109 protein-coding genes, 1 tRNA gene, 1 other RNA gene and 2 pseudogenes (2 of these 113 running past the window's edge) are annotated in these 114,750 nt (G+C 65.8%); 62 read left to right on the top strand and 51 right to left on the bottom strand.

Translation table 11 applies throughout. The annotated features are described in order from the left end of the window. The 5 genes in view from sucB to ACX12F_RS09460 are tightly spaced (at most 25 nt apart) and all read left to right on the top strand, a layout consistent with a single transcriptional unit that may run on beyond the window. Positions 1-1,724, top strand: the 3' portion of a protein-coding gene (sucB, locus tag ACX12F_RS09480) for a 2-oxoglutarate dehydrogenase, E2 component, dihydrolipoamide succinyltransferase (protein WP_459369328.1). 58 nt of this gene lie to the left of the window's left edge; 1,724 of the gene's 1,782 nt are visible here — the last part of the coding sequence; the start codon falls outside the window, past its left edge; the stop codon is at positions 1,722-1,724. A gap of 15 nt (positions 1,725-1,739) precedes the next feature. Then, positions 1,740-2,648 (top strand): TIGR01777 family oxidoreductase, encoded by a 909-nt coding sequence (locus tag ACX12F_RS09475; protein ID WP_459369327.1) that lies wholly within the window; start codon positions 1,740-1,742, stop codon positions 2,646-2,648. A gap of 25 nt (positions 2,649-2,673) precedes the next feature. Further along, positions 2,674-3,360, top strand: a complete 687-nt coding sequence (gene lipB, locus ACX12F_RS09470; RefSeq protein WP_459369326.1) for a lipoyl(octanoyl) transferase LipB — start codon at positions 2,674-2,676, stop codon at positions 3,358-3,360. Continuing rightward, positions 3,357-4,289 carry a lipoyl synthase gene (lipA, locus tag ACX12F_RS09465; RefSeq protein WP_459369325.1) on the top strand — a complete coding sequence of 311 codons (933 nt, stop codon included), beginning with the start codon at positions 3,357-3,359 and terminating at the stop codon, positions 4,287-4,289. Before lipB ends, lipA begins: the two co-directional genes overlap by 4 nt. Before the next feature lie 15 nt (positions 4,290-4,304). Continuing rightward, entirely contained in the window at positions 4,305-5,060 is a 756-nt protein-coding gene (locus ACX12F_RS09460) for a DUF4191 domain-containing protein (protein ID WP_459369324.1), read from the top strand. Between the two features lie 57 nt (positions 5,061-5,117). On the opposite strand, the gene ACX12F_RS09455 is transcribed toward ACX12F_RS09460, so the two are convergent. After that, positions 5,118-5,609: an RDD family protein gene (locus ACX12F_RS09455; RefSeq protein WP_459369323.1), complete on the bottom strand. Its 492-nt coding sequence runs from the start codon at positions 5,607-5,609 to the stop codon at positions 5,118-5,120. 168 nt (positions 5,610-5,777) lie between these two features. Here ACX12F_RS09455 and glnA (ACX12F_RS09450) point away from each other — a divergent pair, with 168 nt between their 5' ends. From glnA (ACX12F_RS09450) to ACX12F_RS09440, 3 genes and pseudogenes are all read left to right on the top strand, one after another. Next, positions 5,778-7,214, top strand: coding sequence for a type I glutamate--ammonia ligase (gene glnA / locus ACX12F_RS09450; protein ID WP_064859254.1), 1,437 nt, complete (start codon positions 5,778-5,780; stop codon positions 7,212-7,214). A gap of 214 nt (positions 7,215-7,428) precedes the next feature. Then, positions 7,429-7,859: pseudogene (locus ACX12F_RS09445) on the top strand (DoxX family protein). Between the two features lie 42 nt (positions 7,860-7,901). Beyond that, positions 7,902-8,318 carry a DoxX family protein gene (locus ACX12F_RS09440; protein WP_459369322.1) on the top strand — a complete coding sequence of 139 codons (417 nt, stop codon included), beginning with the start codon at positions 7,902-7,904 and terminating at the stop codon, positions 8,316-8,318. On the opposite strand, the gene ACX12F_RS09435 is transcribed toward ACX12F_RS09440, so the two are convergent. From ACX12F_RS09435 to glnA (ACX12F_RS09420), 4 genes are read right to left on the bottom strand one after another with little or no spacing between them, the layout of a single operon-like run. Then, positions 8,315-9,175 (bottom strand): TIGR03619 family F420-dependent LLM class oxidoreductase, encoded by an 861-nt coding sequence (locus ACX12F_RS09435; RefSeq protein ID WP_459369321.1) that lies wholly within the window; start codon positions 9,173-9,175, stop codon positions 8,315-8,317. The two genes, ACX12F_RS09440 and ACX12F_RS09435, sit on opposite strands and share 4 nt — an antisense overlap. Further along, positions 9,172-9,816: a PaaI family thioesterase gene (locus ACX12F_RS09430; RefSeq protein WP_459369320.1), complete on the bottom strand. Its 645-nt coding sequence runs from the start codon at positions 9,814-9,816 to the stop codon at positions 9,172-9,174. Before ACX12F_RS09430 ends, ACX12F_RS09435 begins: the two co-directional genes overlap by 4 nt. A 5-nt stretch (positions 9,817-9,821) precedes the next feature. Beyond that, positions 9,822-12,779 carry a bifunctional [glutamine synthetase] adenylyltransferase/[glutamine synthetase]-adenylyl-L-tyrosine phosphorylase gene (locus ACX12F_RS09425; RefSeq protein ID WP_459369319.1) on the bottom strand — a complete coding sequence of 986 codons (2,958 nt, stop codon included), beginning with the start codon at positions 12,777-12,779 and terminating at the stop codon, positions 9,822-9,824. Positions 12,780-12,807: 28 nt separating this feature from the next. Beyond that, on the bottom strand, positions 12,808-14,151 hold the full coding sequence (gene glnA, locus ACX12F_RS09420) for a type I glutamate--ammonia ligase (RefSeq protein ID WP_459369318.1): 1,344 nt from the start codon (positions 14,149-14,151) through the stop codon (positions 12,808-12,810). Between the two features lie 213 nt (positions 14,152-14,364). On the opposite strand from glnA (ACX12F_RS09420), the gene ACX12F_RS09415 reads away from it, so the two are divergent. After that, positions 14,365-15,660, top strand: coding sequence for an APC family permease (locus ACX12F_RS09415; RefSeq protein ID WP_459369317.1), 1,296 nt, complete (start codon positions 14,365-14,367; stop codon positions 15,658-15,660). Between the two features lie 16 nt (positions 15,661-15,676). Here ACX12F_RS09415 and ACX12F_RS09410 read toward each other — a convergent pair whose 3' ends face one another. Beyond that, positions 15,677-15,973, bottom strand: coding sequence for an FAD-dependent monooxygenase family protein (locus ACX12F_RS09410; RefSeq protein ID WP_459369316.1), 297 nt, complete (start codon positions 15,971-15,973; stop codon positions 15,677-15,679). A gap of 17 nt (positions 15,974-15,990) precedes the next feature. Between ACX12F_RS09410 and ACX12F_RS09405 the strand changes: the two are divergent. The 8 genes and pseudogenes from ACX12F_RS09405 to ACX12F_RS09370 all read left to right on the top strand — a co-directional run. Further along, a pseudogene (locus tag ACX12F_RS09405) lies at positions 15,991-16,071 on the top strand (hypothetical protein); the annotation flags it as partial. Then, a complete protein-coding gene (locus ACX12F_RS09400) occupies positions 16,072-16,563 on the top strand; it encodes a TetR/AcrR family transcriptional regulator (protein ID WP_459370584.1) in 492 nt (163 codons plus the stop codon). Between the two features lie 81 nt (positions 16,564-16,644). Continuing rightward, positions 16,645-17,037, top strand: coding sequence for a hypothetical protein (locus tag ACX12F_RS09395; protein WP_459369315.1), 393 nt, complete (start codon positions 16,645-16,647; stop codon positions 17,035-17,037). Between the two features lie 276 nt (positions 17,038-17,313). Next, entirely contained in the window at positions 17,314-19,029 is a 1,716-nt protein-coding gene (locus ACX12F_RS09390) for a SulP family inorganic anion transporter (RefSeq protein WP_459369314.1), read from the top strand. After that, positions 19,026-19,211, top strand: a complete 186-nt coding sequence (locus ACX12F_RS09385; RefSeq protein ID WP_459369313.1) for a hypothetical protein — start codon at positions 19,026-19,028, stop codon at positions 19,209-19,211. Before ACX12F_RS09390 ends, ACX12F_RS09385 begins: the two co-directional genes overlap by 4 nt. Next, a complete protein-coding gene (locus ACX12F_RS09380; RefSeq protein WP_459369312.1) occupies positions 19,186-19,764 on the top strand; it encodes a SpoIIAA family protein in 579 nt (192 codons plus the stop codon). The genes ACX12F_RS09385 and ACX12F_RS09380 overlap by 26 nt, the downstream gene beginning before the upstream one ends. Positions 19,765-20,085: 321 nt before the next feature. Beyond that, the gene (locus tag ACX12F_RS09375) at positions 20,086-22,512 is read left to right on the top strand and encodes a plasma-membrane proton-efflux P-type ATPase (RefSeq protein WP_459369311.1); all 2,427 of its coding nucleotides are present in this window, start codon (positions 20,086-20,088) and stop codon (positions 22,510-22,512) included. After that, the gene (locus tag ACX12F_RS09370) at positions 22,442-23,011 is read left to right on the top strand and encodes a SpoIIAA family protein (RefSeq protein WP_459369310.1); all 570 of its coding nucleotides are present in this window, start codon (positions 22,442-22,444) and stop codon (positions 23,009-23,011) included. The genes ACX12F_RS09375 and ACX12F_RS09370 overlap by 71 nt, the downstream gene beginning before the upstream one ends. Before the next feature lie 18 nt (positions 23,012-23,029). Here the strand turns inward: ACX12F_RS09370 and ACX12F_RS09365 are convergent, their stop codons facing one another. Next, positions 23,030-23,224 carry a hypothetical protein gene (locus tag ACX12F_RS09365; RefSeq protein WP_459369309.1) on the bottom strand — a complete coding sequence of 65 codons (195 nt, stop codon included), beginning with the start codon at positions 23,222-23,224 and terminating at the stop codon, positions 23,030-23,032. A 576-nt stretch (positions 23,225-23,800) separates the two neighbouring features. Here ACX12F_RS09365 and ACX12F_RS09360 point away from each other — a divergent pair. Both ACX12F_RS09360 and ACX12F_RS09355 read left to right on the top strand, forming a co-directional pair. Next, positions 23,801-24,298, top strand: coding sequence for a nitroreductase family deazaflavin-dependent oxidoreductase (locus ACX12F_RS09360; RefSeq protein ID WP_459369308.1), 498 nt, complete (start codon positions 23,801-23,803; stop codon positions 24,296-24,298). A 373-nt stretch (positions 24,299-24,671) separates the two neighbouring features. Further along, positions 24,672-26,051: an APC family permease gene (locus ACX12F_RS09355; RefSeq protein ID WP_459369307.1), complete on the top strand. Its 1,380-nt coding sequence runs from the start codon at positions 24,672-24,674 to the stop codon at positions 26,049-26,051. Positions 26,052-26,314: 263 nt separating this feature from the next. Here the strand turns inward: ACX12F_RS09355 and ACX12F_RS09350 are convergent, their stop codons facing one another. From ACX12F_RS09350 to ACX12F_RS09340, 3 genes are all read right to left on the bottom strand, one after another. Then, complete coding sequence (locus ACX12F_RS09350) at positions 26,315-26,509, bottom strand: hypothetical protein (RefSeq protein ID WP_459370583.1); 195 nt, start codon at positions 26,507-26,509, stop codon at positions 26,315-26,317. A 582-nt stretch (positions 26,510-27,091) separates the two neighbouring features. Then, positions 27,092-28,573: an MFS transporter gene (locus ACX12F_RS09345; protein ID WP_459369306.1), complete on the bottom strand. Its 1,482-nt coding sequence runs from the start codon at positions 28,571-28,573 to the stop codon at positions 27,092-27,094. A 498-nt stretch (positions 28,574-29,071) separates the two neighbouring features. Then, positions 29,072-29,377, bottom strand: coding sequence for a DUF3040 domain-containing protein (locus ACX12F_RS09340; RefSeq protein WP_459369305.1), 306 nt, complete (start codon positions 29,375-29,377; stop codon positions 29,072-29,074). A 241-nt stretch (positions 29,378-29,618) separates the two neighbouring features. On the opposite strand from ACX12F_RS09340, the gene ACX12F_RS09335 reads away from it, so the two are divergent. Then, positions 29,619-30,377: an alpha/beta fold hydrolase gene (locus tag ACX12F_RS09335; RefSeq protein ID WP_459369304.1), complete on the top strand. Its 759-nt coding sequence runs from the start codon at positions 29,619-29,621 to the stop codon at positions 30,375-30,377. Positions 30,378-30,533: 156 nt separating this feature from the next. Here the strand turns inward: ACX12F_RS09335 and ACX12F_RS09330 are convergent, their stop codons facing one another. After that, on the bottom strand, positions 30,534-31,727 hold the full coding sequence (locus ACX12F_RS09330; protein WP_459369303.1) for an FAD-binding domain: 1,194 nt from the start codon (positions 31,725-31,727) through the stop codon (positions 30,534-30,536). Between the two features lie 332 nt (positions 31,728-32,059). Between ACX12F_RS09330 and ACX12F_RS09325 the strand changes: the two genes are divergently transcribed. Together ACX12F_RS09325 and ACX12F_RS09320 are read left to right on the top strand one after the other, a co-directional pair. Next, entirely contained in the window at positions 32,060-32,956 is an 897-nt protein-coding gene (locus ACX12F_RS09325; RefSeq protein ID WP_459369302.1) for a hypothetical protein, read from the top strand. Between the two features lie 320 nt (positions 32,957-33,276). Continuing rightward, positions 33,277-33,894, top strand: coding sequence for a maleylpyruvate isomerase family mycothiol-dependent enzyme (locus ACX12F_RS09320; RefSeq protein ID WP_459369301.1), 618 nt, complete (start codon positions 33,277-33,279; stop codon positions 33,892-33,894). A gap of 379 nt (positions 33,895-34,273) precedes the next feature. Here ACX12F_RS09320 and ACX12F_RS09315 read toward each other — a convergent pair whose 3' ends face one another. Beyond that, positions 34,274-34,750, bottom strand: a complete 477-nt coding sequence (locus ACX12F_RS09315; protein ID WP_459369300.1) for a MarR family winged helix-turn-helix transcriptional regulator — start codon at positions 34,748-34,750, stop codon at positions 34,274-34,276. Between the two features lie 323 nt (positions 34,751-35,073). On the opposite strand from ACX12F_RS09315, the gene ACX12F_RS09310 reads away from it, so the two are divergent. Beyond that, the gene (locus ACX12F_RS09310) at positions 35,074-36,543 is read left to right on the top strand and encodes a chloride channel protein (protein ID WP_459369299.1); all 1,470 of its coding nucleotides are present in this window, start codon (positions 35,074-35,076) and stop codon (positions 36,541-36,543) included. Between the two features lie 462 nt (positions 36,544-37,005). Here the strand turns inward: ACX12F_RS09310 and ACX12F_RS09305 are convergent, their stop codons facing one another. Further along, positions 37,006-37,491: a GbsR/MarR family transcriptional regulator gene (locus tag ACX12F_RS09305; protein WP_459370290.1), complete on the bottom strand. Its 486-nt coding sequence runs from the start codon at positions 37,489-37,491 to the stop codon at positions 37,006-37,008. A 185-nt stretch (positions 37,492-37,676) separates the two neighbouring features. On the opposite strand from ACX12F_RS09305, the gene ACX12F_RS09300 reads away from it, so the two are divergent. From ACX12F_RS09300 to ACX12F_RS09290, 3 genes are read left to right on the top strand one after another with little or no spacing between them, the layout of a single operon-like run. Next, positions 37,677-38,582 (top strand): ABC transporter ATP-binding protein, encoded by a 906-nt coding sequence (locus ACX12F_RS09300; RefSeq protein ID WP_459369298.1) that lies wholly within the window; start codon positions 37,677-37,679, stop codon positions 38,580-38,582. After that, positions 38,579-39,289: a fluoroquinolone export ABC transporter permease subunit gene (locus tag ACX12F_RS09295; RefSeq protein WP_459369297.1), complete on the top strand. Its 711-nt coding sequence runs from the start codon at positions 38,579-38,581 to the stop codon at positions 39,287-39,289. Before ACX12F_RS09300 ends, ACX12F_RS09295 begins: the two co-directional genes overlap by 4 nt. Beyond that, positions 39,289-40,038 carry an Rv2686c family ABC transporter permease subunit gene (locus ACX12F_RS09290; protein WP_459369296.1) on the top strand — a complete coding sequence of 250 codons (750 nt, stop codon included), beginning with the start codon at positions 39,289-39,291 and terminating at the stop codon, positions 40,036-40,038. The genes ACX12F_RS09295 and ACX12F_RS09290 overlap by 1 nt, the downstream gene beginning before the upstream one ends. Before the next feature lie 131 nt (positions 40,039-40,169). Here the strand turns inward: ACX12F_RS09290 and ACX12F_RS09285 are convergent, their stop codons facing one another. Continuing rightward, entirely contained in the window at positions 40,170-41,438 is a 1,269-nt protein-coding gene (locus tag ACX12F_RS09285; RefSeq protein ID WP_459370289.1) for a cytochrome P450, read from the bottom strand. 196 nt (positions 41,439-41,634) lie between these two features. Here ACX12F_RS09285 and ACX12F_RS09280 point away from each other — a divergent pair, with 196 nt between their 5' ends. Continuing rightward, a complete protein-coding gene (locus ACX12F_RS09280; RefSeq protein WP_459369295.1) occupies positions 41,635-42,828 on the top strand; it encodes a 3-ketosteroid-9-alpha-monooxygenase, oxygenase component in 1,194 nt (397 codons plus the stop codon). A 44-nt stretch (positions 42,829-42,872) separates the two neighbouring features. Further along, the gene (hsaA, locus tag ACX12F_RS09275; RefSeq protein WP_459370288.1) at positions 42,873-44,021 is read left to right on the top strand and encodes a 3-hydroxy-9,10-secoandrosta-1,3,5(10)-triene-9,17-dione monooxygenase oxygenase subunit; all 1,149 of its coding nucleotides are present in this window, start codon (positions 42,873-42,875) and stop codon (positions 44,019-44,021) included. 19 nt (positions 44,022-44,040) lie between these two features. On the opposite strand, the gene ACX12F_RS09270 is transcribed toward hsaA, so the two are convergent. From ACX12F_RS09270 to ACX12F_RS09260, 3 genes are all read right to left on the bottom strand, one after another. Next, complete coding sequence (locus ACX12F_RS09270) at positions 44,041-45,582, bottom strand: alpha/beta hydrolase (protein ID WP_459369294.1); 1,542 nt, start codon at positions 45,580-45,582, stop codon at positions 44,041-44,043. Positions 45,583-45,705: 123 nt separating this feature from the next. Next, positions 45,706-47,232, bottom strand: a complete 1,527-nt coding sequence (locus ACX12F_RS09265) for an alpha/beta hydrolase (protein WP_459369293.1) — start codon at positions 47,230-47,232, stop codon at positions 45,706-45,708. Positions 47,233-47,290: 58 nt separating this feature from the next. Further along, a complete protein-coding gene (locus ACX12F_RS09260) occupies positions 47,291-48,694 on the bottom strand; it encodes a WS/DGAT/MGAT family O-acyltransferase (protein ID WP_459369292.1) in 1,404 nt (467 codons plus the stop codon). Between the two features lie 161 nt (positions 48,695-48,855). On the opposite strand from ACX12F_RS09260, the gene panB reads away from it, so the two are divergent. After that, positions 48,856-49,701, top strand: coding sequence for a 3-methyl-2-oxobutanoate hydroxymethyltransferase (gene panB, locus ACX12F_RS09255; RefSeq protein ID WP_459369291.1), 846 nt, complete (start codon positions 48,856-48,858; stop codon positions 49,699-49,701). 90 nt (positions 49,702-49,791) lie between these two features. On the opposite strand, the gene ACX12F_RS09250 is transcribed toward panB, so the two are convergent. Further along, the gene (locus tag ACX12F_RS09250; protein ID WP_459369290.1) at positions 49,792-50,571 is read right to left on the bottom strand and encodes an enoyl-CoA hydratase/isomerase family protein; all 780 of its coding nucleotides are present in this window, start codon (positions 50,569-50,571) and stop codon (positions 49,792-49,794) included. 97 nt (positions 50,572-50,668) lie between these two features. On the opposite strand from ACX12F_RS09250, the gene ACX12F_RS09245 reads away from it, so the two are divergent. Next, a complete protein-coding gene (locus ACX12F_RS09245; RefSeq protein WP_459369289.1) occupies positions 50,669-52,162 on the top strand; it encodes a CYTH and CHAD domain-containing protein in 1,494 nt (497 codons plus the stop codon). A gap of 5 nt (positions 52,163-52,167) precedes the next feature. On the opposite strand, the gene rnpB is transcribed toward ACX12F_RS09245, so the two are convergent. The 4 genes from rnpB to ACX12F_RS09225 form a co-directional block, all read right to left on the bottom strand. After that, an RNA gene (gene rnpB / locus ACX12F_RS09240) (RNase P RNA component class A) lies at positions 52,168-52,583 on the bottom strand. A gap of 26 nt (positions 52,584-52,609) precedes the next feature. Continuing rightward, positions 52,610-52,960: a hypothetical protein gene (locus ACX12F_RS09235; protein WP_459369288.1), complete on the bottom strand. Its 351-nt coding sequence runs from the start codon at positions 52,958-52,960 to the stop codon at positions 52,610-52,612. A gap of 14 nt (positions 52,961-52,974) precedes the next feature. Next, positions 52,975-53,604 carry a class I SAM-dependent methyltransferase gene (locus tag ACX12F_RS09230; protein WP_459369287.1) on the bottom strand — a complete coding sequence of 210 codons (630 nt, stop codon included), beginning with the start codon at positions 53,602-53,604 and terminating at the stop codon, positions 52,975-52,977. Between the two features lies 1 nt (position 53,605). Beyond that, entirely contained in the window at positions 53,606-54,571 is a 966-nt protein-coding gene (locus ACX12F_RS09225) for an NAD(P)/FAD-dependent oxidoreductase (RefSeq protein ID WP_459369286.1), read from the bottom strand. Between the two features lie 47 nt (positions 54,572-54,618). Here ACX12F_RS09225 and ACX12F_RS09220 point away from each other — a divergent pair, with 47 nt between their 5' ends. After that, on the top strand, positions 54,619-55,197 hold the full coding sequence (locus ACX12F_RS09220) for a helix-turn-helix domain-containing protein (RefSeq protein WP_459369285.1): 579 nt from the start codon (positions 54,619-54,621) through the stop codon (positions 55,195-55,197). 143 nt (positions 55,198-55,340) lie between these two features. Here ACX12F_RS09220 and ACX12F_RS09215 read toward each other — a convergent pair whose 3' ends face one another. Further along, a complete protein-coding gene (locus tag ACX12F_RS09215; RefSeq protein WP_459369284.1) occupies positions 55,341-56,579 on the bottom strand; it encodes an HNH endonuclease in 1,239 nt (412 codons plus the stop codon). A 465-nt stretch (positions 56,580-57,044) separates the two neighbouring features. On the opposite strand from ACX12F_RS09215, the gene ACX12F_RS09210 reads away from it, so the two are divergent. From ACX12F_RS09210 to ACX12F_RS09200, 3 genes are read left to right on the top strand one after another with little or no spacing between them, the layout of a single operon-like run. Then, positions 57,045-58,283, top strand: coding sequence for an extracellular solute-binding protein (locus ACX12F_RS09210; protein ID WP_459369283.1), 1,239 nt, complete (start codon positions 57,045-57,047; stop codon positions 58,281-58,283). Continuing rightward, positions 58,284-59,168 carry a carbohydrate ABC transporter permease gene (locus ACX12F_RS09205; RefSeq protein WP_459369282.1) on the top strand — a complete coding sequence of 295 codons (885 nt, stop codon included), beginning with the start codon at positions 58,284-58,286 and terminating at the stop codon, positions 59,166-59,168. Next, positions 59,165-59,980 carry a carbohydrate ABC transporter permease gene (locus ACX12F_RS09200; RefSeq protein WP_459369281.1) on the top strand — a complete coding sequence of 272 codons (816 nt, stop codon included), beginning with the start codon at positions 59,165-59,167 and terminating at the stop codon, positions 59,978-59,980. The genes ACX12F_RS09205 and ACX12F_RS09200 overlap by 4 nt, the downstream gene beginning before the upstream one ends. A gap of 6 nt (positions 59,981-59,986) precedes the next feature. Here ACX12F_RS09200 and ACX12F_RS09195 read toward each other — a convergent pair whose 3' ends face one another. From ACX12F_RS09195 to cobC, 18 genes are all read right to left on the bottom strand, one after another. Further along, positions 59,987-60,649, bottom strand: coding sequence for a CAP domain-containing protein (locus tag ACX12F_RS09195; protein WP_459369280.1), 663 nt, complete (start codon positions 60,647-60,649; stop codon positions 59,987-59,989). A 16-nt stretch (positions 60,650-60,665) separates the two neighbouring features. After that, positions 60,666-61,028, bottom strand: a complete 363-nt coding sequence (locus ACX12F_RS09190) for a DUF732 domain-containing protein (RefSeq protein ID WP_459369279.1) — start codon at positions 61,026-61,028, stop codon at positions 60,666-60,668. An 8-nt stretch (positions 61,029-61,036) separates the two neighbouring features. Next, positions 61,037-61,621: a hypothetical protein gene (locus ACX12F_RS09185; RefSeq protein ID WP_459369278.1), complete on the bottom strand. Its 585-nt coding sequence runs from the start codon at positions 61,619-61,621 to the stop codon at positions 61,037-61,039. Between the two features lie 41 nt (positions 61,622-61,662). Then, on the bottom strand, positions 61,663-62,307 hold the full coding sequence (locus ACX12F_RS09180) for an Rv1363c family protein (RefSeq protein ID WP_459369277.1): 645 nt from the start codon (positions 62,305-62,307) through the stop codon (positions 61,663-61,665). After that, a complete protein-coding gene (locus ACX12F_RS09175) occupies positions 62,271-63,722 on the bottom strand; it encodes an MCE family protein (protein ID WP_459369276.1) in 1,452 nt (483 codons plus the stop codon). The genes ACX12F_RS09180 and ACX12F_RS09175 overlap by 37 nt, the downstream gene beginning before the upstream one ends. Beyond that, positions 63,723-64,880 carry an MCE family protein gene (locus ACX12F_RS09170; protein WP_459369275.1) on the bottom strand — a complete coding sequence of 386 codons (1,158 nt, stop codon included), beginning with the start codon at positions 64,878-64,880 and terminating at the stop codon, positions 63,723-63,725. After that, a complete protein-coding gene (locus ACX12F_RS09165) occupies positions 64,877-66,193 on the bottom strand; it encodes an MCE family protein (RefSeq protein WP_459369274.1) in 1,317 nt (438 codons plus the stop codon). Before ACX12F_RS09165 ends, ACX12F_RS09170 begins: the two co-directional genes overlap by 4 nt. Next, positions 66,190-67,542 (bottom strand): MCE family protein, encoded by a 1,353-nt coding sequence (locus ACX12F_RS09160; protein ID WP_459369273.1) that lies wholly within the window; start codon positions 67,540-67,542, stop codon positions 66,190-66,192. Before ACX12F_RS09160 ends, ACX12F_RS09165 begins: the two co-directional genes overlap by 4 nt. Beyond that, entirely contained in the window at positions 67,539-68,564 is a 1,026-nt protein-coding gene (locus ACX12F_RS09155) for an MCE family protein (RefSeq protein ID WP_459369272.1), read from the bottom strand. Before ACX12F_RS09155 ends, ACX12F_RS09160 begins: the two co-directional genes overlap by 4 nt. Positions 68,565-68,604: 40 nt before the next feature. Continuing rightward, the gene (locus ACX12F_RS09150; protein WP_459369271.1) at positions 68,605-70,017 is read right to left on the bottom strand and encodes an MCE family protein; all 1,413 of its coding nucleotides are present in this window, start codon (positions 70,015-70,017) and stop codon (positions 68,605-68,607) included. A gap of 2 nt (positions 70,018-70,019) precedes the next feature. Further along, a complete protein-coding gene (locus ACX12F_RS09145) occupies positions 70,020-70,874 on the bottom strand; it encodes an ABC transporter permease (RefSeq protein ID WP_459369270.1) in 855 nt (284 codons plus the stop codon). Between the two features lie 7 nt (positions 70,875-70,881). After that, entirely contained in the window at positions 70,882-71,595 is a 714-nt protein-coding gene (locus ACX12F_RS09140) for an MlaE family ABC transporter permease (protein WP_459369269.1), read from the bottom strand. 406 nt (positions 71,596-72,001) lie between these two features. Continuing rightward, entirely contained in the window at positions 72,002-73,069 is a 1,068-nt protein-coding gene (locus tag ACX12F_RS09135) for a response regulator transcription factor (RefSeq protein WP_459369268.1), read from the bottom strand. After that, positions 73,066-74,037 carry a LuxR C-terminal-related transcriptional regulator gene (locus ACX12F_RS09130; RefSeq protein ID WP_459370287.1) on the bottom strand — a complete coding sequence of 324 codons (972 nt, stop codon included), beginning with the start codon at positions 74,035-74,037 and terminating at the stop codon, positions 73,066-73,068. The genes ACX12F_RS09135 and ACX12F_RS09130 overlap by 4 nt, the downstream gene beginning before the upstream one ends. Before the next feature lie 358 nt (positions 74,038-74,395). Beyond that, on the bottom strand, positions 74,396-75,499 hold the full coding sequence (locus tag ACX12F_RS09125) for a bifunctional RNase H/acid phosphatase (protein WP_459369267.1): 1,104 nt from the start codon (positions 75,497-75,499) through the stop codon (positions 74,396-74,398). Between the two features lie 11 nt (positions 75,500-75,510). Then, positions 75,511-76,263 carry a zinc ribbon domain-containing protein gene (locus tag ACX12F_RS09120; RefSeq protein ID WP_459369266.1) on the bottom strand — a complete coding sequence of 251 codons (753 nt, stop codon included), beginning with the start codon at positions 76,261-76,263 and terminating at the stop codon, positions 75,511-75,513. 11 nt (positions 76,264-76,274) lie between these two features. Next, a complete protein-coding gene (locus tag ACX12F_RS09115; protein ID WP_459369265.1) occupies positions 76,275-77,399 on the bottom strand; it encodes a Nif3-like dinuclear metal center hexameric protein in 1,125 nt (374 codons plus the stop codon). Further along, positions 77,396-78,361, bottom strand: coding sequence for an Rv2231c family histidinol phosphate aminotransferase CobC (gene cobC / locus ACX12F_RS09110; protein ID WP_459370286.1), 966 nt, complete (start codon positions 78,359-78,361; stop codon positions 77,396-77,398). Before cobC ends, ACX12F_RS09115 begins: the two co-directional genes overlap by 4 nt. Positions 78,362-78,464: 103 nt before the next feature. Here cobC and ACX12F_RS09105 point away from each other — a divergent pair, with 103 nt between their 5' ends. From ACX12F_RS09105 to ACX12F_RS09090, 4 genes are all read left to right on the top strand, one after another. After that, positions 78,465-79,115: an HAD-IA family hydrolase gene (locus ACX12F_RS09105; RefSeq protein WP_459369264.1), complete on the top strand. Its 651-nt coding sequence runs from the start codon at positions 78,465-78,467 to the stop codon at positions 79,113-79,115. Next, positions 79,108-79,596: a low molecular weight protein-tyrosine-phosphatase gene (locus ACX12F_RS09100; RefSeq protein WP_459369263.1), complete on the top strand. Its 489-nt coding sequence runs from the start codon at positions 79,108-79,110 to the stop codon at positions 79,594-79,596. Before ACX12F_RS09105 ends, ACX12F_RS09100 begins: the two co-directional genes overlap by 8 nt. Then, positions 79,596-80,441 (top strand): SURF1 family cytochrome oxidase biogenesis protein, encoded by an 846-nt coding sequence (locus tag ACX12F_RS09095; RefSeq protein ID WP_459369262.1) that lies wholly within the window; start codon positions 79,596-79,598, stop codon positions 80,439-80,441. The genes ACX12F_RS09100 and ACX12F_RS09095 overlap by 1 nt, the downstream gene beginning before the upstream one ends. Positions 80,442-80,736: 295 nt before the next feature. Further along, on the top strand, positions 80,737-81,774 hold the full coding sequence (locus ACX12F_RS09090; RefSeq protein WP_459369261.1) for an ABC transporter ATP-binding protein: 1,038 nt from the start codon (positions 80,737-80,739) through the stop codon (positions 81,772-81,774). On the opposite strand, the gene ACX12F_RS09085 is transcribed toward ACX12F_RS09090, so the two are convergent. Further along, on the bottom strand, positions 81,775-82,719 hold the full coding sequence (locus ACX12F_RS09085) for a cobalamin biosynthesis protein (RefSeq protein WP_459369260.1): 945 nt from the start codon (positions 82,717-82,719) through the stop codon (positions 81,775-81,777). Between the two features lie 37 nt (positions 82,720-82,756). Here ACX12F_RS09085 and ACX12F_RS09080 point away from each other — a divergent pair, with 37 nt between their 5' ends. Next, positions 82,757-83,584, top strand: a complete 828-nt coding sequence (locus ACX12F_RS09080) for an oxygenase MpaB family protein (protein ID WP_459369259.1) — start codon at positions 82,757-82,759, stop codon at positions 83,582-83,584. A gap of 28 nt (positions 83,585-83,612) precedes the next feature. Next, the gene (locus ACX12F_RS09075) at positions 83,613-84,008 is read left to right on the top strand and encodes a VOC family protein (RefSeq protein ID WP_459369258.1); all 396 of its coding nucleotides are present in this window, start codon (positions 83,613-83,615) and stop codon (positions 84,006-84,008) included. A 1-nt stretch (position 84,009) separates the two neighbouring features. Here the strand turns inward: ACX12F_RS09075 and ACX12F_RS09070 are convergent, their stop codons facing one another. Further along, positions 84,010-84,729, bottom strand: a complete 720-nt coding sequence (locus tag ACX12F_RS09070) for a DUF5666 domain-containing protein (RefSeq protein ID WP_459369257.1) — start codon at positions 84,727-84,729, stop codon at positions 84,010-84,012. A gap of 233 nt (positions 84,730-84,962) precedes the next feature. Here ACX12F_RS09070 and ACX12F_RS09065 point away from each other — a divergent pair, with 233 nt between their 5' ends. The 3 genes from ACX12F_RS09065 to ACX12F_RS09055 are packed head-to-tail and all read left to right on the top strand — an operon-like array spanning position 84,963 to position 86,887. Then, positions 84,963-85,802 (top strand): SH3-like domain-containing protein, encoded by an 840-nt coding sequence (locus ACX12F_RS09065; RefSeq protein ID WP_459369256.1) that lies wholly within the window; start codon positions 84,963-84,965, stop codon positions 85,800-85,802. A gap of 30 nt (positions 85,803-85,832) precedes the next feature. After that, on the top strand, positions 85,833-86,552 hold the full coding sequence (scnC, locus tag ACX12F_RS09060; protein WP_459369255.1) for a thiocyanate hydrolase subunit gamma: 720 nt from the start codon (positions 85,833-85,835) through the stop codon (positions 86,550-86,552). Then, positions 86,549-86,887, top strand: a complete 339-nt coding sequence (locus tag ACX12F_RS09055; RefSeq protein ID WP_459369254.1) for a thiocyanate hydrolase — start codon at positions 86,549-86,551, stop codon at positions 86,885-86,887. The genes scnC and ACX12F_RS09055 overlap by 4 nt, the downstream gene beginning before the upstream one ends. An 8-nt stretch (positions 86,888-86,895) precedes the next feature. Here ACX12F_RS09055 and ACX12F_RS09050 read toward each other — a convergent pair whose 3' ends face one another. From ACX12F_RS09050 to ACX12F_RS09040, 3 genes are all read right to left on the bottom strand, one after another. After that, the gene (locus tag ACX12F_RS09050) at positions 86,896-88,335 is read right to left on the bottom strand and encodes an aldehyde dehydrogenase family protein (protein WP_459369253.1); all 1,440 of its coding nucleotides are present in this window, start codon (positions 88,333-88,335) and stop codon (positions 86,896-86,898) included. Positions 88,336-88,382: 47 nt separating this feature from the next. Then, entirely contained in the window at positions 88,383-89,222 is an 840-nt protein-coding gene (locus ACX12F_RS09045) for a mycofactocin-coupled SDR family oxidoreductase (RefSeq protein ID WP_459369252.1), read from the bottom strand. Between the two features lie 183 nt (positions 89,223-89,405). Then, positions 89,406-90,005 carry a TetR/AcrR family transcriptional regulator gene (locus ACX12F_RS09040; RefSeq protein WP_459369251.1) on the bottom strand — a complete coding sequence of 200 codons (600 nt, stop codon included), beginning with the start codon at positions 90,003-90,005 and terminating at the stop codon, positions 89,406-89,408. 113 nt (positions 90,006-90,118) lie between these two features. On the opposite strand from ACX12F_RS09040, the gene ACX12F_RS09035 reads away from it, so the two are divergent. The 13 genes from ACX12F_RS09035 to istB (ACX12F_RS08975) all read left to right on the top strand — a co-directional run bounded on the left by ACX12F_RS09035 (position 90,119) and on the right by istB (ACX12F_RS08975) (position 104,904). Beyond that, positions 90,119-91,402, top strand: coding sequence for a cytochrome P450 (locus tag ACX12F_RS09035; RefSeq protein WP_459370285.1), 1,284 nt, complete (start codon positions 90,119-90,121; stop codon positions 91,400-91,402). Then, a complete protein-coding gene (locus ACX12F_RS09030) occupies positions 91,399-92,856 on the top strand; it encodes an aldehyde dehydrogenase family protein (protein ID WP_459369250.1) in 1,458 nt (485 codons plus the stop codon). Before ACX12F_RS09035 ends, ACX12F_RS09030 begins: the two co-directional genes overlap by 4 nt. 20 nt (positions 92,857-92,876) lie before the next feature. After that, positions 92,877-93,707 (top strand): mycofactocin-coupled SDR family oxidoreductase, encoded by an 831-nt coding sequence (locus tag ACX12F_RS09025; RefSeq protein ID WP_459369249.1) that lies wholly within the window; start codon positions 92,877-92,879, stop codon positions 93,705-93,707. Further along, the gene (locus ACX12F_RS09020) at positions 93,704-94,516 is read left to right on the top strand and encodes a mycofactocin-coupled SDR family oxidoreductase (protein ID WP_459369248.1); all 813 of its coding nucleotides are present in this window, start codon (positions 93,704-93,706) and stop codon (positions 94,514-94,516) included. The genes ACX12F_RS09025 and ACX12F_RS09020 overlap by 4 nt, the downstream gene beginning before the upstream one ends. 16 nt (positions 94,517-94,532) lie before the next feature. After that, the gene (locus ACX12F_RS09015; RefSeq protein WP_459369247.1) at positions 94,533-95,357 is read left to right on the top strand and encodes a carboxymuconolactone decarboxylase family protein; all 825 of its coding nucleotides are present in this window, start codon (positions 94,533-94,535) and stop codon (positions 95,355-95,357) included. 94 nt (positions 95,358-95,451) lie between these two features. Then, positions 95,452-96,510, top strand: coding sequence for a hypothetical protein (locus ACX12F_RS09010; protein ID WP_459369246.1), 1,059 nt, complete (start codon positions 95,452-95,454; stop codon positions 96,508-96,510). 840 nt (positions 96,511-97,350) lie between these two features. Beyond that, entirely contained in the window at positions 97,351-98,568 is a 1,218-nt protein-coding gene (istA, locus tag ACX12F_RS09005) for an IS21 family transposase (protein ID WP_459370284.1), read from the top strand. Beyond that, the gene (gene istB / locus ACX12F_RS09000) at positions 98,568-99,380 is read left to right on the top strand and encodes an IS21-like element ISMyma9 family helper ATPase IstB (RefSeq protein WP_459366461.1); all 813 of its coding nucleotides are present in this window, start codon (positions 98,568-98,570) and stop codon (positions 99,378-99,380) included. Before istA (ACX12F_RS09005) ends, istB (ACX12F_RS09000) begins: the two co-directional genes overlap by 1 nt. A 226-nt stretch (positions 99,381-99,606) precedes the next feature. Then, complete coding sequence (locus ACX12F_RS08995) at positions 99,607-100,041, top strand: hypothetical protein (RefSeq protein WP_459369245.1); 435 nt, start codon at positions 99,607-99,609, stop codon at positions 100,039-100,041. Between the two features lie 35 nt (positions 100,042-100,076). Beyond that, positions 100,077-101,347 (top strand): IS3 family transposase gene (locus ACX12F_RS08990; RefSeq protein ID WP_459367093.1). Its coding sequence is split into 2 segments (ribosomal slippage): positions 100,077-100,350 and positions 100,350-101,347, totalling 1,272 coding nucleotides; the frame shifts between segments, so codons are not numbered across the junction. Positions 101,348-101,683: 336 nt separating this feature from the next. Beyond that, a complete protein-coding gene (locus tag ACX12F_RS08985; RefSeq protein WP_459369244.1) occupies positions 101,684-102,808 on the top strand; it encodes an IS110 family RNA-guided transposase in 1,125 nt (374 codons plus the stop codon). Between the two features lie 51 nt (positions 102,809-102,859). Next, the gene (istA, locus tag ACX12F_RS08980) at positions 102,860-104,101 is read left to right on the top strand and encodes an IS21 family transposase (protein ID WP_459366742.1); all 1,242 of its coding nucleotides are present in this window, start codon (positions 102,860-102,862) and stop codon (positions 104,099-104,101) included. Further along, positions 104,101-104,904 carry an IS21-like element helper ATPase IstB gene (gene istB, locus ACX12F_RS08975; protein ID WP_459366741.1) on the top strand — a complete coding sequence of 268 codons (804 nt, stop codon included), beginning with the start codon at positions 104,101-104,103 and terminating at the stop codon, positions 104,902-104,904. The genes istA (ACX12F_RS08980) and istB (ACX12F_RS08975) overlap by 1 nt, the downstream gene beginning before the upstream one ends. Positions 104,905-105,022: 118 nt before the next feature. Here istB (ACX12F_RS08975) and ACX12F_RS08970 read toward each other — a convergent pair whose 3' ends face one another. From ACX12F_RS08970 to ACX12F_RS08950, 5 genes are all read right to left on the bottom strand, one after another. Continuing rightward, complete coding sequence (locus tag ACX12F_RS08970; RefSeq protein WP_459370283.1) at positions 105,023-105,391, bottom strand: DUF6932 family protein; 369 nt, start codon at positions 105,389-105,391, stop codon at positions 105,023-105,025. A 247-nt stretch (positions 105,392-105,638) separates the two neighbouring features. Continuing rightward, a tRNA-Val gene (locus tag ACX12F_RS08965) sits at positions 105,639-105,713 on the bottom strand. 41 nt (positions 105,714-105,754) lie between these two features. Beyond that, on the bottom strand, positions 105,755-106,210 hold the full coding sequence (locus ACX12F_RS08960) for a peroxiredoxin (RefSeq protein ID WP_459369243.1): 456 nt from the start codon (positions 106,208-106,210) through the stop codon (positions 105,755-105,757). 157 nt (positions 106,211-106,367) lie between these two features. Next, complete coding sequence (locus ACX12F_RS08955; protein WP_459370282.1) at positions 106,368-106,754, bottom strand: DUF3052 domain-containing protein; 387 nt, start codon at positions 106,752-106,754, stop codon at positions 106,368-106,370. A 154-nt stretch (positions 106,755-106,908) separates the two neighbouring features. Continuing rightward, positions 106,909-107,490: an Rv2240c family protein gene (locus ACX12F_RS08950; protein ID WP_459369242.1), complete on the bottom strand. Its 582-nt coding sequence runs from the start codon at positions 107,488-107,490 to the stop codon at positions 106,909-106,911. Between the two features lie 110 nt (positions 107,491-107,600). Between ACX12F_RS08950 and aceE the strand changes: the two genes are divergently transcribed. The 6 genes from aceE to kasB all read left to right on the top strand — a co-directional run. Beyond that, entirely contained in the window at positions 107,601-110,396 is a 2,796-nt protein-coding gene (gene aceE / locus ACX12F_RS08945) for a pyruvate dehydrogenase (acetyl-transferring), homodimeric type (protein ID WP_459369241.1), read from the top strand. A gap of 117 nt (positions 110,397-110,513) precedes the next feature. After that, positions 110,514-111,755: a PucR family transcriptional regulator gene (locus ACX12F_RS08940; protein ID WP_459369240.1), complete on the top strand. Its 1,242-nt coding sequence runs from the start codon at positions 110,514-110,516 to the stop codon at positions 111,753-111,755. A gap of 198 nt (positions 111,756-111,953) precedes the next feature. Next, positions 111,954-112,886: an ACP S-malonyltransferase gene (locus ACX12F_RS08935; RefSeq protein ID WP_459370281.1), complete on the top strand. Its 933-nt coding sequence runs from the start codon at positions 111,954-111,956 to the stop codon at positions 112,884-112,886. 75 nt (positions 112,887-112,961) lie between these two features. Beyond that, on the top strand, positions 112,962-113,255 hold the full coding sequence (acpM, locus tag ACX12F_RS08930; RefSeq protein WP_459369239.1) for a meromycolate extension acyl carrier protein AcpM: 294 nt from the start codon (positions 112,962-112,964) through the stop codon (positions 113,253-113,255). Then, positions 113,252-114,502: a 3-oxoacyl-ACP synthase KasA gene (gene kasA / locus ACX12F_RS08925; RefSeq protein ID WP_459369238.1), complete on the top strand. Its 1,251-nt coding sequence runs from the start codon at positions 113,252-113,254 to the stop codon at positions 114,500-114,502. The genes acpM and kasA overlap by 4 nt, the downstream gene beginning before the upstream one ends. 23 nt (positions 114,503-114,525) lie before the next feature. After that, positions 114,526-114,750 carry the 5' portion of a 3-oxoacyl-ACP synthase KasB gene (gene kasB, locus ACX12F_RS08920; protein ID WP_459369237.1) on the top strand. Its footprint extends 1,044 nt past the window's final position, so only the first 225 of its 1,269 coding nucleotides appear in the window; it begins with the start codon at positions 114,526-114,528; the stop codon falls past the right edge of the window.

Genomic DNA, 114,750 nt, shown 5'->3' with positions numbered 1-114,750 from the left:
CTCGATGGCTCAAGCAGGAGGGCGACACCGTCGCGGTCGACGAACCCCTGCTCGAGGTGTCCACCGACAAGGTCGACACCGAAATCCCATCGCCGGCAGCGGGTGTCCTGACGAAGATCGTCGCGCGCGAAGACGACGTCGTCGAGATCGGCGGCGAGCTCGCCGTCATCGGTGACGCCGGCTCGGAGCCGGCCACAGCCCCCGCTTCAACCCCCGCGCCCGCGGCGGCACCGGAAGCCCCTGCGGCCCCGGCGCCCGAGCCCGCCGCCGCTGCCCCGGCCCCGGCCCCCGAGGCGCCCGCACCGGCGCCTGCTTCGGCCCCCGCCCCGGCGTCCTCCGATGCGGCCGATGCCACTTCGATCGTGATGCCGACCCTCGGCGAGTCGGTCACCGAAGGCACTGTCACCCGCTGGCTCAAGAAGGTCGGCGACTCCGTCGCGGTCGACGAACCCCTGGTCGAGGTGTCCACCGACAAGGTCGACACCGAAATCCCGTCGCCGGTCGCCGGTGTGCTGCTGTCCATCACCGCCGACGAGGACGACGTGGTGTCCATCGGCGGCGAGCTCGCCAAGATCGGTGCCGCCGGTGCCGCGCCGGCCGCCGCCCCGGCTCCGGCCCCCGCAGCTCCCGCGCCCGCTCCGGCCCCCGCGCCCGTTGCCGCACCGACGCCTCCCCCGGCTCCGGCCGCGCCCACCCCGCCGCCGGCCCCCGCGCCCACTCCGGCTCCCGCTGCCCCGGCACCCGTCGCGGCGGCGTCCGCGGCGTCCGACGACGCGAGCCCCTACGTCACCCCGCTGGTGCGAAAGTTGGCCGCCGAAAACAATGTTGACCTCGCCTCGGTGCAGGGCACCGGTGTCGGCGGTCGCATTCGCAAGCAGGACGTGCTCGCTGCCGCAGAAGCCGCCAAGGCCGCATCCGCCCCCGCCGCACCAGCTGCCAAGGCCCCCGCTGCTCCGGCTGCCAAGGCCCCGGCCGCGGCGCCTGCCCCAGCGCTGGCTCACCTGCGTGGCACCACGCAGAAAGCCACCCGGATCCGCCAGATCACCGCCAAGAAGACGCGCGAGTCACTGCAGACCACGGCGCAGCTGACCCAGACCCACGAGGTCGACATGACCCGCATCGTCTCGCTGCGGGCCCGCGCCAAGAACTCGTTCGCCGAGCGCGAAGGCGTCAACCTGACCTACCTGCCGTTCATCGCCCGCGCGGTGATCGACGCGTTGAAGATCCATCCGAACGTCAACGCCAGCTACAACGAGGACACCAAGGAGATCACCTACTACGACGCCGAGCACCTCGGCTTCGCGGTGGACACCGAGCAGGGCCTGCTGTCGCCCGTCGTGCACAACGCCGGCGACCTGTCCCTCGGTGGTCTGGCACGCGCCATCGTCGACATCGCCGACCGCGCCCGCTCGGGCAACCTGCGGCCCGACGAGCTGGCCGGCGGCACCTTCACCATCACCAACATCGGCAGCCAGGGCGCCCTGTTCGACACCCCGATCCTGGTTCCGCCGCAGGCTGCCATGCTCGGCACCGGTGCCATCGTCAAGCGGCCGCGGGTCGTCGTGGACGAGGGCGGCAACGAGTCCATCGGCGTCCGGTCGGTCTGCTACCTGCCGCTGACCTACGACCACCGCCTGATCGACGGCGCCGACGCCGGACGGTTCGTGACCACCATCAAACGTCGTCTCGAAGAGGGTGCGTTCGAGGCCGACCTCGGTCTCTAGGCGGTCTGTAATCCCATGGCGCACGCGGTCATAGCCATCGCGGGCTCGTCGGGGCTGATCGGTTCCGCGCTGGTGTCGGCGCTCCGTGCCACCGACCATCGCGTGGTGCGCATCGTGCGCCGTCAACCGGCCAACGCCGACGAGGTCTACTGGAACCCCGACACCGGCGACTTCGACTGGCGCGCACTGCTCGACGTCGATGCCGTGGTCAACCTGTGCGGGGTGAGCGTCGGAGCCCGCCGCTGGTCGGGGGCGTTCAAACAGAGCCTGCGGGACAGCCGTATCGGCCCGACCGAGGTGCTGACCGATGCGGTCGTCGACGCCGGCGTCCCCGTGCTCATCAACGCCAGCGCCGTCGGCTTCTACGGCGATACCCGCGACCGGATCGCCGACGAGCAGACCCCTGCGGGCACCGGCTTCCTCGCCCGGCTCTGCGTGGACTGGGAAGCCGCCACCCGGCCCGCCGCCGACGCCGGTGTCCGTGTCGTGCTCGCGCGCACCGGCCTGGTGCTGGCCCCGGCGGGCGGCATGCTGGCCCGGCTCCGGCCGGTCTTCGGGCTCGGCCTCGGTGCCCGGCTGGGCAGCGGCCGGCAGTACATGCCGTGGATCACGCTGGAGGACGAGGTGCGGGCCCTGCTGTTCGCGCTGAACCACGACAACCTGTCCGGGCCCCTGAACCTGACCGGTCCGGCGCCCGTCACCAATGGTGAGTTCACCGAAGCCCTGGGACGGGCACTACACCGTCCCACGCCGCTGCTGATGCCGGGCTTCGCACTGAAGGCGGCACTCGGCGAGTTCGCCGAGGAGGGGCTGCTGGGCGGCCAGCGCGCGATCCCCGCCGCGCTGGAGGACGCCGGCTTCGAGTTCCACCAGCGGACCATCGGCGAGGCTCTGTCCTACGTCACCGCCCCCAACGCGGCCTGAGCTCGGCAGGGGTAGCGTCAGTTCGGTGACCATCCGATCTGCCGGCGGCCCGATCGAGGTACGACGCCTGGGCATCGTCGAATACAACGATGCCTGGCAGCTCCAGCGTGATCTCGCCACCGCCCGCGCCGACGAGCGCGGCAACGACACCCTGCTGCTGCTCGAGCACCTGCCCGTCTACACCGCCGGCCGCCGCACCGAACCGCACGAGCGCCCGACCGACGGCACCCCCGTCATCGACACCGACCGCGGCGGCAAGATCACCTGGCACGGCCCGGGGCAGCTGGTCGGCTACCCGATCATCGGCCTGGCGCAGCCGCTCGACGTGGTGAAATTCGTTCGGCTGCTTGAGGATGCGCTGATGTCGGTGTGCTCCGAACTCGGCCTGGAGACCATCCGCGTGGATGGCCGCTCCGGCGTGTGGCTGGCCGCCGACGGCCTGCGGCCCGAGCGCAAGATCGCCGCCATCGGCATCCGCGTCGCGCGCGGCACGACGCTGCACGGCTTCTCCCTGAACTGCAACTGCGACCTGGGCGCGTTCGGCGGCATCGTCCCGTGCGGCATCGCCGACGCGGGTGTGACGTCGCTGACGAAGGAACTGGGCCGCGAGATCACGCCCGAGGACGTCATCGACCGGGTGGCCGCGGCGGTGTGCTCGGCACTCGGGGCGGCCGTCGGCGCGCCCTCCACGGCACTAACATCGACACCATGAGTGTCGATCCCGGTAACCGCAAGCTGCTCCGCCTGGAGGTCCGTAACGCGGAGACACCGATCGAGCGCAAGCCACCGTGGATCAAGACCAAGCTCAAGATGGGCCCCGAGTACAAGGACCTCAAGAGCCTGGTCAAGCGCGAGGGCCTGCACACCGTCTGTGAAGAGGCCGGCTGCCCCAACATCTACGAATGCTGGGAGGACCGCGAGGCCACCTTCCTGATCGGTGGCGAGCAGTGCACCCGCCGCTGCGACTTCTGCCAGATCGACACCGGTAAGCCCGCAGACCTGGACCGTGACGAACCCCGCCGGGTCGCCGAGAGCGTGCAGACCATGGGGCTGCGGTACTCCACGATCACCGGGGTGGCCCGCGACGACCTGCCCGACGGCGGCGCCTGGCTCTACGCCGAGACCGTCCGCCAGATCCACGCGCTCAACCCGAACACCGGCGTCGAGCTACTGGCCCCCGACTTCAACGGCGTGCCCGCACTGCTCGAAGAGGTCTTCGACTCGCGTCCAGAAGTGTTCGCGCACAACGTCGAAACCGTGCCGCGCATCTTCAAGCGGATCCGCCCGGCGTTCCGCTATGAGCGCAGCCTCAGCGTCATCACCGCCGCCCGCGACTACGGCCTGGTCACCAAGAGCAACCTGATCCTCGGCATGGGCGAGACGCCCGAGGAAATCCGCATTGCCCTGCAGGACCTGTACGACGCCGGCTGCGACATCGTCACCATCACCCAGTACCTGCGCCCGTCGCCGCGGCACCACCCGGTGGAGCGCTGGGTGCGGCCCGAGGAATTCGTCGAGCATCAGCAGTTCGCAGAGGGCCTCGGCTTCGCCGGTGTGCTGGCCGGACCGCTGGTCCGCTCGTCCTACCGGGCCGGAAAGCTGTACGCCCAAGCTGCCCGGTTACGGCCACCGGTTTCCTGAATCTATCCTGGTGGCATGGCGAAGACCACCAATCCTGCCGCTCTGAAGGCTGCGAAGGCCGAGGCGAAGGCTGCCCGCAAGGCTGCCTCGAAGCAGCGCCGCGCCCAGCTCTGGCAGGCGTTCCAGATTCAGCGCAAAGAGGACAAGCGGCTGCTGCCGTACATGATCGGCGCATTCGTGCTGATTCTGGCGCTGGCCGTCGGCATGGCGGTGTACTCGGACAGCATCTTCACGTGGGTGACGCTGCCCATCCTGGGTGTCGTGCTCGGTGCACTGGTCGCCTTCATCATCTTCGGCCGGCGGGCGCAGAAGTCGGTCTACAGCAAGGCTGACGGCCAGACCGGCGCCGCGGCCTGGGCGCTGGACAACATGCGCGGCCAGTGGCGCGTCACGCAGGGCGTCGCCGCCACCGGCAGCTTCGATGCCGTGCACCGCGTGATCGGCCGGCCGGGTGTGATCTTCGTCGGCGAGGGTTCGCCGCAGCGCCTGAAACCGCTTCTGGCGCAGGAGAAGAAGCGCACCGCGCGACTGGTCGGTGAAGTGCCGATCTACACCATCGTGGTCGGCAACGAAGAAGACCAGGTGCCGCTGGCCAAGCTGGAGCGCCACCTGGCCAAGCTGCCCGCCAACATCACCGCCAAGCAGATGGACGCGCTGGAGTCCCGCCTCGCGGCGCTCGGATCCAAGCTGGGACCGGGCGGCCTACCCAAGGGCCCGTTGCCTGCCGGCGCCAAGATGAAGGGCATGCAGCGCACCGCTCGCCGCAAGTAGTGATTCGTGCGCGAAAAGGTTCGGCCAGCGCACCTTTTCGCGCACAAATCGCTCAGATCAGCGGCGCAGGACGGCGGTGTTGGTCAGCCGGTCCTGCAGGCCGCGGCCGTCGGCGTCGGTCAGGAGCGCGGGTACTGCCAGCAGCACCAGCAGCATGCGAACGAAGGCGCGCCCGAGTCCGACGTATGGGCTCCGCCCCACCGATACGACGCGCAGCCCAAGGGCGTACTGGCCGGGCGTAAAGCCGAAGAGCCGCACCGACACCGTGCCGACGACGACCCAGGCGATCACCGCGGGCGTGCCGTGCCAGACGTATTGATACTCGTATTCGCTGACCCCGCCGAACACCACACTCAGGGTGCCGAGGCCGTAGCAGATCAGCCAATCCACCAACAGCGCGGCGAACCGGCGGCCGAATCGCGCGAGCGAACCCGGCCCTGTTTCCGGCAGGCCCAGGGCCTTACCGGGGTATGTGGAGTCATCAACGGGGCGCTCGGATCCGGGCCCGGAAAGCCACGAACCGAGCCGAAATCCATCGGCGCCGGACATAGTGTCAGGATAGGCGTGCGCGCTCGTGCAACCGAACGGCGCGGTGGGTGGGTCTGCGGTTCACAAACCGCCGATCGCGTAACGTCCGCGAAACATACGGTTGATTGGCGTGCAACATCGTGTCCCTAGGTTCGACCGCGGGTAACACCAGTAAAGGAGATCACTTACGTGGCAGAAAAGACGTCTGACGACATCTTCAAGCTGATCAAGGACGAGAACGTCGAGTATGTCGACATTCGTTTCTGCGATCTGCCTGGTGTTGTCCAGCACTTCTCGATCCCGGCTTCGGCTTTCGACGAGAGCGTTTTCGAAGACGGCCTGGCGTTCGACGGTTCGTCGGTGCGCGGCTTCCAGTCGATTCACGAGTCCGACATGATGCTGCTGCCGGATGCCAACACCGCGCGCATCGACCCGTTCCGCGCCGCCAAGACGCTGAACATGAACTTCTTCGTGCACGACCCGTTCACGCGTGAGGCCTACTCCCGCGACCCGCGTAACGTCGCACGCAAGGCCGAGAACTACCTGGCCAGCACCGGCATCGCCGACACCTGCTACTTCGGTGCCGAGGCCGAGTTCTACATCTTCGACTCGGTGGCGTTCGACTCCAAGATGAACGGCACCTTCTACGAGGTCGACTCCGAGTCGGGCTGGTGGAACAGCGGCGAGCCCTTCGAGGCCGACGGCTCCCCCAACCGCGGCTACAAGGTCCGCCCCAAGGGTGGCTACTTCCCCGTCGCGCCGTACGACCACTACGTCGACCTGCGCGACGAGATGTCGACCAACCTGATCAACTCCGGCTTCACGCTGGAGCGCGGCCACCACGAGGTCGGCACCGCCGGCCAGGCCGAGATCAACTACAAGTTCGACACGCTGCTGGCCGCGGCCGACGATGTGCTGCTGTTCAAGTACATCATCAAGAACACCGCGTGGGCGAACGGCAAGACCGTCACCTTCATGCCGAAGCCGCTGTTCGGCGACAACGGCTCGGGCATGCACGCCCACCAGTCGCTGTGGAAGGACGGCAAGCCGCTGTTCCACGACGAGTCCGGCTACGCGGGCCTGTCCGACATGGCGCGCCACTACATCGGCGGCATCCTGCACCACGCCCCGTCGCTGCTGGCCTTCACCAACCCGACGGTGAACTCCTACAAGCGTCTGGTGCCGGGCTACGAGGCCCCGATCAACCTGGTGTACAGCCAGCGCAACCGCTCGGCGTGTGTGCGTATCCCGATCACCGGCAACAACCCGAAGGCCAAGCGCCTCGAGTTCCGTTGCCCGGACAGCTCGGGTAACCCGTACCTGGCCTTCTCGGCGATGCTCATGGCCGGTATCGACGGCATCAAGAAGAAGATCGAGCCGCTGGCCCCGGTCGACAAGGACCTCTACGAGCTGCCGCCGGACGAGGCCGCCAACATCCCGCAGGCCCCGACCTCGCTGGCTGCCGTCATCGACCGTCTCGAGCAGGATCACGACTACCTCACCGAGGGCGGCGTGTTCACCGAGGACCTGATCGAGACCTGGATCTCGTACAAGCGGGAGAACGAGATCTTGCCGGTCCAGATCCGTCCTCACCCGTACGAGTTCTCGCTCTATTACGACTGCTGAGTCCTAGCACGAGCAGGTTCTAACGCGAGCCGACACGAGAACCCCCTAACCGTCACGGTTAGGGGGTTTTCGCGTGGGGGGGTGCCGCCCACTTGCGAGCCACTCCCGCATCGAGACGGCCCCCTGGATTCGCGCCAGCACCAACCTGATGTCGGTCCGATAACCGCGGCAACAACCGGCCGCCGCGGCCGCATGCCGGTCGTACCGTCAGCCCATGACGACTCAACTCGACGCTCGGCTCTCCGTCCAGTCCCCCACCGTCATCAGCTTGTACCGCGTCGTCATGGGTTCCTGCTGACGATCCACGGCGCTCAGAAACTGTTCGCCTGGCCCATCGGTATGCCGAACAAGGCCGGCGAGCTCGTCGGCGCCGCGGTCCCGGTGGGCACCGGGCCGTTCTGGTACGGCGGTCTCATCGAGTTCGTCTTCGGTCTGCTGATCCTCACCGGTCTGTTCACCCGGATCGCCGCGTTCATCGCCTCTGGCGAGATGGCGTTCGCGTATTTCACCCAGCACCAACCGAACAGCCTGCTGCCCATCGAGAACGGTGGTGAACTCACGGTGCTGTACTGCTTCGGCTTCTTCCTGCTGGTGTTCATCGGCGGAGGCGCGTACGCACTGGATTCGATGCGCCGAAACGCCTGACGCACATCGGTGCCATGGCTCGACGCCCCCTAGGATCGAGCCATGGCTCAGCTGGACATCGAATCCCGACTCGACACTGTCGCCCCCCTCGTCCTGTCCATTTTCCGGATAGTGCTCGGCTTCCTGTTCGCGCTGCATGGCGTCACCACGCTGTTCAAGTGGCCCGTCGACACCGCGCCCGGTATGGCGTCGCCGGCCTTCGGCAGTTTCCCGGGGTGGTACGCCGGTGCCATCGAACTGATCGTCGGCATCCTGATCTTCACCGGCCTGGCCACCCGCATCGCCGCCTTCATCGGTTCCGGCGAAATGGCATTCGCGTACTTCATGGAGCATCAGCCGCATGGCCTGTTGCCCATCGTCAACGGCGGCGAGCCCGCGGTCCTCTACTGCTTTGCGCTGTTCCTGCTGGTGTTCACCGGCGGTGGGGCGCTCTCGCTCGATGCGCTGCGAAAACGCTAGCGGTCGAGTCCCAGGTCCATGCGAAAGCGCTTGAGGCCGTTGATCTTCTCGGCCAGCGTGGCTTGCGGACCGCTGTAGAACAGCCACGGCATCGTGATGTTGCCGGTGATGCCGGCCTGTGCGGCGCGCTCGAAATGCGCCGGCAGATAGGCGTCCGCCAGCGGCGTCAGGATCTCGAAACCCTCCAGCGGTAAACCGTTTTCGACGCGCAGCTCGCGCACCCGCGTCGCGGCGGCGATGGCCTGGTCGGTGGTGATCAGGTCGCCGATCCAGCCGTCGTTGCGCGCGGCCCGGCGCAGGGCGACCTCGCTGAGACCGCCGACGTAGACGGGCACCGGTGGCGGCGTTGGCTCCATCTCGAGCCGCGGCACCTGGTAGAACTCACCGTCGAACGACGTCCACCCCGGCTGCCACAGCTGCCGGATCAACTCCAGCATCTCGTCGGTGCGCTTGCCGCGGCGCTCGAAAGCCTGCCCCATCAAAGCGAATTCGTCGGCGCACCACCCCACGCCGACGCCGAACTCCACCCGGCCACCGGACAGGCAGGCCGCCGTCCCGACCGATTTCGCCACCGAGAACGGGTCGCGCATGCCCGGGATGTACACCGTGGTCACGAATTTCACCCGGCTGGTCACCTGCGCCAGCGCGCCCACCAGCACCCACGGGTCGGGCCAATGGGTGAATGGCTGCCAGCGGCGCTGTCCGTCGGACGTGTAGGGGTACGGCGTGCTCAGCGTCTCCAGGTTCACCACGTGGTCCGGGATCGCGATGCCGTCGTAGCCGAGTTCGTCTGCGGCCCGCGCGATCTCGGTCAGCTCGCCGACCTCCAGAAAGGCCAGGCTGACGTAGAACTTCACTCGCGCGCCCAGGACGGCCGGATGAAGATGCCGTCGGCTTCGACGGTGACGCCCTCGGCATCGGAAAGCGTCCCGCGCGCAAAGGTCTTGACGCCGTCCGTCCGGTCCACCCAGGCCTCGGCCCGAACCCGCCCCAGCGGGGTGCCGCGCAGATAACGCACGGTGATGATGCCGGTGAAATGCGGCTTGGTCAGTCGGGCGCTCGCGATCTCGCCGAGCAGCTGGTCCAGTACCAGGGCACAGATTCCGCCGTGCACGAGGCCGGGCGGGCCTTCATAGGGCAGCCCCAGGTCGAACTCCGCCCAGCAGCGGCCGTCCGGGCCGTCGTGGTGGGTGACCCCCATAGGAGGGGCGATGGCGTTGCGCAGCCCCACAGTGGGATTCGCATACGACAGCGGACGACCGGTGTCGGCGAGCCGCACTATCGAGGGCACCTGCTTTTCCACCGCGAGAAGTTTGTCGGCGATCGCTTCGATCTCGGCCTGGGCATCGGCGAGGGCCGTCGCGTCGACGCCGGTCCGGATTCCGGCCTCGATCAGCCGGCGGACCGCATCGGTGAACGGTTCGTACATGGCGCACTGGCGCTGGTACTCCTCGTCGGTGATCATGTCGAAGGAGGAGTTACCAATTGCCTCTGTCATGTCGCCTACTCCCCAAACACCTTGCGCACCACGGTTTTGGCGCGACGGGTCACGCGCAGATAGTTGTCCAGGAAGGCGCCGCCGTCGCCGTCCGGCCAGCCCGCGGCCGAGGCCACGGCATTGAGCTGCCGGCCCGGCCCAGGCAGCTGATCGGTGGGTTTGCCGCGCACCAGCACCAGCGCGTTGCGCGCCCTCGTGGCCGTCAGCCAGGCCTGTCGCAGGATGTCCGCTTCGTCGCCCTCGATCAGCTGAGCCGCTTCGACGGCATCCAGTGCCTCCAGAGTCGAGGTGTTGTGCAGCGTGGGAACCTGGTGCGCATAACGCAATTGGAGCAGCTGCACGGTCCACTCGACATCGGCCAGGCCACCGCGGCCCAGCTTGGTGTGGGTGTTCGGGTCGGCGCCGCGGGGCAACCGTTCGGCATCGACACGGGCCTTGATCCGCCGGATTTCGCGCACCGTGTCCGCCGACACGCCATCGGCCGGGTACCGGGTGCGGTCGATCATCAACAGGAAACGCTCACCGAGTTCCAGATCCCCGGCCACGCGATGGGCTCTCAGCAGAGCCTGAATCTCCCACGGCTGCGCCCACTGGGCGTAGTACTGCTCGTACGACGCCAAAGTCCTTACCAGCGAGCCATTTCGGCCTTCGGGACGCAGCCCGGCGTCGACCTCGAGCGGTGGATCGCTACTGGGCTGGCCCAACAACGTCCGTACCTGCTCGGCCACCCCGATTGCCCAGCGCACGGCTGCCGACTCGTCCACTGCGGCGCCCTCGACGGGTTCGCATACGAACATCACGTCCGCGTCCGACCCGTAGCCCAGCTCCCCGCCGCCGAGCCGGCCCATCCCGATGACGGCGATGCGCGCCAACGGACCATTGGTCTGCGAGTTGGCCCGGATCACCACTTCCAGCGCGGCCTGCAGCACCGCAACCCACACCGAGGTCAGGGCCTTGCAGACGTCGACCACAGGCAGCAGGCCCAGCAGGTCGGCCGAGGCGACCCGCGCCAGTTCCCGCCGCCGCAGGGTCCGCGCCGCGGCGATGGCCCGGGCCGGGTCGGCTTGCCGGCCGGCCGAGGCGACCAGCGCGCGGAACACCGCATCCGGTTCCACCTCAAGCAGTTTCGGCCCTTGCGGACCATCGGCGTACTGCTGGATGACTTCCGGCGCGCGCATCAGCAGATCCGGCACGTAGGCCGAGGTCCCGAGCACCCGCATCAATCGCTTGGCGACGGCGCTCTCGTCCCGCAGTGTGGACAGGAACCAGCGCTGGTCGGTCAGTTCCTCACTGATCCGCCGGTATGCCAGCAGACCGGCATCCGGGTCGGGGGTGTCCGACAGCCAGTCCAGCAGCGTCGGCAACAGCACCTGCTGTACGGTGCCGCGGCGGCCGCTGGCACTGGTCAGGGCCGCCAGGTGGGTCAGCGCACTTTGCGGGCCTTCGTAACCCAATGCGGCCAACTGCCTTTCGGCCGCGGCGGCGGTCAGCCTCGGGCCGAAATGGGACCCCGCTTCCAGCAACGGCTGGTAGAAGAGCTTGGCGTGCAAACGAGACACCCGCATGTTCTGCCGTTTCAGGTCCTCGCGGAGTACCCCGAGCGCGTCATGCTGACCGTCTGGCCTGATATGCGCCGCGCGGGCGAGCCAGCGCCACGTTTCGTCGTCGCCGTCCTCGGGCAGCAAGTGCGTGCGTTTGAGCCGCTGCAGCTGCAGCCGGTGCTCCAGCAGCCGCAGAAACTCGTAGGACGCAGTGAGATTCGCCGCGTCGTCGCGGCCGATGTAGCCGTGGAATCCGAGTGCCGCCAACGCGTCGATCGTCGAGGCCACGTGCAGCGAGTCGTCGTTGCGGCCGTGGACCAGCTGCAGCAACTGCACGGCGAACTCGACGTCCCGCAGTCCGCCCTTGCCGAGCTTCAATTCCCGGGACTTCACCCCGGCAGGCACCAGCTCCTCCACGCGGCGCCGCATGGCCTGCACGTCGGGCACGAAATCCTCACGGTCACAAGCGGTCCAGACCATCGGCATCAGCGCGGCGATGTACTGCTCGCCCAGCCCGGGGTCGCCCACCGCGGCACGAGCCTTCAACAGTGCCTGGAACTCCCAGGTTTTGGCCCAGCGCTGGTAGTAGGCGACGTGCGACTCCAGGGTGCGGACCAGCTGACCGGCCTTGCCTTCGGGCCGCAGTGCCGCGTCCACCTCGAAGAACGTTTCGCCCGCGAACCGCATCATCTCGCCGGCGACCCGGGTAGAGCCGGAATCAGCCGCCTCGGCAACGAAGATGATGTCGACGTCACTGACGTAATTCAGTTCGCGCGCACCGCATTTACCCATCGCGATGACCGCGAGTCGCGGTCCGGGATCGTCGCCGCACACCGTCCGGGTCGCGACCACGAGCGCAGCTCCGAGTGCGGCGTCGGCCAGATCGGACAGGTGCTCCCCCACGGCGACGAACGGCAGCACCGGTTCGTTTTCGACCGTCGGCGCCACATCCAGTGCCGCCAGCACCAGGATTCGGTCGCGGTAGTAGGTCTGCAGCGCGTGCGAAGCCCCTGCGATGCCGGCCACTTCCGCCGCCAGCCGGTCGAAGTCGTCGAGCAGCTCGGCCCGCGACGGCAACGTGACGTCGCCCTTCAGCAGACGCCACGAGACCGGGTGTGCCACCAGGTGATCGCCCAGGGCCAGCGACGACCCCAGCACGGCGAAGAGCCGGCCACGCAACGAGGTATCGGTTACCAGCAGGTCACTGAGCTCCGCCCAGTCGCCTTCCAGGGCATCGGCGATCCGCACCATGGCGCGCAGCGCGCTGTCGGCGTCAGGAGCGCGCGACAACGACCACAGCAACGGGACGTGCGCGTCGGTGTTCCAGCCGAGCCGGTCCAGATCCGCCCGGGCCGTCGGGGCCACCAACCCGAGCCGGCCGACGCTGGGCTGCGTGGGGCGCTGCGTCGCGGGGTTGGGCATCACCCGACGTTAGCGCACCACCACACCGTTACAGCGAGAGGTATTCCTTGAGCTCGAACGGTGTCACGTGGCTGCGGTAGGTCTCCCACTCGGTGCGCTTGTTGCGCAGGAAGTAGTCGAACACGTGCTCTCCCAAGGCCTCGGCCACGAGTTCCGACTTCTCCATCTCTCCGAGCGCCACACCCAGGCTCGACGGCAGCTCCTTGTAGCCCATCGCGATGCGTTCCTCGGGCGTCAGGTTCCAGACGTTGTCCTCGGCCTGCGGCCCGAGTTCGTAGCCCTTCTCGATGCCGCGCAGGCCGGCGGCGAGCAGCACCGCGAAGGCCAGGTACGGATTGCACGCCGAGTCGGGGCTGCGGACCTCGATGCGGCGCGACGACGCCTTGCGCGGCGTGTACATCGGGACCCGGACCAGAGCGGAGCGGTTGGCCGCCCCCCACGAGGCGGCGGTCGGCGCCTCACCGCCGTGCACCAGCCGCTTGTAGGAGTTCACCCACTGGTTGGTGACGGCGCTGATCTCGCTGGCGTGCGTCAGGATGCCGGCGATGAACGACTTGGCGACGTCCGAGAGCTGCAGCGGGTCGTCGGCACTGTGGAAGGCGTTGGTGTCGCCTTCGAACAGGCTCATGTGGGTGTGCATTGCCGAGCCGGGGTACTGGCTGAACGGCTTGGGCATGAAGGTGGCCCGCACGCCTTCGTTGATCGCCACTTCCTTGACCAGGTAGCGGAAGGTCATGACGTTGTCGGCCATCGACAGGGCGTCGGCGTAGCGCAGGTCGATCTCTTGCTGGCCGGGTGCGCCCTCATGGTGGCTGAACTCCACCGAGATGCCCATCGACTCGAGCGCCTCGATGGCGTGCCGGCGGAAGTTCGGCGCCGAATCGTGCACAGCCTGGTCGAAGTAGCCGCTGTTGTCGGCCGGTACCGGCACCGAGCCGTCGTTCGGGCCGGGTTCGAGCAGGAAGAACTCGATCTCCGGGTGCACGTAGCAGGAGAAGCCCAGATCGCTGGCCTTGGCCAGTTGGCGACGCAGCACGTGCCGTGAGTCGGCCCAGGACGGCGAACCGTCCGGCATGGTGATGTCGCAGAACATGCGGGCCGAGTAGTGCTTGCCGGCGCTCTTGGTGGTCCACGGCAGCACCTGGAACGTGGACGGATCGGGGCGGGCCACCATGTCGGCTTCCGAGACGCGGGCGAAGCCCTCGATCGCCGAACCGTCGAAGCCGATGCCCTCTTCGAAGGCGCCTTCCAGCTCGGCCGGCGCGATCGCCACGGACTTGAGGTATCCGAGCACGTCGGTGAACCACAGCCGGACAAAGCGAATGTCGCGTTCTTCCAGCGTGCGCAGCACGAATTCCTTCTGCCGATCCATGTCCGCAGCGTAAGCAGCAGCTGTTAAATCTGTGTTACCAAGCGGACTCTGTTCGGAATGGATCGATTGTGAGCGGAGCTGGCGAATCCTTCAGCAGTTTCATCGCCTGCGGTAATTTCATCAAGAATATTGGGCACGGCGAGCTTCGACCGCGAGGCAGCGAGGTGGGAACCATCGTTGTGGTGACCACGGCCAGTGCGAACGGAATCTGAGGTGGCGAAGGCATCCGGCGATCGTGGCCGCGAGATCGGTGTTGCGGCGTTGGCGTCGATCGGCATCGGCGGCATGGTTGGCGGCGGCATCTTCTCGGTGCTCGGTTTGACAGTGCAGGTTTCGGGCTCGGGCGCCTATGTGTCATTTCTTGTCGGTGGGGTGGTGGCGGCCCTGACGGGCTGGTCTTACGCGCGGTTGTCCGTGATGTTTCCTGACAGAGGCGGGACGGCCACCTTCTTGGATCGCGCGTTCGGCGTCCGCCTGGCCGGGCCACTGAATTTGCTGTTGTGGCTGAGCTATTTCGTGATGCTCGGCTTATATGCGGTGGCGTTCGGCTCGTATTTCGCCACGCTGATCGGAGTTGACCCGGGCGGAGTGTGGCGCCGGGCGTTTGCCACCGCAGTGATCGTCGTCTTTGCCGGGCTGAACTTGGGCGGAGCACGGTTGGTCGGCAGGGCTGAATCGGCATTGGTGTATTTCAAACTGACGGTGCTGCTGGTGTTCTGCGTCGTCGGCTTGGCATCTGTGCACGGTGAACGCGTGTCGCCGGCGACCTTCCCGCCCGCTCACGCGATCGTGTTCGGCGGAGCGCTGATCTTCCTGGGCTACGAAGGGTTTGAGCTGATCGCCAACGCAGCCGAGGACGCCCGTGATCCCGAAAAGTCCTTGCCGCGCGCGTATCTGGTGTCGATCGGAACGGTGATCTGTCTCTACGTGCTTGTCGCGTTCGTGACGGTGGGCAACCTGACACCCGATGCGATCATCGCCAAGCGCGACTACGCGCTCGCTGCCGCTGCTCAGCCTTTCCTGGGTCCGGCGGGTTTCACTCTGATCGCGGTGGCGGCCGTGGTGTCCACGGCCAGCGCAATCAACGCCACGCTCTACGGCGCAGCCAAATTTACCTTCCTGATGGCACGTGATGGCGAGCTACCCGCCAAGCTGGGCCGCCCGATCTGGAATCGCCCGATCGGTGGTCTCCTCGCCACCACCGTCGGCTCCGTGTTGATCGTCAATACGGTCGATATCGAAGGAATCAGCCTGATGGGCTCATCGGGTTTCCTCATCATTTTCGCCGCGGTCAACCTCGCCGCCGCCCGGTTCAACGGTATCGGCCTGCGACGACGGCTACCGGGCCTGGCCGGCGCCATCGCGTGCCTCTGCTGTGTCGTAGCGCTATTGGCCTACGCAATCGTCCACATCCCTGGCCAATTGGTCGCTCTGGCGGTCCTGCTCGGCGTGGCTGTCATCGCAGAGGCAATCCTGCAGCCCCGGCATGACCCAAAAGCGCGGCGCTGAGGCCTACCACCGTCGGTCATGGGCCGGCCGTGTCCCCGCCTGGCCCGGCCAGGGATGGGAGGCGTTGCGCCAACAGCTTGCGAATGGGCCCGAGTGCGGTATTCACACCGACGAACCGCGTACCCGCGTCGCGAGCACAGGCGGCCCACCGTCCGCGGCCGAACATCAGCCGGGCAAGTTGGCGCGAGTTGTTTTGGGCGGTCTCCACGCGGGGACGCTGCACGTGCTCGTAGGCGCGCAGCGCGCTCGATACCGAAGCGGCGTCACCGGAGGCCAGCGTGCGGCCCAAGACCGCCGCGGACTCCATGGCCATCGCTGCGCCGACGCCGCTTGCTCGAGACGGCCGCACGGGAGTTTGCCGCGCAAGGCTACGAGCACGCCTCACTCAACGCGATCATTCGTGACTGTGACATGAGGAAGAGCTCCTTCTACCACTACGTCGGATCGAAAGCTGCCCTGTTCGACGCCGTCATGCAGGAGGCGATGACCGAGCTGGCCCGGGTGCTCGACATCCCGGCACCGCAGGAGTTGAGCGGCCCGCACTACTGGGACACGATCACGCGGCTGGTCACCGACGTGCTGCGCGTCGCGGCTCGCGGCGATTGGTATGCCGACGCGGGCAGACTCTTCTACCTGACGGATGTGCCCGCTCAGCACAGCATGGCAATGCACAAAGTGGTCAAATCCATTGCCGCATGGGTGGATCAGGCACTAACCAGCGGGCGGGCCTGCGGCGCCGTTCGCGACGACCTGCCCCCATCGTTGCAGATAGCACTCGTCAGTGACGTTCTGCGTTGCCTCGACCACTGGTCACTTCGCCACCTGCACGAGTACCCAAAGCCCGAACAAGCCGCCATCACCCGGATGCAGATCGACACGCTGCGTCGACTACTCGCTCCCTGAACGCTGTGCCGTAGCTGCCGGATCCGGCCCGGGCGCAGCTTTCGCCCAAGGGCCATCAGCGGCCAGGCCATACGGCTGGCGATGGATCGGCACCCAAGTTCCACGAGACTCAGGATTCCCTCGCCGAACCGCGACGTGGGCTGCCAGATCGGCATCGGCATCGGCATCGGCATCGGCATCGGCATCGGCAACGGCAACGGCAACGGCAACGGCAACGGCAACGGCAACGGCAACGGCAACGGCAACGGCAACGGCAACGGCAACGGCAACGGCAACGGCAACGGCAACGGCAACGGCAACGGCAACGGCAACGGCAACGGCAACGGCAACGGCAACGGCAACGGCAACGGCAACGGCAACGGCAACGGCAACGGCAACGGCAACGGCATCGGCATCGGCATCGGCATCGGCATCGGCAACAGTATCGGCGAGCCATCGGTAAACGTCTCTGCGTCGCGAGGTCGAACGTCATGAAGGTATCGGCGCGCGCAGTGACCGGCGTGCTCGACGCACTGGGGATCTGGTTGGGCGTAGCCGTCGTAGCAACCGCCGCATCGTGTCCGCGATGCCGGTTGGCAACGCGACATCAACGCCTCGGTCGGCGACTGCGAAGGCCGCAACAACCAAAGCTAGAGCGGACTTTGGCCGCGCCGTCGGGAGGCCCGTGCTGCCCATTTGCCGAAATGACTTCACGCACAGTCGCGGTGCGCTACGACCACCGATGGGCCGCTCGGCTGCCATGATGGATCAATGCGCGGGGCGACACAGCTGACGGCCCGGTTCCACGCGACGCTGCTGTCGTCGCTGCGCGGCTATCGGCGGTCGTGGGTGGCAGGCGATTTGGGCGCGGCGATGACGTTACTGGCGATCGCGGTGCCCGAGCAGCTGGCCACCGCCCGGTTGGCGGGGATCGCGCCGCTGGCCGGGCTTTACGCATTCGTCGCGGGAACCGTGCTTTTCGCGCTGCTGGGGTCCAATCCGCAGATGTCGGTCGGTGCCGATTCAACCATTGCCCCACTGTTCGCTACCGGCATCGCGGTGTTGGCGTCTCCGGGGTCTGCGGACTACGCGGCGTTGGCCTCAATTGTCGCGGTGCTCGTCGGTGTGACCGTCGGTTTGGTCGGTGCCTTGCGGCTGGGTTGGGTGGCCGAATTCTTGTCGGCGCCCATCATCAGCGGATTCCTGGGCGGGGTGGCCGTGATCATCGCCGTGCACCAGCTACCCGATCTGATGGGCTTGCCGGCCGCCTCCGGCAACACCGTGCATCGCGCCCGCGTGGCGCTCGCTCAACTTGGTCAGATCAACGGGTGGGCACTGGCCATCGCGGTTGCCGGGTTCGCCGTTGTGGTCGTCGCAGCACTGATCGATCGCCGGCTTCCGGGTGCTTTGGTCGCGCTGGTCGGCTCGACGATTCTGGTGCGAGTGCTGGATCTGCCTGCTCGCGGCGTGGAGGTACTGGGCCCGCTGGCCCACGGTTCGCCCCACGACGCGCTGCACGTGATGTCCTGGTCGACAGTAAATGCGGCCGCTCCGATTGCCGGCGTTGTCGCCTTGGTGGTTGTCAGCCAGACCGCGGCGACGACCCGCGCGTTCGCCGACCAGGGTGGCTACCAAGTGAACGTGAACCGCGATTTTCTCGGTGTCGGGGCAGGCAACGTCGTCGCCGGCCTAATCGGCGCTTTTCCGGTCAACGCCAGCCCGCCGCGTACCGCGGCCGTAGTGGCCGCGTCTGGGCGGACCCAGCTGACGGGTCTGGTCGCCGCAGCGGCCGTCGCCGCGCTGATCCCGGCGGTCGCTCTGCTTGCCGACGTGCCGGTGGCGACACTGGCAGCGATTCTGCTCTTCATCGCCATCCGCATCCTGCCGTTACGCGATCTCATCGACATCGCCCGCTACGACCGGTTCGAATTCGCGCTAGCGCTTCTCACTCTGTTCACGGTCGCAGTGGTCGGGGTCGAACAGGGCATAGCCGTCGCAGTCGGGCTGGCCATCCTCGACCGCACGCGGCTCAGCGCCCGCCCCCACATTCAAATCCTAGGCCGCATTCCCTCCACCACCAGCTGGGCGCCGCTGTCCGCCACCGAGCACGCGGCCGAGATCCCCGGGGTGCTCGTCGTGCTGTTCGCCACCCCGCTGTGGTACGCCAACGCCGGCCATTTCCGCGCCCAGATGAGCGCTGCAATCAACCGCGGTGAACGGCCACCCCAGCTGGTCGTACTCGATACGGTCGGGATGACCGACATCGACTACACCGGATCACGGACACTGCGGCAGCTACTCGACGAGCTCGACCACCGGGGCGCGGTTTTCGCGATGGCGCGAACCAGCAAGACGGTCCACGCCGCGCTGGCCCGCAGCGGCCTGCTCGCTCGTATGGGCGAAGATCATCTATTCAGTTCGGTCGGTGAAGCCGTCGAGGCACTGCGCCCTGGAAATACCACCGATCGCCCCGGGGCCCAGCGATGATCATCGTCAAAGAATTTCACCAAATGCGGCCAGACCGGCGCCTGCTGGCGTTGATGATCCTGATCCCGCTGTTGCTGTTGGCGGCATCCGGCTACGCCGACCACTTTGATGTGACATCGTTCAAAGCCAAAGCTGTTGGACCGCAAGCAAATCCAGATGGCCGCACACCTGCACGCGCTTGACCAGTACGTTCTCGTAGTGCGATCGGTTGAACACGGCGATGCGGCTCAATTCGCCGAACGCAGACTGCTGGGCAAGCGCCGGCGATCCGGGAAAACACCGGCCAGTTCGGGACCATTGCCTCCTGACAATCGCCGCGTGCATCGATACCGTCATCCTGAAGTGCTGGCCACGACGAAGGAGGTCCCGATGATCGAGATATTGACTGGCTTTGCCAGCGATGTCGCAGCATTCGCCTGCCATGGGCATGTCACCAAGAGCGATTACCAAGACGTGCTCGTCCCGGAGGTCGAAAAGAAGCTTGCCCAGCACGACAAGGTGCGCATTTACTACGAGACTGCAACCGATTTCGCCGGCATCGATCCCGGTGCGGTATGGGAAGACACCAAGGTGGGGTTTGCGCACTGGTCCCGTTGGGAGCGCTTGGCGGTGGTCACCGATATCGACTGGATCAGCCACACGATGAAGCTCTTCGGCTTTCTGATGCCTGGCGAACTTCAAGCGTTCCCGAGCAGTCAATCCGGCGTCGCCCGGGAATGGATTGCCCAGCACTAGATTTCGCAGGCCGCGGGCCAGCCCTATGCGAAGGGATCCGGAAAGTTCCTGACATCGCACCATGACGCAGTTCGGCGCCGGTCCGGAGTCGATCACAATGCGAGCGCCACCACGGGGCCGACGATCCCGATGTCTGCGGCGACCCCGAAATACCGGCGGCCCCGTATCAGTCGCATCGGTTGTCATGGGGCCGTTGGACCCTATGCGGCTTCGGCAAACGGTGCGACAGTGAAACCGCCAACCGACAAGCAGCCGGACGTCCGGGGTCGGTGATCACTAGGTACGCCGCTACCGGGTGTTGGAGCAGACGAGGAGAGCAGGTTGACCGAGGCCGCCGACAAGCTCGTCGACCTGCCGCTGCACGAGGTGCTGGCCGAATTAGACAGTTCCGCAGCGGGTTTGACGGCCGCCGAGGTAATGCAGCGATTGCAGCACTACGGCCCGAACGAGATCGCCGAGCGCCGCAGTAATCCGATACTGGTGTTTCTGGGGTACTTCTGGGCGCCGATTCCGTGGATGATCGAAGTTGCCCTGCTGTTATCGGTATTGGCTCGGCATTGGACCGACGCGGTGATCATCGCGGTGCTGCTGATGATGAACGGACTGGTCGCATTCGTCGAAGAGCACCAGGCTGCCAGCGCAATTGCCGCGCTCAAAAAGCGCCTCGCCACCTCAGCACGGGCACTGCGCGACGGCGCGTGGGTGACAGTCGCGGTGCGCGACCTGGTGCCCGGTGACGTGGTGCGGGTCCGCATTGGTGACGTCATCCCCGCTGATTTGCGGGTGCTCGACGAAGTCACCCTGGAGGTTGATCAATCCGCGCTGACCGGGGAGTCGCTCGCTGTCACCCGCAACTACGGACAGCGCCTGCTGTCGGGCTCGGTGCTGGTGCGCGGGGAGGCCGACGCGCTGGTCTGTGAGACCGGGGCGTCGTCGTACATGGGCACCACCACCGCCCTGGTGGAAACCGCCGGGACGGTCAGCCATTTCCAGCGGGCCGTGCTGCGGATCGGTAACTACTTGATCGTCATCGCTGTCGCGCTGGTGGCGCTGACGGTCGCGGTGTCGCTGGTCCGCGGAAATCCGGTGCTACAGACCCTCGAGTTCGCCTTGGTGGTCACCATCGCATCGATCCCGGTGGCGCTGCCAGCAGTGCTGTCGGTGACCATGGCTGTCGGGGCCCGCCAACTGGCACACCGGCAGGCGGTGGTCAGCCACTTGCCGGCAGTCGAGGAACTTGGCGGCATCGACGTGTTGTGTGCCGACAAGACGGGCACGCTGACCCAGAACCGGCTCGCCGTCGCCACCCTGTGGGCCGCACCCGGCGTGAGCGAGCAGGACCTACTCGCCGCGGCGGCGCTGGCCTCGCGCGCCGAGGACAACGACCTCATCGATCTGGCTGTGCTGGCCGCCGCCGGCCGGCCGCCGACAGCGCACGTGGAGAAGTTCATCCCGTTCGATCCGGTGAGCAAGCGCACCGAAGTGGCGGTCCGGGACCTCGCCGGGCATCGGTTTCGGGCCAGCAAGGGCGCCCCGCAGATCATCGCCGCCCTCTGCGCGCACGACACCACCAGCGGTCACGTCGATGACGTGGTCAATCGCTTTGCTGCTCAAGGCTTTCGATCCCTTGGCGTGGCCCGAACCGATGGGCAGGGAACCTGGCGGCTGGCGGGCGTGCTCGCGTTGGCCGATCCACCTCGCGAGGACTCCGCCGAAACAATCAGTGCGGCACAAGGATTGGGCATCGAGGTCAAGATGGTCACCGGCGACCAGGTCGCCATCGGCCGCGAGATTGCCCGCCGGGTCGGGCTCGGAGATCGCATTCTCGATGCTGCGAGCCTGGACACTGCCGACGGCCGGGACGAGTTGGCGAGCCGCGTGGCGTCCGCCGACGGATTTGCACAGGTGTTTCCCGAGCACAAGTACCGCATCGTGAGACTGCTGCAGGCTCAGGGGCATATCGTCGGGATGACCGGCGACGGTGTCAACGACGCGCCCGCGCTCAAACAGGCCGATGCCGGGATCGCGGTGGACGGTGCCACCGATGCCGCCCGCGCCGCCGCCGATGTGGTACTGCTCGCCCCCGGGCTGTCGGTGATCGTGACCGCAATCCGGCAGGCCCGCGAGATCTTTGCCCGGATGACCAGCTACGCCACCTACCGCATCACCGAAACCATCCGGGTCCTGCTGCTGGTCACCCTGGCCGTGGTGTTCATGAACTTCTTCCCGGTCACCGCGGTGATGATCGTGTTTTTGGCGGTGCTCAACGACGGCGCCATCCTGACCATCGCCTACGATCACGTCCGCGGCTCCCCCAGACCGGCCGCGTGGGACTTGCGCGGAGTGCTGACGATTGCCACCGTGCTCGGCGTCATCGGTGTCGCCGCAACGTTTTTGCTGTTCGTCCTCGCCGACAAAGTCTTCGGGCTGAGCCAAGACATGATCCGCACGCTGATCTATCTCAAGCTATCGGTTGCAGGTCACCTCACCATCTTTCTGACCCGGGCCCGCGGCCCGCTGTGGTCGCGGCCCGCGCCCGCACCTGTGCTGCTCGGGGCGGTCTTCGGCACCCAGGCCATCGCCACGCTGATCGCCGTCTACGGGGTAATGATGACGCCGCTGGGCTGGGGCTGGGCCGGCCTCGTGTGGGCTTATGCGCTCGGCTGGTTCCTGATCAATGACCGGATCAAGCTGGCTGCCTATCGCTGGCTCGACCGCCGCAGCACGCCGCCGGCGAACGACACCTGACATCGAAAGCATTGGCATTCAGCACTATTCAGACCAACGCCGACTGCGGAAAAGTTGTGACATTGGGCTCTTATCACGAGGCCTCGTTCGGGCAGACGATGACAAGGTCCCGACGGAGGAGGAGAACATCATGCTGGAATGCACATTGGACAAAGAGCAATCGATCGTGCTGATCCATCCCAAATCCGCGCTCGACACGAACGACTTCACCGAGCTGGCGAAAATAGTGGACCCCCAGATCGAAGCCAACGGCGATCTGGCCGGCGCGATCATCGACGCCCCCACCTTTCCCGGCTGGGACAGCTTCGGCGCGATAATCAGCCATATCAGGTTCATCCAGGAACATCACAAGCATGTCAAGAAGATTGCCGTCGTCACCGACTCACACGTAGGCGACCTGGCTCAATTGCTGGGTGGCCACTTGGTCGCGGCGCAGGTTCGTCAGTTCCCAGCCGGCCAGGTCGACCAAGCACGAGACTGGATCACCGGCAGCGCGTAGCGTCACGCCGGCGCACCCTCATCCTCGAATCCCGTAGCGGGACAACTCATTGAGCACCGCGTGCTCGACGTGCGGCGCGCCGCGCGCCACCGATCCGCCAACATAGCGCGCGTCACCGCCGATATCGCTGACATACAGTTCGATGGCGAGGCCGCACACGAACGGTCGAGACCCGACACCCTGCACCACGCCGTGCACGTCAATCCCCGACACGGCACTGACCCAACATGATCGGCAACGCCACGTTGTTAACGCTGGAACGCGGCAAGCCGCACCTCTAAAGGCTTAGGTCCCCCGATGGGCCCGTCAGGCGCAATGCCCGCGAACCGCCGGGACTCGGATTGTTGGACCGATGTGTGCGCGGACCTTCAGCTTTCTCATGGTGCCGCTACACCGGCGGCGTAAGAATCGTAAATCTGATGGGCCTGCGGGTCCGGACCAGTCGCAGGGCTGCCGAGTTTCAGACGCCGAGGCGGCGCGCAAGCGGGCTGATGGTCGGCCTGGTCTTATCGAGGAGCGCCAATGACACGAGCCTTGATCCTCGGCACCAGCGTCGCGAACCATACATCCGCCCGGCATCTGCACCGCAGACCTACCGGGTACACGAGATCGTCATGATCTCACCAACACCGATTCGAAGCTGGATCTCTAACCCGCGCCCAAGATAGTTGCAATCTGCAATAGTTGCAGTAGCATTTTATGCAATGGTCAAGCGTCAACCTGTTGTCATCACGGTCGATGCTTACGCACGACCTGACGCATCCGCGAGGCACGGAGAGGACGACAGTGGTGAAGATCGTGAAAAACGTCAGACCCCCGGCGGGATTGAGCAGATTCCTGTATCGGCTACCCATTTACGTCTATCGAGCTCACCTTGGATGGGTGTTCGGGAAACGTATTTTATTGCTCCATCACCTGGGACGAGTGTCCGGCAAGCCGCGCCTGGCGGTCCTGGAGGTCGCCGAATACGATTGCACGAATGACAGTTTCGTCGTCGCCTCGGGATGGGGACCGAGCGCCGCGTGGTACCAAAACGTGATGCACACACCGGACGTCACCATCGACGTGGCGCGGCGGACCATTCCCGTCACAGCGATGGCCCTGGACACCGACGAGGGGGCGGACGTCTTCGCCCGCTATGCGATGCGTCATCGCCTGATGGCGAAGCTGGCCCTCCCCCGGGTAATGGGCTTCTCAGTCGACGGGTCCGAAACCGACTTTCGCGAGGCTGGGCGACACATGCCCTTCGTCCGGTTTGTCCCGCGTACCCCGGTAACACCCGATTGACCTTCGACACGCAGTGTCGCGGGAGGCCGAGCCTCGGATCGGCTCGGTAACGGCCGCGTGGCGCTCCAGCACCGACGCGCCCTGCTTGTCTGGCGGCATCGCACATGCGAGCCACGCTGACCTGTGCCGGACTGCCTCAACCGCACTCATCATGCATTGACTGGTGGTTGCGATGACCAGTGGCGAGGCGGCGGCTCGTTCGACAGAATTGGCGATGGTCGCCTCTTCGCTGCGCTATCGACCCCGGCGCCACTGCTTTGCGCGACCCAGATGCCGACCCGAGCGAGCCGGGTTCCGCTAGGCTCCTCATCTTGGTGCGCCGGGAAGTCTGGTCGGCAGTGTTCTTGCCGACCCCTGATTGCCGAGGACGCCCATGGTGACACTTCTTCACTCGCGACCGATCTTGTTGCTGGCATTCGCCTTTGCCGTCATGGCCGATCCGGTGTCCTCGGTGGCGTATGCGATCGAGGCGGCGCTGCGTGCGCTCGACGGCAATCTGGCGTTGTTGATTCCGGCGATGTCCGCGGTGGTGCTGATCATCGCCCTAGTGGTGATCAACTACCAGCAACTGATTGCGCGGTATCCGCGTGGTGGCGGGGCCTCCGCGGCGACCGGTGAGGCCTTCGGCGAGGGCTGGGCGTTCCTACCGATCGGTGCCCTCATCGTCGATTTTGTCCTGACCATCGCGATCAGTGTCGCCGCCGGGGCCTCAGCCATCATCGCCTACGTCCCCGTATTGGCCCCATACCGGATCATTCTGTCCGTGGGGCTCGCGGTGCTGGTCGGTACCGCCACCTGGTTCGGCCACCTCGGCCGCATCGTGTTCGCAGCCATGACCATCGCCTTCGTCGCCGTCACCACAGTCGTTTTGTTGTACGGAATCGTCGCCGAGCCACAGGCGACTACGTCCCCATCGATGTCAGGTCATGCCAGCCACGGCGCGATTTTCGCGGTGGTGCTCGCCTTCCCGGTTGCGATGGCCCTCGCGACCGGCGTTGAAGCCCCGTCATCGGCGATTGCCCAACTGGGCCAACTCGACGACCGTGGACGTCACCAGTTCGGCAAGATCACCCTGTGGCTCACACTGGGCATCGTCGGCACACTCACCATGGGGTTGACCATCGAAGCGCGCCTGCTCAACATTGGCATCCCACCCGAGAACAGCACCCAGATCGCCGAACTCGCCCGCCACTGCGCACCAGGCGCCGTATTCGCCGCCTTCCAGCTCGTCACCGCGCTGCTGCTGCTGTCGGCAGCCAGCTCATCGTTCCAGGCCGGGCCCGGCCTGTTGAAAGCGCTGGCCCGCACCACACACGGCACCGGCATCCTGCCGGGATTTTTCGGTCGCACGAACACCCACCACACCCCGTACTGGGGAGTGCTGTTTTTCACCATCATCTCGGTGGCCGCGACGATCGCAGCGGGCGGAAACGACCAAACGCTTGTGCTCTATTACGCGGTGTCAGTGTTCCTCAGCTTCTTGGCCGGTCTGATCGCCATGGCCTACTTCTCCTACCACGAAAGCAACCGCGGCCATCTTGTGCTCAACGCCACGGGCGCCGCCGTCGTGTTCTTCGTCCTGGTCATCAACCTGGGCCGCGGCTATCCGGTCGTCAGCCTCGCCGCCACCGTGCTGATCGCGGCGGTGCTGTGGCGATTGTGGATCAAGGCCGGCCGGCCTCGTGGTATCCGCGATGCCGAGGCCAGGGCCGAGGCCGCACCAGAGGAGCCGAACAGGCGCCCTCGCCAATAGAACGCGTGGGTTGCGGTCGGTTAACCCAGGGCGGATTGCAGATCTCGTTGCGCTGCCAACGGGTTTTTGTGAATACGCAGTGCCACGGCTCCAATACTGTCCTGCCGCTGCGCTATTCACCACACTGCCGGCAATTGACGATGGCCCCTATCCGCCAGGCCACGGCAGCGGCCGGACCGTGAAAATTTCGGTAGCATCATGCAATAGTTGCCAGATGCGGTAATGGATTGTCTTCGCGACGAGGCGAGGCGGGCGGGAATTTGTCACCGGCGGTATCCAATGGTAGCCAACGTGGGGCCGTTGGCAGGCCTGCTGGGCCTGCCATATTGCCCGATCACACCGATCTTCCCGCTGGCGGGCCCGCTAGGCTTGGTGCCGTTGCCGTTGCCGTCCAAGTGGTACATCGAGTTCGGCACGCCGATCACCACATCGGCGACTGCGACTAGACGGTTCAACATTTGGTAGCGCCTCTCGAAGTTGTCAACGGTGAAATTCTCTGGCCTGTAATGAAATACGGGCGCCTCTCGCATTTCGGGCAGATACGGCAAGAATCCTGCGTCTAAGGTGATTTCGTCGTTTCGGGGTACTGCTGTGCGGGAGCTGATGGCCGCAGTGTTCAGTTGGTCATGTGCTGCGCCCGCGTTTCACTCAGTGAGTTGTGTTCGGGCGGAAAGGATGTGTGCGGGTGTGCCAGGCGACCACGAGTCCGACGGCGTGTCGTCGCAACAGTCGGCGATCCAGCTCGACGGGGTGTATGCAACTGGCAGGCACGGTGTAGCTGCGCCACCCCCTGGCCCGCAGATCGAATCGTACCCAGCCCAGCAGCCTGTCGGTGTCGGCGGCATAGACGTTCCAGTATCCCTTCGAGCGCTTCTGCAACCAGGTGTCCATCGCAGACCACGCCTTCTACGCGACCGACCGTCGAGTTCGGTTTTCACCTACGAACCGGTTCTTGTTGCCTGCCCGCGACCCGGGCACATCCGCCATGGCGCACCAGAGTCGCGAGTAGAGCTGGGGCAGAACGTGATTCAGATGCGCTTCTACACGTTGGCGTGGGCCAGTGAGGGCATCCGGTGCACGACAAACTCCGAACGTAGGTAGTACCACCACGTCACCGCGCCCATGAGCAGGAATAGTGCGGCGTAGCCCCAGAAGGCGGGCGCCATGCTGCCGAAGTGGATTGTCGATAGCCGCAGCGCCTGCTGAAGCACAAATCCGCCGAAGGCGCCCACCGCACCGACCACGCCGAGAGCGGCGCCGGCCTGTCGCTTGGCTGAGGCCGTCGCCGCGGTGGGGTCCTGGCCGGTTTCGGCGGCGGTCTTGTTCGCGACGGCACTGAAAATGGTCGGGATCATCCGGTACGTCGACCCGTTGCCGATACCTGTCAACACGAATACCGCAAGAAACGCGGCCAGATACAGGGGGAAGCTGTGGAGCTTGAGCGCGGCCATGATCAGCGCGATGCCGCCGGCCATGGTGACGAACACGAGAAGGGTGATTTTCGCGCCACCGGTTCGGTCCGCCAACCATCCGCCAAGCGGTCGGGTGAACGAACCGACGAGAGCACCCAGAAACGCGAGGTTGCCGAGAGCCACCAGGACCGGAACGTGGCCGAGTTCGGGAAAGTTCACCTTGATCAGAGTCGGAAACGCGAACGAGAAACCGATGAACGAACCGAATGTCCCGATGTACAGGAAGGCCATGACCCAGGTGTTGTGGTTGGTCATGGCCAGCTTGTAGGAGGACCGGTCGGGTTTGGCGCTGCTGATGCTATCCATGAACAGCAGGGCGGCGATGGCGGCGATCACGATGAATGGCAGCCACACCAATGCGGCCAGGGTCAGGCCGAACCGATAGCCCGCCGGTGTTTTGGCCACCAGTGTCGTACCGAGGGTGATGACCAGCGGGATTACTAGCTGGGTGACGGCGACGCCGAGATTGCCTCCGGCGGCGTTGATCCCGAGAGCCAGGCCCTTCTTTCCTTGCGGGAAGAAGAAGGAAATGTTGGCCATTGAGGAGGAGAAGTTGCCGCCGCCGAATCCGGCGAGTGCGGCGAGGATGAGGAACACCCACATCGGTGTCTCGGGACGGTTGATGAAGTACGCCAGGCCCAGGCACGGGAGCAGGAGCATCGAGGCGCTGAATGCGGTGAAGGCCCGGCCACCGAAGCGGGGAATCGCAAAGGTGTAGGGCACCCGCAGCGCTGCCCCCACCAGCACCGGCGCTGATGTCAATAGCAGCGCGTTGCTCACCGCGTGCGGATTCTTGCCGCCAACGCCCTCCATGAAGGCGAATCCGGCACTGCCCATGTTGGTGACAACGATGGTCCAGATCACCCACACGTTGAATCCGAGGTGCTCAGATATCACTGAGAAGATGAGGTTTTTCCATGCTGTCTTCTTGCCCCCGGACTCCCAGAACGCGGGATTCTCGGGCTCCCAATGGTCCAGCCAGCGTCCTCGGCGCTGGTACCGAAACGCTGGTGTCTTCTCTTGCGGTTCGTCGGCCACGGTTGCGGTCATGTCAGATCCTTCCGGTGTGGCGAACCGGCGCAACGGTTTTGGTGACTTCGTCACCAAAACCTGAGGTCGGTGTGGTTGCGCGCGTTCGCTGCGGTCGGGTTCCGAACGTAGAAGAGCCGCATTACCGAAACCGTTTCCATGAGTTTCGCGGCAAATAACTCGCTCTCACAACGGTGTGCGCAGCGTTGTGAGAATGGTGGCGGCCTGCCATAGTTGCTGTAGCACACTGCAGCACACTGCAATATCGTGATCCCAAGCGTGGGCGACAGATTCGGGGCACGATGCCGATCCCGCCACTGCGTGACTGGTGTCTTCCGGTACCACACCGCGGCGCTGGGAAGAAACATCGAGCTGGCGACGTACCTGGCTGAGACACCAGCTCGCCGAACCGGAGTAGCTGCTTATCTTGAGCTGTCGCTAGGTCGGCGCACTCGCTTCACGATCGATTCACGACTACCGCAGAGCCGATGAGGCAGACCTGATGGCCGATTCGGTGGCCTATTTCGAACGAAATACCACTTTGGGCGGTGCGGTGACCCACCAGACCGCCGCGCAGAACATCACGGCGTAGCCGAAGGCCGCGGTCAGGTAGACGCCGCCGATGATTCTGGGCGGTACGAGCACGGCCACGCCCAGAATCATCGCGCCGGCAACGAATGCCAAGGCCGCCACCCGACGTCGTCGGCGCCGAATCCGGGGCGCCGATGTCATTAGGTCGAATTGGCGGGTCAGCCGCGGGGCGTGCAGTTCCAGGTCGTCCGAAATTCGTTCAAGAATCTGTCGTTCGCGTTGCGACGGCTCCATGGCGCACCTTCCCGTGCCGCATCTAGTCCGCGGGCAATCACGGCCCCGTTCCCCGCCCGTATCTGTCGATTATAGTGTTGCATACAACAATAGTTGCCGTGGGTTCCCGTGATCGCGCTACGGTACGCCAATCAGTGCTCGACCGGCCTACGTCAACACTCGCTCTGGGAGGTGCGCTATTCCCGACATCGAGCTGTCTGCGGGCCGAATCCGCTATCACGATCGAGGTAGCGGCCCGTGCGTGCTGCTGGTTCACGGATTATTTGTCAACAGCACCGTGTGGGAGCCGCTGGTCGCGTTGCTCGACGGACACGTTCGGTGCGTGATGCCCGACCTGCCGATGGGGGCGCATACGCTACCGATGAACGGCGCCGATCTGTCCCCGCCGGCGCTGGCGGCTTTGCTTGCCGAATTCATCGAGCACCTTCAGTTGACCGACGTCACTGTTGTCGGCAACGACACCGGCGGTGCCCTGTGCCAGATCTTGAGCGCTCATTATCCACGCGTCATTGACCGGTTGGTGCTGACCAATTGTGATGCGTTCGAACATTTTCCGCCCACGGTGTTCCGCCCCCTCGAAGCCGCCGGCGGCGCTATTCCGGGCCTCATCGCGGGCTTGGACCTACTGCTGCGAGTCCCGTTGTTTCGGCGCGCGGCGCTGACAGTGGTGCCGGTGACGATGCGGCCGCTACCCGACGAATTGCTGGCCGCATGGTTTGCACCGCTTCACGATCACCGCATCCGAGCCGATGTGCGAGCTGTGCTGCAAGGGATTTCGGCAAGGCATACCCTGGACGCCGCGGACCGCCTACGGCATTTCACTGGCCCAGCGCTCATCGCGTGGGGTGCACGCGACCGTTTCTTCCCGCTGTCCGACGCGGCACGACTGACGCAGACCTTTCCTCACGCCAGACTGGAAGTCATCGATGATGCCCGCACGTACATTCAGCTCGACCAACCGCAGCGACTCGCCGACCTGATCATCGAGCACATGAAGTAGGCGGTGACTGACCTGGGCGCCGGGCACCGCGGTCGGCCCATCTATCCCAGCCAGAACGCTCTGCGTGGAGACACCAGCACAGACGATCAACTGATGTCACACAAGGCGTGGTGACCACGTCGCGCCGCTTCCGGCGCGAGTGATTCCGACAATCGTCTATATCCCATATTGAGGCAGCGTGAATGCGTCGTCGAGTTCGCGACGCCAGATGCGCTGTCCCAACCATGGCACTGCGAACAGTTTGGTGGCCTGGTTGCGCGCCCACACCCCCAGCGCTGTTGTCGGGGCGAATGTGGCAGCGAAGCGGCGTGCCGAGGCCTGCTTGTCCTGGATGAAACCGCGCAGCAGACGCTCCTGGTTCTCGAACGCGAAGCGATAGTCGGTGTCGGCCCGGTTGAGTTCCCCGGCCAGCACGTACGCCTCAGCCATCGCCAGGCCCGTGCCCTCCCCGGCCAGCAGGGACACCGCGGCGGCAGCATCCCCGATCAACGCGACGCGCCCGCTCGACCAGCGGTTCATGACGATCTGACTCATGCAGTCGAAATAGATGTTCTCAGTGCGTTCGAGGGCTTCGAGAATCTGCGGGCACTCCCACCCCGCAGTGCCCAGGACCTGCCACAAAGCGTGCTTGATGTCGCGCATCGAACGCGGTCTGGGACCGGGCAGCCGATCGGCGGTGAACACCGTCAGAAACATCGTGCGATCACCCCGCATGGAGAATCGGCTGATCATGCGCCCCGGACCGCTGTGCGTGAGGTATACCAATTCGTCGCGTGGCCGGTATCCACTGATCTCGAACGCCGCCACTCGGTACCCCAGGTCGGTCTCGAACTGATGGTCGGGACCAAATGCCTTTCGCCGCACCGTGGAATGCGCCCCGTCGGCGCCGATCACCAGATCGAATGTTCGCGATCGGCCTGTGTGGAAACGGACTTTGACCTCGGTATCGGTTTGATCGATGTCAACGACGCCCGCACCGAATGCGGTCGAAATCTGGCCGTCGACCGCATTGAAGACCACGCGGGCCAGATCACCACGCGCCACACTGGTGAATCGTCCGTTGATCATGCGGCGCAGGCCGCGGGTGCTGAAACCCCCAACCCGCCTGCCACGCCGGTCAACTAGGCGTACGTTGTCAATGTCGTAGCCGGCCGCGTGCACCGCGGCAGCCAGTCCCATCTTCTCGGCGACCTCGTAGCCGACACCCCAGAAGTCGACAATGTAACCGCCTGCGCGCAGCTGCGGCGCCTTTTCGATCAGAGTGACCTCGTAACCGCTGCGGCGCAACCAGAATGCGGCCGTGGTCCCGGCGATCCCTGCGCCGACCACCGCGACCCTCAACGGCGCCACGGGGAACTCACACCGCGGCGCGGTCGGCCGCTGATTGTTTCGCTGACCATGAGGCTCCTCCAGGTTGCACACGCCCGGCGGCACGGCCACAGCAGCGCATTACCTATTATCGCATAATGCAACAATTGTTGTCCGCGATCATCGGAGGCCGGCGCCGGGCGGCGTCAGGACGAGGCGGCACCCGTGGCCGCCGGCCGCGCGGCGGAATGCGACCGCGCAGGGCCGCGGTCTGCGCGGCGGTAATGGCCACTGTGGTGCCGATTTCAGGCTGCGGCGCCACGGTTCCCGACCGCCGCGCCGATGTTGACCATCTCAGCGCCCAGCTTGGTTCGATGCCCGGGGTGAGGTCGGTGCACGCCGACTACGCGAACCATTGGTCCGCGGGAACGGTGATGTTCAGCATCCACCTCGATGCCGCCGACAACCTCACCGCCGACAATCTGGCCGCCATCGTGGACACCTATCTCCGGAACCTTTCCTCAGGCCGCTACCGCTACTACCACAGCGAACTCGACGTCCGCCACGGATGGAACGTCTTCGCTGTCGATAGCAGTGACCGGCCGGTCGCCAACATGGCACAAATCCTCGACCAGGCTCGCGACTGGATTGCCTTGCGCGCCATGCTGCCTGGGGCCACCGTCGCTCTACGCTCCACGATCAGTCATCCTGTCGCGCACCTGACCCCACGGGAGACCGAAAGTTCGAATCTCGCCAATATCGACCTTCCCGAGAACGCTCACGGCGTGGGCATCGCCACTGCAGTCAGTACGATCGTGGCCCATTTCCCATATCTGGCAGTGTTGAATTGGACGGTCAGCGCCGCCCATGCACAAGATCGGATTGCATTTACCGGGCGCTTCCCGACGTCCAGCGAGCTCGACCTGTGGCGTCAGCTGACCTCCGATCAAACCATCGCTCATACCGACAGCATGCAGATCAATGGACCGGTCACCCCACCGGTATGGCTTTCCGAAGCCACGCCGGGCACCGACGCCGTCGACGTCGCGTTGGCGCTGGCAAGCCGGCACCTGCCGCTGGCCGCGACACTGCCCGCCCCGGTGCTCTACACCGCCGGCAGCCAACTGTCGGGCCACATCGGCGGCTACGGGGTCTCGCGAGGCCCGGTGGCGATCACCGTCGGCGGATGCACCCGACGCGACCTGGCCGTCTATCAGCCCACCGCCGGCGAACAAGCACTCATCGACCGCTACGAAACCTGCCGCCGCTGACCGCACCGACGCCGCGGCGCACCCGTGGCCGCATAACGGATGCGGAGGTGAGGAGCACGAGAACCTGTTAATGACTGCGAACGAAATACGTTGCTGTCGAGCGGTTTCTGCAAGCCTCACCGACGATATCTCCGTCGGAGTCGATGGGTGTCCGGAGCGAACGTGGTCATCCGCTTGGCCGATCAGGCTGGCGAGCGGGTGTTCGGCTCCTACGTCATCAAGAGCCGACGGCGATGCGCCGGGCAGCTCTGCCCGCATAGACACAGAGCGCGCGCAAGTGACAAACTTCTGGTCACCAACTGGCTTGAGGAAGTGATGCCGTGGATGGTCTTGAGATGGCCACCGCCGAGCGCACGGACCTAGCCGATCTTCTGGAAACACTGACACCCGGGCAGTGGGACGCGCCGTCGCTGTGCGAGGGCTGGCGGGTGCAGGACGTGGTCGCTCACATCATGAGCTTCGACGAGGTCGGCCTTCGTGGGATGTTTCGCCGTGCAATCCGGGGCCGGTTCGTCCACGTCAACCAGGTGGGCGTTGACGAACTCGCATCCCTCACGACCGAACAGCTGCTCCGCAGGCTGCGCGCCCATCTGCGGCCCCAGGGGCTAGCCACCAGCCTTGGCGGCAGACTCGCCCTGCTCGACGTGACCATTCACCATCAGGACATCCGCCGTCCGCTGGGTATGCCCCGCCAGATCCCGACTGAACGGCTGCGCTGGGTCCTGGGGGCCAGCGTGTACAGCCCCGAACTTCCCGCATGGCACCTCGCCCGCGGTATCCGCCTAACCCCGACCGACCTGGACTGGACTCACGGCTCAGGACCGGAAGTCACCGGACCAGCAGAAGCCATGCTGATGGCGATCACCGGCCGGCGAAGCGCCATCGGAGAGCTGGCCGGCCCAGGACAGCAGGTGTTGGCCCGCCGACTCGCACGCTGACGGCCTCGAAGCGCTACCTGTTGCGGAATTGTCGTACTGCCAGATATCGCGGCCGCGGCGCGGCGAACTGTTCGCCCAATTGGTTGCGAACCGCGTTGAACACGCGAAACAGGTTCAACCGCGGCAGCGGTGTGATGTTGGATCCCGAGCCGTGCAGCGGGTTCGCGTTGAACCGCAGCGCCGTGCCTGCCAGGCCGGTGAACTGGTCGCTCCGTGGTGATCGATCGCCTTGCACAAGATGGTCTCGTCTGGTGTGCCGACCCGATATGCGATCAGTGATGCGTTGTGGCTGTTGTTCGGGGTCACCCCGACTCGCGGGTAGAAAGTCTTGTGGGAATGACCCTCAGTGACCGAGGATCGCCGCGGCTAGCGCGTCAGCCTAGAAATCGATAGTCGCCGGAGGCTCTCCACCGGCCTCCGTGAACGCGGTGAGTGCTCCGACCATGCCCTCACGCTGCCGCGCAGGCATCGCCTCCACGACCCGGGCGATTTCAGCGCGGCGCCGCGCGGTGACGGTACGAACGACTTTGCGGCCGCGGGTGGTTAGTTCCACCACCAGTTCGCGGCGCGACACGGGATGAGGGCGACGGTCGATCAGCCCGGCGGCGACCAGGCGGTCGGCCATTCTGCCGATCGTGGACGGTTGCACATCGAGCAGCCCAGCCAACGTCGCAAGGTTAGTGATGCCGCGGTTGGACAAGATCACCAGGACCCGGAATTGCGGGATGGTGATCGCATCGTCTACCTCAGCGATAGACCGCGCCGAAATGCTGACCAACAGCCGCGACGCGGTGATCAACGAATCGGTAATGGCATCGACCGATTGGTCAGCGGTTGCCTTGGTCTGCGCATTCACCTGGGAGCCCTCCTCGGTTACCACTGTAATTGGCTGCGCGACAGATCGGCCGATGAACCCTACCAACGGCCGCACTAGGCAGCGACCCCACCGTGCAATTGGCATTGGTGCCGAACCCGCCTGGTCGCTGCGCCACTACCAGCTGTTACCCAGCAACCCGCGAGCTCACCGCGCCGGGGGACGACCCCGATTACCATTAGGCAGCACCATTGTTGCAGACTGCAATAATGGTTGGCTGCAGGATCTATTGGTGGCGCGCGACGATGGCACCGCCACCGGCACCCGTATATGCCCTCCTGCGGAGCAGGGTGGCGCTTGTGCCGATGGCGTTGACCATCGGTGTTCTCACCGGGCTTGGCGCGGTGGCCTTCCGCTGGCTCGTCGTGTATTTCACCCGCATGTTCACCGGGTACAGCGATTACTCGGCGTTGGGCCGGGTACCCAGCGCGCACTGGCCGGCTTTGGGTTGGTGGTTCCTGCTGGCGGCCCCGGTGATCGCCGGCGCCGTCTACGGCCCGCTGGTGCACCACTTTGCCCCCGAAGCACGCGGCCACGGTGTGCCCGAAGTGATGTACGCGGTGGCCCGCAAGAATGGACGGATCGCGCCGCAAGTTACCGTGGTCAAGGCACTGGCTTCGGCGTTATGCATCGGTGGCGGCGGATCGGTCGGCCGCGAAGGGCCCATCGTGCAGATCGGCTCGGCCGCCGGCTCTGCAATCGGTCAACTGCTACGCCTGGATACCCAGCGCATTCGCCTACTGGTCGCGTGCGGGGCGGCCGGCGGTATCTCCGCCACGTTCAACGCGCCCCTGGCGGGAGTGTTCTTCGCCCTCGAATTGATTTTGCGCGATTTCGCCGCCGAATCCGCCGGGGTGGTTGCGCTCTCCAGCGTCGCCGCCGCCGTGGTGGGGCGCAGCTTGATGGGTGATCACCCATTCCTGTCCCTCCCTGGATTCACCGTCCATAACCCCGCCGAGTACCTGCTGTACGCCGCACTCGGAGTGGGCGCCGGCATCGTGGGAACGCTGTTCTCCCGCGTGCTGTACTGGGTTGAGGACGCGTGTGACTGGCTCTGGCGCGGCCCACAATGGGCGCGGCCGGCGGTCGGCGGTATTGCGTTGGGCGCCTTATTGATCGCGCTGCCGCAGATGTACGGCGTCGGCTACCCGGTCCTGCAGAACGCGATCGACGGCCGATATGCGGTGGCGATGCTGCTATTGCTCATGTTCGGCAAGATCGTCGCGACCAGTTTGACCATCGGGATCGGCGGCTCGGGCGGCGTGTTCGCGCCCACCCTGTTCATCGGGGCCATGGCAGGCAGCGCATTCGGGGTCGCCGCACACCATCTTTATCCCAGCTTGGCGATCGCCGCCGGCGCATGCGGGCTAATCGGTATGGGCGCTCTTCTCGGTGGCGCCACCGGCGCACCCATCACGGCAGTGGTCACCCTCTTCGAGCTCACCGGCCAGTACGCGATCATCCTACCGTTGATGACCGCCGTCGCGATGGCCGCAGGAACAGCGCGACTACTTGGGCGGCACACCATTTACACGGCCAAGCTCTGGCGCCGCGGCATCGACCTCGACTCCGCCGCTGTTCCAATGGATCGGACCAACATCGCAGACACCAGACCCTCAGCACACCCATCACCACCAAACAACGAAACCCCGCCCCGAGACATCCAGGACACGAAAAAGACTGGGCTACAACGTGTATTGCCTTCTTCGCGTGCGACGAGAATCACTGACGCCGGCCCATCGCCCGAACGGCCGAACCTGCGCATTATTGAGTAGGAAACCGCCGACACAGTATGTTGCCCAACAGGTGTCCTCTACACCGTGGAGGAACGCAGACACAAAGCCGTCCTAAGCGGTGCCACAGCCTTGGCAAGCCAATCCCTCACCACCCCTGCGGTTTCAGCCACGCCCACAGATGCCAGCGCGAACCACGACAGCCTCCGCCATCAGCCCGGTTCCGGCCAGCGTAGACATTGTCACAATGCCGGGCAGGGGCCTGCGGCGGTGGCTTGATCCTGGCTCGACTGTCCAGTGGCCCTGAATGGTGAGCGAATCGCATTCACCGTCAACGCGTTACCCGCGATCTGTCCGGTTGGCCCATCGTCTCGATGGCGATCGGCTCGCTGCCCGCCGTGCATCTACTATCGGACGATCAATGCCAGTCCGCGCGGCTCGTCGGTGGCGGCGCACGAAGCCGACCACCGTCTGAACACCCGTACGCTGCACGGGGGCAACACTTTACGGCGGCGTTGAGTCGCCGACGTCATGCGGCGTGGACTCAGTGGCGTCGGAGTGCTGATTCCAGCGGTCCAGCAGAGCAGGAATCTCGGCCAGCAGGAAGTCGTAAAAGTCGCGCATCTCGGTCAGCCGCCGGAAGGCCGGCCCATGACGACCACTCATGGCCAATCCCGCGTCTGCTGCGGCCCGCATCGCGGCCAACGTCTGGTTCTGGCTGGTGAACAGCACAGCCCACGCGTTGGGCCTGAGCCGGTAGTGGTCGCGACGACTGCCCGGGACCGGGACTCGTTCGGCCAACCCCACGGACGTCAAAGTCTTCACCGCCCCCGAGATCGCGCCCGAACTGGCCTGCAGCGTGTCGCCCAGCTCGGCCATGGTGACGTAAGGGTGCTCACTGAACAACAGCGTGGCTAGGACGCGTGCGGTCATGCGCTGCAGACCGTGGTCGGTGAGGACCAGTGCCAACTGCTCGGCCGAGGCCTGCAGCTCCGATGACGTCGACACCTTGCGAATCCTCCTCATCACCAACAACCTTCACTAATCTCTGAAAGTTTAGTACAGTCATCGGTGGTGCTCCGGGAAGTCTGGTCGGAAACGTGATACTCCGCTGCGTGGCGACCGGCCGGTGACCCCGGCGGTGGCCGCGTCGACCGAAAGGCGACCGACTGCCGATGCCCACCATGGCCGCACCTCACTTCCCTGCCCGAACCGCGTCGCCTGTCATCGACGTTGGTGGCTTGACATACGCGTATCCGAAAACGACCGAGCCCGCGGTGGACGGGATGGATTTCACAGTCGGGCGCGGAGAGATCTTCGGCTTTCTGGGCCCCAGCGGGGCGGGCAAGTCCACCACTCAGAAAATTCTGATCGGTCTGCTGCGCGGGCACGGCGGTCGGGCCCTGGTGTGGGGGAAAGACCCAGTGGTGTGGGGCCGCGACTTTTACCAGCGCATCGGGGTGTCCTTCGAGCTGCCCAATCACTACCACAAACTCAGCGGCGTCGAGAATCTGCGGTTCTTCGCCTCCCTGTACCGGGGCGCCACCCGCGATCCGCGTGAACTGCTCGCCGCAGTCGGCTTGGCAGATGCTGCAGATATCCGAGTAGGCAAGTACTCCAAGGGAATGCAGATGCGCCTGACCTTCGCACGGTCGTTGATCAACGATCCCGAGTTGCTGTTCCTCGACGAACCCACCTCCGGACTGGACCCCGTCAACGCCCGCACCGTCAAAGACATAATTCTGGAGCTCAAGGCCCGCGGGCGCACCATTTTTCTCACCACCCACGACATGGCCACCGCCGACGAACTGTGCGACCGCGTCGGCTTCGTCGTCGCCGGCCGCATCGTGGCCCTCGACAGCCCTACCGAACTCAAGATCGCCCGCAGTCAGCGGATGGTTCGAGTGGACTACCGCGACGCGCACGGCTCGCTACAAACCACCGAGTACCTGCTCGACGGACTGGCGGACAATCCGGACTTTCACACCGTGCTGCGTAACCACCATGTGGAAACCATGCACAGCACCGAAGCCAGCCTCGACGACGTATTCGTCGACGTCACCGGACGCAGCCTGTCATGAGCAGGTGGTGCAGCACCTTTCGGTTGGAGGTCACCACGCTGATGCGTCAGCGGTTTGCCCACGCCGCGGTGATCTCCGGCTTGCTGTGGCTGACGGCGTTGCTGCCGATGCCGCGCGATCTGCGCCCAATCATCGAACCCTATGTACTCGTCGGCGACATCACCATCGTCGGGTTCTTCTTCATCGGCGGGTCGGTGTTCTTCGAGAAGCAGGAACGCACCTTGAGTGCCGTAATCTGCAGCCCCTTGCGGTTCTGGGAGTATCTGTCGGCCAAAATCGCTGCACTGATGGCGATTTCGCTGTTCGTCGCCGTCGTGGTGGTCGTCGCGGCGCACGGCACAGACTTTCACCTGTTGCCACTGGTGGCCGGTGTGGTACTGGGCACGGTGGTGATGCTGCTGGCCGGGTTCGCCTCATCGCTGCCGTTCGCTTCGGTCAGCGACTGGTTTCTGTCCACCACGGTGCCGCTGGCGATCCTGGCGCTGCCGGTGCTGCACCTATCCGGGGTGTGGCCGAATCCGGTGCTGTACCTCATACCTACCCAAGGTCCGCTGCTGCTGTTCGCGGCGGTGTTCGACCAAATCACCCTCGCCCCATGGCAAATCGCCTACGCCGGGTGCTACCCGCTGGCCTGCGCGGCGGGCCTGTACCGACTGGCCTCGGTGCTGTTCACCCGGTATGTGATCCAACGCCCCGGAGTGCTGTGATGAACCTTCCCTTGACAGTACGAGCGTGGATGGCATTCGGCCGCAACGATCTTCGCGGCACCTACCGAGACCCGCTACTGGTCATGCTGGTCCTGGCGCCGGTGATCTGGACCGTCGGCACGGCCGTGCTCGTACCTGCGCTCACCGACACCCTGGGCCGCCGCTACCACTTCGACCTCGTGCCCTACTACCCGCTGGTGATCACCGCGCTGCTGCTGTTGACCAGCATCATCATCGCCGGCGGGTTGGCGGCATTTCTCGTACTCGACGAGATCGACGCCGGTATGCTCACCGCGCTGCGCGTCACCCCGGTAGCGCTCGCCACGTTCCTGATGTACCGGGCCGCCACTGTCGTGGCCGTCACCACCGTCTACGTGGTAGCCACAATGTCGGCGAGTCGACTCCTCGCACCCGGGCTCCTCCCCGTCCTCATCCCCATCGGAATGGTGGCGGGCCTGTCGGCGGTGGTCACGATGCTGCTGATCGTGTCTGTGGCGGGCAACAAAATCCAAGGCATCGCCATGGTCCGACTGCTGGGCATCATCATCGCCGGGCTGCCATGCCTGCCCTGGTTCGTCGATTCGACGTGGAACCTCGCATTCGGCGTGCTCCCGCCCTACTGGGCGGCCAAAGCATTCTGGGTCGCCAGCGCCCACGGAACCTGGTGGCCCTACCTACTCGCAGGATTCGCCTACAACGTGGCCATCGCCAGCCTGCTGCTGCGCCGGTTCCTCACCAAGCACACCTGAGCACCGTATGGAGAGCACGACGACACGGGCCCATGCGATGGGCTCATCGATCGAAGTGGCACTCCTAGGTCAGGAGGCAACCAAACCTGGGGCAGTCCCCGGCCTTCGGTTTCGCCTCCGGAGGGTCCCCCCTAACCGCTGTGGCCGTTCCTCTCGGCGACACACTTGCCGCCATAGTCAACCTGCCAGTGCTTGATGCCGTTGAGCCATCCCGACTTCAGCCGTTCGGGCGGCCCGTTCGGTGTGACATCGGGCATGTGGTCGGCGATCGCATTGAACATCAGGTAGATCGTCATGCGCGCCAGGTTGGCGCCGATGCAGTAATGGGCACCGGTCCCGCCGAACCCGACGTGCGGGTTCGGGTCGCGCAGGATGTTGAAGCTGTAGGGGTCCTCGAAGACCGTTTCGTCGAAGTTGGCCGAACGGTAGGACATCACCACCCGCTCACCCGCCTTGATCTTGACGCCCGCGAGCTCGGTGTCCACCCGGGCGGTGCGCTGGAACGCGGAAACCGGTGTGGCCCAGCGGATGACCTCGTCCACGGCAGTCTTCGGCCGAGTCCGCTTGAACAGATCCCACTGATCGGGGTGCTGCGAGAACGCAGTCATGCCGTGGGTGATCGAGTTGCGGCTGGTCTCGTTGCCGGCCACCGCCAGCATGATGACGAAGAAGCCGAATTCGTCATCGGAGAGCTTCTCGCCGTCGATGTCGGCCTCGATCAGTTTGGTGACGATGTCCTCCGTCGGGTTCTCACGCCGCTTCTCGGCCATCTTCATGGCGTAGGACACGAGTTCGAGGGAGGACGCCGCCGGGTCGACGCCGGCGTACTCGGGATCGTCACCGGCGGTCATCTCGTTGGACCAGCGGAAGATCTTGTCGCGGTCGTCCTGGGGTACGCCGAGTAGCTCGGCAATGGCCTGTAGGGGTAGTTCGCAGGCGACCTGTTCGACGAAGTCACCGGTGCCGCCGGCCGCTGCGGCCTTGGCGATCTGCTGGGCCCGGGCGTTCAGCTCATCCTCGAGCCGCGAGAGCGCGCGCGGGGTGAAACCACGCGAAATGATCTTGCGCAGGCGCGCGTGTTCCGGGTCGTCCTTGTTCAGCATGACCACCCGCTGGAGGTCGACCGCCACGTCGCGGGTCATGCCCTGCGGCCAGACCGGGATCGCGCCGTTCATCGAGCTGGAGAACACGTCGCTGCGCAGCGAGACTTCCTTGACGTCCTCGTGCCGGGTGACCAACCAGTAGCCCTCGTCGCCGAATCCACCGGTTCCGCCGGGCACGTCGACCCAGTGCACGGGTTCGGTCCTACGCAACTCCGCAAGTTCGGCGACGGGCAGGCCCGCGACATTCAGGTCGGCGTCGAGGGGGTCGAAGCCTTTGGGCAGATTCGGGCAGGCCATGGCGGAACGCTCCTCGTCTTCTCGAACACAGGTACTGATGAGACTCACCTTTATGGAACCCACTTTGGCCAAGTACGAGAGCCACAAATAGAGCCATTAGTCCCTAGTTCAAGTCATCTGCCAGCGCTTACCGTGACGACTCGTTAATTAAAGGAACGCGTTCTAGTAAGTCGCGAAGTGCCTGGAGGTGACGGAATTGACGAGTAATTCGACTGACGCCGCAGTGCGTGAGATCGATGTCGGGACGCCCCCGACGCGGTTTGCGCGCGGCTGGCACTGCCTGGGACTGCTCTCGGAGTTCGCGGACGGCAAGCCGCATTCGGTCAGTGCTTTCGGGACGAAACTCGTGGTCTTCGCCGACAGTCACGGCGACGTGCACGTGCTCGACGCGTACTGCCGCCATCTCGGCGGCGACCTGTCTCAAGGTGAGGTCAAGGACGATGCCGTCGCGTGTCCGTTCCATGACTGGAGATGGGCCGGCAACGGCCGGTGCGCACAGGTGCCCTATGCCAAGCGTCCGCCCCGGCTCGCACGTACCCGCGGGTGGCTGTCAAGTGTTCGTGCCGGACTCCTTTTCGTCTGGCACGACCCCGAGGGCGCTGCGCCGTCGCCCCATCTGGACATCCCGGATATTCCGGAGTTTCACGACGAGGGCTGGACGGGATGGTCCTGGCGCACTGAGCTCATCGGCTCCAACTGCCGGGAGATCATCGACAACATCGTTGACATGGCGCACTTCTACTACGTCCACTTCGGATTCCCGACCTACTTCAAGAACGTGTTCGAAGGTCAGGTCGCGTCCCAGTACCTACGGACGATCGGTAGGCCCGACGTCAACCTGGGTGGATCGCACTACGCGGGCGAACAGATCCTCGATTCCGAGGCGTCTTACTTCGGACCGTCGTTCATGATCAACCGGCTGCACAACAGCTACAGCGGATACGCGGTGGAAGCGATTCTGGTCAACTGCCACTATCCGGTCACCGCGGATTCCTTTGTCCTGCAATGGGGCATCATGGTGCGCCGGCCGCAAGGTCTGACCGATGAGGCGACGGAAATGCTGCTGCGCGCATTCACCGACGGAGTCAGCAAGGGATTTCTCCAGGACGTGGAGATCTGGAAGAACAAGACCCGTATCGACAATCCGCTGCTGGTCGAGGAGGACGGCCCGGTCTATCAGCTGCGTCGGTGGTACGAGCAGTTCTATGTCGACGCCGCCGACGTCACCTCCGACATGACCGACCGCTTCGAATACGAAGTCGATACCACTGCGGCCAACGAATATTGGCGCAATGAAGTTGCGGAGAACCTCCGGCAACGAGAAACACCGACCCCGGTCGCCGCCGACCTCGGTCCCAATCAGCCCAGCGTCGGGAAGGCAATTCAGTGACGGCTCTTCAGCAAGCCCAGGCAGTTCGTGACACCGAAACCGTTCTGGAGGGCGTGGACGCGGTATTACCGCTGTTGCGCGAGCGTGCCCAACTCACCGAGGACATCCGCGCGATCCCTGGCGAATCGTTGACGGCACTCGAAGACATCGGGTTCTTCACGCTGCTGCAGCCCGAGCAATGGGGCGGCCTGCAGTGCGACCCGGTCACCTACTTCGAGGCGGTGCGCCGGCTGGCCTCCGCGTGCGGCTCGACCGGCTGGGTGGCGGGCGTGCTCGGCGTGCACAACTGGCACCTGGCACTGTTCGATCAGCAGGCCCAGGAGGATGTCTGGGGCGAAGACAGCTCTGTCCGGATCTCCTCCTCCTACGCCCCGATGGGTGCGGCAACGGTCGTCGACGGGGGTTATCTGGTGTCGGGCGAGTGGAAATGGTCGTCCGGCTCCGCGCATGCCACGTGGGCTTTCGTCGGCGGTCCGGTGCTCAAGGATGGCCGTCCGGTCGACTTCGGCAGCTTCCTGATTCCACACTCCGACTACCGCATCGTCGATGACTGGCACGTTGTCGGCCTGCGCGGCACCGGCAGCAATACCCTCGTGGTCAAGGACGTGTTCGTGCCCAAGCACCGCTTCCTGTCCTATCAGGCGATGAACGACGGCTCCGCCGGCGGCTATGCGAGCAACACCGCCCCGGTGTACAAGATGCCCTGGGGCACAATCCATCCCAGCACCATCTCGACGCCGATCGTCGGCATGGCCTACGGCGCGTACGACGCACACGTCGAGCAGCAGGGCAACCGGGTGCGCGCGGCGTTCGCCGGAGAGAAGACCAAGGACGACCCGTTCGCCAAGGTGCGGATCGCCGAGGCCGCCAGCGACATCGACGCCGCCTGGCGTCAGCTGAGCGGCAACGTCGCCGACGAATATGCGCTGTTGTTGGCGGGCAAGGAGATTCCGTATGCACTGCGGGCCCGGGCCCGTCGCGACCAGGTGCGTGCCACCGGCCGCGCCATCGCGTCGATCGACCGGCTCTTCGAGGCGGCAGGTGCCAGCGCATTGTCGAATGATGCTCCGCTGCAGCGGTTCTGGCGTGACGCTCACGCCGGCCGCGTGCATGCCGCCAACGAGCCCGAGCGCGCCTACCTGATCTTCGGCAACAACGAATTCAACCTTCCCCCAGCTGACACCATGGTCTGATGAGGGCCGCGTACGCAGGTCAGCAGCGCAATCCCGCCGGTGGCAGTACCGACTGGGTCAGGAACGCCACCACGGCCGTGTCGACGCATCGGTCGCCGTTGAACACCACGGTGTGTTGGGTGCCCTCGAAACTGATCAGCGACGCGCCGAGTTCCTGTGCCAGGTTCACCCCGGCCTGGTAGGGCGTGGCGGGGTCGTGCGTCGTGGATACGACGACGACCTTGCCCGGGCCGGGCGATGCCGGCGTGTGCGGACGAGACGTCGCGGGCACCGGCCACATGGCGCAGACGTCGCGCGGCGCGTAGCCGGTGTACTGGCCGTAGCTCATGAACGGCGCCATCTCGCGCGCCTTGAGGTCCGCGGCCGCCCACGTGGCGGAATCGGTCGGGAACGGCGAATCGACACACCGGATCGCGGTGAACGCGTCCTGCAGCGGTGCGTAGCGCCCGTTCTGATCACGATGCTGGTAGTCGTCGGCGAGCAGCAGCAGGTCGCCGGCATCCCCACCACGCTGCAACCCGAGCAGCCCGCTGGTCAGAAACTTCCAGTACTTCTTCGTGTACAGCGCGTTGATGGTGCCCGTGATCGCATCGGAGTAGCTCAGGCCCCGCGGATCGGATGTCGCACCCGGTCGCGCGACGAGCGGATTGACCAACTGCTGGTACCGGGCGACGAACTGCGTCGGGTCGGTGCCCAGCGGACAGCCGGGCGACTGCGCGCAGTCCGTCGCATAGTCGTTGAAAGCCGTTTGGAATCCGGCCAACTGGAGCAGGTTCTCGGTCACCGGATCGGCATTGGGGTCGACGGCGCCGTCGAGCACCATGGCCCGCACCCGGTCCGGGAACCGTTCGGCGTAGGCCGCCCCCAGCTCGGTACCGTATGAGAAGCCCAGATAGTTGATCTGCGACTCCCCGAGCGCGGCCCGCACCACGTCCATATCCCTTGCCGCCGAGGCGGTTCCGACGTTGGCCAGGAAGCTGCTGCCCATCTGTTGCAGGCAGTCCTGCGCCGTGCGGCGGCTGACGGCCTCGATGTGCGCGACCCCGGCCGGACTGTAGTCGACCATCGGGTCGCGGCGGTTGGCGTCGAGTTCCGCGTCGCTGCGGCACCGCAGTTGCGGCGTCGAATGCCCCACGCCGCGCGGATCGAAGCCGACGAGATCGAAACTGCGGCCGATCTCGGTATCGGCCAGCACCGACCCCATGCCGGCAACGGTGTTGACGGCCGACGCGCCCGGACCACCGGGATTGACCAGTAGCACGCCCAGGCGCTGACCCGAGGCCGGGACCCGGATGACAGCCAACTTGGCTTGCGGCCCTTGCGGATCCGCGTAGTCGACGGGGACGCCGATGTTGGCGCACCGGGCCGTCGGCAGGTCCGTGGTGTCACCGATGAACGGCTCGCAACTCGTCCAGGCCGGCGCCTGTTCGTAGTAGGACTGCAGGGATTCGGGGGCCGCGTGCGCGACCGATCCGGGCGCGGCGCTGATGGCCACCAGCAATCCGACGACCCCTACCGCACCACGTCGTCCACGACTGCCCGCCCGCAACATGGCACACATGGTCGCACGGCGCGCAGCTGAGCCGAAGCCTGGCCGGGGAGGGAGACAACCCGGCAATCAGACGGTGACCAAACGGTTATCTCGCGGCGGCACCGTGTTTTTCGCGACACCGCACTTCGCGATTCAGCATTTCGCGCCGGCGTCGGGCATGGTTCCGTTGATCAGATAACTGCCGGCGTGCTCGTCGACGCAGCTGTTGCCCTGGAACACCACGGTGTGCTGGGTGCCGTCGAACGTCAGCAGATTGCCACCGAGTTCCTTGGCCAGGTCCACGCCCGCCTGGTACGGCGTAGCCGGGTCGTGGACCGTCGACACCACCAGCGGCGGCGCCAGACCCTTGACCGAAATCTCGTGCGGCTTGGATGTCGGCGGCACCGGCCAGAACGCACAGGTGCCCAGCGGGGCATCGCCGGTGAACTGGCCGTAGCTCATGAACGGCGCCACCTCGCGGGTGCGCTTGTCCTCCGCGATGACCTTGACGCGGTCGGTGATCGGCGGCTCGTCGACGCAGTTGACCGCCACGCGGGCGTCGGTCGAGTTGTCGTAGTGGCCGTCGGGGTCCCGGCCCATGTACGCGTCGGCGAGCCGCAGCATGATGTCGCCGTGGCCGCCCTTGAGCTCGGTGAGCCCTGCGGTGAGGTCCTTCCACATGGCCGGCGAGTACAGCGGCAGGATGGTGCCGACCAACGCGTCGCTGTAGCTCAGACCACGCGGATCCTTTGTGGGGGCGGGCTTTTGGACCAACGGGTCGACCAGGCTGTGGTAGACGTCGTTGACCTTCGCCGGGTCCGTGCCCAGCGGGCAGTCCGGGCTGTTCGCGCAGTCGGCGGCGTAGTTGTTGAACGCCGTCTGGAACGCGGCGGCCTGATTGATGTCGGCCTGGATCGGATCAGCGTTGGGGTCGACGGCACCGTCGAGGATCATCGAACGCACCTTGTCCGGGTGGTCCTCCGCGTACTGCGCGCCGATCCGGGTGCCGTAGGAGTAACCCAGATAGGTCAGCTTGTCGTCGCCCAGGGCGGCGCGGATGGCATCCAGATCCTTGGCGACGTTGGCGGTTCCGACGTTCTCCAGGAACTCCTTGCCCATCTTGTCGACGCATCGCTGCACGAACGCCTTGGTCTCGGATTCGATGCGTGCGACACCGGCCGGCGAGTAGTCGACCTGGGGGTCGGCGCGCTGCCGGTCGTTGTCGGCGTCAGAGTTGCACCACACGGCCGGCTTGGAGGACCCGACGCCGCGGGGGTCGAAGCCGACGAGGTCGAACCGCTGCCGCACCGCGTCGGGAATGTTGTTCAGCAACGACACCGCGGCGCTCACGCCCGACTCCCCCGGCCCGCCCGGGTTGATCACGAGGGAGCCGATCTTGTCGCCGGTCGCCTTGATCCGCAGCAGCGCCAGCTGTGCAACGTCACCGTCGGGCTTGCTGTAGTCGACGGGCACGGACAGCATCGCGCACTCGGCCCCCTTGGGGATGCGCGACTGCGAGTCCGGTGACGTGGTCTGGCACGGCGACCACTGCAGGGGCGCGCCCGGCTTCGGCACCGCGCGAATCGCGCGTCCGTCGATCACCTGGCTACAACCCGTCGCATCCACCAAGACCATGGCCAGTACCGATGCGAGGGCGAGGCTCCCCCGTCTGAGGTTCATGGTCGACCATGGTGCCATGAGCGCTGGTCTGACCTGATGAGGGCGTTGCCGCGCGCCGTCAGACGGTGGCGGCGGCAACCAGCTCGTCCAGCGCGGTGGCGAATTCGTCAGCCATGTCCCACAGGTCCGGAATCAGCTCCGGACAGGAGATCAGGCCGACGTCCAACATGCCGTTCAGGGACATCACCGTGATGTTCAAGCCGGAGCCGTGGAACAGCGGGCCCAGCGGATACATCGCCTTGACCTCGGCGCCGAGCATGTACAGCGGCTCCTGCGGACCGGGCACGTTCGAGACGACGAGGTTGTGCACGGGCTTGGCCCCGGCCAGGCCGGTCGCGGCGAACACCCGCATCGCGGTCCCGAACACCGAAGGCGCGGCGAACTGCGACCAGTCCTGCAGCAGCGTCGCGCTGATGGCCGAACTGTGTTGTTTGGCAACGGTGCTCGAGTCGGCGATGGCACGAAGCCGCTCGGCCGGGTCCTCGATGGTGGTCTCCAGCTTGGCGAACATGCCGGACACCTGGTTACGGCCGGGTCGGTCGGATTTGCCGTGCACCGAGACCGGGCACATGGCCACGAGGGTGGAGTCCGGCAGCGCGTCACGCTCCAGCAGGTAGCGCCGCAGCGCACCCGACACCAATGCCAGCACCACGTCGTTGACCTTCACATGGAAGTGGTTCTTGACGGTCTTGATGTCCGCCAGGTCCAGCTGGGCAAACGCCACGTTGCGGTGCCCGGTGACGTTGACGTTGAACGCGGTCTTCGGCGCAGCAAACGGCGCCGCCATGGTCAGACCCTTGGCCGCGCGGCGGACGGTGTCGATCACGGTGGTCGCCGTCGAGGGCAGCACTCCCGCCAGCTTGAGCGGGCGGGTGAGGTACTTGACCGCTCCCCCCACCGCGATCTCGAGTTCCGAGGCGGTGCCGCCGCTCGCGACGGGTTCGGGCGCCGGCGCGTCCGGTTCGAGGGTGCACAGCTGCGACATCAGGTTGGCGCCGGTGACGCCGTCTATCCCGGAGTGGTGCATCTTGGCCATCACGGCCAGGCGGCCGCCGTCGTGGGCGTCGGTGCCGGCGATGTTCTCGATCACCCACATCTCCCACAGCGGGCGGCTGCGGTCCAGCTGCAGCGCCGCGATGTGCCCGCAGATCTCGGACAGCTCGACGCGGCCACCCGGGGATGGCAGCCCGATGCGGTGCAGGTGCCGGTCGATGTCGAAATCCGGATCCTCCACCCACACCGGGTGGTCGAGGTTCAGCGGCGAGTCCGCCAGCTTCTCGCGGAACTCCGGCATCGCCGCGATGCGCTCGCCGAGCATCTGACGCATCTTGTCGAAGCTGTAGCCGCCCGGAATGGTGGCGGCGTCCAGTTCCATCACCGCGCACACGTGCAGGGGCTGCACCGCGGTCTCGAGGTAGAGGAAGCTGGCGTCGAGTCCACTGAGCCGCTGGTATCCGGGCATAGGCGCGATCGTAGGCGGCCCGGATTACCCAATGTGAGGCATTCCACTTCATGTGTCGTTCACCTCGAGTGCCCGGTGGTGGCAGACTTGACCCGTCAAACGTCCCGGGGACCCGATACGGGCCTCGAGGTTCGAACCGACCAACACATTTGAGGACGACGATGTCTGATCAGCTTTACGGCGCTGCCCCGGAGTCTGTCTGTAAGACCCCTCGCACCAAGATCCGTACCCACCACCTCGCGAAATGGAAGGCCGAAGGCCACAAGTGGGCCATGCTCACGGCCTACGACTACTCCTCGGCCCGCATTTTCGACGATGCCGAGATTCCCGTTCTGCTGGTCGGCGATTCCGCCGCCAACGTGGTCTACGGCTACGACACCACCCTGCCCATCACCATCGATGAGCTGATCCCACTGGCCCGCGCGGTCGTCAAGGGTGCTCCGCACGCGCTGGTGGTCGCCGATCTGCCGTTCGGCAGCTACGAAGAAAGCCCTCGGCAAGCTCTCGCAACGGCGACCCGCTTCATGAAGGAAACCGGCGCGCACGCGGTCAAGCTGGAGGGCGGTGAGCGGATGGTCGAGCAGATCGCCGCACTGACCCAGGCCGGCATCCCTGTCGTGGCCCACATCGGCTTCACCCCGCAGAGCGTCAACGGGCTCGGCGGCTTCCGGGTCCAGGGCCGCGGTGACGCCGGCGACCAGACGATCCACGATGCCATCGCCGTGGCCGAGGCCGGCGCCATCGCCGTGGTGCTCGAGATGGTGCCCGCCGAGCTGGCCACCCAGATCACCGGCAAGCTGACCATTCCGACCGTCGGCATCGGCGCCGGCGCCAACTGCGACGCGCAGGTGCTGGTGTGGCAGGACATGGCGGGCATGACGGCCGGAAAGACCGCCAAGTTCGTCAAGCGCTTCGGCGACGTCGGGGCCGAATTGGGCCGTGCCGCACGGCAATACGCTGCCGAGGTGGCATCCAGCGTGTTCCCCGCAGAGGAGCACTCCTACTGAGCACGAGTGTGAGGGCTGTGCACGCACATCCGCTATCTACCGTGCACAGCCCTCACACTCCTCGCTAGGCGCTGAGGTCTGATAGTCGGCTCAGCCGAAGGCCGGCTTGCGCTTGCCGACGAAGGCGCCGACACCCTCTTTGCCGTCGGCCGACGACGCACACTTGGCGATCAGCCGGCCTTCACGCTCCAGCTGGGTCTCGTAGTCGGCGCCGTAGGTGGTCAGCAGCAGCTGCTTGACCGCGGCGTTCGAGCCACCGGCCTGCGTGGCGACCTCAGCGGCCAGGGCGTCGAGCGCGCCCGGCAGCTCGGCGTCGGGCACGACGCGGGTGACCAGGCCCCAGTCGGCGGCCTCGGCGGCTTTGAGCACGCGGTTGGTGATCATCAGCTCCTGGGTGCGGCGCAGGCCGATCAGCCGCGGCAGTATGTACGACGATCCGCCGTCGGGGCTCAGGCCGGCCTTGGTGTACGCCATGGTGAACGACGCGGACTCCGCGGCCAGCACCAGATCACCGGAGACGCCGAGCGGGAAGCCCGCGCCGGCCGCGACGCCGTTGACGGCGGTGATCAGCACCGCGTCCATGCGTGCGAACGTGGACATGGCGCGGTGCAGGTCGTCGGCGATGCCCTTGACGAACGCACCCGGATCATCGGCGGCCGCCATCGCCTTGAGGTCACCACCGGCGCAGAAGAAGCGGCCGGCGCCGGTCAGGGTGACGACCTTCACTCCCGGGGTGTCGCACAGCGCAGCGGCCCTCGCCAGGTCGCGGGTCAGGGCGTCGTTCATGCCGTTGGCCGCCTCAGGCCGGTCGAGCACGATGTTCACGACGGCACCGGACTGGGCGAACTTCAGCGTCTCGAATTCGGTCACGCCTCAAGACGTTATCGGCAGCAGATGCAGCGCCGCGATGTGGCACGCTAATGGCAGCGTTGGTACTGCCCGTCCCGGGTCGCAAATGAAGGTGAACATGGCCGCTGGCAAGCGTAAACCGTCCCGCCACACCGAGATTGAACGCAAGTTCGCGGTGGTCGACAGCACGGTGTCCCCGTCGTTCGACGGATTGTCCGCCGTCGGCCGGGTCGAGCAACGGCCGGTCGAGCACCTGGACGCGGTGTACTTCGACACCCCGGACCACGACCTGGCGGCACACATGGTCACCCTGCGCCGGCGCACCGGCGGCACCGATGCGGGCTGGCATCTGAAGCTGCCTGCCGGCGCCGATTCCCGCACCGAGGTCCGGCTGCCGCTGACCGGTGCCCGGGAGAGCGTGCCCGACGAGCTGCGCGACATCGTGCTGGCCATCGTCCGGGACCTGCCGCTGCAGCCCGTCGCGCGGATCGAGACAGCGCGCACCGTGTCCATGCTGTACGCACCCGACGACACTGAACTCGCCGAGTTCTGCGACGATCGCGTGACCGCCACGGCCGGCGAATCGCTGCAGAACTGGCGGGAGTGGGAGCTCGAACTGGTGGGCAACGTCGATGGGGGCGCCGACGTGCTCGACCGACTGGCCCATCGGCTGTTCGACGCCGGCGCCCAACCGGCCGGGCACGGCTCCAAGCTGGCCAAGGTGCTCGAGGCCGCCAGAGGGGACGACGACCCGGAGCCCACTCCCGAGCCCACCGACAAGGTGCACCGCGCCATCGCGGCGCACATCGCAGAATTGATCGAGTGGGACCGCGCGGTGCGCGCCGACACCTTCGACGCGGTGCACCAGATGCGGGTCACCATCCGCAAGATCCGCAGCCTGCTGCAGGAGACGGGCAATCTCGGCGACCGCGAATGGGTGCTCGACGAGCTGAAGCTGCTGGCCGGCGTACTGGGCACGGCACGGGACGCCGAAGTCCTCGCACAGCGGTACGAGGACGCGTTGAAGGGGCTTGCGCCGGAACTGGTTCGTGGGCAGGTACGCGAGCGCCTGGTCGACGGTTCGCAGCGGCGCTACCAGTCCGGGCTGCGCCGGTCGCTCGCGGCCATGCGGTCCGAACGCTACTTCCGGCTGCTCGATGCGCTCGACGCCATCGTCGTCGACAACACCCAGCCGGCCGCAGCTGAAGAAAACGCGAAGCCGGTGACGGTCGGCGGCGCGTACCGCCGCGTGCGCAAGTCGGTACGGAAGGCCGAAGCGGCCGAGGCGGCCGGCGCCGAGGACAGCGAGGAGGCGCTGCACCGCATCCGCAAAGGCGCCAAGCGTCTTCGCTATACCGCCGCCGCCACAGGCGAGTCGAAGGTGGCCGACTGTGCCAAGGACATCCAGACGCTGCTGGGCGATCACCAGGACAGCTATGTCAGCCGGGCACACCTGCTGCAGCAGGCCGAGGCCGCGCACTCCGCGGGCGAGGACACCTTCACCTACGGCATCCTCCACCAGCAAGAGGCCGAGGTGGCCGAGTACGCCCGCCTGCAGCTGGACGCTTCGCTCAAGGCGCTGGCACGCGCGATGAGAAAAGTGAAGAATTAGCGGGGCGGACGAGCTGGCCTGTAAGCCGGATTCTGTTCCCCGCCACCATCGCTGGTGGCAAGGCGGCGACCATCCATCTGGGCACACCGTCGCCGGGTACCTCGAGCGGCCTACCCGCAGGCTCGGGCGAGCAGCCCTCGGGCACCTGCGCAGCCGCAACCAGGTCGCGGCCTTCTTGGCCTTGCTTCGGGTGGGGTTTACCTAGCCACTCCGGTCACCCGGAATGCTGGTGCGCTCTTACCGCACCGTTTCACCCTTACCGTCTGAACCCCAGGGCTTCGCCCTGACACTCAAGTCGGCGGTCTGTTTTCTGTGGCACTGTCCCGCGAGTCACCTCGGATTGCCGTTAGCAATCACCCTGCTCTGTGAAGTCCGGACTTTCCTCGAAACCTCTCGGTCCCGCGGCCGCCCGGCCAACTCGTCCGCGCCGACCACCATATCAGCTGGTCAGAGCGCCGCGACCAGCGAGTCCAACACGACGACCGCGCCGTAGGCCAGCAACACCTGTTTCAGCCATCGCGGCCCGTCCCGGCGTGTTCGAGCGACCGCCAGACCGATGCCGAGTACCACGATCACCGGCACCGTGATCGCCCAGGCCGACCACACCTCCCGCGGGCCGTACACCAGCAACGCAGCCGCCGGCCCCAGCGACCAGTCGCCGGACGTGGCCAACGAGTTGCCCATGGCATCGGTCACGTAACCGAGCGCCTGGCGGCCACCCAGCAGGAGGCACAGGCACGCGGTCACCAGAAGCATCGACTCTGCAGCCAGGCGGATGTCGAGTCGGTGCTTCACCACCTGGTGACCTCCGATCAGTGCGTGCGGCGCAGGACAATCAGATTGTCCCGCAAAATGGCGGATTCGCCAGTGGGTCCGATTGCCTCGCGTTCCAGGGTACCGACGTGCTGTGACTGCCAGTCTTCTTCCGCCAAGTCGAGCTCGGCGACCACCTCGTCCGCGGACTGAAAGCGGTGGTCATGGACGTGTTTGGAAGCCCAGGGCGGTGCCTCACCGTGATCGACGATCAGCAGCGTGCCACCCGGCGCGACGGCCGCTGACGCCTGCTTCAGTATTTGCCGGCGCTCCAGATGAACCGTGGAATGCAAGAACTGCGCCGACACCAGATCGAAGCTGCCCGCCGGGAAACTCTGGGACAGGTCGTGGTGCTGGAAGTCGATCCGCTCCGCCACTCCCCTGGCCTGTGCCGCACTGCGGGCCCGATCGAGGGCATTGGTGGCGATGTCGACCGCGACAACCTGCCAGCCCTGGGTGGCCAGCCAGATCGCGTCGGCTCCCTCGCCGCAACCGAGATCCAGCGCGCGGCCCGGCGTCAGTTCGCCGGCAACCGTCGCGAGATGGGTGTTGACCCGACCGCTCCACATCTGGGGCTTCTCGGCATAGCGGCCTTCCCAGTGTTCCTGCGGTGTCTCAGTCGTGGACATGTCAGTTCTCCTGCTGATCGAAGTTGGGCCAGGGCATGACGGGCAAGCCGAATTGGTCGTGCACCAGACTCTGCACGATGGCCGCGGCGGCGGCAGAACCACTGGCAATCGCCGCGGAGACCTGGGGCATTTGAGCGCAGACGTCACCGGCGGCGAAGACGCCGGGCACCGAGGTGCGGTTGATCTGGTCGACCACGACAGCGTCGACAATGACCGGCCCGGGTGGAGCGGTGCGCACCCCGAGCTGGGCCACCAGGTCGGTTCGCTGCCGCAACGCGCTGGCCATCAAGACGCCTTCGCGCTTGAGTTCATCGCCGTCGGCGAACACCACGGCGGCCAACTCATCGTTGTGCGAAGCGAATTCGACGACCTTGCGCTCGTCTACGCGCACACCCGCGTCGGCCAGGGCGCGGTTCTGGTCGTCGTCCAGGCTGGTCGGCCCGTTGGTCAGGACGACGATGTCGTCGGTCCAGGCCCGAAGCAACAGCGCCATGTGTACGGCCCGGTCCCCGTCAGCGAGGACCGCCAGCGCCTGATCGCGGGCCTCCCAGCCATGGCAGAACGGGCAGTGGAACGCGGACCGGCCCCAGTGGTCGTGCAGTCCCGGGATGTCGGGGTACTCGTACTCCATGCCGCCGGCCAGCAGTAGCCGCTGGGCATGGTGCACGCTTCCGTCGGCCAGTTCGAGCCCGAACGTGGGGCCGTCCTGCGCCGTCGCACCGGTGACCTGTCCATCGACGAACTGCACCGACGGATACTTCGTCAGTTCACGGCGCCCCTCGGCGTACAGGTCGGCAGGTGGACGCCCGTCGTGCCCGAGCAGTCCCCCGATGCCGTGAGCCGCGCGGTTACTCTGCTCTCCGGCGTCGATGACCAGCGTTCGTCGTCGCGCGCGGCCCAGCACCAGTGCGGCGCTCAGTCCCGCCGCCCCGCCACCGACGATGGCGCATTCCCATTCGTTTTGCATGACACCGACCTTGCCGCGCGACGCGCAAAATGCCAAGCTAATTTGCCATGCAGGCAAACACGGAGGACGACGACATCGAGGCGCGGGTCCGACGCCGGCTGCGCGAGCTACGCACGCAACGCGGCATGACGCTGGAAGACGTTGCGCGCGCAGCCGATATCGACATCTCGACGCTGAGCCGCCTGGAATCGGGCAAGCGCCGCTTCGCTCTCGACCACCTGCCCCGGCTCGCCGCCGCCCTGTCCATCAGCACCGACGAACTGATGCGCGCCCCCGAGGCCGAGGACCCGCGGGTCCGCGGCGCGTCACACAGCCGCGACGGCATCACCTACTGGCCGTTGACCCGTGGCGGGCCGGCCGGCGGTCTGCACACGTTCAAAATCCGCGTGAGTGCCCGGCGTCGAACGCCACCCGCCGAGCTTCCCGTGCACGACGGCCAGGAGTGGCTGTACGTGCTCTCGGGCAATCTCCGACTGCTGCTGGGCGACCGCGACTTCACCATCAAACCCGGTGAAGCCGTTGAGTTCTCGACATGGACGCCGCACTGGTTCGGCACGGTGGACGGACCCGTGGAGGCGATCGCCATCTTCGGACCTCACGGCGAGCGCCTGCACATCCGCAACTGAGCCAAGCACCAGGACGGCGACAGTTCATTGCGGTGTGCCGGTGTGCGGGCCTGCTGGTTCAGCTCCGCCACCGAAGCAGCAGGCCCGCGATCCGCCTATCACTGTTGAGTTATCAAGGTGCGCAGAAGATTCGAGGCCGTGCGTTATGCGGCCACGTCCAGTCGCATGGTGCGGCGGTTGTAGGCCGGGATGGGTCTGCGGCGGGGGTCCACGGCCGCGGGTGGGATGAGCCAGGGGTGTTTGTCCAGGCCCATGACGACGTCCCAGCCGTCGTGATGGACATTGGCGTGACACGCCGGGCAGAGCAGGCAGCCGTTGCTCAGGCTGGTTTGGCCGTGGTGGGTCCAGTGCACGATGTGATGGGCATGAGTGCGTCCCGGCGGGGCGCCGCATTTGATGCGGCATTGATCCCGCAGATACAAGGCTTTGCGTAGCGGCGCCGGGAACAACCGTTTATCGCGTCCCATGTCCAGTGGTACCTGTTCGCCGTCCACGATCACCGTGGTCACGGTGGTGTCGCAGGACAGGCGTTCCAGGGTCGCCATGCTGATCGATCCCATGAACTCGAGTTGGGCCAGGTCCGGGGCGTCGGCGGGCACCGTCAGCAGCAGTTGGGTGCGCGGCGCCGACGCGATATCCCCGCCACGCGCGGCGATATCGAGCACCGCCTCCAGGGCATCAGCGCGCCGCCGTCCCGCCGAACGGGCATCAGCGGTGCCGTCGGGTTCGGGCCGCGGCGCCGACCACTGCTCCATGGCGGCTACGAATTTCGCACCCACCTCCGCATCCAGGTCCGCCCGCACCTGCAGGCGCCCGTCGCTGGTCACCCGGTGATCGACGGTGTTGATCGACCGGTCCTCGGCCGCCGGCAGACCACCTTCGGCCGCGGCGACCCGGTTGCCCAGCCGGCGGGCGCGGTCCCCGATCTGGGCGGGGGTGGCCCCGGAGAAGCACTGCCCCACCAGATCGGTCACCTGCGCGAACCGGGCCTCCTCATCCACCGGTCCGGGTGAGCGGGCTCGAATGTGGTTGATGCCCTTGACGATCGCATCCACATGCTCACCGGAGACCGCTCCATCCGCGGCATGGGCGGCCAGCGTCGGCAACGACGGTAACGCGACACCGACACGGACCACCCGCGACGCCACGGCCGGCGCCGCACCGAGAGCGATCAGCAGCTCCCGCACCGTCCGCCCCTGCGAAGCCGCCACCGCACACCGATCCAACACCCCGACCACCGTCGCCGCCAGATGATCAACCAGATTCCGCAGCGCCAGCAGCCCCCGCATCGCCGCCAACGCGTCATCCCCAGCCAGGTCGTCAGGCACTCGCACGCCGCGGAGGGTGTCGAGGCTGGTAGCGAGATCTGGTGCGATTCCCATACCAAATTATATCGCACACATGTTCGAACATCAAGGGGTTGCTGCTTCAAACTTTCCGGCAGGCGCCGCTTGTGGATGGGTCGCGCGCTGTGGATAGGTTCAGGATCCCGGCCGGCTACGACGGCGACGCCCTCGACATGGAAACCCACCGATTCAAGGCCATCGACAACACCATCCCAACCCGCAAAACCTGCCAAATTCTTGACGCAAGACAGCATCGGACCGTTCGGATTCAGCCGATGCCGCCGGACTCCACCTACCGTTGAGATGGCCACCGAGCGCGCCACAATGCGACGCCCAGAACACTTTTCGCGCCGCTTGGCTGTCGCTCGGCCGGTTTCGCAATGCCGCCCGAGCGAGCAAGACCCGAATCAACTGTCACGATGTCCGGATACATCCCACAACCCGGCCGCTAACATTCGCCAAAGCATCCAACAGGCGCCTGACACAAGACGGGGAGACCACATGAAGAGCAGGATTTTGCGTGCGGCGGCAGCCGGGGCGGCCGTCGCACTGACGCTCTCCGGATGTGGCGGCGGCACCAAGGACAGTGATGGCAACGTCACGCTCAAGCTCGTGGTCGCGGACTATGGCACCGGGCCCCAGAACGCCAGCAAGAACTACTGGCAGGGCATCGTCGACGCATTCCATGCCAAGAACCCGAAGGTCTCGGTGGACATCACCGCCATCAGCTGGAACGACTTCGACACCCAGGTCCAGACCATGGTCCAGAACCGCCAGTTCCCGGACATCACCGAAGGCGACTACTTCTCCAACTACGCGCAGGACGGTCTGCTCTACTCCGCCGACGAGGTACTGACCAATCCCGGCAATCTGCTGCCGGTGTTCGCCAAGCAGGGCACCTACAACGGCAAGCAGTACGGTCTGCCGTTCACCACCAGCGCGCGCACGCTGTTCTACAACAAGAAGCTGTTCGCCGCGGCCGGCATCCCGGCGGCACCAGGCACGTGGGACGACGTCAAAGCCGACGCGGCGAAGATCAAGCCGCTGGGCAAGATCGGGTTCGGTCTGCCGCTCGGGCCTGAGGAAGCGCAAGCAGAGGCTCTTCTCTGGTTCCTGGGCAACGGCGGCAATTACCAGGACGCCGACGGCAAGTGGACGATCGACAGCACCCAAAATGTGGAGGCGCTGACGTATGCCAAAGACCTTGCCGCGCAAGGCCTGACCGAACCCAACCCGGGCACCAAGAACCGCACCGATCTGTGGAAGCAGTTCGCGCAGGGCGAGATCGGCATGATCAACGGCTCACCGGCCCTCATCCCGATCATCAAGGAAGGCGGCAAGCTCACCGACGCCGACTGGGCGTCGGTGCCGATCGCGGGCAAGGCCGGCCCGCCGGCAAGCACCCTTGGTGTGTGCGACAACGTCGCCGCATTCAACGCCAATGGTCACCAGGCGCAGATCAAGGCGTTCCTGGACTTCGCCTACCAGGACGAGTACCAGGTCGCCTTCGACAAGATGTACCACCTGCTCCCGGCCACGACGAGCGCCGCCAAAGCACTGGCAGGCGACCCGGTGTTCGGCCCGTTCATGACGGCGCTTCCCAACGCGGTGCAATATCCGAGCAACACCACGTGGGCCGAAGTCAAGTCCAAGGTCCAGCACGAGATCGGCACGGCGATGACGGACAGCCCCAAGGATGTTCTGACAGCGCTGCAGCAGGCGGCAGTCAGGGCCGGCTGAGTGAGGCACACTCTGAGCCGGCTCGCGCCGCTGGCGTGGATCGGGCCGGCCTGTGCGCTGATCGGGCTGACGGTGCTCTGGCCCGTCGTCGTCATGGTCCAGACGTCGTTGCAAAAGGTCAGCCCGAGTGGCGTCGTCCTCGGTTCTGCCGGTGGCCGCAACTACCAAGCGCTCGCCGATGAAGCTGCGCTGAGCGGGGTGCTCATGCGGACCGCCATCTGGGTCGTGGTGGTCGTCGCTGTGACCATCGCGGTATCACTCGGTCTCGCCCAGCTGTTCAACGCCCAGTTCCCGGGCCGCAGGCTCGCGCGGTGGGCACTCATCGCGCCCTGGGCCGCGTCAGTGATGATGACCGCCCTCATCTTCCGCTGGGCGCTCGAAGCGGGCAGCGGCGTGATCAACGTCTTCCTGCACGACCTCGGCCTCGTCGACCTCGGGTCGACCAGAGCCGACTGGCTGGGCCGGCCGATATCCGCTTTCGTGGCCATGATGCTGGTCGCGATTTTCGTATCGCTCCCCTTCACGACGTACACGATCCTTGCGGGTCTGCAGACCATCCCGGACGACGTCTACCGCGCGGCCAAGGTCGACGGTGCCTCCCGCCGGCGCAGCTACCTGTCGATCACGTTGCCGCTGCTGCGTCCGGCCATCGTCGTCGCGACGCTGATCAACGTGATCAACGTCTTCAACTCGTTCCCGATCATCTGGGAGATGACGCGCGGCGGACCTGGGTACGAGACCAGCACGACGACGACGTTCATGTTCATCCTGAAGTCCGCCCACATCGGTGAATCCGCAGCGATGTCCGTGTTGAACTTCGCGCTGGTGGTCGTCATGGTGCTGGTCTTCCTGCGCGTCACGCGATGGAAGGACCAAGTCCAGTGAGCCCCCGACGGCTCGCGGCGGCGCTGGCGGCCTACGCCATCGCCATCTTCTTCCTGCTGCCGTACGCCGAGATGGTCGTCACCGCACTACGACCGGCGGACGAACTCCTCTCGCCGGGCTACCTGCCCTCCCGCTTCGACTTTCACAATTTCACGACTATCTGGTCGACGGGCCTCGGTGGGAACCTCTCGGCAAGTCTGATCGTCGCAGGCGGCGCAACGCTCGTCGTGCTGGCGGTCGCCCTGCCCGCGGCGTACTACACCGCACGCCGAAAGTTCCGCGGTCGCACGGCATTCCTGTTGCTGGTGCTCGCCACCCAGATGTTCCAGCCTGCGGCGATGCTCGTCGGCATCCAGCGCGAGTTCATCGAGTTCGACTTCGCGACGCCACTGATCTCACTGATCCTCGTCAATGCCGGCTTCAACCTGGCGTTCGCCATCTGGATCCTCAACGCGTACTTCTCGACCATCCCCTTCGAGCTCGAGCAAGCCGCAATGCTCGATGGCACAAGCCGTTTCGGCGCGTTCGTACGCATCAGCCTCCGGTTGGCGATGCCCGGAATCGTCACCGCCGCGATCTTCACGTTCATCGCCGCCTGGAACGAGTTCATCGTGGCGCTGACCCTGACCCTCGGCGCTTCGGCGGACAGGCAGCCGTTGACGGTCGGAATCAACAACTATATCGGGGTGTACTCGATCGATTGGGGGCACCTGTTCGCCGGATCGGTGATCGCGACGGTGCCTGTCATCGTGTTGTTCGCGGCGATCGAGGGACGCGTCGTCAGCGGACTGACTGCGGGCTCGGTCAAGTAGCGCAAACTAATTCGCGGGGTACGCCGGCGGCGGGTGCACTCCGCGCAGGATCCACGGGAACCAGTTGAAGAAGTGCTCGATCTCGTCGCTACCGTCGTAGTCGGGGCTCGGGTCGAAGCCGTTGTTGGTGCCACCCTCTTTGTCGTCGCGGTGCGGCGGTTCAGGCAGCTGGCCGTAGACGGCGACGACGACGGTGCGGTCGAGGCTGTTCTCCGACCACACGCCCATCTGGTTGTTGGCGCAGTTGGCCATGATCTGTTTGATGGCGGGGTCGTAGTACCACTGGTTGATCAGTTCGACGCCGCTGATCGCCAGCGCCGGGTTGGTGGCGACCGTCTGGGCTACCGGCCCGCCGCGGTAGCCCGCCTGCTCGGCGCGCATCTGCGGTGTGGATCCGTCAGAACCGATGTCCCCGTCCAGGTCCCGGTTGGCCATCATGTCCTTGGCCTGCCGCTCGGCGGCCTGTTGCAGCTGTGGGTTGACGGCGATGTCGTTGGTGCACCCGCCCTGGTGCTGCACGGTGTACACGTTCGACACGACGGAGTCGTTGAGCCGCTTGTTGTTCGGGATGAGCGTGTTGCCGTTGTCCGCGTGCGCGAGCGGCGTGCAGATGACGGCGCCCAGCGGCACGACAGCCAACACAGACAGCACCCGTGGCCGACATCTCATGTTGGATTCCTTTGCATCAGGGATGGACACCCGGCGGTGACTGGTAGTGCGCAGCAGAGTTTCGCAGCTGCCAGATCTGCGCGGGGCACAGTTCGTTGACGGCCTGCGCAATGAGATACGACGCCTGATAATCATCATCGGTGCCGAAATCGCCTCTTACGTCGCCCATTACGTCAGCGAATGGTCGGCCGGCCGCCACCTTGTCGCAGATGCCGTAGCCATATCCCAGCGCCGCATCGGCATTGGGAAAGTTGTAGCCCGGCCGCACGGTCACGCCGATCAGATACGCGGTCGCATCTGCGGATGCCATTCCCGGTGGCGCAACGACGTTCAGCGCCACCGCGCCGAGCACCGCACCGGTCAACAGTTTTGCGAACATGCGGGGGCTCACATCGGATCGAATTGCGAGATGAGCCAACGGTTGTCGACTTTGTCGAGGGTGACGCGAACACTCGACGCGGTGCTGGTCGGGGCGCTGTCGCCGATGATCATCGTCTGGTCCACGAACAGCATGACCACCGCATGGTTCGGGGTCGCCTTGGTCCAGGCTGCCGCGGGCACCGTGGCGACCGCGGAGATCTTCTTCTGCTTCGAACCCGGGATCACCACGTCACGGGTGAGCGAGGTGTAGGAGTTCAGGAAGTTGCCGGTCATGTACTTCTTGGCGGCTTCCAGATCCTTCTCGACGGTCTCGGGCTTGTAGGACAACAGCGCGATCGTGCCGTCGGTGGCAGCCGTGGTGGATTCCTTTTTGGCCGTGTCGGACTGGCTCAGGGACACGTCCTTCCACTGCAGGTATCCGGCGGCGCCACCGAGCGCGAGGACGAGCGTGGGCAGCAGGCCGTAAACGGCGATACTCGCCCACGCGACGCGGCGCCGCGAGACGACAGGCGCCGCGTCGGTGGTCTGTGCGGCGTCGACCTCGACCGCGTCTTCGTGCCCGTCCACCGAAGGCGTTGCCTCGTCGGACATTTCAGTCGCGGTGTGATTGACGCGGGACTTCATCATCATTTTCACGGCACAAACTCCACGTTCGAAACCTTCATCACATCACCGACTTTCTGCACCGCGATGCGCATCCGCCACTCCCGCGGTTCCTGCGCCGGCGCACCGACATTCGAGGTTTTGACGGCCACCGCGACCAGCACCTGGGCCGAGTCGCCCGCCTCCGATTCCAGCCCGGCCTCGGTTATCGAGCCGGTGGAGGTCGACTTCGCTTCCTTCACGACCTTGATGAAAGGTGCTGAGCGCTTGGCGAAGTCGTCGTAGAACTCCCCCGTCGCGCTGTCGAGGATACGCTGGACGTCGGCATCGGCGCGCTGCCAGTCGATGGTCGTCAGGTTCAGTGCGCCCTGCCTGGCGGCCTGAACGATCCGGCTCTGCCGCTCGTCGACCTGGGTCGCGCGGTGCGCCCGTACGGCAAGCCAACCGACCAACGCGCTCAGCGTGAGCACCAGAATCAGCCCGATCACCGCCGCAAGCCGGCGCACCGCCTTCGGCTTCGCGGGCGCGACGACAGGCGCATCCGCTCCCTCGGCACCGGCGACATCGGCCTCATCCACCTCTTCGATGTCGTCGAAATCGTCGATATCGGGGTCGAGGACTGCCACCCCGCCCTCGGTCAGCTCCCCGGCTGCGGCGTCATCATGCTTTGCCATGTCTTCTCCTTCGGAGCCGTGTGCGCCAAATCGGCTTGGGTGTAGGTCTTTCCGTCGGGACCTATGTAGGTTCCGGACGCCGGGTCGTACTCGGCCACGGCGACCGGCGGTGGCTCAGGTGCACCCGCCGGCGGGGCCGAACCCGGCCGCAGCTGCGGCACGTCCTGCCCGGTCCAGGTGGCATTGGGATCGCCCTTCCAGTTGTAACCGTCATTGAGCGGCACGTACGGCTCGTTGCTCTCGCACTGCTTGACGGTGGCGGCGCGCTTACCGGGCACCGTCTCGCAGGGCAGGTTCTTCGCACCGCGGACGTTGAACATGCCGTCCTGCGGGGTCCGGCAGTACAGATCGCCCGCCGGAAGTTCGGGGTAGTCCTCCAACGCGGGATTGCGCATCTGCTGCGCCGGCAGGTACCCGGTGGTGCACGGCGGCGGCAGGTTGAGGTTCAGGTTGAAGCTCAGGTACGCCCCTTTGTAGGCCTGCTTGGTATCGCGGTTCGCCAACGTAACACCCTGCGCCGCTTCGGTTGTCCGTGGCAGCAGCACCAGGAGCTGTTCGAGGTTGGGCTGGTAGGTGATCGCGACCCTGTTGATGGACACGAGATTCTGGAGCAGAACCGGCAATGTCGGCTGCAGGCGGCTGAACAACTGCCCCATCTCGCCGAACGCCGGGCCGCCCTTGTCGAGGACGGTGCCGAGCGCTTTGTCCTGCGCCTGGAGTTCACCGGTCACGGTGGCGAGATTCGCCGCCCACTCCTGAATCGCGCCTGAGGTGTTGTTCTGGGAATCGAGCACGGGCTTGACCTGATCGATCAGACTCAGCAGCGGGTCGAGGTTCGCCCGTGCGTCGATGGCCAGCTGGCTGCCGCCCTTGACGATGTGCGACAGCTCCGGCCCCAAACCGCCGACGGCCGTAGCCGATTCGTCGATGACCGTCTTGAGGTTCTCCTTGGGGACTGCCTGCAGGCCCTTGGTCAGCGAGTCGATCACGGTGTTGATGTCCGGTGGCACAGAGGTGTGTGCGAGCGGGATGACGTCGCCGTCCTTGAGCGGTCGCGAACTCGTGCCACGCGGCGTCAGGGACACGAACTGCTCGCCGATCGCCATCTGGCTGTGCACGTCGGCCTGCACATCGGACGGGATGTCGGTACCCGAGTTGAGGGACAACTCGGCCTGCACCCCGGTCGGCGTCAGCCCGACGGACTGCACCCGGCCTACGACGGTGCCGCGGTAGGTGACATTGCCGGTGGCGTAGATGCCGCCGGTCTCGGGCAGCTCCATCTTCACCACGTAGCGCCCGATGCCGAACAGCTTGGCCGGCAACTGCATATAGATCAGGCTCATCATCGTCACCGCGGTCAGGGCGATGACGGCGAATATCACGAGTTGAATTCGCACGCGTTTGTCGAGATGCATTTACGGCCCCTGATCCCAGCGGTACGGAATGGTCAGCGGATTGCCCGGGTTGTTCGGGCCGCCCGCGGTACACGGACTCGGGAACTGGCCGATGGTGCGGCCCCACTGCAGCTCGAGCTCGGTCAGGTCACACTCCCAGCGCGTGCCGGTGAAGAACGCCTGATCGATGCGGCTCAGCGTGAGATCGACAATCGCGGTGAGGTTCGCGTAGTCACCGCGCTGCCACTTCTCGATGGTGTCGCTCGGGAACGGCACCGTCGGGATGAAACTCAGCGCCCGCGTCATGGCCGGCCCGGCGTTGGCGAGCTGCTCAAGGGTCGGCCCTAGTTCGCGTAATTCCTTGACCACGTTCTCTTTTGACCGGTCCACCGTGTCTGTGGCGAGGGCGGCGAACTTGCTCAGCTTGTCGGCGGCCGTGACCAGGTTCTCTCGCTCGCCACTCAGCACGGCCAGCGCTTGCGGGATGCTGTCGACGGCGCGGTCGAGCACGGGCTGGCTCGCGGCGAGTTTGCCGACGACCTGGTTCAGGCTCTCCGACGCGGCGATGATGTCGGGGGTCTGGTCCTTGACGTTCGCGGTGAACGTGTCGAGCTGCTTGATGAGGCTGCGCAGGTCTTCGGCGCGCCCGTGGAACGCCGTGCTGAAGGCCTCGGTGATGTCCTGGACGTTGCCGATACCACCGCCACCCAGCACCATCGACACCGCCGACAGCGTCTGCTCGACCGACGGGAAGCTGCCGCTGTTAGTCAGCGGGATGACCGACCCCTGGTGCAGCTTTCCTTGTGGCCGGCCATCTTTGGGTGGTCCGAGCTCGATGTGCAGGGTGCCCAGCAGACTGGTCAGGCCCAGCTTGATCGTCGAGTTCGCCGGCACGTTCACATCGCCGTTGAGCCGCATGGTGACCAGGGCGTGCCACCCCTGCCGTTCGATCTTGGTGACCGTGCCGACGGTGACATCGGAGACCCGGACCCGCGAATTCTCTTGCAGGTTGGTGACATCGGTCATCTGCGCCTGGATGTCGAACGCCCCCGATCCCCCGCCCTCGGTGCCCGGCAGCGGCAGGCTGTTGGCGCCGCGCCAATCCGAACAGCCCGCCGACGCGAGTAGCGCCACCGTTGCCGCGGCCGACATAGCCGTGGCCTTTAGACGGATTCTCATGAGCCACCTCCTGCGGGCGGCGTCATCATTCCGGCCAGCCCGGCGTTGGCGTCGGTGCTCACCGTCTGCGGGGACGGGGCCGGTGCGTCAGCGGCGCCCGGCTGTTGCGCCATCGGCGCCGCCGGCCGCGACGGTGGCACGTAGTCGGGCCGCATCCAATCCTCGCTGTAGGTAACCTCATTGGGCCGCGCCTGGGCACCCACCATCAGGTTCTCGCCCAGCGGCGGGAAGTTGTACTGCCGGTTCTTGACGATCGGCGCCAGGTACTGCGCACACAGCTTCGACGACTGATCCGCCCCGAGGCGCGACGCCGCCTGAATGGCACCGCAGATGAAGCTGACGGGGTTGGCGAAGTTGTTGACCGCCAGGACGCCGGTCAACGATCCGACCGCCGGCTCATAGATGTTGTTCAGGTCGGCCACCACCGTTGGCGCCACGTGCAGCACCTGCTTGATGTCATCCATGCTGTCCACGATTGCGGTGCTGACCGACGACAGTTTGTCCGACGCCGTCCCGACGGCCTCTTTGTTGTCCGCGACGAACGAGCGCAGGTCATCAGCGACGGAGCTCATGTCGTGCAGCGCCTGGCCCACCTTGCCCGGATCGTCAGCCACCAGTCCGGTCACGTCGGCCAGGTTGGTGTTGAGCCGTTCCAGCAGTCCGGTGCTGTCCTGCAGCGCCGACACCAGGATCGATAGGTTCTTGAAGGTCGAGAACAGGTCGTTGCTGTGGTCGCCGAGGATCGACACTGCCTGCGACAGGCGGATCACCGACTCTCTGATGCTGGCGCCCTGCCCGCGCAAATTGTCGGCTGCGGTGTTGATGAAACCGCCGAGCGTGCTGACGCCGCCGGGCTGGTCGGGTTTGAGCAGATCGGCCACTCGCTGCAGTTGGGTGCGGACCTGGTCCCACTCCACGGGCACCGCGGTGCGGTCGAGCGGGATGACGGCGCCGCCGCGCAGCGTCGGTCCGCCCCGGTAGGGCGGGATCAGCTGAATTGCCCTGCCGGTCACCAGTTGTGGCGACAGGATCACGGCCTTGGCGTCGGCCGGCACTTTGTACTTGTCGTCGATCCAGAAGGTGACCTTGACCTTCTCCGGTCCCGGTTCGATCTTCTCGACCTTGCCGACAGGCACGCCTTGGATCAGGACGTCGTCGCCGCTGAACAACTGATTGGTGTTCTGGAAATAGCCCACCACCTCGTTGCGCGACGCCTGCTGAAACGCCTTCACGGTGACGATGCCGCCGGCAACGACAACGGCCACCACCGCGAGCACCAGCAGCAGACGGGCCTTGTTGGACAGCTTGGTCATGGCTGTCCTCCTGGCGTCGGTGTAGGTACGTGGGCGGGGTCCGACACATGCAGTGGCGGGGTTTTCGGCGGTTCCGGCATGGCAGTCTGGCCGGGTGCGAGCGCCGGCGGACCGGGCGGCGGGCCGCCGGGTGGCGGCGCCGGTTGCGGTTCGCGGACCGGGTAGCAACCGGGACCGGGCAACGGGATTCCGGGTGGGCCACAAGCGGTATCGCCGGGCTTGCCGGTGATCGCATCCGGAATGTTCATACGTGGGTCTCCGGCCTGGCCGGTGCGCGGGAACGGCACCGGAAGCGGCGGCGTGCCAGGCTGCCCGGTCTGCGGATCCTGAAGCTGCGACGGCAGCTTCGTGTTCGGATCCACCCCGAGGTCGGAGAAGGCGGCATCGACGAACGGCTGCACGAACTGACCGGGCAACAGATTGACGATGTACGCCTTGAAGAACGGACCCGAGCTCACCGCATCACCCAGCGCCATCGCGTACCGGCTGAGCCCCTTGACGGCCTGCTGCAGCCGTTCCTTGCGGTTGTCGAGCATCGCGACGACACCGTTGAGCTTGTCCAGCGCCGGCCGCAGCTGCGACCGGTTCTCGGCGATAAGTCCCTTGAGCTGCTGAGAGACGGCCGACAGGCTGCTCCACAGCCGGCTCACGGCGGCGCTCTGCGAACGCAGTTGCACCAGAAGGGCATTGGTGTCCTTCACCAGGCTCACTACTTTGTCGCTGCGCTTGGCCAGCACCGTCGTCGCCTTGGACGCGTTGTCGAGCAGGCTGCGCAGTTGCGCGTCACGGTCACCCAGCGTCTTGGAGAACCGCGCGATGCCGTTCACCGCGTCCCGCAGATCCGGGGCGGTGTTCGCGAATGCCTCCGAGACCGTGGCCAGCGAGTCCGACAGCTGATGTGTGTCCAGCCCACTGATCGCGTTCGTCACATCACCGAGGGCATCCGGAAGCTGGTAGGCCGACACGGTTCGCTCCAGCGGGATGGTGCCCTTGAGGTCACCGTCACCCTTCGGCACGACTTCCAGCATCTTGCTGCCCAGCAGGCCCTTGGTCTTGATCGCGGCCTCGGTGCGCTCGCCGAGATGCACGTTGTCGTCGACGGTGAACTTGATCAGTACGCGGGGACCGTCGAGATCGATGCTGGCCACCCGACCGGCTGGGAAACCTGAGATGTCCACGGGCGCACCGGTGTGCAGCCCACTGGCGTCTTCGAAGTACCCGGAGTACGTGCTCGTCCCGCTGACGAACGGGATCTTCTGGAACATGAGCGCCACGGTGGCGATCACCACCACGGCGCTGATGCCGATGGCGCCGAGGGCGAAATGGCTTCGCTCCGCAAATGGTTTCATCTCGGGGTGCACCGTCCTGAGGTCTGCCCGGCCACCTTGACGTAAACCGGTTGTCCCCCTTTACCGTTCAGCTTGAGCACCGCGTCGCAGAGGTAGAAGCTGAAGAAGTCGCCGTAGATCCCCTGCCGGGACAACGCTTTGTATTTGTCGGGCAGGGTGTTGAGGAAGTTGTCGAAGTAGTCATGGTCGGCCAGCACGAGGCCCGCGGTCCGGTCCACCTCGTGGACTGTTTTGGCCAGTGGCGGCCGGGCATCGGTCAGCAGACCGGCGATCGAGTTGGCGGCCGCGTCGGTGTAGGCCACCGCCTGTGAGATGTCCGTCTTGCGTTGGGCCAGCCGGTCGACCAGCTCCGACAGGGACACCACCGCCTTGTCGAGCTTGTCGCTCTTGCCGCCGAAGGACGTCAGCACCGTGTTGAGATTGGTGACGACCTCCCCGATCAGCTGATCGCGGTCGGCCAGAGTGTTGGTGACCACCGCGGCCTGCGCCAGGAACGACCCGATCGACGGCCCCTGCCCCTGCAGCGCCTGGATCAGCTGCCCACTCAGATCGTTGATCCTGTCGGGGCTGAGGGCTGAGAACAAGGGTCGGAAACCACCGATGACGGCATCGAGGTCCAGCGCGGGCTGGGTCCGGTCGACGGGGATGGTGTCGCCTGGATTGATCTTCTTGGTACCGCCGGCACCTTCCTCCAGCGCCAGAAACCGATCGCCCACAACGTTGTCGTACCTGATCACCGCGCGGCTGCCCTCGGTCAGCACGACCGAGCTGTCCGCGGTGAATTCGACGGTCACCGTCGAATCGCGGTTGATCGACACGTTCTTCACCTGGCCGACCTCCACGCCCGCGATGCGAACGTGACTGTCCTTCTTCATGTTCGAGACGTTGACGAAGCGGGCGAAGTAGGTGTGGCCCTCGTCGAACCGTAAGTCGGCGAACACCGCCCAGAGGGCGACCGTGCCGAGCAGGCATACCGATAGGAAGACGACCAGGCGCAACAGCGTGCCTTTAAGGTTCTCCACGGCGTCCCTCCTTCCTCGGTCGTTGGTTGGTCGTCACGATCTAGTTCCCGCCCGTCTCGGCCGGCAACGCGGGTGCCTCGGCCGGTGCCGGTGCCGATTGCGGTTGAGCGTCAGCGGGATTCGGCGACGCGGGCGGCACGCCCGGCCACAGCGGCACCCCGCCGGGCCCGTACAACGCCGCGCCATAGGGCGGCGCTCCGGGGTACGGGATCGGGCCGGGAGCCGGTCCGGGCAGGCACTGCCGGATGCTGGGTGCTTGCGGCACCGCGCGGGTGCTCTGGAACCACTGTCCCCAGCAGGGGCTGCCGATGCCCGGGTTCGGCCGGATGTCCAGCCCGGTTCCCCAGCCGGTGTTGGTGATCAGTTGCCGCACCGGGAAGTTCTTGGCGACATCGGGCAGCGAGCCACAGCCCGGCCGTCCGCCCGGGCCGCCCTTCGCGGCGACGATCGGCAGGTTGTCGGGGAACACGTACGGGTTCTTGCCCGGCAGCAGCGTCGCGTCGAGGATCAGCGAACGGCCGTCGGCCCCGCCGAACACCCCCCAGGCGCCGGTGTCGAGGAACTTCTTGGTGCCTTCCAGCCAGCACGTGTACCCAGGGCTGTACTTCAGCAACAGACTCGTCGTGGGTTCCAGCCCGTTGATGGCGTCGACGAGGTTGTCCCCGTTCGGCCCCAGCAGATCGGTTCCCGCCTCGGAGAATCCGATGACGTTCAGCAGCAGGCTGTCGAGCGCCTTGGCCTTGCCGGTGACGGTGCCGCTGGTGGTACTGGCGGCATTGAGAATCTTCACGATGTTGTCGGCGGCCGCACCGTAGGTGTCGCTGAAGGCTTTGAACGAACGCCAGTCGTCACGAATCTTGTCCGAGCGCGAGTTGAGGGCCGTCAGCACCTGATTGAGATCCGTTGTGGCTTGGCCCATGCGCTCGCCCTGGCCGCGAACTCCTTCGGCGACGGCACTGAGCACCGAGTTCAGCTTGGCGGGATCCACCATGTCCAGCAGGTTGACGATGTTCTCGAAGACCGTGTCGACCTCAGTCGTCGTATGTTCGGAATGCAGCACCGTGCCGGCGGCCACGCGGGCACTACTGGGCGCCTGCGGATACACCAGGTCGACGAACTTGGCGCCGAACGCCGTCGTGACACTCACCTGCGCACCGATATTGGCGGGGATGTACTTCACCTGGTCGGGGTCGAGCTTGAGCTGCAGGGTCGCCCCCGATGTGCTCACGTCGATCTGGCTGACTCGGCCCACCAGCACGCCCCGCATCTTGACCTTGGCGTTGGTCTCCAACACCAGGCCCGCCCGGTCGGCCATAACCGTCACGGGTACATAGGATTTGGCCGCACCCGTGAAGATGACCGTGGTCACCACCATGAACAGCACGACAGCCGTGATCAGGATCAGTGCCCACCATGCGTTCGAGATCCGCCGATCTCCCTTGCGCGCGTCCACGGCTAACCCGCCATGTTGAAGTTGCCGGACTGGCCATAGATGGCCAGTGAGATGAACACGATCTCGACGGCGGCGATCACCATGGACAGGCGCACTGCGCGGCCCACCGCCTCGCCGACCCCGGCCGGACCGCCGGAGGCGGCGAATCCGAAGTAGGTGTGCACCAACATGATCACGATGGTGATGGCGACGCACTGGACGAACGACCAGATCAGGTCATTCGGATTGAGGAACGTGTTGAAGTAGTGGTCGTAAACACCGGCCCCCTGCCCGTAGACGGTGGTGGTGCCCATGCGTGCGGCGAAGAACGCCATCATGACCGCCACGCAGTACAGCGGGATCACCACGACCACAGCGGCCAGCACGCGCGTGGAGGCGAGGTAAGTGATGCTGCGGATACCGATCACCTCGAGGGCATCGATCTCTTCGTTGATGCGCATGGCGCCGATCTGCGCGGTGGCACCGGCGCCGATGGTGGCCGATAGCGCCACCGCGGTCGTCGCCGGCACGATCATCCGGACGTTGAGGAACGCCGAGGCGAAACCGGTGAGGGCCTCGAAGCCGACGGACGAGAACTGGTTGTAGCCCTGGATCGCCACCAGGGCACCGGTCGTCATCGTCAAGAAACCGACGATCGCGACGGTGCCACCGACGACGACGAGCGCGCCGGTGCCCAAACCCGTTGCGGCGATGAGCCGAAGTAGTTCGGCGCGGTAGTTGACCACCGCATCGGGAATCGACCCGATGGTGTGTGAGTAGAAGGCGCCCTGTTCACCGATGCGGTTCCAGCGAGCGACCGAACTCTTGGTGAGTTTGTCGAGCCGCGGGAACCTGCGGCTCGGAACATCGACAGTCATCTCTTCCTCACGACACCGTGTACTGGATCGCGACGGCCGTCACGATGACGTTGATGGCGAACAGCACCATGAACGTGAACACCACCGTCTCGTTGACCGCGTTGCCGACGCCTGCGGGGCCGCCGCGCACGGAAGTGCCCTTGTAACAAGCGATCAGCCCGGCTGCCATGCCGAACAGCATTGCCTTGATCAGCGCGACAATGACGTCGCCAGGACCCGTCAGTAGGTTCAGACCGCCGACGAACGCGCCCGGCGAGACGTGCTGCACCGTGACGCAGAAGAGGAACGCGCCCGTCAGGCCGACAAGGATCACCGTGGCAGACAGGGCCAGCGCCACCGTGGTGGCGGCCAGCACGCGCGGCACCACCAGGGAGCGGATGGGGTTGATGCCCATCACCCGCAGTGCGTCGAGTTCTTCGCGGATGGTCCGCGCGCCGAGATCTGCGCACATCGCCGTCGCGCCCGCACCCGACACCACGAGAACAGTGACGATCGGGCCGATCTGATTCACCGTGCCGATTGCGGCGCCGGTACCGGAGAAGTCGGCCGCGCCGAATTCGGTCAGCAGAATGTTGAAGGTGAATGTCAGCAGCACCGCGAACGGCATCGTGAGCAGCAATGCGGGCAGGACCGACACACGCGCGACGAACCAGGTCTGCATGACGTATTCATGCCATGCGAACGGTCGCTGAAACATCTGCACAAAAGTGTCGAACGTCATGGCGAAAAATCCGCCCAATGAGGTAACCGGCTTAGCTGCAGTCCGCATAATCGCTACCATTTGTCGCCCGTGCTTCCCAGCCATTGCGCCAGATCCACTACACATGGTCGATAAGCGATCGCTGTGGCCAACATGGGTGGAGACGCTATCAATGCAGTTCATCTATCGAACACCTCCAGATGGAGGGATCTACGCTTGTGATGCACCCCCCACCGGAGGGATACCTGTGTTCCAGCACACACCTCGACGTGTTCGACCAAAATTCTGCACGAAGGCATGAATAATCGAGCTCAGAAAATTGCTGAACCCGTGCTCGGATAACCATTTCGGAATACGAATTAATTCACCACAGCGCCAATTATTGGCGGCGCTCGGAGAAAATGCGGATATCGCGATAAGCGGGCAGCTAATGCGCCTGCTCACCAAATCCGGACTGTGCATCCATGTAGAGCGTGATGGCCTCCAACCGGTTGGCGGCGCCGATCTTGCGCAGGATTCGCTTCACGTGCGTCTTGACCGTCTCCACCGAGACGACGAGCTCGTGGGCGATCTCCGCATTGGCGTCACCGCGCACCATCCTGGCGAACACGTCCCGCTCTCGGTTGGACAACGCCGCCGTGAACGTATCGATAGCCGCGTCCGTGGCGAAGGCGCCGTCGTCGTCCTCCAGGCTGACGGGAGTTCCGGCGATCCGGTCGGCTTCCTCGGCCAGCCGCGCCGCGGCTCCGATGATCGATATCCGAAGCTGTTCCACCCGCCCCGAATTCAACAGTCGCTCGTAGACGAACGAGTACACAGACAGCAGCAGCCCGAGCGTGTCGACGTCCCCGTCGGCGATGGGACCCCCAGCGCGCGATATGTGGACCAGCGCCACCACCTTCGCTTCCACGACGATGGGCGCTACCAGATAGTCCGCGGCACCAAGGGCTTCGCAGAAGCCGTCGGTGGCCGCCACGTGGTCCTGGCCGGTGTGAACGATCCGCCGGAACCGGACGCAGTCCTGTTCGGCGAAGCAGGCGGTGCGCGGCACGGGTTTTCCCGTGCCGCGCGTGCCGTGCGATGCCACGGGGATGAACTTGTCGGGCGCTATCGACGAGAGCACCACGCTGCTGAAACCGACGGTGTGGCACAGCTCCGTGCACACCTGACGCTCGAGCGCCTGGACCGATGGCGCCGCCTTCAACCGCCGGATACTGTCGATCACCGACCGCGCCGTCGCGCCGGAGTCGTCACCGCTGATCAGTCGCGCCTCGACCTGCGCTTGCAGCGACGCCATCAAGAGTCGCTGCGCGACGGCCGGCATGAGGGTGATGCCTTCGCCGCCATCACCGAAGAGCACCTCCTCGGTCGTTGCCGCAGAGTTGGCGATCGCCTGCCCGAGGGTGGTCGCCTTGTTGAGCTTCGGCAGGTTGAGCGCGCTGCGCAGGTGTCCGTCGATCTGGTTGAGTCTGGTCACCATCGCACGACGCGTCATCGTGGTCGTCCACTCCCCACGCCGGCGTCCATCGTCAGGTACATCGCGAGGGCGGCCGCCCGGTTTGTGGTGCTGAACTTCTCGGCGATGCGTTTGAGGTGCGACTTCACGGTGCCCTCGGAGATCAGCAGGCAGCGCGCGATGTCCCGGTTGGTGGCACCGGTCGCCACGTAGGACATGACTTCCCGCTCACGTGCAGTGAGCTCGGCCGCCGCGGCGCGATCGCTCGCCGGCTCGCCCACAGGGTCCGAGGCACCCGCAACTGACGACGCCGCACTTTTCGGCGTCGGCCGGGTCATGAGTTGGTCCATTGTGGCGCAGAGCTTGTCGACCTCGACACGCTGTTGCGACACCTTCTCTTCGAGAACGGCTCGCTCGTACACCACTGCCAAGCATTCCGCGAACGCTTCGAGCAGATCGAATTGCTCCATGACGGTGATGTCGGGGGCCTCCGGGAAGTCGGCATGCAGCATCCCGATCACGTTGCCGCCCACTGTGATCGGCGCCGCAAGGTAGTCTTGACGCGCCGATGCGGTCGGGCGGGACACGACGACGCCATGTCGACCACGGATCAGGGCGGTTTCGGCCTCGGACTCCTCGAGCCGGACGGGCACCCCGATCGGGAAGCCCTGGAAGGAACCTGATGCCGAGGCACGCCCGTGCAGATGCCGCGGCAGCCAGTCGTGCTCGCGGACCGTCGAGACCATCACCCGGGTGAATCCGAAGTCCCGGCACAACAACGTCATGGCGGTCTTGATGGTCTCCCGCGACGATGTTCCGCGCAGGGAATCGACGGCGTGGCGGATAGCGTTCACGCGCCCGACGCCCCGAGCTGTCTCGCCACCATTGAGCTCCCGCCGGAGTCGCTGCACCCCGGCCAACAGCTCCTTGGTCGCGCCGCCGGCTGGGCGCTGCCGTTCGAGACGGCGCCGCAGGCAATCCAACTGTCGGTCCAGCTGACTACGCACCCCCAAGCCACGATGATTGCGGACTGACGAGCGCAAATAATCAGCGTCTGCGGCAGCTTCAGCGCACCCGGCGATGACCGTGACCATCCACTCCCCTGCCTCGAGGTCGAATCGTGACCGATGTCAACACGTTCCATGGCGTGCATGGCCAACGGGTCGGTGGCGCCGGCAGCTCTGCCCAGCTGCGATCCATGCGCGTTCAACAACCGTTCGGAATGTTGCTACGCAGATTCTGCGCGGGCGACAGCTCCCGAACTATGTCCGCAACCGACGAAAAAACGAGAACTGCCCGCCCGGCTCTGTCCTGGCACGACAAACCTGTGCATGAGCAAACCGCCGGCCGGGCTTTGGCGACCGCCTACAGATAGGCGGTCTGATTCACCAACCGCACTGCGGAACCACCGTCGCCGAAAAACTCGGCGATGCTCAACGACGCCAGGTCCAAGTGCAGCCGGTACAGGATGCCCGGGCCGGCATCGAGCGCTTGCCGCAGGATTGTCTTGATCGGTGTGACATGCGAGACCACGAGTACCGTCGCGGCGCCGTGCTCGGCGATGATCCGGTTGCGGGCCCGCCGAATCCGCTGAGTCACCGCGTCGAAGCTCTCACCGCCGGGCGGCGCCACGCTGGCGTCACCCAACCAGCGGCGGTGCAACTCCGGATCCCGTTTCGCCGCTTCGCCGAACGTCAGGCCTTCCCAGGCACCGAAGTCGGTCTCGATCAGGTCATCGTCCACGGTGACGTCGAGGCCGAGGCTATCCGCGGCCGCCTTTGCGGTGTCCAGCGCCCGCTGCAGCGGAGAGCTGACCACCGCCGAGACTCCTTCGATGCCAGCGATATACGCGGCAGCCGCCGCCGCCTGCTCACGACCCACCTCGGTCAGCGGTGGGTTACCCCGGCCCGAGTAGCGGCGGTGCACCGACAGTTCGGTCTGCCCGTGCCGGAGCAGCAGGAACCGGGTCGGCGCGCCGAGCGCGCCCGTCCAGCCCGGTGGAGATGGCTGTGCCGCAACGACTTTGGGATCAGGCGCCACCACCGGCACCGAAGCCCGAGCCGACACCACCGCCGCGTCCATGGCCTCGTTGGCCAACCGGTCGGCATGCGAGTTCTGCGCTCGTGGAATCCAGGCGTAGCTCACCCGCCCGAACCGCCGGGCCAATGCCACCGCCTCCCGGTTCAACGCGAGCAGGTCCGGATGCTTGACCCGCCAGCGGCCGGACATCTGCTCGACCACCAGCTTCGAATCCATGGACACCGCAACGTCATCGGCACCCAACTCCGCCGCCGCCTCCAAACCTGCGATCAGGCCCCGATACTCGGCGATGTTGTTGGTCGCCACTCCGATAGAGGCACTGCTCTCGGCCAGCACCTCGGACCGGTCAGCCGAAAACACCACGGCGCCATAGCCGGCGGGTCCCGGATTGCCCCGCGATCCGCCGTCGACTTCAACCAGAACTCTCACAGACCCTGCACTCACAGATCGCTAGACCCGGCGCGGAAGTCCTTGGCCCGCACCAGAATCACCCCGCACTCGGGGCAACGCAGCACGTCGTCGTCCGCCGCTGCGGAAATCCGGGACAGCTCACCACGATCCAGGTCGATGCGGCAGGCTCCACACCGGCTGCCCTGCAGCAACCCGGCGCCGGCACCGCCCTGCTTGCGCTGCTTCTCGTACATCTCGGCCAACTCCGGGGCCACCGAGCCCAGCAGCGCCACGCGGCGGTCGGCCGCCACCTTGCGTGACTCGTCGATCGACACGAGCGCGTTGTCGCGCTCCACCTGCGCCGAGGTCAGATCACCCTGCAGCGCGTCGATCAGCGCCAGCTCCTCGTTCTGCTCGGCCTGCAGTTGTTCGCGACGCTCCATGATCTCCAGCTGCTGCTCCTCGAGCGCGGCCTGCCGGCGCTGCAGCGTCTCCAGCTCGTGTTGCAGCTCGACCACCTGCTTGGCACCGACCGAACCGCTGTCCATCAGCTTCTGGTCACGGGTCTCGCGCTGGCGAACCGCGTCGATCTCGGACTCGAACTTGGCCACCTGCGCGTCCAGATCTTCGACGGCGATGCTCAACGCCGCCAGCCGATCGTTGGCTTCGCGATGCTCGGCCTGCACGGCGTCGAAGCGCTGCTGCTCGACCAGATGCGTCGACCGGTGCGTCAAACGGGTCAGCGCGGCGTCCACTTCGGCCACCTCGAGCAACAAACGTTGTTGCGACACTTCAGCTTTCATGTTCACGTCTCTCAGCAGGTTATCTCGACGTTCCAGGGGTCGGTGCGAATCTGGCTGACCCGCACCGGCAACGCATCACCGAATTGTGCACGCAAGACCCCGGCGGCCTGCTCGCACCACGGAAATTCACTGGCCCAATGCGCCACATCGACCAGCGCCACGTCCGATACGCGGCGGTGCTCGTCGGCCGGATGGTGGCGCAGATCGGACGTCACGTAGACGTCGACGCAGGCGCGGGTCACCGCGTCCAGCAGCGAGTCGCCCGCGCCGCCACAGACCGCAACCCGCGACACCATCGCATCCGGATCACCCGCGGCCCGCACCCCCCACGATGTGGTTGGCAAGCCACGCGCGACGCGAGAAGCGAAGGCCGACAACGGTTCCGGCGCCGGCAGCGAGCAGATGCGACCGATCCCGACATCCGACGGCAGCGGCGCCAGGGTGAGGACGTCGAACGCCGGTTCCTCGTACGGGTGCGCCGCGCGCATCGCCGTCAGCACCGTACGGCGTAGCCGGGACGGCGCGATCACCTCGACCCGGTCTTCGGCGACCTGCTCGATGGCACCGACGATGCCGATGGTCGGCGTCGCGCCCGCGTGCGCTAGGAACTGGCCGACGCCCATGGTGGCCCAGCTGCAGTGCGAGTAGTCGCCGATCTGCCCGCCACCGGCGGCGAACATCGCGTCCCGGACTGCGTCGGCGTTCGCATGGGGCACGAAGACAACCCATTTGTCCAGGTCAGCGCGCGCCTCGGCAGGGGCGAGCACCCCCTCGACCTGCAGGCCCAGCGCCTCGGCCAGGGCGTCCGACACTCCGGGTGCGGCGGCATCGGCATTCGTGTGCGCGCTGAACAGCGCTGCGCCGCGGCGAATCAGCGAGTGGATCAGTGCGCCCTTGCCGGTGTCGGCAGCCACGGTGTCGACACCGCGCAGCAGCAGCGGATGGTGTGCCAGCAGCAGCCCGCCGTCGGGCACCGAGGCCGCCACGGCCGCCGTCGCGTCGACCGCGACGGTCACCGATGCCACGTCCTCGGACGGGTCACCGCACACCAGGCCCACCGAATCCCAGCTGTGCGCGAGCGCCGGCGGGTACGCGCGGTCCAGCGCGGCGATGACGTCACGCAACGGCACACTCACCAGAGCACCTCCTGTAGAGCCTCGACCAGGACCGGCCACTGCGGCCGGACCGCCGCGCGCAGGTGGCCGTCGGGCAGCCCGAAGAACGTGTCGCAACGGCGCACCGCGATCCCCTTCTCCGCCAGGTGCTTCCGGGCGAGCTCGGCGTCCGGCACCGAGAACAGGACGAAGGGTGCGACGCCGTCGACCACGGGAAACCCGGCCGCCGACAAACCCGCCGCCATCTCGGCGCGCAGCGCGGCCAGCTGCTGAGCCCCAGCCGCGGCCTCCGCCACCGCGGCCGGCTCGCTGCAGGCCTTCAGCGCCTCGAGTTGCAGGGTGCCCAGTGGCCAGTGCGGGCGTTGCGCGGTCAGGCGCGCCAGAACTTCGGGCGCACCCAGTGCGTAGCCGACCCGCAGCCCGGCCAGCGACCACGTCTTGGTCAGGCTCCGCAGCACCACGACGTCCGGCAACGAGAGGCCGGCCACGGACTCCGATTCGCCGGGGACCGCGTCGGAGAAAGCCTCGTCGACGACCACGATGCGCCCGGGCGCCCGCAGCGCCAGAATCTCGTCGCGGCGGTGCAGGACGCCGGTCGGATTGGTGGGATTGCCCACAACCACGAGGTCGGCGCCGGACGGCACCGCGGCGCCGCCGGCGAGCCGGTACGGGGCCTCCAGCACCACCTGTGTGACCTGTACCCCCGCGGCGTCGAACACGGCCTCAGGCTCGGTGAACGACGGCGCGATGAGCGCTGCCAGGCGCGGCTGCAGCAGCGGCAGCAGCGCAAACCCCTCGGCGCCGCCTGCGAGCAGCGCTACTTCGCCCAGGTCACGGCCATGTCGAGCCGCCACGGCCACGCGCGCTGCGGCCACATCGGAAGAGGTCGGGTAGCTACCCAGATCAGTCAGCCGGGCCGCGAGCCGGTCGGCCAGCCACGAGGGCGGGCCGGCGCCGCGAACGTTCACCGCGAAGTCGAGCATGCCGGGGGCCACAGCCTGATCGCCGTGATAGCGCGCCCCGGGTTCCACAGGTAGACCCTAATGCGCGGCGCAGGCGGCCAGACACATCAGGGACAATGACACCGTGACCCCGCAGTTGGTGCTATTCGACCTCGACGGGACGCTGACCGACTCCGCCGCGGGCATCGTCGCCAGCTTCCGCCATGCGCTCGACGCGATCGGCGCCGCCCAGATGTGTGCACTGCCCGATGACGACTTGGCCAGAAAGATCGTCGGCCCGCCGATGCACGTGACGCTGGGCTCGCTGGGCCTGGGCGAGAAGGCCGACGACGCCATCGCCGCCTACCGCGCCGACTACACCACCCGCGGCTGGTCCATGAATCGCATGTTCGACGGCATCGAAGACCTGCTGGCCGACCTGCGGGCCGCCGGAGTGCGCCTGGCCGTCGCGACGTCGAAGGCCGAGCCGACGGCGCAGCGCATCGTCGAACACTTCGGCATCGACGACCACTTCGAGGTCGTCGCCGGCGCCAGCATCGACGGCGTGCGCTCAGCCAAGGCCGACGTCGTCGCCCACGCGCTGGCCCAGCTGGCCCCGGTGCCCGAACGGGTGCTGATGGTCGGTGACCGGTCGCACGACGTCCACGGTGCCGCGCATCACGGCATCGACACCGTCGTCGTCGACTGGGGCTACGGCGCAGCCGACTTCACCGAGGACTCGCCGGTCCGGCGCGTCGCCACCGTCGACGAGCTACGGGAGGTGCTGGGTGTCTGACCTCCTGCACGTGACGTTCATCTGTTCGGGCAACATCTGCCGGTCGCCGATGGCCGAGAAGATGTTCGCCCACCAGGTGAGCGAGCGCGGGCTGGCCCACCTGGTCCGGGTGACCAGCGCCGGCACCGGCGGCTGGCATGCGGGTGACCCCGCCGACAGCCGGGCCGAACGGGTGCTGCGCGCGCACGGCTACCCCACCGCGCACGCCGCCGCGGCCATCGATGCCGACCATCTGGCTGCCGACATGGTCGTCGCCATGGGCCGCAACCACACTCGCATCCTGGGCGACCTGGGCGCCGACCCGGACCGGGTCCGCATGATGCGCTCGTTCGACCCCCGTTCGGGCGCCCACGCGCTCGACGTCGAGGACCCGTACTACGGCGGCATCGATGATTTCGAGGAGACCTTCGTGGTGATCGAGGCGTCGTTGCCGGGTCTGCACGAGTGGGTCGACAAGCAGCTGGCGGAACGGGGCGACTGATGCGCCGCTTCGCGTTTCTCTTCCGGCCGCAGTGGCTGGCGCTGTTCGTCGTGGTCATCGCGTTCGCCTATCTGTGCTTCACCGTGCTCGCGCCGTGGCAGCTGGGCAAGAACACCCGCACCTCGCGGGAGAACAACCAGATCGCCTCGTCGCTGAACACCGAGCCCACGCCCCTGACGTCCGTGCTGCCGCACCAGGATTCGTCGGCCCCGGACGCGCAGTGGCGACGGCTGACGGCGACGGGCCACTACCGCCCGGAGGGCGAGGTGCTGGTCCGGCTGCGGACCGACGACGGTGACCCGTCCTACGAGGTGCTGACGCCGTTCGCGATCGACGGCGGCCCCACGGTGCTCGTCAACCGCGGGTACATCAAGGCCGGCGAAGGGGTGCCACCGTTCGCGGCGCCGCCGCCCGGCACCGTCACGATCACCGGGCGGCTGCGGGACTCCGAACCGCTCATGGCGGGCAAGGAGCCGTTCACGCAGAACGGCATTCGGCAGGTGTACTCCATCAACCTGACCCAGATTTCACAGCTGACCGGGGTCCCGCTGACCGGCGACTACCTGCAGCTCGTCGACGGCCAGCCGGGTGGCCTCGGCGTCATCGCGCTCCCCCACCTGGATGCCGGCCCATTCCTGTCGTACGGCATCCAGTGGATCGCGTTCGGGATCGTCGCACCCATCGGCCTGGGCTACTTCGTGGTGGCCGAGATCCGGCAGCGCCGCCTGGAAAAGGCGCAATCCGGTTCCGGCCCGGAAACATCCGGCGGTCCCGACCCCGAGGAGCCGGCGGCCCCGGTCACTGCCGAGGAAAAACTCGCCGACCGCTACGGCCGGCGGCGCTAGCTTCCCCGACCCGCGGCGCGTGGACGAAGTCACAAACTGCGAAAGCAGCGCAATGGGGATTTCCTGAGCGTAAGTTCCGAAGTTATCGGCTGGACAATCGCTGGGCGCATTCGTGAGCTCAGTGGTACCGATCGCGGCGTCCGTGAGATCGCGAAGTCGGCGGCACCGGCCATCTTTGCCCGATCGGGCGGAGACGGCTGGAACAGCCAGCCGCAAGTAGGACCTGTCGCGCCACGGCGCTCGAGGTTCCGCTGGTGCACGACATCGCGACGACGCGCTTTGGAAGGCGATCACCATGGGTCTCCAAATCGATGTGTCCGGGCTGAGTATGTCGTTTGGTTCCGCGACCGTGTGGGAAGACGTCACGTTGACCATTCCCGCCGGTGAGGTCAGTGTGCTGCTGGGCCCGTCGGGTACCGGTAAGTCGGTGTTCTTGAAGTCGCTGATCGGTTTGCTGCGCCCTGAGCGCGGCTCGATCGTGATCGACGGCACCAACGTCCTCGAGTGTTCGGACCGGGAGCTCTACGAGATCCGCCGGTTGTTCGGGGTGATGTTCCAGGACGGCGCGCTGTTCGGCTCGATGACCATCTACGACAACACGGCCTTCCCGCTGCGCGAGCACACCAAGAAGTCCGAGTCCGAGATCCGCAAGATCGTGATGGAAAAGCTCGCTATCGTGGGTATGCCCAACGACGGGAACAAGTTCCCGGGTGAGATTTCCGGGGGCATGCGCAAACGTGCCGGCCTGGCCCGCGCGCTGGTGCTGGACCCGCAGATCATCCAGGTCGACGAGCCGGACTCCGGTCTGGACCCCGTGCGTACCGCCTACCTGTCCCAGCTGCTGATCGACATCAACGCCCAGATCGACGCGACCATCTTGATCGTGACGCACAACATCAATGTGGTGCGTACGGTGCCGGACAACATCGGCATGTTCTACCGCAAGCACCTGGTCATGTTCGGGCCCCGTGAGGTGTTGTTGACCAGTGAGGAGCCGGCGGTCAAGCAGTTCCTCTGCGGTCGTCGTATCGGCCCGATCGGCATGTCGGAGGAGAAGGACAACGCGACCGCCGTCGCGGAGCAGGCGGCGGTCGATGCGGGTCATCCCGATGGTGGTGTCGAGGAGATCGAGGGGGTGCCGCCCCAGATCGAGGTGACCCCGGGGATGCCGGTGCGTCGGGCGGTGGCTCGTCGTCAGGCTCGGGTGCGCTCGATCCTGCCCACCCTGCCCCCGGCCGCCCAGGCCGCCATCCGCAGGGAGCTGGACAAGGCTGCTACGTCTCCGGGTGCGGACGCGCCGGGTGACCGCGTAGATCCCTTGGGCCTGATGTAGTCATTCGATTCGCGCACGGAAACTGCGCCCAACTTTGAGTCCTACCGCGACCACCGCCGCCAGCGTCTGAACCCGGCGGGTCAGCCGCACCGCCCTTTTCAAATCAGTCACAGCCGGTGGTGGACCATCGCCCAACGTCGGTCGCAGCTCCAAACGGTGCGCGTACTGCGTCGGTCCCCCGAGTTGCACGCCGAGGGCGCCGGCGAACGACGCTTCCGCCACACCGGCATTGGGGCTGGGGTGCTTGTGTGCGTCCCTGCGCCAGGCGCGCCACGCCGCGCCGGGCCGGCGGGACGCCACCATCACACACAGACCCGTCACGCGCGCCGGCACATAGTTGAGGACGTCGTCGAATCGTGCTGCCGCCCAGCCGAATCGGGTATAGCGCGGGTTGAGGTGGCCGATCATCGCGTCCAGGGTGTTCGCGCCGCGATAGACCAGGAGTCCGGGTACCCCCGCGACGGCACCCCACACGATCGGGGCGACCTCCGCGTCAGAGGTGTTCTCCGCCACCGATTCCAGCGCCGCCCGCGCCAGCCCGTCCGCGTCGAGTGCCGAAGGGTCCCGCCCGCACAACGACGGCAGCAGCTCTCGAGCCGCGGCCACGTCGCCGCGCTCCAGCCGCGCTGCCATGTCAGCGCCGGTACGCGCCAACGACGTCCCACCGAGCACCGTGTAGGTCGCCGCGGCGGTGACCAATGTCTTCGCGATCGGCCCGCGTGCGGCGCGCTCCAGACCGACGCCCAAGACCCCCAGCCCCACCAGCAGTGCCGCGGTATGACCGACACCGGCCAACCGGTTGTCGCTGTACGTGCGCCGTTCCAGGGCGGCCGCCGCCGTCCCGAATAGCGCTACCGGATGGCCGCGGCGCGGATCGGCCCAGCACACGTCGGCCAGGTAGCCGAGCGCCAAGCCGACCGCCCGCGGGCCGCTTCTGTCAAACACGCCGGGCAGCGTCTCACAGGGTGTTTACTCTCCCATCATGCGGCTCGGTCCACCTCGGCATCCCAGGCGGGTTGTCGACCTCATCAACCCCGCGGCGGCGCTGGCGCCGGCGGCCAACGTGATCATGCAACTGGCCTTGCCGGGAGTGGGCTACGGCGTGCTGGAGAGCCCTGTCGACAGCGGAAACGTCTACAAGCACCCGTTCAAACGGGCCCGCACGACAGGCACCTATCTGGCAGCCGCGGTGTACGGCACCGACGACGACCGGGCGCTGATCCGGCGCGAGGTCGACCGGGTGCACGCCCAGGTGCGGTCGACGGCATCCAGCCCGGTCCGGTACAACGCGTTCGACCCCAAGCTGCAGCTCTGGGTGGCGTCGTGCCTCTACCGCTACTACGTGGACCAGCACGAGTTCCTCTACGGACCACTGCGCCCCGACGCTGCCGACGCCATCTATCAGGACGCCCGCACTCTGGGCACCACGCTGCAAGTCCGCGAGGGCATGTGGCCGGCTGATCGCGTCGCGTTCGACGAGTACTGGAAATGCACGCTCGACGAGCTGCAGATCGACGAACCCGTCCGCGAACACCTGCACGGTGTGGCGTCACTGGCGTTCCTGCCCACGCCGCTACGGCAGGTGGCCGGTCCCGTCAACCTCTTCGCGACGACGGGCTTCCTGCCCGCCGAGTTCCGCACCCACATGCAGCTGCGGTGGACTCCCGGTCAGCAGCGCTGGTTCGACCGGCTCATGACAGCGCTGCGGCTGGCCGACAGGGTGATCCCGCGCGACGTCTGGCTGTTCGGCTACCAGCTGTACCTGTGGGATATGCGGGCCCGCGCACGGCGCGGAAAATCGGTGGTATGAAACAACATTCACGATCAGGAGGCATTTCATGGCGTTCGCAGCCCTGAACCATGTCGCAGTCACCGTCAGCGACATGGCGGTCAGCGGTCCCTGGTATCGCGCCCTGATCGGCGCCGATCCGGTGCTCGACGAGCACACCGACGCGGGCTACCGGCATCTGGTGTGGGCGCTGCCCGGCGGCACGCTGTTCGGCATCCACGAGCACGACCGCGCCATCGAGCCCGGCCCGTTCAGCGAGTTCCGGGCCGGCCTCGATCACGTCGGCTTCGGCTGCGGCTCACGGGCCGACCTCGTCGAGTGGACCGCCAAGCTCGAAGCACTGGGCATCACGCACGGCGGCGTGGTCGACGCCCCCTACGGCTCGGGCCTGAGCTTCCGCGACCCCGACGGCATCGCCCTGGAGTTCTTCGCACCGCCGGAGTGAATCAGCGGTGCTGGTGGCCGTCGCCCCCGCCGCCACACGCCCCGTTCACCGCCGGCCGCACCATCGCGAACGTGGCCTGCAGGACGCCGCTGCCATCCTTGGTACCGCGCGCGCCCAGGCACATCCCGGCCGAGATCACCTTCGCGTCTGCGTCGGCGCTCTTGGTGTAGTGGGTATCCGGTGTCACCGTCACGGTGGTTTGGCTGCTGTCGGCCGCAGTGACCACGATCGTGTTGCCGTTGACGGACGCGACCGTGCCGTTGATGCCGCGGGTGTGTTTGTCGGCCTTCTGCTCCCCCTTCGGACCGCATTGCGCGTTGCGCGGTTGGCCGACGAGAACACCGGCGGCGGTGACGGCGGAACCGTTGTCGTTGCCGTTCTTGACCGGACGGACGGCGATGCACTCGCCGGCCGTGACGTCGGTCAGCTGACCGGGACCTAGTTGTGTGATCCGCGTCGACGACGTGACATTGACGGTGCCCGGGCCGTCTTTGCCGGTCACCGAGACCGTGCCACCCGATACCGAATTCACCAGGCCGGAGACGCGGTCCTTACCGCTGGGACCTCCAGGTGCGGGGCTGGCGGATGCCGGCGACGAACTGCCGGCGGTCGAGGAGGTGGCCGATGGGGTACTCGATGAGCCGCACGCCGCCAGGGAGAGCGCGGCGAAACCAGTGACGGTGGCAACGGCGTAGCGCCGGGCACGGGATGTAGTGGACATGAGCCCACAGTTACCGGCCCAGCCATGAATCAGCTCAGATATTGATGTGAAGACGCTAGGCGCGGGCGGCAGCACACTCACGCCAAAGCGGCCCCGAACGACGACGGCAGGTTTAAGGTCGGTTGGGTAGTCATGTGAGCGAGGACGCGGGGTGCGTTCGGTCCTGCGCACGTGTTGAAGCCCAATCGGCCCTCGCGTGAGTTTGTTGCGTCTGCACAACATGAGGAGCTGTCATGAGCACAGCGGCCGAGCGCGCAGCCCAACTGGGCTTGGTGTCCCGACTGAAATCGTCCTATCCGGAGCTCCCGGACGCCCCCTACCCCGACATGCTGGATTCCGCCCGCATCGCGGCCTATCTCAAACCGGTCCACGACGTGGGCGGCGAGCCCGACGCACCCATGGAGTACGTCAACAAGCAGTACGAGCTGTGGGAACACATGACCTATGTGATCTGCGAAGTGCTGGCCTGGCGTGGGATCTGGGTGTCGGAGGAGCGTCGTCGTATCGGCAACGTCGACGTGGGGCGTGCCGAGTATCTGGGCCTGCCCTACTACGGACGCTGGCTGCTGTCGGTCGCCCGCATCCTCCTCGAGAAACACCACATCACCCTCGGTGAGCTCATGGAGCGCATGGCCGAGGTCAAGGGCCGGTACGCGGACGGACTCGACGGCAAGACCCTCGAGGCCCTGCCCAAATCCGAAGGCGACGGCGCGAACGTCAAGCGCAACAAGCACCACATCGATGCCGTCGGCATCGGCGATCCGCAGATCTACGCCGGTAAGGCCGGTGAGCCGAAGTTCAAGGTCGGCGACAAGGTGGTGGTGCGGGAGCTGCCGGTCATCTTCTACACCCGCACCCCCGAGTACGCCCGCGGCGCAACCGGCACCATCGCCGTCGTCGCCTACGAGAGCCCGGCGGCCGAGGACGAAACCTGGGACCTGCTCGAGGCGCCGCCCGAGTGGTTCTACGTCGTCGAGTTCAACCAATCGGAGCTGTGGCACGACTACACGGGAACGACGAGAGACACCCTGCGCACCGAAATCCCCGAACGTTGGCTGGAAGCCGCCACCTAGCTCGATTCACTGTTGCCAGAAAGGATTTGCATGTCGGATCACCACCATGATCATGACCACGACCACGCCCGCACGGTGAAGCCCATGGTCGACGAGATCACCGACTTCGAGGTGCTCGAGATCGCGCTGCGCGAATTGTGCATCGAGAAGGGCATTTTCACCGCCGAGGAGCATCGGCGGTTCACCGAATTCGCCGAACAGATCGGGCCGACGCCGGCCGCTCGCCTGGTCGCCCGCGCCTGGCTGGATCCCGAGTTCAAAGAACTCGCCGTCAACGATTCACTGGCTGCCAGCAAGGCCGTCGGCGTCGACTGGCTGGAGCCCACCGGCTTCGGCACACCAAGCGATTTCGTCGCGTTCCAGATCCTCGCCGATACGCCGACGGTGCATCACGTCATCGTCTGCGCGTTGTGCTCGTGCTATCCCCGGCCGATTCTGGGGAATTCGCCGGAGTGGTATCGCACGCCCAACTACCGGCGGCGCCTGGTCCGCTGGCCGCGTCAGGTGCTGGCCGAATTCGGGCTCTATCTGCCCGACGACATCGAGGTCCGGGTCGAGGACTCGAACCAGAAGCATCGGTTCATGGTGATGCCGATGCGTCCGGAGGGCACCGACGGCTGGACCGAAGATCAACTCGCAGAGATCATCACGCGCGACTGCCTGATCGGCGTGGCGCTCCCCAAGCCGGGCGTGACGACCAACGTGATCCAGAAGACCCGTCCGGCCGTGCACCCGGGAACGGCCGGATGAGCGAGATCGCGCCACTGCGGGACATCGTGACCCGTGACCAGGTGTGGTCGCGCATGGCCGCCAAGTGGGGCGTGGAAAACCCGGTTCCCCCTTGGAAAACCAGCCTCGACGGTCTGTGCGACGCACTCGACCATTCGGCGTGTGACACGGAAGTGCTCAGCTTCAAAGAGCGCCGCGACGAGGAGGACGCGCTCTCGGCAACCGTGTACGCCGGTCTGCCGTATCCGGAAAGCCAACTCGTCTCGCTCGCACACTCGCTGGTCACTCGCGGGGTCATCAGCGAAGCCGAGCTGCGGGAACGACTCGCGAGTGTCCGGGCCAGGCTGGAGGCCTGACGCGCTGATCAGGACAACTTGACGCGAATGTTCTTGGTCTGCTGGAACTCGCGGAAGCCTTCGATTCCCCCCGACCGGCCGATTCCACTGTGTTTGTAGCCGCCGTAAGGACCTTGGGGCTGGATGTCGCTTCGACTGTTCACCCAAACGGACCCGGCGTGGAGCTGCCGCGACACCGTGTGGGCGCGTTGAAGATTCGTGGTGTGGACGAATGCGTTGAGCCCGTACCGGGTGTCATTGGCCAGGTCCACTGCCTGGGTCTCGTCGCTGAACCGAAGCACCGACACGACCGGCCCGAAGGTCTCCTGCTGGGCCAGCGGTGACCGGTTGTCGACATCGGTGAACACGGTCGGCTCGACATAGAACCCCTCGGCCAGCTCGCCGCCGATCCGGTTGCCGCCCAGGACAAGATTGCCGAACCCCTCGGTGGCCGCCCGATCGATGGTCGTCAGGATCCGGTCGACGGCCGCCTGGTTGATGACCGGCCCGAAGAGCACATCGGGGCGCAGCGGGTCACCGATCGGCGCGCGCCCGACTGCGGCGAGGAACTTGTCCATGAATGCGTCATATATCCTGTCTTGCACAAGTATTCGGCTGCTGCAGGCACAACTTTGACCGGCCTGCATGATCGGGCCCTGGTGCGCGGACAGGTTCGCGGCCGCCTCCAGATCGGCGTCGTCGAAGATGATGCCGGCAGCGGTGCCGCCGAGTTCGGCGACCACCGGGGTGATGTTCTCGGCGGCGGCCCTCAGCACCCTATGGGCAGTGGCAGTGCCGCCCGTGAAATGAATCTTGCCCACTCCAGGATGCCGCACCAGGGCCTCGCCACCGTCGGCTCCCGCTGGGAGCACATTGACGAGTCCGGCCGGCAGACCCGCCTCCAGGCACAGCTCGCCGAACCGAAGTGCCGCCAGCGGCGCGAGTTCCGATGGCTTCACAATGACGGCGTTACCCGCGGCCAGGGCTGGAGCGACCGCCAGGCCGACCACCACGAGGGCGCCGTTCCATGGCGCGATGACGCCCACGACGCCGTACGGTTCGTGCTCCACCAGGTTGAGGTCGAAGCCACCCGACACGGGAGTGCTTGCCCCATCGGCTTTGTCGACGTACCCGGCATAGAACCGAAAGAAGCGCTCTGTCAACACCGACGTCGCGGCCAACGCCGTGGGAACGCCGTAGTCGTGGGTGTTGATCCGGGCGAACTCTGTGTGGTGCTCACCGATGAGATCCGCCAGGTCGAACAGGATGTCGCGGCGCCGGTCGGGCGGGTACGACATCCACCGCCGCTGCGCGTGCGTGGCCGCCTCGACCGCTCGGTCGATTTCCGCGGCGCCGGCCATCTCGACGACAGCATTCACCTGACCAGTGCCGGCGTAGACGTGGTGATGCGTCCCGCCGGAAGCACCGGTGACGCGATCCTCACCGAGAAGGAGTGCACCACTGGGCAATTCGTCCCCGATTCCGATGATGCCCTCCTTCCCTGGCCCGTTTGCGATTACTTGAGCATGCTTCCGGCGTCGACAGTCATGGGAAGACCTGTCACATAACGGGATTCGTCCGAGGCCAGAAACAGCACAGCATTGCTGATGTCCACCGGCTCGACCCAGCCGACCGGCAGGACGTGCATCATCTGCGCGACGACTTTCATGTCGTCAGGACCCGGGTTCTCCAGATCCGGACGGAACAGCCTCATGGTGCCCTCGTTCATGAAGAGAGGCGTGTTGACGTTCGTCGGGTGCACCGAGTTCACCCGGATCGAGTGGTGGCCCAGCTCGACAGCGAAAGTGCGCATCAGCCCGACCACGCCGTGCTTGGCGGCAATATAGTGCCCCGTGTGCGGATAGGGCTTCAGGCCGCCCACCGAGCTGGTCAGAATGATCGAGCCGCCCTGGCCCTGCGAGATGAGATGCGGCACTGCGGCTTTGACCGACTTCCAGACACCTGAGAGGTTGACGTCGATCATGTCGGTCCAGTCTTCTTCGCTGGTGTGGTCCAGCGTCTGGCCGCCGTTGCCGATGCCGGCGTTGGCGCAGATGATGTCCAGCCGGCCGAGCTGTTCCACACCGCCGTCGACGGCGGCCTTCACCGCCGCGTAGTCGCGCACGTCCACCTCGGCGGTGACGATGCGACGGTTCAGCTGCTTGACCAGATCTGCCGTCTGGGCCAGGTCATCCCGCGTCGCCGGGGCAATCTGCGGGTTGCTGCTCACCGGGCCGCAGATGTCGATGGCGATGATGTCGGCGCCTTCTTCCGCGAGCCGCACCGCATGACTGCGGCCCTGGCCGCGTGCCGCTCCGGTGATGAACGCGACCTTGCCCTCTACCCGTCCCGCCATGGGTCCACCTCACTGTCTGGTTGTCACCGCCGCCGCAGAAATGGCGGTTCGGTTCGTCGACTCGGAATTTTGTCGATCGATCAGGAACCATGACATGAGCCGCCGCGCAGTGTCAACGACAAGATGTGTCGAAGGTGGCCAGGCCGCCGAAACAGGCGGGGCGCCAGGCAGTCCGACCGACGGTCAGTCGCGCACGACTTCCGACGGTTTCGACAGCAGATCGATCTGCCGGTCGATGAAGGCGCGCAGTTCCTCATGCCCCTGCGTGACACCCACGGCGCCCTCGTTGCCGACACTGCGCGCGATCTGGGCGACGATCATCGAGATCACGACCGGCGGGTAGTCATTGAGATCGACGCCGTTGGCCCGCAACGCCATTGTCACCGCGGCGGTTTCGATGTCGCGCACGCGCTCCGAATACGCTTTCAACTCCGCGCCAACAGCCTTGCGGTGGTTGGCCAATGCCATGAATTCCGTGCTCAACACGGTCTGCCGCGGGTCACTGTTGATGCACCACAACGCCCGCAGTGGGTCCTCCTCGAGCAGCACAGCGCGCAGCCGTGCCAGCGCCACTTCCCCACCGGCCCGCAAGGCCTCGACGAACAGGTCGTCCATGGTCGGGAAGTAGTAATACACGAGCGCCTGCTTGACGCCGGCCTGGGCGGCGACGCGCCGCGAAGTGGCCGCTGCGTACCCCTCGTCGTGCATGATCTGCACCGTCGCCTCGATCAGGCGCTGCCGGGCGCCGCCGTCGTCGGCCTTGGATTTACGCCCTTGCGTCATCAACGAACCCGCTCCGGATTGCTTGACCGGCCGTCTCGGTCCGTGGTAGGCATACGGCAGTCTATCATTTTGATCGATCGATCAGGAGTGGCTTCATGCAGCCCCAGCCCACCATGACCGACCTCGCCGACGTCGACTACTTCACGAACGCCGAGATCGCCCAAGATCCCTACGCGTACTGGGATCACCTGCGCGAGCAGGGTCCTGTGGTGCGCGAACCGCACTACGGCGTGGTCGCGGTGACCGGGTATCAGGAAGTTCAGGCGGCCTTCAAGGATGTCGAATCGTTCTCGGCAGTCAACGCCATCGGTGGCCCGTTCCCACCGCTCCCGTTCACCCCGGCCGGGGACGACATCAGCGAGCTTATCGAGGCACACCGTCACGAGTTCCCAATCTTCGAGCACATGGTCGTGATGGATCCGCCCGAGCACGAGAAGGCCCGGTCTCTGCTGAGTCGGCTGCTGACGCCGCGCCGCCTGCAGGAGAACGCGGACTACATCTGGAGCCTCGCCGACCGGCAGTTCGACGAGTTCATCGCAAACGGCCAGTGTGAGTTCCTCGGCGAGTACGGGAAGCCGTTCGCCACTCTGGCGATCGCGGATCTGCTCGGCGTACCCGATGAGGATCGCCCCGAGATCCGGCGCAATCTCGGCGCCGGCAACGCCCCGGGGTCCCGGGTCGGCGCCTTGGACCACGAGCCTGTGGGCTCCAATCCCCTTCAGTACCTTGATGATCTGTTCAGCGGGTACATCGCCGACCGCCGCGAGAACCCGCGCGAAGACGTCCTCACCGGGCTGGCCACCGCCACTTATCCTGACGGCTCCATCCCGCCCCTACTGGAGGTCGTACGCCCGGCCACGTTCCTGTTCGCCGCCGGACAGGAGACGGTGACCAAGCTGCTCAGCTCTGCGATCAAGGTGCTCGGCGACCGGCCCGAACTGCAACACCGCCTGCGCGAAAACCGCGGCCTGATCTCCCCTTTCATCGAGGAGGCACTGCGCCTGGAGAGCCCCACCAAGGTGGACTTCCGGCTCTGCCGCAAGTCCACCACCCTGGGCGGCGCCCCGATCAAAGCCGGCACGGTGCTGATGCTGTGCCTCGGCGCGGCCAACCGTGATCCCCGAAAGTTTGAAGACCCCAACGAGTTCCACCTCGAACGCAAGAACGTGCGCGAGCACATCGCTTTCGGCCGCGGCATCCACACCTGCGCCGGCGCTCCGCTGGCCCGGGTCGAAGGCCGGGTCACCATCAGCCGACTGCTGGACCGCATGAGTGACATCCAGATCAGCGAGGCCAAGCACGGCGCCCCGGGCCACCGCAACTACGGCTACGAGCCGACATTCCTGCTGCGCGGCCTCACCGAGCTGCACATCGAGTTCACGGAGGTGCGGCGATGACGGTGCAGTCGGTGCTCGAAGACATCGCGAATCGGCCTGGCAACGGCGACGTCATCTCCATCATCAACCCCGCCAACGAGGAAGTGATCGCCGAATTCCGGGACGGCGGCGCCGAGGCGGTCGACACGGCGGTGGCCCGTGCGCGGGAGAGTTTCACATCCGGCGTGTGGAGCGGCATACCCGGCAACGAACGAGCCAAAGTGCTTTGGCGGGCCGCCGATCTGATCGACCGGCACGCCGACGAGCTTGCCCAAATCGATTCCCTGAACACGGGAATGCCGTACCGGCAGGCGTTCATGATCATGTCGACGTGCGCCGAGTCGTTCCGCTATTACGCGGGCTGGTGCACCAAGCTCGACGGCATCGCCCACGACGTGCAGCAGACCGGCGGCATCACCGGCGCGTTCACCACCATGCACGCCTACACGCTCAAGGAGCCCTACGGCGTCGTCGGGCTGATCTTCCCGTGGAACGGACCGGTGTTCAACGCGTGCACCAAGCTCGCGCCCGCGCTGGCCGCAGGATGCAGCTGCATCGTCAAACCTGCTGAGGAAACGCCACTTTCGGCTCTGCTGCTGGAGCGGATACTCACCGAGGCCGGAGTTCCGGACGGCGTGGTCAACCTGGTGACCGGATACGGCCACACGGTCGGGGCGGCGATCACCGCGCATCCCGGCGTCGACAAGGTCGCGTTCACCGGCTCGACCGAGGTCGGCAAGCAGATCGTGCAGGCCGCCGGTGCCGGCAACCTCAAGCGCGTCGCGCTGGAGTTGGGTGGCAAGTCGCCGGTGTTGATCTACGACGACGCCGACGTCGACACCGCCATCACGATGGCGGCGATGGGCATCTTCATCCACTCTGGACAGGGTTGCATCAGCGGATCGCGGATCTTCGCCCAGCGCAGCGTGTTCGACAAGGTGGTCGAGGGTGTCACCAACATCGCAAACTCGGTGAAGCTCGGCGCGCCGGCAGAAGACGGAGTCCTGATCGGCCCGATCATCAGCGCCAAACAACTCGACCAGGTGATGGGCTTCATCGAAGGAGGGCGCCGGGACGGCGTCGAGGTGGTCACCGGCGGAAGACGGCTCGACCGCAGCGGATTCTTCGTGCACCCAACGGTTCTCACCGATGTCGCTCCCAGCGCGCGGTTGTACCAGCAGGAGATCTTCGGACCGGTGGTCGCGATCCTGCCGTTCGATGACGACGACGAAGTCGTGGCCCTGGCCAACGATTCCGAGTACGGGCTGGCCGCGACCGCCTGGACCAGGGACATCAGCCGCGCGCACCGATTGGCCAAACGCCTCGACGCCGGCACCGTCACGCTCAACTGCCAGATGGTGTTCGACCATTCGATGCCATTCGGCGGCTACAAGCAGTCCGGCTGGGGTCACGAGTGGGGACGCGACGGCATCGCGAGCTTCCTGAAGACCAAGACGGTTTACGCCCAACTTTGAGTGCACAGCAAGGAGATCAGATGGGATCGTTGGACGGGAAAGTCGCGTTCATCACCGGAGCGGCCCGTGGGCAAGGCCGTAGCCACGCCGTGCACCTGGCAAGAGAGGGTGCCGGCATCATCGCCGTGGATATCTGCGCTGACATCGCATCGAACGGTTACCCCATGGCCAGCCGGGACGAACTCGCCGAAACCGCGGAGCTGGTCGAAGCGGTGGGCGGCAAGATCGTCGCCGTCGTGGCCGACGTCCGTGATTTCGCCGAACTCAAATCGGCAGTGGATGCCGGCGTCGAGCAGTTCGGCCGCCTCGACATCGTGTGCGCCAATGCCGGTATCGCGACGATGGCGTTCCGCGAATTGACGATCGAAGAAGAACTCGAGATGTGGACCGACGTCATCGACGTCAACCTCACCGGGGCGCTGCACACCGCCAAAGCCGCGATCCCGCACATCGTCGCCGGCGGGCGCGGCGGGTCCATCGTCTTCACCAGCTCGACCGCGGGGTTGAAGGGCTTCGGTGGTTCGCAGGCCGGCGGCCTCGGGTACGCGGCGTCCAAGCACGGCATCGTCGGACTGATGCGGACCTTGGCCAATGTCCTTGCCCCGCAGAGTATCCGGGTCAACACCGTGCACCCGACGGCCGTCAACACCATGATGGCAGTCAATCCGGCGATGACGGCTTTCCTGGAGAACTATCCCGACGGCGGGCCACATCTGCAGAACCCCATGCCCGTCGGGTTACTCGAACCAGAAGACATCAGCCACGCCGTCGCCTTCCTGGTCTCCGATGCCGCGCAGTACATCACCGGAGTCACGCTCCCGGTCGATGCCGGCTTCTGCAACAAGCTATGAGCGTGGCAACCGGGCGCGTCGCCGGCAAGAAGATCCTGATCACGGGCGCGGCCCGCGGCATGGGCCGCAGCCATGCGGTACGCCTGGCCGAGGAGGGCGCCGACCTGATCCTCGTCGACGTCTGTGAGTCTCTTCCCGTCCTCGAGTACCCCCTGGCCAAGCGCGAGGATCTCGACGAAACCGCAAGGCTGGTCGAGGAATACGGTCGCCGCGCGGTGACGTACGTCGTCGACGTTCGCGATGCCGACGAATTGAGCGCTGCGGTTGATGACGGCGTCGGGCAGTTGGGCGGTCTCGACGGCGCGGTTGCCAACGCCGGTGTGCTCACCGCGGGAACGTGGGACACCACCACCGCCGAACAATGGCGCACCGTGGTCGACGTGAACCTGATCGGGACGTGGAACACCTGCGCGGCCGCGCTACCCCACCTCATCGACCGCGGCGGCAGCCTGGTCAACATCAGCTCTGCCGCCGGCATCAAGGGAACCCCGCTGCACCTGCCCTACACCGCGGCAAAGCACGGAGTCGTCGGGCTGAGCAAGAGTTTGGCCAATGAGCTCGCCGCAGTGGGGGTCCGCGTGAATACGGTGCATCCGACAGGGGTACCGACGGGAATGCAGCCTGCGTCCCTGCACAGCCTGATCCGGGAGAAACGTCCCGACCTGGCACCACTTTTCGCCAACGCGCTGCCGGTCGTCATGGCCGAGGCCATCGATATCAGCAACGCGGTGCTGTACCTGACGTCCGATGAATCCCGATACGTCACGGGTCTCGAATTCAAAGTCGATGCCGGCGTCACCATTCGGTGAGCCAGAAAGGACGAGCATGACCGGATTCGACGCGGACCGTACCGAGCGCGGCAGGCTGGCCTACGCCGACATCATGACGGTTTCCGCACCGCCGCAATCGACACCGGTGGACGACCACCTGCTGAATCTCGTCTTCGCCGATGTGTGGCAACGTCCGGGCCTGACCCGGCGCGAGCGACGATTCATCACCCTCCCCTGTGTCGCGGATGCCGATGCCGAAGACCCGTTACGCGCCCACGTCTACGCCGCACTGAACAGCGGCGACATCACGGTCCTCGAAATCCGGGAAACCGTGCTGCATTTCGCGGTGTACGCGGGCTGGCCGAAGGCGTCCCGGTTCAATATGGTCGTCGACCAGGAGTGGACTCGAATCCACGAGGAACGGGGCCTGCCGCTGCCCGAGCCCGAACCGCTGTTGCCGCTCTCCACCCCCAGCGATCCCGAAGACCGGCTGGCCGTCGGCGCGGAATGCTTCAAGGACATCAACTGCCTACCCTTCGCCCCCAACGGGGACAACCCATTCCAAGGGGCCGGCATCTTGAACTTCGTGTTCGGCGAGATGTGGCTGCGGCCCGGGCTGGCCAGAAAGGAACGGCGCCTGATCACCGTGGCCTGCGTAGCCTTCCAGGACGCGCCCGTTCCGATCGTCAGCCACGTCTACGCCGCGCTGAAGAGCCGCGACGTGTCGTTCGCCGAAATGGACGAACTGATACTGCATTTCGCCGCGCACAACGGCTGGCCCAAGGCCGCGCATCTGAGCCAGGTTGCCGCCGAGCAAAAGCAGCGCGTCGCGCAGGAATGGGCCGCCGAGGCCGGCGGTAGCGCCGCTTTCGGCCCGTAGGCGCCGCGAACTTTGTGATAGCTCCACACCGAGAAATATTTGTCGATACCGTCAATATTGCTCGAGTTCCACACCCTCGGTCAGGAGCTTTCAGATGCATACACTCGCAACCCGTTTGAGTCTGCCCACCGCCGCCGCTGTCATGGCCGCGGGCGTCATCGTGGCCGGTCCCCCACCCCCGACGCTGACAACCCTGCCGGCACCGGTGCTCCACAGCGTGCAGATGCCGCATATCCAGCTCACCGCCACGGTCGCCGACATCCTGCAGTTCCCCGCCTTCAGACAGTGGGTGGTCAATCAGGTCGACGACTTCGTGACGATCAGCGCCGGCTTGGTCAAAGCAGGCCAGGGGGTCCAACAGACCATCAATGCCATCCCGGGGCTGATCGTCACCGTCACCCAGCAGGTGCTCGCCAGAGACCTCGTCGGCGCGCTCGGCACCGTCGAAGCCGGACTGGTCGGGGCGGTGACCGCGATCGGCGGGCCGATCCTGGTCTCCACAATTGACCGCAACCAGCGCCAATTGGCAGTGCAACAGGCACTGCAAGGCGCGGTCCCAGCAGCGCTCATCGGCCTCGGCGCCGGCCTGCTGGGCGGATTCAATGACGTCGCGACGTCGGCGATCACCGCCGGTCAGAACGTCGTCGCAGCCCTGCTGCCCATCAACCTCGGCAATCTCGTCACTGCTGTGGTCGACGGCGTCAAGCTCGTCGTCCAAGGGCTCAGCACCGGTGCCGGCAAGGTCGTCGACGGCATCGTCTTCGCACAACAGACCATCGCCAAGGCGCTGGCCACCCAGCCCGCGGCCGCCGTGGCAGCGGTGGCGCCCGTGGCCGCCACCACGCCCGCCTCGATTCCTGCCTCGACAGCCGGAGTGGCAGCCACCGCCGTGCCGAAGATTGCCGCGACAAAGATCAAGCCCGCCGTGAAGCCCGTACCGACAGCAACCGCGCCCACGACGACCGGCACCAAGGACTCCACCGGAACCAAGTCGGACACCACCGGGGCAACAGCCAGCTCGACCACTGATTCAGGCAAGTCGGACACCGGCAGCAAGACGGCGAAGAAGACCACCCCGACGAAGCCAAAGACCAACGCCGACAACAAGGTCCACGACCAGAAAACCGCTGCGACCGCTCAGGCGGCTGCCTGAGCGGCTGTGGCCGTGCGGGCCGGGATGAAGAGTGGGCGCGGACGGTATCGAACCGCCGACCGCTGGCGGGTAGCTAGCTTTTTGGCGTATTCGTGGCGTCTCATCTATGTGTTAAATGCGGATCTGCGCACGTCAGCGCGTCGCACCTACTTCACGGCACCGACGGCCTATCGCCTGTTTTTGCGCCTCTTGGCACACTGTGCGCACAATGGAGTTTCGCTCGTGCGCCTCGACCGAACTGCGCTCGGACACCTACCGTCGTCCAAGCTGCGCAATAAGCGCGTGCGCTAGATCGGCACCGAGATCGTCGAATGAAGGTGCGAGCCGACGGGTCGGTATTGCGAAGTCGCCACCAGCTCGGAGTTCGGTCGGTCCCCCATCCCAAGTCGCCCGGAGCTGCGAGTCCCGACGATGCGCGGAGTCACCCCCGCCAACCCGGCCTGCCTTGGACAACCCAGCGGCCAGTGTGACCAACTCTGTCTCGGAAGCCTGTGCCGAGATGATGGCGAACAGGCCTCGTTGCGAGGCATGAAAGGACAAGTCGAGAAAGACCAACACTACAGCGCGGGCCACGGGCTCGATCTCTGATGGCAGCAGCGGACTAAAGCACCTCCCAAAGAACGACACACAATAGACGGCGCGATAGCGACGATGAGCCCGCTCACAATCAACTACCCCCAGCGAGCTTGCGGACGATCTGATCCGGGGTGTGACGGCAGGCGCTTCTTCGATGTCATATCGTCATCGATCCTTCCTTGCCTGTCAGTTCCGGTTGAAAAGTGAGCAGGTAGTTCCGGTCGAAAAGTGAGCACTTCACCTTTCGATTGGAGAGTGATCACTGTGGAGGATTGGGCGGAGATTCGCCGGCTGTATCGGTCGGAGAAACTGTCGCAAGCTGCGATCGCGCGGCGGCTGTCCTTGTCGCGAAACACCGTGGCCAGAGCGTTGCGGGCGGATGCACCACCGTGTTATGAGCGGGCGCCGGTGAAGACCTCGGCGTGGGCGCAGATCGAACCAGCGGTACGGGCCTTGCTCACCGAGTTTCCGCTGATGCCGACGACCGTGATCGCTGAGCGGGTCGGTTGGACGGGTGGGCATTCCTGGTTCGCAGAGAACGTGACCAGGATCCGCCCGGAGTACACCCCACCCGATCCCAGCGACCGGTTGGTGCATCTGCCCGGTGAGCAGGTGCAGTGCGATCTGTGGTTCCCCGGCCAGCTGGTCCCTGATCACGGCGGAGTAGCTCGGTCGTTTCCGGTGCTGGTGATGGTGGCCGCCTACTCGCGGTTCATCGCCGCGGTGATGATTCCGTCGCGAGTAACCGGGGATCTGCTGGCCGGGATGTGGCAGCTGATCGCCGAGAACATCGGTGGCGTTCCTCGGAGTCTGTTGTGGGACAACGAGTCCGGCATTGGTCAACGCCGCCGCCTCGCTCAAGGGGTGGCTGGGTTCTGCGGGGTGTTGGGAACCCGACTGATCCAAGCTCGGCCCTATGATCCCGAAACCAAAGGGGTGGTGGAACGCGCCAACGGCTACCTGGGTAGGTCATTTCTGCCCGGGCGCACCTTCGCCTCACCGGCCGATTTCAATGCTCAGTTGCACGGCTGGCTGGCCTCGTATGCCAACAGGCGCACCCACGCGGGCACCCGGATGATCCCCGCGGACGCACTCGTCGCCGACCGGGCGGCGATGGCCACGCTACCGCCGGTGGCCCCGGTGACCGGCACGACGGTGACCACGCGTCTGGGCCGCGACTACTACCTCAGCCTCGGTGGCAACTCGTACTCGATCCATCCGGAGGTGATCGGCCGCATGATCACCCTGCGGGCCAGCCTGGACCGAATCACCGGCCTGTGTGGCGATCGTGTGGTTGCTGATCATGAACGACTTTGGGGCACAGCAGGATTAGTGTCTGACCCCGAACACGTGGCCGCTGCGGCGGTGCTGCGCGAGCAGTTCCGTACCCGCCCGACCGCCGGCGCTCATCTCGATGTCAGCGTCGAGGTCGCTGACCTGAGTGCCTACGACGCGATCTTCGGGACTGGGGAGGTCGCCTGATGGCCACCAAGCGCACCCCGGCCCCAGGTGATGCCGACAAGCTCATCGCCCATCAAGCTCGCCTCCTCAAAGCTCCGCGGATCGCCGCGCACTATCACCGTCTCGCCGAGCAAGGCCGGGCGGCGAACTGGTCGTTGGAGGACTATCTGGGTGCGGTGTTGGCGGTGGAGTCCAATGCCCGCGCTGAATCCGGTGCACGCCAACGTATCCGGTATGCGGGTTTCCCTGCGATCAAGACGATCACTGATTTCGACTTCACCGCTCAACCCGCCGTCGATCGCGCTCAGATCGCCCGACTGGAAGGTGGGGGCTGGCTGGCCGAAGCCCGCAACATCGTGCTGCTCGGGCCGCCAGGCACCGGCAAAACCCATCTGGCGACCGCGCTGGCCATCGCCGCCGCCCACGCCGGGCACCGGGTCGCGTTCGCCCCGGCCACCGGCTGGATCACTCGCCTGGCCGAAGCCCACCGCATCGACCGACTCGATGCCGAACTGCGCAAGGTCTCCCGCTACGGGCTGATCGTCATCGACGAGGTCGGCTACATCCCGTTCGACACCGAGGCAGCCAACCTGTTCTTCCAGCTCGTCTCGACCCGATACGAGAAGTCGTCGATCATCTTGACCTCCAACCTGCCGTTCTCGCGGTGGGGACAGGTCTTCGGTGAAGCCACCATCGCCTCGGCGATGATCGATCGCATCGTCCACCATGCCGACGTCATCGCCCTCAAAGGCACCAGCTACCGCATCAAACACACCGCGATCGAGTCACTGCCCTCCGTAGAAGTCGATCGTCAGGCAGACTCAACCCCGTAAACCTGCTCACTTTTCGACCGGAGCAGGCTGCTCAGGATTCGACCGGAGCTGACACTTGCCCGCAAACCGGGCAACAGAGTCGCACAATCTGGACCACTACGAAGGGCTCACCTCAACCGGTCAAGTACTAGCTCCCATTTGCTCATTTCGGTACTAATTCGACGGGGTCGTGGTGCGCTGTGAATTGCTCAATCGGAACCGGACGCCATCACACGGGAGGCACGAGATGACCAGCGTCGAAGAACCCGAAAGTCACAGTCGCGTCGAGTCACCAACGGTGGCCGAGTCTGCCGGGCTTGAGAGCGTCACCGCAGCATTCTCTGAAGGACCATTCGCCGGACTTCTAGCGTTCAGTGACGTCGTCGCTGCTCAAGATCCTCTGCTCGGCGATGTCTGGACCAGTGTCGCTCGGTTGGGTCGAGCTGTCCTGGACCGATACCTGCCCGAGTGGATCCGCGAGGTAGCCGAACTCTTCGACATGTCACCAGGGCACATCGACCAACTCGTATCCGGGGAGCGAGTAAACGAGCAACCGTTCACCGCCGAGTCTTTTGCTGAAGATGTCATTGGCTCGATTATCGATCTGACGGACGAACACGGGCGCGAGCTTCTGGCTGACGAAGGTCGCGCATTGGTGGCCGCTGAATCGCCCCGAGTTTGATGCACACCTTCTTTCGAGGGAAGGTTGTCCGCATCATGCCGAAGAAGTACGACGAGGAGTTCAAGGCCCGGGCGGTGCGGCTGGTCACTGACCATGCCGAGGAGTACGAAACCCGCACGGCCTGCATCACCGCGGTCGCCAAGCGGTTGGGGGTGTCCTACGAATCGCTGCGCCGGTGGGTCAACCAGGCCGAGGTCGATACCGGGGTCCGCGATGGTGTCCCGTCCGATACCGCACGGGAGTTGCGGGAACTCAAACGTAAGAACCGTGAGCTTGAGGAAACCATCGAAATCCTCAAGGCGGCAACAAGTTTCTTCGCGCGGGAGAGCGACCCGCGACACCGCTGATTTGCGGGTTCATCGCCGAGCATCGCGCTCGGTTCGGGGTCGCTCCGATCTGCCGCGTGCTGTCCGAGCATGGCTGCCAGATCGCCCCGAGAACCTTCTACGCCTGGCTGGCCCGACCGCCGTCGGCGCGGGCCTTGTGGGACACCGTCATCACCGAGGTGTTGGCCGGCTACTACGAACCTGACGAGGCGGGCCGACGCAAGCCCGAGTCGTTGTATGGCGCGGTGAAGATGTGGGCGCACCTACAGCGCCAGGGCATCCCGGTGGCCCGCTGCACCGTCGAGCGCCTGATGAAGGCCAACGGCTGGCAGGGTGTGCGCCGGCGCAAGAAGGTCCGCACCACCATCGCCGATCCGGCGGCCGACCGCGCTCCGGATCTGGTGGACCGCCAATTCCGGGTGCCGGCCCCTAACATGCTGCTGGTGGCCGACTTCACTTATGTCCGGCTGGCCGGCGGGGTGTTCGTCTACACCGCGTTCGCCATCGACGCCTACGCCGGACGGATCGTTGGCTGGACCTGCTCAGCGAGCAAGGAAGACCGGTTCGTACGCCGGGCGATCCAGCACGCCGCCGAGCTACGGCGCCGTGAGGGTAACCCATTGACGGGCAATACAATTCACCATTCAGATGCGGGGTCGCAGTACACCTCGGTGCGGTTCGGGGAGACCTTGTCGCTATCGGGATTGGTGCCGTCGATCGGAACGGTCGGGGACGCCTTCGACAACGCCCTGGCCGAGACCACCATCGGCTTGTACAAGACCGAGGCCGTCCGCGACGACTCACCGCTGCGGCGTGGCCCCCTGCACCGCCTGACCGACGTCGAACTGCTCACCGCCGACTGGGTGCACTGGTACAACACCCATCGGCTCATGCACCGACTGGGCCGCATCCCACCGATCGAGTACGAGCAGATCTACTACGCTACGAAGACAGCCCAATCCGAGGCTGCACACCCATAACCAGGTGTGCACCAAACTCGGGGCGATTCAGGTATCTCAGACAGTCTGTATTCGAACACATGTTTGTATAATCACTCATGGGTACGACATTGATGATGTAAGAGCGTTGATGATGTAAAAGCGTCACCGCGCGCAGGTCGTGACTCCGGGTACGACTGACACCCTGCTGGGTTGTCCATCAATTGATCTGTCCGGCCTGCGTGGTGCGCGTCTTGTTCACGCCGGACAGGACGGACATGACTTAATCAGGAGCCTGGACCGTTCCTCATCAATGTCTTGTCTGCCCGTCCTGGCCGGTGTGCCCACCGAACGCTGGTCAGAAGGGACACCATCATCTTGACAGAATCTGTGCTTATCGTCGCCGGCGCGGACACCCACGCCGACACCATCCACGTCGCCGCGATCACCATGACTGGTGCCGCTGTTGATGATCGGGAGTTCCCGACCACGCGTGCCGGATACGCCGCAGCCATCAAGTTCCTGATCTCGCTGAGCCAGGTGGAGCGGATCGGGGTGGAAGGCACCGCAAGCTACGGCGCCGGATTCACCCGGGCGCTGACCGCCGCTGGCATCGAGGTCGTCGAGGTGACCCGGGCGGTCAAATCCACCCGCCGCCTCAAAGGCAAGTCCGATCCGCTCGATGCCTACAGCGCCGCGCGGACCGCACTGGCCGGCGACGGGTTGGCCAGCCCCAAAGACCAGGCGACCGCCGGGCTGCGCGCCTTGCACATCGCACGCCGCTCGGCCATCAAGCACCGCACCGCAGTGATCAACCAGATCAAAGCCCTGTTGGTATCGGCGCCGGATGAGGTGCGTGAAAAGTACCGTGGCTTAACAACATTGAAGATGATCGAGGCGATCGCCCGCTGCCGTCCCGACACCTTGACCGAGCCGTGGGCGCAGTCGACGCTCACCGCGGCCAAGATGCTCGCCCAACGGGTGCAGTTCCTCGAAACCCAAGCCGAAGCCCTCCAGAACCAGATCGACGCGATCGTCACCGCGGCCAATCCCGGGTTGCGGGCGGCCTACGGTGTCGGTGCGGACACCGCGGCCCAACTGCTCATCACTGCCGGGGCCAACCCGCACCGACTGCACAGCGAGGCCGCATTCACCGCCCTGTGCGGCGCCGCACCAGTGCCCGCATCCTCAGGTAAAACCAACCGGCACCGCCTGTCTCGCGGCGGGGACCGCGCTGCCAACCACGCGTTGCATCGCATCGCCCTGGTACGGATGTCCCACCACCAGCCGACCAAGGACTACGTCCAACGACAGACCGCGAAAGGGCACAGCAAAAAGGAGATCCTGCGCAAGCTCAAACGCGCGATCGCGCGGGAAATGTTCAAGCTGCTGACCCGCCAGATCGACGTGCCCGAGTACACCGACCTGCGCCCGGCACGGCAGGCCAAAAACATCTGTCAGCGGCGCTTGAAAACTGACCCCCGCGCGGCAACCGAATTTTGACCCCCTGGTCCGGTGACCTGGCTTTACCCGAGCCAGGAGGATCAGAAGGGAATGTTGTCAGTGGAAGATTGGGCAGAGATTCGGCGGTTGCACCGGGCAGAGAAGATGCCGATCAAGGTGATCGCCCGAATGTTGGGGATATCGAAGAACACCGTCAAGTCCGCGTTGGCGCAGGACGTGCCACCGAAATATGAACGACCACAACGTGGTTCGATTGTTGACGAGGTTGAGCCGCGGATTCGTGAGTTGCTGGCGGCGTATCCGACGATGCCGGCGACGGTGATCGCCGAGCGGATTGGGTGGAGCCGGTCGATCCGGACGTTATCGGCGCGGGTGGCCGAGTTGCGGCCGGTGTATCTGCCGCCGGACCCGGCCTCCCGCACGGCCTATGCCGCTGGGGAGATCGCCCAGTGCGACCTGTGGTTTCCGCCGGTGACGGTACCGGTCGGGTTCGGTCAGGTCCGCAAACCGGCGTTGTTGCCGGTGCTGACGATGATCTGCGCCTACTCGCGCTGGCTGTCAGCGATCCTGATTCCCAGTCGCCGCAGCGAGGATCTGTTCGCCGGGTGGTGGCAGCTGATCGCGGGCCTGGGCGCGGTGCCGCGGGCACTGGTCTGGGACGGTGAAGGAGCGATCGGGCGCTGGCGGGCCGGACGCGTCGAATTGACCACCGAGTGCCAGGCATTCCGCGGGGTGCTGGCCGCCAAGGTGATCGTCTGCCGGCCCGCTGACCCGGAAGCCAAAGGGCTCATCGAGCGGTCTCACGACTACCTGGAGCGCTCGTTTCTGCCCGGGCGCACGTTCGCGTCACCGGCGGATTTCAACACCCAACTGGCCGACTGGTTGGCCCTGGTAAACACCCGGCCGCGCCGCGCGCTGGGCTGCACCCCGACCGATCGGATCGCCGCCGATCGGTCCGCGATGCTGGCGCTGCCACCAGTCTCCCCTGCGACGGGGTGGTGCGCCTCGCTGCGCTTGCCGCGCGATCACTATGTGCGGCTGGACGGCAACGACTACTCGGTGCATCCCAGTGCGGTCGGACGACGGGTGCTGGTGCGCGCGGATCTGGATCGGGTCCACGCATTCTGCGACGGGGACCTGGTCGCCGATCATGACCGGATCTGGGCAACGCATCAGACCCTGTCGGACCCGACCCACGTTGAGGCGGCGAAAGTACTACGGCGCAGGCGAATAACAGCCAAGCACACCACGGTCGAACCGGAGGTCGTGACCCGATCACTGACCGACTACGACACCGCGTTCGGTGTGGACCTCGATGGCGGAGTGGCCTGATGGCGACCGCGAAAACCATCCCGACTGGCCGGGATGTCTCCGCTGAAATCGCCTATCTCACAAGGGCATTGAAAGCACCCACGCTGCGCGAGGCCACCGGGCGGCTCGCCGAACGAGCCCGCGCAGAGAACTGGAGCCACGAGGAATACCTGGCCGCCTGCCTGCAACGTGAAGTGTCCGCCCGCGAAGCCCACGGCGGGGAAGGACGTATCCGAGCAGCCCGGTTCCCATCACGAAAATCATTGGAGGAATTCGACTTCGACCACGCGCGCGGACTCAAACGCGACACCATCGCGCACCTGGGCACCCTGGATTTCGTCACCGCCCGCGACAACGTCGTATTCCTCGGACCACCCGGCACCGGCAAAACCCATCTGGCGACCGGACTGGCGATCCGCGCCTGCCAAGCCGGTCACCGGGTCCTGTTCGCCACCGCCGCCGAATGGGTCGCCCGACTGGCCGAAGCCCACCAGGGCGGGCGCATCCAGCACGAACTGACCCGGCTGGGCCGCTACCCACTGCTCGTCGTCGACGAAGTCGGCTACATCCCGTTCGAACCCGAAGCCGCCAACCTGTTCTTCCAACTGGTGTCCAGCCGCTACGAACGCGCCAGCCTGATCGTCACCTCCAACAAGGCCTTTGGCCGCTGGGGCGAAGTCTTCGGCGACGACGTCGTCGCCGCGGCCATGATCGACCGCCTCGTGCACCACGCCGAAGTCATCACCCTCAAAGGAGACAGCTACCGACTCAAAAACCGCGACCTCGGCCGCACACCTACCGCGGCCACCACCACCGAGGAATAATCACCAACCACCACCCAGGGGGTCAACTTTCACCTGCCACCAGGGGGTCAAATTTCAGATGCCGTCGACAACATCACCGTCACTGCCGCAGCCAACCACTTCGGGGTCTGGCCCACCGTCATCTCCCGCATCGAACGCGGACTACAACGCGACGACACCTTCTCAGAGCAGTACAGAAACTGGCTACACGCCGCTTGACACAAATAGGAGCATCAACGACTACGTCGGCATCTTTGGGCGCCGCCCAGCTCTTATGTGTGATGAACCCTCCGTTGATCCACAGGGTGACGTCGCTAAACTCCTGGTCGACAACTTTCGCGTACAACCGCAGCGCCTCGTAGATCAACTCCCGCTCGTCCTTGAATGGTGCCTGCTCAACGAATAGCTCGTAGATCTCATCGAAAGTCGCTAGATGCCTTCCTGGCGGAAGCGTCGCGTGCGGCCCTGTAGGTGCCGGTATGGCCAAGATTCCCCCGTCGTGTGCCACCAAGACTGCAAGTCTCGGGGCATCGTATGGGCGCGAACGGCACCTCGCGGTCACTTCCACGACACGGCTCCGTCACAAGGGGCAACGAATATCTGATCGACGTGACTTCACCACACGCGATACTTCAGGCCGCGTTCGCGCTAGCACACCGGACTAGCAGTCGAAACCTATTGGCACACTCTTGACGCAACGGGGTTTCAGAATCTGCAAATAGGGCAACTTGCAACCGGCTGAACTGGGAAAGTCTTGGTGGGCGCGGACGGTATCGAACCGCCGACCGCTGGTGTGTAAAACCAGAGCTCTACCACTGAGCTACGCGCCCCGCCTCGGGCACGCTACACGCCGATGGCAGGTCAGGGAAAATCAGTCGATGGCATCCAGGGCGTCGATCCAAACCGACTGGTCCCGCGCCTCGCCCGGTGACGAGCACTCGGCGAACCGCACCACGCCGTCCCCATCGACCAGGAATGTCCCCCGGTCGGGATACCCGGCATCGGTGTTGAAAACCCCGTAGAGCTGGGATACCGCGCCGTGCGGCCAGAAGTCCGAGAGGATCGGGAACTCGAAGCCCGATTCCCGGGCCCACACCTTGTGGGTGGCCGGCGGGCCGACGGAGATGGTCAACGTCTCCACCGACGAATTGTGATAGCGGTCCAGATGTTCCTGAATCTCACCCAGCTCCCCCGCACACACCGGGGTGAACGCCAGCGGGAAGAAGACCAGCAACACGGACTTCCCGCGCAACGCCGACAGCGTCACCGCCCGGCCGTGCTGGTCTTTCAGGGTGAAGTCCGGTGCGACCGACCCGACAGGAATCATGACGCGGCTCGCGAATGCAACTGGGCGGCGACAAACGTGGCGTTTTTCCGCCGTGCAGTTGCACTCGACGTGAGCGCACCGCACGAACCAAGGATTTGTCGCGCGGAGGCGGGCTCTTCGGCCAAACCGCCCAACCGCGCCACTCGAGCGCCGACCACTAGTGCCGGCCCGCGGCCTTCGACTTGGGCTGCACCAGGCGGCTGGCAATCCAGTCCCCGAGGTTGGCCGACGAGGTGACCACCAGCCCGGCGGTGGGCGCCGACTCGGCGATCTCGGCAGGCTGGACGTGGCCACCCTTGCCGGTCTTCGGAGTGATCACCCAGATCACGCCGTCGTCGGCCAGCGGGGTGATGGCGTCCATCAAGCGGTCCACCAGGTCGCCGTCGTCATCGCGCCACCACAGCAGCACGACGTCCACGACTTCGTCGGAATCCTCGTCGAGAAGCTCTCCGCCGCACGCATCTTCGATGTCAGCGCGGATGTCGTCGTCGGTGTCCTCGTCCCAGCCCAACTCCTGGACGATCTGATTTTTATGAATGCCCATTCGCTGGGCGTAGTTCGGCGCGTCCGCCGGGGCCACCGGTGTCCTCCTCTAACCTGCCTGTTTGCAGTCCGTGTGTGTGGAACCCAATAGTCGCACGCGGCGACGATTCATTCGACGCAAGACACATCTTTGATCGACAAGATCGGCACGTGTCTTACGAGCATGCCGTCTCAGTGGCCGACTTGGCCGTATTGAACGAGTCGACCGCCGCATTAAAGTCAGAGGTCGACGCATTGGTGCTGATCGCCGTGGCCAGCGTCTGAGCCGCCGCAGCCCAGCCGGCCAGCGCCGCCTTGAGGGCGGGCGACTGTACGGTGGCCGCGCTCTTTGTCACCGAGTCGGCCGCGCGGTGCAGTGCGTCGATGGCGGCCTGCTGCTTGGCGGCGTCGGTACCGCCGGCGTTCTCGGCGTCGACGTAGGCGTTCACCGCCTCCATCGACGGCTTGCCGGTGTCGACGAACACCTTGCAGGCAGCTTCGGTCGCCGCCACCGAGGCGCTCGACGAACTCGAACTGGCCGAAGCGGCCGCCGACAGCGACACCGACGTGCGGTACGCCGCTGCACCGGGCTGGTCGACCGTGGAACTGCCTTCGACGGACTTACTGCAGCCGACGATCACCATGGCGCAGACCGCCACGCCCCCGAACGCCAAAGCGGCTGCGCGAAGCCGCGAGACACCTGCCGCGCTGGTCATCATCAGCTGACCGTACAGGGTGAATAGGTCAATCAGGGCCATCCGAACGCGTACTCGCCGGTAGCCCACCCCAACGCCTAATCTGCGCAACGATGGGGGGACGATGGGTAGTGCCAAAAGCATCCCCAAAATCGAATACCAAGGAGTGGCAGTTGACCACTGAGTTCGTGCGCCAAGACCTGGCTCAAAACTCCAGTACCTCAGCCGAACCCGACCGGGTCCGGGTGATCCGTGATGGCGTCGCGTCGTACCTACCCGACATCGACCCAGACGAGACCGCCGAATGGCTGGAATCGTTCGACGACCTGTTGAGTCGGTCGGGGCCCGCGCGTGCCCGCTACCTGATGCTCCGGCTGCTGGAGCGCTCGCGCGAGATGCGCGTGTCCATTCCCGCGCTGACGTCCACCGACTACGTCAACACCATCCCCACCGATCTGGAGCCGTGGTTCCCCGGTGACGAAGAGGTCGAGCGCCGCTTCCGCCGCTGGATCCGCTGGAACGCCGCGATCATGGTGCACCGCGCGCAGCGGCCGGGAGTCGGTGTGGGCGGCCATATTTCGACGTACGCGTCGTCGGCGTCGCTGTACGAGGTCGGCTTCAACCACTTCTTCCGCGGCAAGAACCACGCCGGCGGCGGCGACCAGATCTTCATTCAGGGCCACGCCTCCCCCGGCATCTACGCCCGCGCCTTCCTCGAGGGCCGAATCGACGAACACCGCTTGGACGGTTTCCGGCAGGAGCACTCGCACGCCGGACTGGGCGGCGGCCTGCCGTCGTACCCGCACCCGCGCCTGATGCCTGATTTCTGGGAATTCCCCACGGTGTCAATGGGTTTGGGCCCGATGAACGCCATCTACCAGGCGCGCTTCAACCATTATCTGCATGACCGCGGCCTCAAGGACACCAGCGACCAGCATGTGTGGGCGTTCCTCGGCGACGGCGAGATGGACGAGCCCGAGAGCCGTGGCCTGATCCAGGTCGCCGCCAACGAGGCGCTGGACAACCTGACGTTCGTCGTCAACTGCAACCTGCAGCGTCTGGACGGCCCGGTCCGCGGCAACGGCAAGATCATCCAGGAGCTGGAGTCGTTCTTCCGCGGCGCCGGCTGGAACGTCATCAAGGTGGTGTGGGGCCGCGAATGGGACGCCCTGCTGCACGCCGACAAGGACGGCGCGCTGGTCAACCTGATGAACGTCACGCCCGATGGTGACTACCAGACCTACAAGGCCAACGATGGCGCGTACGTGCGCGACCACTTCTTCGGCCGCGACCCGCGCACCAAGGCCCTGGTCGAGTCGATGACCGACCAGGAGATCTGGAACCTCAAGCGCGGCGGCCACGACTACCGCAAGTTGTATGCCGCCTACCGCGCGGCCATGGAGCACAAGGGCCAGCCGACGGTGATCCTGGCCAAGACCATCAAGGGCTACACCCTGGGCAGCCACTTCGAGGGCCGCAACGCCACGCACCAGATGAAGAAGCTGGCGCTCGACGACCTCAAGAAATTCCGCGACGCCACGCGGGTGCCGATCACCGACGCCCAGCTGGAAGAGAACCCGTACCTGCCGCCGTACTACCACCCGGGTTCCGAGTCACCGGAAATCCGGTACATGCTGGACCGGCGCCGGTCGCTCGGCGGTTTCCTGCCGGAGCGGCGCACCAAGGCCAAGCCGCTGCCGCTGCCGGGCCGCGAGGTCTACAAGTCGCTCAAGAAGGGTTCGGGCAACCAGGCTGTAGCCACCACCATGGCTACGGTCCGTACCTTCAAAGAACTGTTGCGGGACAAGAACATCGGGCCGCGCATCGTGCCGATCATCCCCGACGAGGCCCGCACGTTCGGGATGGACTCGTGGTTCCCCAGCCTGAAGATCTACAACCGAAACGGCCAGCTGTACACCGCCGTGGACGCCGATTTGATGTTGGCGTACAAGGAAAGTGAAATCGGCCAGATCCTGCACGAGGGCATCAATGAGGCGGGGTCGACGGCGTCGTTCACCGCGGTGTCGACGTCGTATGCCACGCATGACCTGCCGATGATCCCGATTTACATCTTCTATTCGATGTTCGGGTTCCAGCGCACCGGCGACGGGTTCTGGGCGGCGGCCGACCAGATGGGGCGCGGCTTCGTGCTGGGCGCCACGGCCGGGCGCACGACGCTCACCGGCGAGGGCCTACAACACGCGGACGGCCATTCACTGCTGCTGGCTTCGACCAACCCCGCGGTGGTGGCGTACGACCCGGCGTTCGCCTACGAGATCGCGTACATCATCGAGAACGGCCTCGAGCGTATGTACGGCGAGAACTCGGAGAACGTCTACTTCTACATCACCATCTACAACGAGCCGTATGCCCAGCCGGCCGAGCCCGAGAACTTCGATCCCGAGGGCGTTTTGCGCGGCATGTACCGCTACCGCGCCGCGACGGACAAGCGCTCGAGCACGGCGCAGATCCTGGCCTCGGGTGTCGCAATGCCCGAGGCGCTGCGGGCCGCGGACATGCTGTCCGCGGACTGGGACGTGGCCGCCGACGTATGGTCGGTTACCAGCTGGGGCGAGCTGAACCGCGATGGCGTGGCCATCGACCGGCACGCGCTGCGGCACCCCGACCAGCAGGCCGGCGTGCCGTACGTGACCGCCAAGCTCGCGAACACCGCAGGCCCCGTCGTCGCGGTGTCGGACTGGATGCGCGCGGTGCCCGAGCAGATCCGTCCCTGGGTGCCGAACACCTACGTGACGCTGGGCACCGACGGGTTCGGCTTCTCCGACACCCGCCCGGCGGCCCGTCGCTACTTCAATACCGACGCCGAGTCGGTGGTGGTGGCGGTGCTGGAGGCGCTGGCTCGGGACGGCGAGATCGACCCGTCGGTGGCCATCGCGGCGGCCAAGCAGTACCGGATCGACGACGTCTCGGCGGCCGAGGTCTCATTCGCGGACACCGGCAGCGCGTAGGCATACATGCGCCGACATGACGGTTTCTGACGAAAATTGCCCGATACACGTCAGAAACCGTCATCTCGGCGTAGCCAGTTGGCAGAAATCTCCAGAATTCAGGCGTAGCTTTTAGAAGTGCCCGACAATACGCCCGGCAAGCGGTTCGTCCCGCCCAAGTCCACCCTCGAGGTGCTGGAGAACGTGCCGGACACCGTGCTGCGCCGCCTCAAGCAGTACTCCGGCACGTTGGCCACCCAAGCGGTGCACGCACTGGAGGAGCGCCTGCCGTTCTTCGCCGAGCTCGAAGCGTCCCAGCGGGCCAGCGTCCACCTGGTGGTGCAGACCGCCGTCGTCAACTTCGTCGAGTGGATGCGTGACCCGAACAGCGACGTCAGCTACACCGCAGAAGCCTTCGAAGTGGTGCCCCAGGACCTCCGACGCCGGATTGCGCTGCGGCAATCGGTGGAGATGGTGCGGACCACGATGGAGTTCTTCGAGGAAGTCGTGCCGCTCCTGGCCCGCACCGAAGAGCAGCTGACCGCACTGACCGCCGGCATCCTGCGATACAGCCGCGATCTGGCCTTCGCGGCGGCCAGCGCCTATGCCGACCAGGCCGAGGCCCGCGGCGCCTGGGATACCCGAATGGAAGCCAACGTCGTCGACGCCGTGGTGCGCGGCGACGTCGGCACCAGCCTGCAGTCGCAGGCCGCGGCGCTGAACTGGGACGCGACCGCCCCCGCGACCGTCGTCGTGGGGTATCCCCAGCCCGACCGCGCCGACCTGGCCGGCGAGGACGTGCACGACGTCGCCAGCCGGCACGGCCGCGTCGCGCTGTCCGACGTGCACGGCACCTGGCTGGTGGCCATCGTGTCCGGCCCCATCGCGCCCACCGACCGATTCCTGGGCGAGTTGATGGCCGTGTTCGCCGACGGCCCGGTGGTGATCGGGCCGATGGCCGCGACGCTGGCGGCCGCCCACTACAGCGCCACCGAAGCAATCGCGGGAATGAATGCGGTGGGCGGTTGGACCGGCGCGCCACGCCCCGTCCCCGCCCGCGAGCTACTGCCCGAACGCGCGCTGCTCGGCGACCGCTCGGCCGTTGCCGCGCTGGAGCTAGAGGTCGTCCGGCCGCTGGCAGACGCGGGTCCGGCGCTTTCTGAGACGCTCGACGCCTACCTCGATGCCGGCGGCGCCATAGAAGCGTGCGCCCGCAAATTGTTCGTTCATCCAAACACCGTCCGCTACCGACTCCGCCGCATCGCCGACTTCACCGGCCGCGATCCGATGGTGCCCAGGGATGCGTATGTGCTTCGCGTGGCCTCGACGGTCGGTCGATTGCACCGTCAGGCGCCTCAAGCCAACTCGCAAACCGCCTGATCAGGGCCTACAGAAGCGGCCTACCCAGCAGTAACTAACGCGACCGCAGAGTGATCCACGTCGCAGCGAGGTCTCGGCAACGTTGCATAACGTGCGTTTTTGTAGACATTCCACAAAACTTTAAGACGAGGTTCATAATCTCTTACACGGCATAAAACCCGCTTCACAGTGTTTTCTTAATCCGTGCCCCAAACACCTGTGCTTGCGCTGCTTGCCCCCGGGCAGGGATCTCAGACGCCCGGCATGCTCACCCCTTGGTTGGAGCTGCCCGGCGCTGCTGACCGGCTGGCCACCTGGTCCGAGATCAGCGGCCTCGATCTGGCCCAGCTCGGCACCACCGCGACCGCCGAGGAGATCACCGACACCGCGGTGACCCAGCCGCTGGTCGTCGCGGCCACGCTGCTCGCGCACGAAGAACTGACCAAGCGCGGCCTGTTGGCCGGCGCCACCACGATCGTCGCGGGCCACTCCGTCGGCGAGATCGCCGCCTACGCCATCGCCGGCGTCATCTCCGCCGACGAGGCCATCAAGCTCGCCGCCACCCGCGGCGCCGAGATGGCCAAGGCCTGCGCCACCGAGCCCACCGGCATGGCCGCCGTGCTCGGTGGCGACGAGGCCGAGGTACTGGCCCGTCTCGAAGCGCTGGAACTCGTCCCGGCCAACCGCAACGCAGCGGGCCAGATCGTCGCCGCCGGTGCCGTCGCGGCGCTGGAGAAGCTGGCCGAGGATCCGCCAGCCAAGGCCCGCGTTCGCGTGCTGGCCACCGCCGGTGCCTTCCACACGCACTACATGGGCTCGGCGCAGGAGCCGTACGCGGCTGCCGCGGCAACCGTGACCCCCAGCGAGCCGACCACCACCCTGCTGTCCAACGCCGACGGCCAGCCGGTCGCCGACGCCGCGGACGCCATGGCCAAGCTGGTCGCCCAGATGACCCGCCCGGTGCGCTGGGACCTGTGCTCGGAAACGATGCGGAAGCGCTTCAGTGCCGCGCAGGAAGGTCAGGCGATCACCGGCATCATCGAGTTCCCGCCGGCGGGCACCCTGGCCGGCATTGCCAAGCGCGAAGTCAAGGGCGTGCCGACGCATCCCATCAAGACCCCCGCAGACCTGGACGCACTCACCGAGTTCTGACAGAGCTGTTTGCCGAAACAACCAACCCGGCGCACCAAATCCGGTGTGCCGACACAACAAAAAGAAGGAGCCATCGTGGCTGCCAGTCAAGAAGAAATCATCGCCGGCCTCGCCGAGATCATCGAAGAGGTCACCGGTATCGAGCCGTCTGAGGTCACCCCGGAGAAGTCCTTCGTCGACGACCTGGACATCGATTCGCTGTCGATGGTTGAGATCGCCGTCCAGACCGAGGACAAGTACGGCGTGAAGATCCCGGACGAGGACCTGGCCGGCCTGCGCACCGTTGGCGACGTCGTCGCCTACATCCAGAAGCTCGAGGAAGAGAACCCCGAGGCTGCTGCCGCACTGCGCGATAAGTTCACGAAGTGACCAGGCCTTCCACGGCTAACGGAGGCTTCCCGAACGTCGTGGTGACCGCCGTGGAGGCAACCACGGCGCTCGCTGCTGATATCGAGAGCACGTGGAAGGGCCTCCTGGCAGGCGAGAGCGGTATCCGCGAACTCACCGACGACTTCGTCACCAAGTGGGACCTTCCGGTGCGTATCGGTGGTCACCTGGTCGACGACATCGAAAGCGAGTTGACTCGCGTCGAGCTGCGCCGCAACTCGTACGTGCAGCGCCTGTCTCTGGTGCTGGCCCGACGGTTGTGGCAGAACGCCGGCGCGCCGGAGGTCGATCCCGATCGATTCGCCGTCGTGATCGGCACCGGTCTCGGCGGTGGCGAGAAGATCGTCGAGACCTACGACGCCATGAACGAGGGCGGCATCCGCAAGGTCAGCCCGCTCGCCGTTCAGATGATCATGCCCAACGGTGCGGCCGCGGTCGCCGGCTTGGAGCTGGGTGCCCGTGCCGGGGTCATCACCCCGGTGTCGGCGTGCTCGTCGGGTTCTGAGGCCATCGCCCACGGCTGGCGTCAGATCGTCATGGGTGACGCGGACTTCGCCGTCGTCGGCGGCGTCGAGGGCACCATCGAAGCGCTGCCGATCGCGGCGTTCTCGATGATGCGCGCGATGTCGACCCGCAACGACGATCCGGCCGCCGCGTCGCGGCCGTTCGACAAGGACCGCGACGGATTCGTGTTCGGTGAAGCCGGCGCGATGATGATCATTGAGACCGAAGAGCACGCCCTGGCCCGCGGCGCCAAGCCGATCGCCCGGTTGCTCGGCGCTGGTATCACCTCGGACGCGTTCCACATGGTGGCTCCGGCGGACAACGGCCTGCGGGCCGGTGCCGCGATGAAGCGGGCGTTGGAGACCGCGGGACTGTCCCCCAAGGACATCTCGCACATCAACGCCCACGGCACGGCCACCCCGATCGGCGACACCGCCGAGGCCAATGCCATCCGGGTTGCCGGATGTCAGGACGCCGCGGTGTACGCGCCGAAGTCTGCGCTGGGTCACTCGATCGGTGCGGTCGGTGCGCTGGAGTCGGTGTTGACGGTCCTCGCGTTGCGCGACGGGGTCATCCCCCCGACGCTGAACTACGAGACACCGGACTCCGAGATTGATCTCGATGTGGTTGCGGGCGAGCCGCGGTATGGCGACTACAAGTACGCCATCAACAACTCGTTCGGGTTCGGTGGACACAATGTCGCCCTGGCCTTTGGGCGCTATTAAGTCGAAGGGACATTGGAGCAGTAATGGCAGGGGTAACCACACGAGGGTTGTCTACGGGGAATGGTCTCCCCAACGTGGTCGTCACGGGCATAGCCATGACGACTGCGCTGGCAACCGACGCTGAAACCACGTGGCAGAAGCTCCTTGACGGAGAGAGTGGGATTCGTCTCCTCGATGACCCGTTCATCGAGGAGTACGACCTTCCCGTCCGCATCGGTGGGCATCTGCACGAGGATTTCGAAAGTGAA

It is taken from the genome of Mycolicibacterium sp. HS_4_1, from assembly GCF_054515875.1.
This window is presented reverse-complemented; position numbering and strand designations above follow the sequence as displayed.

Bases quoted from the DNA above. Each gene is read 5' to 3' on its own strand.
- ACX12F_RS09475 (WP_459369327.1), top strand. From the start codon at position 1,740: ATGGCGCACGCGGTCATAGCCATCGCGGGCTCGTCGGGGCTGATCGGT.
- lipA (WP_459369325.1), top strand. From the start codon at position 3,357: ATGAGTGTCGATCCCGGTAACCGCAAGCTGCTCCGCCTGGAGGTCCGT.
- ACX12F_RS09460 (WP_459369324.1), top strand. From the start codon at position 4,305: ATGGCGAAGACCACCAATCCTGCCGCTCTGAAGGCTGCGAAGGCCGAG.
- ACX12F_RS09455 (WP_459369323.1), bottom strand. From the start codon at position 5,609: ATGTCCGGCGCCGATGGATTTCGGCTCGGTTCGTGGCTTTCCGGGCCC.
- ACX12F_RS09440 (WP_459369322.1), top strand. From the start codon at position 7,902: ATGGCTCAGCTGGACATCGAATCCCGACTCGACACTGTCGCCCCCCTC.
- ACX12F_RS09430 (WP_459369320.1), bottom strand. From the start codon at position 9,816: ATGACAGAGGCAATTGGTAACTCCTCCTTCGACATGATCACCGACGAG.
- ACX12F_RS09425 (WP_459369319.1), bottom strand. From the start codon at position 12,779: ATGCCCAACCCCGCGACGCAGCGCCCCACGCAGCCCAGCGTCGGCCGG.
- glnA (WP_459369318.1), bottom strand. From the start codon at position 14,151: ATGGATCGGCAGAAGGAATTCGTGCTGCGCACGCTGGAAGAACGCGAC.
- ACX12F_RS09410 (WP_459369316.1), bottom strand. From the start codon at position 15,973: ATGGCCATGGAGTCCGCGGCGGTCTTGGGCCGCACGCTGGCCTCCGGT.
- ACX12F_RS09400 (WP_459370584.1), top strand. From the start codon at position 16,072: ATGAGGAAGAGCTCCTTCTACCACTACGTCGGATCGAAAGCTGCCCTG.
- ACX12F_RS09395 (WP_459369315.1), top strand. From the start codon at position 16,645: ATGGATCGGCACCCAAGTTCCACGAGACTCAGGATTCCCTCGCCGAAC.
- ACX12F_RS09390 (WP_459369314.1), top strand. From the start codon at position 17,314: ATGCGCGGGGCGACACAGCTGACGGCCCGGTTCCACGCGACGCTGCTG.
- ACX12F_RS09385 (WP_459369313.1), top strand. From the start codon at position 19,026: ATGATCATCGTCAAAGAATTTCACCAAATGCGGCCAGACCGGCGCCTG.
- ACX12F_RS09380 (WP_459369312.1), top strand. From the start codon at position 19,186: ATGGCCGCACACCTGCACGCGCTTGACCAGTACGTTCTCGTAGTGCGA.
- ACX12F_RS09370 (WP_459369310.1), top strand. From the start codon at position 22,442: ATGACCGGATCAAGCTGGCTGCCTATCGCTGGCTCGACCGCCGCAGCA.
- ACX12F_RS09355 (WP_459369307.1), top strand. From the start codon at position 24,672: ATGGTGACACTTCTTCACTCGCGACCGATCTTGTTGCTGGCATTCGCC.
- ACX12F_RS09350 (WP_459370583.1), bottom strand. From the start codon at position 26,509: ATGTTGAACCGTCTAGTCGCAGTCGCCGATGTGGTGATCGGCGTGCCG.
- ACX12F_RS09345 (WP_459369306.1), bottom strand. From the start codon at position 28,573: ATGACCGCAACCGTGGCCGACGAACCGCAAGAGAAGACACCAGCGTTT.
- ACX12F_RS09340 (WP_459369305.1), bottom strand. From the start codon at position 29,377: ATGGAGCCGTCGCAACGCGAACGACAGATTCTTGAACGAATTTCGGAC.
- ACX12F_RS09325 (WP_459369302.1), top strand. From the start codon at position 32,060: ATGCCCGGGGTGAGGTCGGTGCACGCCGACTACGCGAACCATTGGTCC.
- ACX12F_RS09310 (WP_459369299.1), top strand. From the start codon at position 35,074: ATGGCGTTGACCATCGGTGTTCTCACCGGGCTTGGCGCGGTGGCCTTC.
- ACX12F_RS09300 (WP_459369298.1), top strand. From the start codon at position 37,677: ATGCCCACCATGGCCGCACCTCACTTCCCTGCCCGAACCGCGTCGCCT.
- ACX12F_RS09295 (WP_459369297.1), top strand. From the start codon at position 38,579: ATGAGCAGGTGGTGCAGCACCTTTCGGTTGGAGGTCACCACGCTGATG.
- ACX12F_RS09290 (WP_459369296.1), top strand. From the start codon at position 39,289: ATGAACCTTCCCTTGACAGTACGAGCGTGGATGGCATTCGGCCGCAAC.
- ACX12F_RS09285 (WP_459370289.1), bottom strand. From the start codon at position 41,438: ATGGCCTGCCCGAATCTGCCCAAAGGCTTCGACCCCCTCGACGCCGAC.
- ACX12F_RS09270 (WP_459369294.1), bottom strand. From the start codon at position 45,582: ATGTGTGCCATGTTGCGGGCGGGCAGTCGTGGACGACGTGGTGCGGTA.
- ACX12F_RS09265 (WP_459369293.1), bottom strand. From the start codon at position 47,232: ATGAACCTCAGACGGGGGAGCCTCGCCCTCGCATCGGTACTGGCCATG.
- ACX12F_RS09260 (WP_459369292.1), bottom strand. From the start codon at position 48,694: ATGCCCGGATACCAGCGGCTCAGTGGACTCGACGCCAGCTTCCTCTAC.
- panB (WP_459369291.1), top strand. From the start codon at position 48,856: ATGTCTGATCAGCTTTACGGCGCTGCCCCGGAGTCTGTCTGTAAGACC.
- ACX12F_RS09245 (WP_459369289.1), top strand. From the start codon at position 50,669: ATGGCCGCTGGCAAGCGTAAACCGTCCCGCCACACCGAGATTGAACGC.
- ACX12F_RS09230 (WP_459369287.1), bottom strand. From the start codon at position 53,604: ATGTCCACGACTGAGACACCGCAGGAACACTGGGAAGGCCGCTATGCC.
- ACX12F_RS09225 (WP_459369286.1), bottom strand. From the start codon at position 54,571: ATGCAAAACGAATGGGAATGCGCCATCGTCGGTGGCGGGGCGGCGGGA.
- ACX12F_RS09220 (WP_459369285.1), top strand. From the start codon at position 54,619: ATGCAGGCAAACACGGAGGACGACGACATCGAGGCGCGGGTCCGACGC.
- ACX12F_RS09215 (WP_459369284.1), bottom strand. From the start codon at position 56,579: ATGGGAATCGCACCAGATCTCGCTACCAGCCTCGACACCCTCCGCGGC.
- ACX12F_RS09210 (WP_459369283.1), top strand. From the start codon at position 57,045: ATGAAGAGCAGGATTTTGCGTGCGGCGGCAGCCGGGGCGGCCGTCGCA.
- ACX12F_RS09195 (WP_459369280.1), bottom strand. From the start codon at position 60,649: ATGAGATGTCGGCCACGGGTGCTGTCTGTGTTGGCTGTCGTGCCGCTG.
- ACX12F_RS09190 (WP_459369279.1), bottom strand. From the start codon at position 61,028: ATGTTCGCAAAACTGTTGACCGGTGCGGTGCTCGGCGCGGTGGCGCTG.
- ACX12F_RS09185 (WP_459369278.1), bottom strand. From the start codon at position 61,621: ATGTCCGACGAGGCAACGCCTTCGGTGGACGGGCACGAAGACGCGGTC.
- ACX12F_RS09180 (WP_459369277.1), bottom strand. From the start codon at position 62,307: ATGGCAAAGCATGATGACGCCGCAGCCGGGGAGCTGACCGAGGGCGGG.
- ACX12F_RS09175 (WP_459369276.1), bottom strand. From the start codon at position 63,722: ATGCATCTCGACAAACGCGTGCGAATTCAACTCGTGATATTCGCCGTC.
- ACX12F_RS09170 (WP_459369275.1), bottom strand. From the start codon at position 64,880: ATGAGAATCCGTCTAAAGGCCACGGCTATGTCGGCCGCGGCAACGGTG.
- ACX12F_RS09165 (WP_459369274.1), bottom strand. From the start codon at position 66,193: ATGACCAAGCTGTCCAACAAGGCCCGTCTGCTGCTGGTGCTCGCGGTG.
- ACX12F_RS09160 (WP_459369273.1), bottom strand. From the start codon at position 67,542: ATGAAACCATTTGCGGAGCGAAGCCATTTCGCCCTCGGCGCCATCGGC.
- ACX12F_RS09145 (WP_459369270.1), bottom strand. From the start codon at position 70,874: ATGACTGTCGATGTTCCGAGCCGCAGGTTCCCGCGGCTCGACAAACTC.
- ACX12F_RS09140 (WP_459369269.1), bottom strand. From the start codon at position 71,595: ATGACGTTCGACACTTTTGTGCAGATGTTTCAGCGACCGTTCGCATGG.
- ACX12F_RS09135 (WP_459369268.1), bottom strand. From the start codon at position 73,069: ATGACGCGTCGTGCGATGGTGACCAGACTCAACCAGATCGACGGACAC.
- ACX12F_RS09120 (WP_459369266.1), bottom strand. From the start codon at position 76,263: ATGAAAGCTGAAGTGTCGCAACAACGTTTGTTGCTCGAGGTGGCCGAA.
- cobC (WP_459370286.1), bottom strand. From the start codon at position 78,361: ATGCTCGACTTCGCGGTGAACGTTCGCGGCGCCGGCCCGCCCTCGTGG.
- ACX12F_RS09095 (WP_459369262.1), top strand. From the start codon at position 79,596: ATGCGCCGCTTCGCGTTTCTCTTCCGGCCGCAGTGGCTGGCGCTGTTC.
- ACX12F_RS09090 (WP_459369261.1), top strand. From the start codon at position 80,737: ATGGGTCTCCAAATCGATGTGTCCGGGCTGAGTATGTCGTTTGGTTCC.
- ACX12F_RS09080 (WP_459369259.1), top strand. From the start codon at position 82,757: ATGCGGCTCGGTCCACCTCGGCATCCCAGGCGGGTTGTCGACCTCATC.
- ACX12F_RS09075 (WP_459369258.1), top strand. From the start codon at position 83,613: ATGGCGTTCGCAGCCCTGAACCATGTCGCAGTCACCGTCAGCGACATG.
- ACX12F_RS09070 (WP_459369257.1), bottom strand. From the start codon at position 84,729: ATGTCCACTACATCCCGTGCCCGGCGCTACGCCGTTGCCACCGTCACT.
- ACX12F_RS09065 (WP_459369256.1), top strand. From the start codon at position 84,963: ATGAGCACAGCGGCCGAGCGCGCAGCCCAACTGGGCTTGGTGTCCCGA.
- scnC (WP_459369255.1), top strand. From the start codon at position 85,833: ATGTCGGATCACCACCATGATCATGACCACGACCACGCCCGCACGGTG.
- ACX12F_RS09055 (WP_459369254.1), top strand. From the start codon at position 86,549: ATGAGCGAGATCGCGCCACTGCGGGACATCGTGACCCGTGACCAGGTG.
- ACX12F_RS09045 (WP_459369252.1), bottom strand. From the start codon at position 89,222: ATGGCGGGACGGGTAGAGGGCAAGGTCGCGTTCATCACCGGAGCGGCA.
- ACX12F_RS09040 (WP_459369251.1), bottom strand. From the start codon at position 90,005: ATGACGCAAGGGCGTAAATCCAAGGCCGACGACGGCGGCGCCCGGCAG.
- ACX12F_RS09035 (WP_459370285.1), top strand. From the start codon at position 90,119: ATGACCGACCTCGCCGACGTCGACTACTTCACGAACGCCGAGATCGCC.
- ACX12F_RS09030 (WP_459369250.1), top strand. From the start codon at position 91,399: ATGACGGTGCAGTCGGTGCTCGAAGACATCGCGAATCGGCCTGGCAAC.
- ACX12F_RS09025 (WP_459369249.1), top strand. From the start codon at position 92,877: ATGGGATCGTTGGACGGGAAAGTCGCGTTCATCACCGGAGCGGCCCGT.
- ACX12F_RS09020 (WP_459369248.1), top strand. From the start codon at position 93,704: ATGAGCGTGGCAACCGGGCGCGTCGCCGGCAAGAAGATCCTGATCACG.
- ACX12F_RS09015 (WP_459369247.1), top strand. From the start codon at position 94,533: ATGACCGGATTCGACGCGGACCGTACCGAGCGCGGCAGGCTGGCCTAC.
- ACX12F_RS09010 (WP_459369246.1), top strand. From the start codon at position 95,452: ATGCATACACTCGCAACCCGTTTGAGTCTGCCCACCGCCGCCGCTGTC.
- istB (WP_459366461.1), top strand. From the start codon at position 98,568: ATGGCCACCAAGCGCACCCCGGCCCCAGGTGATGCCGACAAGCTCATC.
- ACX12F_RS08995 (WP_459369245.1), top strand. From the start codon at position 99,607: ATGACCAGCGTCGAAGAACCCGAAAGTCACAGTCGCGTCGAGTCACCA.
- istA (WP_459366742.1), top strand. From the start codon at position 102,860: ATGTTGTCAGTGGAAGATTGGGCAGAGATTCGGCGGTTGCACCGGGCA.
- istB (WP_459366741.1), top strand. From the start codon at position 104,101: ATGGCGACCGCGAAAACCATCCCGACTGGCCGGGATGTCTCCGCTGAA.
- ACX12F_RS08960 (WP_459369243.1), bottom strand. From the start codon at position 106,210: ATGATTCCTGTCGGGTCGGTCGCACCGGACTTCACCCTGAAAGACCAG.
- ACX12F_RS08955 (WP_459370282.1), bottom strand. From the start codon at position 106,754: ATGGGCATTCATAAAAATCAGATCGTCCAGGAGTTGGGCTGGGACGAG.
- ACX12F_RS08950 (WP_459369242.1), bottom strand. From the start codon at position 107,490: ATGGCCCTGATTGACCTATTCACCCTGTACGGTCAGCTGATGATGACC.